The organism is Dokdonella fugitiva, from assembly GCF_014138265.1.
Classification (GTDB): domain Bacteria; phylum Pseudomonadota; class Gammaproteobacteria; order Xanthomonadales; family Rhodanobacteraceae; genus Dokdonella_A; species Dokdonella_A fugitiva_A.
This window is the reverse complement of the sequence record NZ_JACGXL010000003.1, coordinates 226,572-339,377: the sequence shown is the minus strand read 5'-3', so window position 1 is coordinate 339,377 and position 112,806 is coordinate 226,572. Positions and strand designations below refer to the sequence as shown.

At 67.9% G+C, this 112,806-nt stretch carries 108 protein-coding genes and 5 tRNA genes (1 of these 113 cut by a window edge); 90 read left to right on the top strand and 23 right to left on the bottom strand.

Annotated features, from left to right (window positions below):
* From petA to FHW12_RS11955, 5 genes are all read left to right on the top strand, one after another.
* Positions 1–378, top strand: partial view of a ubiquinol-cytochrome c reductase iron-sulfur subunit gene (gene petA / locus FHW12_RS11975; RefSeq protein WP_182531251.1) — the 3' portion only. 228 nt of this gene lie to the left of the window's left edge; the window shows 378 of its 606 coding nt (coding positions 229–606); its start codon lies off the left edge, out of view; the stop codon is at positions 376–378.
* A complete protein-coding gene (locus FHW12_RS11970; protein ID WP_259393017.1) occupies positions 378–1,706 on the top strand; it encodes a cytochrome b in 1,329 nt (442 codons plus the stop codon). Before petA ends, FHW12_RS11970 begins: the two co-directional genes overlap by 1 nt.
* A 28-nt stretch (positions 1,707–1,734) precedes the next feature.
* The gene (locus FHW12_RS11965; protein WP_182531250.1) at positions 1,735–2,469 is read left to right on the top strand and encodes a cytochrome c1; all 735 of its coding nucleotides are present in this window, start codon (positions 1,735–1,737) and stop codon (positions 2,467–2,469) included.
* Positions 2,470–2,661: 192 nt separating this feature from the next.
* Positions 2,662–3,285, top strand: coding sequence for a glutathione S-transferase N-terminal domain-containing protein (locus tag FHW12_RS11960; protein WP_182531249.1), 624 nt, complete (start codon positions 2,662–2,664; stop codon positions 3,283–3,285).
* 49 nt (positions 3,286–3,334) lie between these two features.
* Positions 3,335–3,721: a ClpXP protease specificity-enhancing factor gene (locus tag FHW12_RS11955; RefSeq protein ID WP_182531377.1), complete on the top strand. Its 387-nt coding sequence runs from the start codon at positions 3,335–3,337 to the stop codon at positions 3,719–3,721.
* 37 nt (positions 3,722–3,758) lie between these two features.
* Here FHW12_RS11955 and FHW12_RS11950 read toward each other — a convergent pair whose 3' ends face one another.
* On the bottom strand, positions 3,759–4,109 hold the full coding sequence (locus FHW12_RS11950; protein ID WP_182531248.1) for a DUF3301 domain-containing protein: 351 nt from the start codon (positions 4,107–4,109) through the stop codon (positions 3,759–3,761).
* Positions 4,110–4,291: 182 nt separating this feature from the next.
* On the opposite strand from FHW12_RS11950, the gene FHW12_RS11945 reads away from it, so the two are divergent.
* The gene (locus FHW12_RS11945; RefSeq protein ID WP_182531247.1) at positions 4,292–5,044 is read left to right on the top strand and encodes an FHA domain-containing protein; all 753 of its coding nucleotides are present in this window, start codon (positions 4,292–4,294) and stop codon (positions 5,042–5,044) included.
* A gap of 25 nt (positions 5,045–5,069) precedes the next feature.
* Here the strand turns inward: FHW12_RS11945 and nadC are convergent, their stop codons facing one another.
* The 3 genes from nadC to FHW12_RS11930 form a co-directional block, all read right to left on the bottom strand.
* On the bottom strand, positions 5,070–5,933 hold the full coding sequence (gene nadC, locus FHW12_RS11940) for a carboxylating nicotinate-nucleotide diphosphorylase (protein ID WP_182531246.1): 864 nt from the start codon (positions 5,931–5,933) through the stop codon (positions 5,070–5,072).
* 63 nt (positions 5,934–5,996) lie between these two features.
* Entirely contained in the window at positions 5,997–8,360 is a 2,364-nt protein-coding gene (locus FHW12_RS11935) for a DUF1631 domain-containing protein (protein WP_182531245.1), read from the bottom strand.
* Between the two features lie 122 nt (positions 8,361–8,482).
* The gene (locus FHW12_RS11930; protein WP_220484422.1) at positions 8,483–8,755 is read right to left on the bottom strand and encodes a Trm112 family protein; all 273 of its coding nucleotides are present in this window, start codon (positions 8,753–8,755) and stop codon (positions 8,483–8,485) included.
* A 110-nt stretch (positions 8,756–8,865) separates the two neighbouring features.
* On the opposite strand from FHW12_RS11930, the gene purE reads away from it, so the two are divergent.
* Both purE and FHW12_RS11920 read left to right on the top strand, forming a co-directional pair.
* Positions 8,866–9,336 carry a 5-(carboxyamino)imidazole ribonucleotide mutase gene (gene purE, locus FHW12_RS11925; RefSeq protein ID WP_428993628.1) on the top strand — a complete coding sequence of 157 codons (471 nt, stop codon included), beginning with the start codon at positions 8,866–8,868 and terminating at the stop codon, positions 9,334–9,336.
* A gap of 58 nt (positions 9,337–9,394) precedes the next feature.
* Positions 9,395–10,534 (top strand): 5-(carboxyamino)imidazole ribonucleotide synthase, encoded by a 1,140-nt coding sequence (locus tag FHW12_RS11920; RefSeq protein WP_182531243.1) that lies wholly within the window; start codon positions 9,395–9,397, stop codon positions 10,532–10,534.
* Between the two features lie 4 nt (positions 10,535–10,538).
* On the opposite strand, the gene FHW12_RS11915 is transcribed toward FHW12_RS11920, so the two are convergent.
* Complete coding sequence (locus tag FHW12_RS11915; RefSeq protein WP_182531242.1) at positions 10,539–11,903, bottom strand: hypothetical protein; 1,365 nt, start codon at positions 11,901–11,903, stop codon at positions 10,539–10,541.
* 115 nt (positions 11,904–12,018) lie between these two features.
* Complete coding sequence (gene sodB / locus FHW12_RS11910; protein WP_182531241.1) at positions 12,019–12,597, bottom strand: superoxide dismutase [Fe]; 579 nt, start codon at positions 12,595–12,597, stop codon at positions 12,019–12,021.
* A gap of 240 nt (positions 12,598–12,837) precedes the next feature.
* Here sodB and grxD point away from each other — a divergent pair, with 240 nt between their 5' ends.
* From grxD to ppnN, 6 genes are all read left to right on the top strand, one after another.
* On the top strand, positions 12,838–13,155 hold the full coding sequence (grxD, locus tag FHW12_RS11905) for a Grx4 family monothiol glutaredoxin (protein WP_182531240.1): 318 nt from the start codon (positions 12,838–12,840) through the stop codon (positions 13,153–13,155).
* A 1-nt stretch (position 13,156) separates the two neighbouring features.
* Complete coding sequence (locus tag FHW12_RS11900) at positions 13,157–13,939, top strand: SDR family NAD(P)-dependent oxidoreductase (RefSeq protein WP_182531239.1); 783 nt, start codon at positions 13,157–13,159, stop codon at positions 13,937–13,939.
* Positions 13,940–14,075: 136 nt separating this feature from the next.
* Positions 14,076–14,669 carry a YhgN family NAAT transporter gene (locus FHW12_RS11895; protein WP_182531238.1) on the top strand — a complete coding sequence of 198 codons (594 nt, stop codon included), beginning with the start codon at positions 14,076–14,078 and terminating at the stop codon, positions 14,667–14,669.
* Positions 14,670–14,759: 90 nt separating this feature from the next.
* Positions 14,760–16,505, top strand: a complete 1,746-nt coding sequence (locus FHW12_RS11890) for a GNAT family N-acyltransferase (RefSeq protein WP_182531237.1) — start codon at positions 14,760–14,762, stop codon at positions 16,503–16,505.
* 192 nt (positions 16,506–16,697) lie between these two features.
* Entirely contained in the window at positions 16,698–19,916 is a 3,219-nt protein-coding gene (locus FHW12_RS11885) for a TonB-dependent receptor (protein WP_182531236.1), read from the top strand.
* A gap of 131 nt (positions 19,917–20,047) precedes the next feature.
* Positions 20,048–21,433 carry a nucleotide 5'-monophosphate nucleosidase PpnN gene (gene ppnN / locus FHW12_RS11880; RefSeq protein WP_182531235.1) on the top strand — a complete coding sequence of 462 codons (1,386 nt, stop codon included), beginning with the start codon at positions 20,048–20,050 and terminating at the stop codon, positions 21,431–21,433.
* Positions 21,434–21,647: 214 nt separating this feature from the next.
* Here the strand turns inward: ppnN and FHW12_RS11875 are convergent, their stop codons facing one another.
* Both FHW12_RS11875 and FHW12_RS11870 read right to left on the bottom strand, forming a co-directional pair.
* Positions 21,648–22,751: an efflux RND transporter periplasmic adaptor subunit gene (locus tag FHW12_RS11875; protein ID WP_182531234.1), complete on the bottom strand. Its 1,104-nt coding sequence runs from the start codon at positions 22,749–22,751 to the stop codon at positions 21,648–21,650.
* Between the two features lie 35 nt (positions 22,752–22,786).
* Entirely contained in the window at positions 22,787–25,897 is a 3,111-nt protein-coding gene (locus tag FHW12_RS11870) for an efflux RND transporter permease subunit (RefSeq protein WP_182531233.1), read from the bottom strand.
* 213 nt (positions 25,898–26,110) lie between these two features.
* Here FHW12_RS11870 and FHW12_RS11865 point away from each other — a divergent pair, with 213 nt between their 5' ends.
* Positions 26,111–26,416: a DUF1330 domain-containing protein gene (locus FHW12_RS11865; RefSeq protein ID WP_182531232.1), complete on the top strand. Its 306-nt coding sequence runs from the start codon at positions 26,111–26,113 to the stop codon at positions 26,414–26,416.
* 91 nt (positions 26,417–26,507) lie between these two features.
* Here FHW12_RS11865 and FHW12_RS11860 read toward each other — a convergent pair whose 3' ends face one another.
* The 4 genes from FHW12_RS11860 to rpsB form a co-directional block, all read right to left on the bottom strand.
* The gene (locus FHW12_RS11860; RefSeq protein ID WP_182531231.1) at positions 26,508–27,311 is read right to left on the bottom strand and encodes a LytR/AlgR family response regulator transcription factor; all 804 of its coding nucleotides are present in this window, start codon (positions 27,309–27,311) and stop codon (positions 26,508–26,510) included.
* Positions 27,308–28,375: a sensor histidine kinase gene (locus FHW12_RS11855; RefSeq protein WP_182531230.1), complete on the bottom strand. Its 1,068-nt coding sequence runs from the start codon at positions 28,373–28,375 to the stop codon at positions 27,308–27,310. Before FHW12_RS11855 ends, FHW12_RS11860 begins: the two co-directional genes overlap by 4 nt.
* Before the next feature lie 196 nt (positions 28,376–28,571).
* Positions 28,572–29,447, bottom strand: a complete 876-nt coding sequence (tsf, locus tag FHW12_RS11850) for a translation elongation factor Ts (RefSeq protein WP_182531229.1) — start codon at positions 29,445–29,447, stop codon at positions 28,572–28,574.
* A 216-nt stretch (positions 29,448–29,663) separates the two neighbouring features.
* Positions 29,664–30,551, bottom strand: coding sequence for a 30S ribosomal protein S2 (gene rpsB, locus FHW12_RS11845; protein WP_182531228.1), 888 nt, complete (start codon positions 30,549–30,551; stop codon positions 29,664–29,666).
* 391 nt (positions 30,552–30,942) lie between these two features.
* On the opposite strand from rpsB, the gene map reads away from it, so the two are divergent.
* The 7 genes from map (at position 30,943) to FHW12_RS11810 (ending at position 38,300) form a co-directional block, all read left to right on the top strand.
* On the top strand, positions 30,943–31,710 hold the full coding sequence (map, locus tag FHW12_RS11840) for a type I methionyl aminopeptidase (protein WP_182531227.1): 768 nt from the start codon (positions 30,943–30,945) through the stop codon (positions 31,708–31,710).
* A 4-nt stretch (positions 31,711–31,714) separates the two neighbouring features.
* Positions 31,715–34,375 (top strand): [protein-PII] uridylyltransferase, encoded by a 2,661-nt coding sequence (glnD, locus tag FHW12_RS11835; protein ID WP_182531226.1) that lies wholly within the window; start codon positions 31,715–31,717, stop codon positions 34,373–34,375.
* A gap of 43 nt (positions 34,376–34,418) precedes the next feature.
* Positions 34,419–35,237 (top strand): 2,3,4,5-tetrahydropyridine-2,6-dicarboxylate N-succinyltransferase, encoded by an 819-nt coding sequence (gene dapD / locus FHW12_RS11830; protein WP_182531225.1) that lies wholly within the window; start codon positions 34,419–34,421, stop codon positions 35,235–35,237.
* Between the two features lie 2 nt (positions 35,238–35,239).
* Complete coding sequence (locus FHW12_RS11825) at positions 35,240–35,602, top strand: Spx/MgsR family RNA polymerase-binding regulatory protein (protein ID WP_182531224.1); 363 nt, start codon at positions 35,240–35,242, stop codon at positions 35,600–35,602.
* A gap of 2 nt (positions 35,603–35,604) precedes the next feature.
* On the top strand, positions 35,605–36,750 hold the full coding sequence (dapE, locus tag FHW12_RS11820) for a succinyl-diaminopimelate desuccinylase (protein ID WP_182531223.1): 1,146 nt from the start codon (positions 35,605–35,607) through the stop codon (positions 36,748–36,750).
* A 78-nt stretch (positions 36,751–36,828) separates the two neighbouring features.
* A complete protein-coding gene (locus tag FHW12_RS11815) occupies positions 36,829–37,566 on the top strand; it encodes an energy transducer TonB (protein ID WP_182531222.1) in 738 nt (245 codons plus the stop codon).
* 29 nt (positions 37,567–37,595) lie between these two features.
* Positions 37,596–38,300, top strand: a complete 705-nt coding sequence (locus tag FHW12_RS11810) for an energy transducer TonB (RefSeq protein WP_182531221.1) — start codon at positions 37,596–37,598, stop codon at positions 38,298–38,300.
* A 1-nt stretch (position 38,301) separates the two neighbouring features.
* Here the strand turns inward: FHW12_RS11810 and prfA are convergent, their stop codons facing one another.
* Complete coding sequence (gene prfA, locus FHW12_RS11805) at positions 38,302–39,384, bottom strand: peptide chain release factor 1 (protein WP_182531220.1); 1,083 nt, start codon at positions 39,382–39,384, stop codon at positions 38,302–38,304.
* A 107-nt stretch (positions 39,385–39,491) separates the two neighbouring features.
* Positions 39,492–40,769 (bottom strand): glutamyl-tRNA reductase, encoded by a 1,278-nt coding sequence (gene hemA / locus FHW12_RS11800; RefSeq protein ID WP_182531219.1) that lies wholly within the window; start codon positions 40,767–40,769, stop codon positions 39,492–39,494.
* 178 nt (positions 40,770–40,947) lie between these two features.
* Between hemA and FHW12_RS11795 the strand changes: the two genes are divergently transcribed.
* The 9 genes from FHW12_RS11795 (at position 40,948) to FHW12_RS11755 (ending at position 48,705) form a co-directional block, all read left to right on the top strand.
* Positions 40,948–42,675: a tetratricopeptide repeat protein gene (locus tag FHW12_RS11795; RefSeq protein ID WP_182531218.1), complete on the top strand. Its 1,728-nt coding sequence runs from the start codon at positions 40,948–40,950 to the stop codon at positions 42,673–42,675.
* The gene (lolB, locus tag FHW12_RS11790) at positions 42,672–43,283 is read left to right on the top strand and encodes a lipoprotein insertase outer membrane protein LolB (protein ID WP_182531217.1); all 612 of its coding nucleotides are present in this window, start codon (positions 42,672–42,674) and stop codon (positions 43,281–43,283) included. Before FHW12_RS11795 ends, lolB begins: the two co-directional genes overlap by 4 nt.
* Complete coding sequence (ispE, locus tag FHW12_RS11785; protein WP_182531216.1) at positions 43,280–44,164, top strand: 4-(cytidine 5'-diphospho)-2-C-methyl-D-erythritol kinase; 885 nt, start codon at positions 43,280–43,282, stop codon at positions 44,162–44,164. Before lolB ends, ispE begins: the two co-directional genes overlap by 4 nt.
* Positions 44,165–44,270: 106 nt before the next feature.
* Positions 44,271–44,345: transfer RNA gene (locus tag FHW12_RS11780), tRNA-Gln, on the top strand.
* A 100-nt stretch (positions 44,346–44,445) separates the two neighbouring features.
* A complete protein-coding gene (locus FHW12_RS11775; RefSeq protein ID WP_182531215.1) occupies positions 44,446–45,402 on the top strand; it encodes a ribose-phosphate diphosphokinase in 957 nt (318 codons plus the stop codon).
* 133 nt (positions 45,403–45,535) lie between these two features.
* The gene (locus tag FHW12_RS11770) at positions 45,536–46,222 is read left to right on the top strand and encodes a 50S ribosomal protein L25/general stress protein Ctc (RefSeq protein WP_182531214.1); all 687 of its coding nucleotides are present in this window, start codon (positions 45,536–45,538) and stop codon (positions 46,220–46,222) included.
* A 57-nt stretch (positions 46,223–46,279) separates the two neighbouring features.
* Positions 46,280–46,864, top strand: a complete 585-nt coding sequence (gene pth / locus FHW12_RS11765; protein ID WP_182531213.1) for an aminoacyl-tRNA hydrolase — start codon at positions 46,280–46,282, stop codon at positions 46,862–46,864.
* A gap of 98 nt (positions 46,865–46,962) precedes the next feature.
* Complete coding sequence (gene ychF / locus FHW12_RS11760; protein WP_182531212.1) at positions 46,963–48,054, top strand: redox-regulated ATPase YchF; 1,092 nt, start codon at positions 46,963–46,965, stop codon at positions 48,052–48,054.
* 111 nt (positions 48,055–48,165) lie between these two features.
* Complete coding sequence (locus FHW12_RS11755) at positions 48,166–48,705, top strand: DUF1579 family protein (protein WP_182531211.1); 540 nt, start codon at positions 48,166–48,168, stop codon at positions 48,703–48,705.
* A gap of 21 nt (positions 48,706–48,726) precedes the next feature.
* Here the strand turns inward: FHW12_RS11755 and FHW12_RS11750 are convergent, their stop codons facing one another.
* Positions 48,727–49,833, bottom strand: a complete 1,107-nt coding sequence (locus FHW12_RS11750) for a DUF11 domain-containing protein (protein WP_182531210.1) — start codon at positions 49,831–49,833, stop codon at positions 48,727–48,729.
* Positions 49,834–49,968: 135 nt separating this feature from the next.
* On the opposite strand from FHW12_RS11750, the gene FHW12_RS11745 reads away from it, so the two are divergent.
* The 49 genes from FHW12_RS11745 (at position 49,969) to FHW12_RS11505 (ending at position 90,194) form a co-directional block, all read left to right on the top strand.
* Positions 49,969–50,460: an acyl-CoA thioesterase gene (locus FHW12_RS11745; protein ID WP_182531209.1), complete on the top strand. Its 492-nt coding sequence runs from the start codon at positions 49,969–49,971 to the stop codon at positions 50,458–50,460.
* A gap of 108 nt (positions 50,461–50,568) precedes the next feature.
* Positions 50,569–50,654 (top strand) — tRNA-Tyr (locus FHW12_RS11740).
* A gap of 94 nt (positions 50,655–50,748) precedes the next feature.
* A tRNA-Gly gene (locus FHW12_RS11735) sits at positions 50,749–50,822 on the top strand.
* Between the two features lie 118 nt (positions 50,823–50,940).
* Positions 50,941–51,016 (top strand) — tRNA-Thr (locus FHW12_RS11730).
* Positions 51,017–51,080: 64 nt separating this feature from the next.
* Positions 51,081–52,271 (top strand): elongation factor Tu, encoded by a 1,191-nt coding sequence (gene tuf / locus FHW12_RS11725; protein WP_182531199.1) that lies wholly within the window; start codon positions 51,081–51,083, stop codon positions 52,269–52,271.
* Between the two features lie 103 nt (positions 52,272–52,374).
* Positions 52,375–52,450: transfer RNA gene (locus FHW12_RS11720), tRNA-Trp, on the top strand.
* A gap of 83 nt (positions 52,451–52,533) precedes the next feature.
* On the top strand, positions 52,534–52,920 hold the full coding sequence (gene secE, locus FHW12_RS11715) for a preprotein translocase subunit SecE (protein ID WP_182531208.1): 387 nt from the start codon (positions 52,534–52,536) through the stop codon (positions 52,918–52,920).
* Positions 52,921–52,930: 10 nt separating this feature from the next.
* Positions 52,931–53,491, top strand: coding sequence for a transcription termination/antitermination protein NusG (gene nusG / locus FHW12_RS11710; protein WP_131995014.1), 561 nt, complete (start codon positions 52,931–52,933; stop codon positions 53,489–53,491).
* Between the two features lie 187 nt (positions 53,492–53,678).
* Positions 53,679–54,107 (top strand): 50S ribosomal protein L11, encoded by a 429-nt coding sequence (gene rplK, locus FHW12_RS11705; protein WP_182518765.1) that lies wholly within the window; start codon positions 53,679–53,681, stop codon positions 54,105–54,107.
* 2 nt (positions 54,108–54,109) lie between these two features.
* Positions 54,110–54,814: a 50S ribosomal protein L1 gene (rplA, locus tag FHW12_RS11700; RefSeq protein ID WP_182531207.1), complete on the top strand. Its 705-nt coding sequence runs from the start codon at positions 54,110–54,112 to the stop codon at positions 54,812–54,814.
* 405 nt (positions 54,815–55,219) lie between these two features.
* Positions 55,220–55,738, top strand: a complete 519-nt coding sequence (gene rplJ, locus FHW12_RS11695; RefSeq protein WP_182531206.1) for a 50S ribosomal protein L10 — start codon at positions 55,220–55,222, stop codon at positions 55,736–55,738.
* A gap of 60 nt (positions 55,739–55,798) precedes the next feature.
* Positions 55,799–56,170, top strand: a complete 372-nt coding sequence (rplL, locus tag FHW12_RS11690) for a 50S ribosomal protein L7/L12 (protein ID WP_182531205.1) — start codon at positions 55,799–55,801, stop codon at positions 56,168–56,170.
* A 224-nt stretch (positions 56,171–56,394) separates the two neighbouring features.
* Entirely contained in the window at positions 56,395–60,564 is a 4,170-nt protein-coding gene (gene rpoB, locus FHW12_RS11685; RefSeq protein ID WP_182531204.1) for a DNA-directed RNA polymerase subunit beta, read from the top strand.
* 80 nt (positions 60,565–60,644) lie between these two features.
* A complete protein-coding gene (gene rpoC, locus FHW12_RS11680; protein WP_182531203.1) occupies positions 60,645–64,850 on the top strand; it encodes a DNA-directed RNA polymerase subunit beta' in 4,206 nt (1,401 codons plus the stop codon).
* Positions 64,851–65,151: 301 nt separating this feature from the next.
* Positions 65,152–65,526, top strand: coding sequence for a 30S ribosomal protein S12 (rpsL, locus tag FHW12_RS11675; RefSeq protein WP_182531202.1), 375 nt, complete (start codon positions 65,152–65,154; stop codon positions 65,524–65,526).
* 76 nt (positions 65,527–65,602) lie between these two features.
* Positions 65,603–66,070 carry a 30S ribosomal protein S7 gene (rpsG, locus tag FHW12_RS11670; protein ID WP_182531201.1) on the top strand — a complete coding sequence of 156 codons (468 nt, stop codon included), beginning with the start codon at positions 65,603–65,605 and terminating at the stop codon, positions 66,068–66,070.
* 128 nt (positions 66,071–66,198) lie between these two features.
* Positions 66,199–68,289 (top strand): elongation factor G, encoded by a 2,091-nt coding sequence (gene fusA / locus FHW12_RS11665; protein WP_182531200.1) that lies wholly within the window; start codon positions 66,199–66,201, stop codon positions 68,287–68,289.
* An 89-nt stretch (positions 68,290–68,378) separates the two neighbouring features.
* Positions 68,379–69,569, top strand: a complete 1,191-nt coding sequence (gene tuf / locus FHW12_RS11660) for an elongation factor Tu (protein WP_182531199.1) — start codon at positions 68,379–68,381, stop codon at positions 69,567–69,569.
* Positions 69,570–69,961: 392 nt separating this feature from the next.
* Complete coding sequence (gene rpsJ, locus FHW12_RS11655; RefSeq protein WP_131994980.1) at positions 69,962–70,273, top strand: 30S ribosomal protein S10; 312 nt, start codon at positions 69,962–69,964, stop codon at positions 70,271–70,273.
* 29 nt (positions 70,274–70,302) lie between these two features.
* Positions 70,303–70,947 (top strand): 50S ribosomal protein L3, encoded by a 645-nt coding sequence (gene rplC / locus FHW12_RS11650; RefSeq protein WP_182531198.1) that lies wholly within the window; start codon positions 70,303–70,305, stop codon positions 70,945–70,947.
* A 10-nt stretch (positions 70,948–70,957) separates the two neighbouring features.
* Positions 70,958–71,560, top strand: coding sequence for a 50S ribosomal protein L4 (gene rplD / locus FHW12_RS11645; RefSeq protein ID WP_182531197.1), 603 nt, complete (start codon positions 70,958–70,960; stop codon positions 71,558–71,560).
* On the top strand, positions 71,557–71,847 hold the full coding sequence (gene rplW, locus FHW12_RS11640) for a 50S ribosomal protein L23 (RefSeq protein ID WP_182531196.1): 291 nt from the start codon (positions 71,557–71,559) through the stop codon (positions 71,845–71,847). The genes rplD and rplW overlap by 4 nt, the downstream gene beginning before the upstream one ends.
* A 48-nt stretch (positions 71,848–71,895) precedes the next feature.
* Positions 71,896–72,723 carry a 50S ribosomal protein L2 gene (gene rplB / locus FHW12_RS11635; RefSeq protein WP_131994968.1) on the top strand — a complete coding sequence of 276 codons (828 nt, stop codon included), beginning with the start codon at positions 71,896–71,898 and terminating at the stop codon, positions 72,721–72,723.
* Positions 72,724–72,726: 3 nt separating this feature from the next.
* Complete coding sequence (gene rpsS / locus FHW12_RS11630) at positions 72,727–73,005, top strand: 30S ribosomal protein S19 (RefSeq protein ID WP_182531195.1); 279 nt, start codon at positions 72,727–72,729, stop codon at positions 73,003–73,005.
* Positions 73,006–73,016: 11 nt separating this feature from the next.
* Positions 73,017–73,346, top strand: coding sequence for a 50S ribosomal protein L22 (rplV, locus tag FHW12_RS11625; RefSeq protein ID WP_182531194.1), 330 nt, complete (start codon positions 73,017–73,019; stop codon positions 73,344–73,346).
* Between the two features lie 17 nt (positions 73,347–73,363).
* Positions 73,364–74,071, top strand: coding sequence for a 30S ribosomal protein S3 (gene rpsC, locus FHW12_RS11620; RefSeq protein WP_131994962.1), 708 nt, complete (start codon positions 73,364–73,366; stop codon positions 74,069–74,071).
* A 3-nt stretch (positions 74,072–74,074) separates the two neighbouring features.
* Positions 74,075–74,488 (top strand): 50S ribosomal protein L16, encoded by a 414-nt coding sequence (gene rplP / locus FHW12_RS11615; RefSeq protein ID WP_182531193.1) that lies wholly within the window; start codon positions 74,075–74,077, stop codon positions 74,486–74,488.
* Positions 74,488–74,682 (top strand): 50S ribosomal protein L29, encoded by a 195-nt coding sequence (gene rpmC, locus FHW12_RS11610; protein WP_131994956.1) that lies wholly within the window; start codon positions 74,488–74,490, stop codon positions 74,680–74,682. Before rplP ends, rpmC begins: the two co-directional genes overlap by 1 nt.
* A gap of 1 nt (position 74,683) precedes the next feature.
* Entirely contained in the window at positions 74,684–74,947 is a 264-nt protein-coding gene (rpsQ, locus tag FHW12_RS11605; protein WP_182531192.1) for a 30S ribosomal protein S17, read from the top strand.
* Positions 74,948–74,975: 28 nt separating this feature from the next.
* Positions 74,976–75,344 (top strand): 50S ribosomal protein L14, encoded by a 369-nt coding sequence (gene rplN, locus FHW12_RS11600; protein ID WP_131994950.1) that lies wholly within the window; start codon positions 74,976–74,978, stop codon positions 75,342–75,344.
* A gap of 13 nt (positions 75,345–75,357) precedes the next feature.
* Positions 75,358–75,672, top strand: coding sequence for a 50S ribosomal protein L24 (rplX, locus tag FHW12_RS11595; protein ID WP_182531191.1), 315 nt, complete (start codon positions 75,358–75,360; stop codon positions 75,670–75,672).
* Between the two features lie 10 nt (positions 75,673–75,682).
* Positions 75,683–76,222 (top strand): 50S ribosomal protein L5, encoded by a 540-nt coding sequence (gene rplE / locus FHW12_RS11590; RefSeq protein WP_182531190.1) that lies wholly within the window; start codon positions 75,683–75,685, stop codon positions 76,220–76,222.
* Positions 76,223–76,247: 25 nt separating this feature from the next.
* Complete coding sequence (gene rpsN, locus FHW12_RS11585) at positions 76,248–76,553, top strand: 30S ribosomal protein S14 (protein ID WP_182531189.1); 306 nt, start codon at positions 76,248–76,250, stop codon at positions 76,551–76,553.
* A 103-nt stretch (positions 76,554–76,656) separates the two neighbouring features.
* A complete protein-coding gene (gene rpsH / locus FHW12_RS11580; protein WP_182531188.1) occupies positions 76,657–77,052 on the top strand; it encodes a 30S ribosomal protein S8 in 396 nt (131 codons plus the stop codon).
* A gap of 20 nt (positions 77,053–77,072) precedes the next feature.
* Positions 77,073–77,600, top strand: coding sequence for a 50S ribosomal protein L6 (rplF, locus tag FHW12_RS11575; RefSeq protein WP_182531187.1), 528 nt, complete (start codon positions 77,073–77,075; stop codon positions 77,598–77,600).
* Between the two features lie 95 nt (positions 77,601–77,695).
* A complete protein-coding gene (gene rplR, locus FHW12_RS11570) occupies positions 77,696–78,049 on the top strand; it encodes a 50S ribosomal protein L18 (RefSeq protein WP_182531186.1) in 354 nt (117 codons plus the stop codon).
* 182 nt (positions 78,050–78,231) lie between these two features.
* Positions 78,232–78,744 (top strand): 30S ribosomal protein S5, encoded by a 513-nt coding sequence (rpsE, locus tag FHW12_RS11565; protein WP_182531185.1) that lies wholly within the window; start codon positions 78,232–78,234, stop codon positions 78,742–78,744.
* Positions 78,737–78,943, top strand: a complete 207-nt coding sequence (rpmD, locus tag FHW12_RS11560) for a 50S ribosomal protein L30 (RefSeq protein WP_182531184.1) — start codon at positions 78,737–78,739, stop codon at positions 78,941–78,943. The genes rpsE and rpmD overlap by 8 nt, the downstream gene beginning before the upstream one ends.
* A 59-nt stretch (positions 78,944–79,002) precedes the next feature.
* Positions 79,003–79,443 carry a 50S ribosomal protein L15 gene (gene rplO / locus FHW12_RS11555; RefSeq protein WP_182531375.1) on the top strand — a complete coding sequence of 147 codons (441 nt, stop codon included), beginning with the start codon at positions 79,003–79,005 and terminating at the stop codon, positions 79,441–79,443.
* Between the two features lie 4 nt (positions 79,444–79,447).
* Positions 79,448–80,761 carry a preprotein translocase subunit SecY gene (secY, locus tag FHW12_RS11550; protein WP_182531183.1) on the top strand — a complete coding sequence of 438 codons (1,314 nt, stop codon included), beginning with the start codon at positions 79,448–79,450 and terminating at the stop codon, positions 80,759–80,761.
* A gap of 115 nt (positions 80,762–80,876) precedes the next feature.
* Positions 80,877–81,233 carry a 30S ribosomal protein S13 gene (gene rpsM / locus FHW12_RS11545; protein WP_182531182.1) on the top strand — a complete coding sequence of 119 codons (357 nt, stop codon included), beginning with the start codon at positions 80,877–80,879 and terminating at the stop codon, positions 81,231–81,233.
* A gap of 14 nt (positions 81,234–81,247) precedes the next feature.
* On the top strand, positions 81,248–81,640 hold the full coding sequence (rpsK, locus tag FHW12_RS11540; RefSeq protein ID WP_182531181.1) for a 30S ribosomal protein S11: 393 nt from the start codon (positions 81,248–81,250) through the stop codon (positions 81,638–81,640).
* A 15-nt stretch (positions 81,641–81,655) separates the two neighbouring features.
* A complete protein-coding gene (gene rpsD / locus FHW12_RS11535) occupies positions 81,656–82,288 on the top strand; it encodes a 30S ribosomal protein S4 (RefSeq protein WP_182531180.1) in 633 nt (210 codons plus the stop codon).
* Positions 82,289–82,365: 77 nt separating this feature from the next.
* Positions 82,366–83,364, top strand: a complete 999-nt coding sequence (locus FHW12_RS11530; protein ID WP_131994909.1) for a DNA-directed RNA polymerase subunit alpha — start codon at positions 82,366–82,368, stop codon at positions 83,362–83,364.
* A gap of 254 nt (positions 83,365–83,618) precedes the next feature.
* On the top strand, positions 83,619–84,008 hold the full coding sequence (gene rplQ, locus FHW12_RS11525; RefSeq protein WP_182531179.1) for a 50S ribosomal protein L17: 390 nt from the start codon (positions 83,619–83,621) through the stop codon (positions 84,006–84,008).
* Positions 84,005–85,294 (top strand): hypothetical protein, encoded by a 1,290-nt coding sequence (locus FHW12_RS11520; RefSeq protein WP_182531178.1) that lies wholly within the window; start codon positions 84,005–84,007, stop codon positions 85,292–85,294. The genes rplQ and FHW12_RS11520 overlap by 4 nt, the downstream gene beginning before the upstream one ends.
* A 45-nt stretch (positions 85,295–85,339) precedes the next feature.
* A complete protein-coding gene (locus FHW12_RS11515; protein WP_182531177.1) occupies positions 85,340–85,858 on the top strand; it encodes a disulfide bond formation protein B in 519 nt (172 codons plus the stop codon).
* Positions 85,859–85,941: 83 nt separating this feature from the next.
* Entirely contained in the window at positions 85,942–87,330 is a 1,389-nt protein-coding gene (locus tag FHW12_RS11510; protein ID WP_182531176.1) for a class II 3-deoxy-7-phosphoheptulonate synthase, read from the top strand.
* A gap of 212 nt (positions 87,331–87,542) precedes the next feature.
* Complete coding sequence (locus FHW12_RS11505; protein WP_182531175.1) at positions 87,543–90,194, top strand: TonB-dependent receptor domain-containing protein; 2,652 nt, start codon at positions 87,543–87,545, stop codon at positions 90,192–90,194.
* Between the two features lie 42 nt (positions 90,195–90,236).
* Here FHW12_RS11505 and typA read toward each other — a convergent pair whose 3' ends face one another.
* Positions 90,237–92,069, bottom strand: a complete 1,833-nt coding sequence (gene typA, locus FHW12_RS11500) for a translational GTPase TypA (RefSeq protein ID WP_182531174.1) — start codon at positions 92,067–92,069, stop codon at positions 90,237–90,239.
* 169 nt (positions 92,070–92,238) lie between these two features.
* On the opposite strand from typA, the gene FHW12_RS11495 reads away from it, so the two are divergent.
* Positions 92,239–92,766: a peptidylprolyl isomerase gene (locus FHW12_RS11495; RefSeq protein WP_182531173.1), complete on the top strand. Its 528-nt coding sequence runs from the start codon at positions 92,239–92,241 to the stop codon at positions 92,764–92,766.
* Positions 92,767–92,834: 68 nt separating this feature from the next.
* On the opposite strand, the gene FHW12_RS11490 is transcribed toward FHW12_RS11495, so the two are convergent.
* Positions 92,835–93,101, bottom strand: a complete 267-nt coding sequence (locus FHW12_RS11490; protein ID WP_182531172.1) for a GlsB/YeaQ/YmgE family stress response membrane protein — start codon at positions 93,099–93,101, stop codon at positions 92,835–92,837.
* 180 nt (positions 93,102–93,281) lie between these two features.
* Here FHW12_RS11490 and FHW12_RS11485 point away from each other — a divergent pair, with 180 nt between their 5' ends.
* The 8 genes from FHW12_RS11485 to FHW12_RS11450 all read left to right on the top strand — a co-directional run bounded on the left by FHW12_RS11485 (position 93,282) and on the right by FHW12_RS11450 (position 104,099).
* Positions 93,282–94,478, top strand: a complete 1,197-nt coding sequence (locus tag FHW12_RS11485; RefSeq protein ID WP_182531171.1) for a pyridoxal phosphate-dependent aminotransferase — start codon at positions 93,282–93,284, stop codon at positions 94,476–94,478.
* A 62-nt stretch (positions 94,479–94,540) separates the two neighbouring features.
* Positions 94,541–95,527 carry a malate dehydrogenase gene (locus tag FHW12_RS11480; RefSeq protein ID WP_182531170.1) on the top strand — a complete coding sequence of 329 codons (987 nt, stop codon included), beginning with the start codon at positions 94,541–94,543 and terminating at the stop codon, positions 95,525–95,527.
* A gap of 125 nt (positions 95,528–95,652) precedes the next feature.
* Positions 95,653–97,722 carry a S46 family peptidase gene (locus FHW12_RS11475; protein WP_182531169.1) on the top strand — a complete coding sequence of 690 codons (2,070 nt, stop codon included), beginning with the start codon at positions 95,653–95,655 and terminating at the stop codon, positions 97,720–97,722.
* A gap of 177 nt (positions 97,723–97,899) precedes the next feature.
* On the top strand, positions 97,900–100,845 hold the full coding sequence (locus tag FHW12_RS11470; protein WP_182531168.1) for a bifunctional diguanylate cyclase/phosphodiesterase: 2,946 nt from the start codon (positions 97,900–97,902) through the stop codon (positions 100,843–100,845).
* A 72-nt stretch (positions 100,846–100,917) separates the two neighbouring features.
* Positions 100,918–101,808 carry a methylisocitrate lyase gene (gene prpB, locus FHW12_RS11465; protein WP_182531167.1) on the top strand — a complete coding sequence of 297 codons (891 nt, stop codon included), beginning with the start codon at positions 100,918–100,920 and terminating at the stop codon, positions 101,806–101,808.
* A 2-nt stretch (positions 101,809–101,810) separates the two neighbouring features.
* Positions 101,811–102,374, top strand: coding sequence for a hypothetical protein (locus FHW12_RS11460; protein ID WP_182531166.1), 564 nt, complete (start codon positions 101,811–101,813; stop codon positions 102,372–102,374).
* Between the two features lie 40 nt (positions 102,375–102,414).
* Positions 102,415–103,566, top strand: coding sequence for a bifunctional 2-methylcitrate synthase/citrate synthase (prpC, locus tag FHW12_RS11455; protein WP_182531165.1), 1,152 nt, complete (start codon positions 102,415–102,417; stop codon positions 103,564–103,566).
* A 53-nt stretch (positions 103,567–103,619) separates the two neighbouring features.
* Positions 103,620–104,099 carry a hypothetical protein gene (locus tag FHW12_RS11450; protein WP_182531164.1) on the top strand — a complete coding sequence of 160 codons (480 nt, stop codon included), beginning with the start codon at positions 103,620–103,622 and terminating at the stop codon, positions 104,097–104,099.
* Between the two features lie 172 nt (positions 104,100–104,271).
* Here the strand turns inward: FHW12_RS11450 and FHW12_RS11445 are convergent, their stop codons facing one another.
* Complete coding sequence (locus FHW12_RS11445; protein ID WP_182531163.1) at positions 104,272–104,883, bottom strand: glutathione S-transferase family protein; 612 nt, start codon at positions 104,881–104,883, stop codon at positions 104,272–104,274.
* Positions 104,884–104,987: 104 nt separating this feature from the next.
* On the bottom strand, positions 104,988–105,752 hold the full coding sequence (locus tag FHW12_RS11440; RefSeq protein WP_310735216.1) for a M15 family metallopeptidase: 765 nt from the start codon (positions 105,750–105,752) through the stop codon (positions 104,988–104,990).
* Positions 105,753–105,919: 167 nt separating this feature from the next.
* Here FHW12_RS11440 and FHW12_RS11435 point away from each other — a divergent pair, with 167 nt between their 5' ends.
* A complete protein-coding gene (locus FHW12_RS11435; protein ID WP_182531161.1) occupies positions 105,920–107,530 on the top strand; it encodes a hypothetical protein in 1,611 nt (536 codons plus the stop codon).
* A gap of 21 nt (positions 107,531–107,551) precedes the next feature.
* Here the strand turns inward: FHW12_RS11435 and FHW12_RS11430 are convergent, their stop codons facing one another.
* The 4 genes from FHW12_RS11430 to gstA form a co-directional block, all read right to left on the bottom strand.
* Positions 107,552–109,564 (bottom strand): NADPH-dependent 2,4-dienoyl-CoA reductase, encoded by a 2,013-nt coding sequence (locus tag FHW12_RS11430; protein ID WP_182531160.1) that lies wholly within the window; start codon positions 109,562–109,564, stop codon positions 107,552–107,554.
* Positions 109,565–109,668: 104 nt separating this feature from the next.
* Entirely contained in the window at positions 109,669–110,955 is a 1,287-nt protein-coding gene (locus FHW12_RS11425) for a PP2C family protein-serine/threonine phosphatase (protein ID WP_182531159.1), read from the bottom strand.
* Positions 110,956–111,009: 54 nt separating this feature from the next.
* Entirely contained in the window at positions 111,010–112,026 is a 1,017-nt protein-coding gene (locus FHW12_RS11420; protein WP_182531158.1) for a zinc-binding alcohol dehydrogenase family protein, read from the bottom strand.
* A 135-nt stretch (positions 112,027–112,161) separates the two neighbouring features.
* Entirely contained in the window at positions 112,162–112,770 is a 609-nt protein-coding gene (gstA, locus tag FHW12_RS11415; protein WP_182531157.1) for a glutathione transferase GstA, read from the bottom strand.
* Positions 112,771–112,806: the final 36 nt, after the last annotated feature.

Below are 112,806 nucleotides of genomic sequence, written 5' to 3'. Positions count from 1 at the left end.
AACCGCACCAAGGCGCAGCTCGACACGCTGGTCACGGTCGACGCGCGCCTGCGCGACCCGAAGTCGGACAACACGGCGCAGCAGCCCGAGTACGCGAAGAACGAGCACCGCTCGATCAAGCCCGAATGGCTGGTCGTGACCGGCATCTGCACGCACCTCGGCTGCGTGCCGGACTTCTTCCCCGAGCTCAAGCCCGAACCGTTCGATCCGCAGTGGAAGGGCGGCTTCTACTGCCCGTGCCACAAGTCGCGCTACGACATGGCCGGTCGCGTCTTCGACGGCGTGCCCGCACCGGCGAACCTCATGGTGCCGAAGTACCACTTCGTCGACGACACGCACATCCTGATCGGCGTCGATCCGGGCAAGGAGGCTGCGTAATGGGCACCACGATGACGCGCCTCCAGCCGAAGAACCGCGTGCTCGCCTGGGTCGAGGACCGCCTGCCGGTACTCTCGTTCCTCAACGCGCACACGAGCGGCTACTACGCGCCGAAGAACTTCAACCTCTGGTACTACTTCGGCTCGCTCGCGCTGCTGGTGCTGGTCAACCAGATCCTCACCGGCATCTTCCTGACGATGCACTACAAGCCGAGCGCGGAACTCGTCGCGCCGGGCATCTCGGCCGCGTTCGCCTCGGTCGAGTACATCATGCGCGACGTCAGCTGGGGCTGGCTGATCCGCTACATGCATTCGACCGGCGCCTCGCTGTTCTTCGTCGTCGTCTACCTGCACATGTTCCGTGGCCTGATGTACGGCTCGTACAAGAAGCCGCGCGAGCTCGTGTGGATCCTCGGCATGCTGATCTTCCTCGCGCTGATGGCCGAGGCGTTCATGGGCTACGTGCTGCCGTGGGGCAACATGTCGTTCTGGGGCGCGAAGGTGATCATCTCGCTGTTCGGCACGATCCCGCTCATCGGCGACTCGCTGGTCGAGTGGATCATGGGCGACTACCTGCCGGCCGACGCCACCCTCAACCGCTTCTTCGCGCTGCACGTGATCGCGCTGCCGCTCGTGCTGCTGCTGCTGGTCGTGCTGCACCTCGGTGCGCTGCACGAGGTGGGCTCGAACAACCCGGACGGCGTCGAGATCAAGGAAAAGAAGAAGCCGGACGGCACGCCGCTCGACGGCATCGCGTTCCACCCGTACTACACGGTGAAGGACATCTTCGGCACCGGCTTCTTCCTGCTGATCGCCGCGTTCATCATCTTCTACGCGCCGACCTTCGGCGGCTGGTTCCTCGAGCACGACAACTTCCTGCCGGCGAACAACCTCGCCACGCCGACGCACATCAAGCCGGTGTGGTACTTCACGCCGTTCTACGCGATCCTGCGCATGATCCCGTCGTTCTTCGGCACGGCGGTGTGGGGCGTGATCGCGATGTTCGGCGCGATCGTGCTGCTGTTCCTGCTGCCGTGGCTCGACAAGGGCATGGTCAAGTCGGTGCGCTACCGCGGCACCGGCTACAAGGTCGCGCTCGGCCTGTTCGCGCTGTCGTTCATCATGCTCGCCGCGGTCGGTGCGGGCGTGACGGCGGAGAAGATCCCGGAATGGTTCGGCGAGAAGGCGGATGCCACCTTCATCGAGAACCTGTTCGGCCGGTTCTGGACCCTCGTCTATTTCGGCTATTTCGCCTTCATCTGGGTCTACACGAAGTTCGGCTTCGAGAAGACCAAGCCGGTGCCGGAACGGGTGACGACGCATGACTAAGGCCACGACCAATACCCCGAGGAGCGCGATGTTCCGCAAGATTGCAGCCCTGCTGGTGGCCGGCCTGATCGGCGTCGGCGTCGCGCACGCCTCCGAAGAAGGCGGCCTCGAGCCGGCCAACATCCGCCTCGACGACGTCGCCTCGATGCAGCGCGGCGCGCGCCTGTTCTTCAACTACTGCTCGGGTTGCCATTCGCTGCGCTTCCTGCGCTACTCGCGCATCGCCGAGGACTTGAAGCTCGATCCGAAGGACGTCGAACAGAACTTCATGTTCGCCGGCGGCAAGATCGGCGACCCGGTGATCAGCCACATGCCTCCGGAAGACGGCGCGAAGTGGTTCGGCAAGGCACCGCCCGACCTCTCGCTCGAAGCGCGCTCGAAGCCGGAGGGCTGGATCTACAACTACCTCAAGTCGTTCTACGTCGACCCGAGCCGCCCGCTCGGCTGGAACAACACGCTGTTCCCGAACGTGTCGATGCCGAACGCCTTGTGGGAACTGCAGGGCATCCAGACCGCGGTGACCAAGCCGGCCGCGGAAGGCCACGACGCGTCGATCGAGAAGCTCGAACTGCACACGCCGGGCCGCCAGAACGCCGAGGAGTTCGACCGCACGGCACGCGACATCGCCACCTTCCTGCAGTACGCCGGCGAGCCGGCCGCGCTGCAGCGCGAGTCGATGGGCGTGTGGGTGCTGCTCTACCTCGCGCTGTTCACGCTGCTCGCCTACCTGCTCAAGCACGAGTTCTGGAAGGACGTGCATTGACGCCCCCGGGGCGGCGGCCATCGCCGCCCCGCATCCCGGCGGGTTCCCCGCCGCCGTCGAATCCCCTGCGGCACTCGTTTCTCGCGCCGATTCCGCGTCCGGACGGTGTTTCCCCCCATCCTAGGCGGGCGCTGCCGCCGCGTAGTACATTGCCGGCGAAGGGCTCGCTTCGAAGGGAGTAGGGGATCCAGCATGGCCTTGAACCAGCGTTCGCGTACCGTCTTGACCCTGTATTCGGCCCACAACTGCGTGCACTGCCATCGGGTACGCATGACCCTAGCGGCCAAGGGCGTGACCTACGACCACGTTCTGGTGGACCTGAACGACCCGCCCGAGGACCTGATCGACCTCAACCCTTACAACTCGGTCCCGACCCTCGTCGACCGCGATCTCGTCCTGTACGACACCTCGGTCATCTGCGAATACCTCGACGAGCGCTACCCGCATCCGCCGCTGATGCCGGTCGATCCGCTGTCCCGCGCGCGCCTGCGACTGGCGATCGTGCGCATCGAGAACGATTGGCTCACCCTCGTCGACGAGATCGAGGCAGGCGGCCGTGCCGCCGACGGCGCGCGCCGCGCGCTGCGCGACGACCTCGTCAAGAACGCGGGGGCGTTCAAGGCCTCGCGCTTCTTCCTCAGCCCCGAGATCAGCCTCGCCGACTGCGCGCTCGCGCCGCTGGTGTGGCGCCTCGATTCGCTCGGCGTGCAGCTGCCGCGCGAGGCGCAGGCGATCATCGACTACGGCGAGCGCATCTTCCGCAGCCAGGGCTTCACGCGCAGCCTTACCGTGGAAGAGAAGGGCTTGCGTCCGTGACGCAGTGGATCGCGTGTTGCTGCGGAGAGCTTGCGTGAACGCCCCGGCGATGACGTCCAACCGCCCGTACCTGTTGCGCGCGTTCCACGAGTGGATCAGCGACAACGGCCTCACCCCGTACCTGCTCGTCGACGCCGGCGCGGAAGGCGTGCGCGTGCCGCCCGGCGCGGCCAAGGACGGGCGCATCGTCCTCAATGTCGCGGCGCGCGCGGTCGGCCAGTTCGAGATCGCCAACGATCGCGTGCAGTTCCTCGCGCGTTTCGGCGGCATCAGCCAATCGGTGTACGTGCCGATGAGCGCGGTGCTGGCGATCTACGCGCAGGAGAACGGCCAGGGCATGATGTTCCAGGCCGACGGTACGCCGGCCGATCCACCACCGACCGCGCCGACGCCGGACGAAGCACCCAAGCGTCCGCACCTGCGCGTGATCAAGTAGGCGCCCGTCGGGTTCGCGGCGCCGCCGCGACGTTGCCTCACTGCACGAGGCGCAGGTGCGTCGGGCGCTCGATGCGCGACCGCGCGTCATCGCCGAGCGGCAGGCTCCACGCCTCGAGGCGCTGGCCCGCGAGATCGAGATGGCAGCGGTGACGGTCGCTACCGTCGATGCTCACTTCGAAGCCGTAGCGGCGCACGACCGTCGGCAGGCCATCGCGCCGCGCGATGGCGAGGCGCTTCAGCGACACCGTCTGGTCGAGCAGTTGCACGCCCGCCTCGCGACAGAGCGTGCGGCTGTGCGCGATCGCGAGTTCGCGCGCGCGCAGGATGTCCATCCAGGCCCAGACCGCGACCGCGATGGCGAGCAGGAACAGCCAGGTGCCGATCATCGGCACAGTGTGGGGATGCCGCGGCGGCCGGACAAGCCCCGCGACGCCCGTCGGTCGCAGGATGGCCGGAGTGCGACGCGCCCCCGCGACAACGGGCCGGGCGCAGGTACAATCCGCCGACGCTCGGCTTCCAGTGGGGGGAGATGATGAAACTCGTGTTTCCTGGCGGTGAACACGCTCCGGTGGAGCTGACGGAAGGCGCCCGCTCGCTCGGCAGCGGCAGCGACTGCAGCATCGTGCTCAAGGGCGAGGGCGTCGTCGCACGTCATTGCGAAGTCGTCGTCGCCGCCGGCAACGCGAGCATCCGGCCGCTCGATGCGCAGGCGCCGACCGTGCTCAACGGTCGCCAGGTCACCGCCGCGACCCCGATCAAGGATGGCGACCTGCTCGTGCTCGGGCGCGTCGGCGTCTCCGTCGTCGGCGAGCGCAAACCCGCAGCCGCGCCGGCCGCGAAGAACGAGCCGGTCGACGACCGCACTCGCGTGCGCACCGCGCTGCCGCGCTACCTGTTGCGCGGCGTCTCGGGCGCGACGCTCGGCAAGACGTTCGCCGTCACCGACAACGCGGTGATCGGTCGCCAGCCCGACTGCGACATTCCGATCCCGGCCGAGGAAGTCTCGCGCCACCACGCGCGCCTCAAGGTCACGCCGGACGGCGTGCTCGTCGAGGACATGGGTTCGGCCAACGGTACCTACATCAACGACAAGCGCACGCAGAGCGGCCTGCTCAAGCCAGGCGAGGAATTGCGCCTGGACACGGTGCGCTTCCTGCTGATCACGCCGGGCATGGACGCGCGCCAGCAGTCCGCCGGGCCGCGTTCGGAGCCGGAGGCGAAGGCGGCCAAGGGCGGCTCGAATGGCGCGATGATCGCGATCGGCGTCGTCGTCGCCGCGGTCGTGCTCGGCGCAATCCTGCATTTCGCCGGCGTGTTCTGAGCCGCGCGGCTGCGCGGCGGCACCGTCAAGGGGCGGTGCCGACGAGTTCCACGCGCATCGATAGGTCGAGCGCGCGCACGTGCTTGGTCAGCGCGCCGACCGAAATGAAGTCCACGCCCGTTTCGGCGATCGCGCGCACGCGCTCGAGCGAAACCGACCCTGATACCTCCAGTGGCACGCGCCCGGCGACTTCGGCGACCGCTTGCGACAGCTCGTGCAGCTCGAATTCGTCGAGCATGATGCGGTCGACGCCCGCGGCGAGCGCTTCGCGCAGTTCCGCGAAATTCTCCACTTCGGTTTCGACCAGCACGCCCGGGTGGAGCGTGCGTGCGCGCGTGACCGCCGCGTGGATCGAGCCGGCAGCCGCGATGTGGTTTTCCTTGATGAGCACGGCGTCGTACAGGCCGATGCGGTGGTTGCGCCCGCCGCCGACGCGCACGGCGTACTTCTGCGCGAGGCGCAGGCCGGGCAGGGTCTTGCGCGTGTCGAGGATCGCGGTGCGCGTGCCGCGTGCGGCGTCGACGTAGGTCGCCGTCGTCGTCGCGGTGGCGGACAGCGTCTGCAGGAAATTCAGGGCCGAGCGTTCGGCCGTCACCAGCGCACGCGCGCGTCCCTCGATCCGGCAGAGCAGGGCGCCGGCGGTGACGCGCTCGCCGTCGGCGGCGAACCATTCGAAGCGCACGCCGGGATCGAGCTGGCGGAAGCATTCCTCGAACCAGTCGCGCCCGCACAGGATCGCCGCTTCACGCGTGATCACGCGTGCGCGGCCGAGCGCTTGTTCGGGCAGCAGGTCGGCGGTCACGTCGCCGCTGCCGATGTCTTCCTCGAGGGCGCGTCGTACGTCGTGCACGACCGCATCGCGCGGCGGAACCAGGACCGGAGTCGTCACGTGCTCTTGCCTTGTGCGGTTGGCGGGCGCGCAGGATAGCAAGCGCGACGCGCGCCGGTGCGCTCAGCCCGCCTGCGGCGCGGCTGGTGCCGCCGGCACGTCGTCGCCGGTGTGCCGCAGGCGCGCGACGATCGCGTCGAGCGCACGGTCGAACAGCGGCACTTCCTCGAGCACCACCGCGCTGCCGCGGCGCAACTCGGCCGCGAGCCCGAACACGGTCTTGTCGCAGACCTTGAGGCCGCGCCGGTTGACGAACAGGTACTTGGAGCTGATCGGGCTGATCCACGACAGCTTCGCGCGTTCGCGCTGCTCGTTCTCGTCGATGAACTCGATCCAGGTGCCGACCTTGATCGCGCGCACCGTCTTGACGAACTCATCCTCTTCGGCCGGTTCGGCGACTTCGGTTTCCATCACGCCGTCGCCGCCGATCGACGAGCCGAGCACGATCTCCTCGACCGGGCTCTGCGTCGCCGCAGCAGGCGCGGGTGCGGGCGCCTCGGCGTCTTCGCTGGCCGCCACAGGTGTCGCGTGCTCGGCGATGACTTCCTTGACGGTCTTCGTCTCGATCTTCTGGCCGTCGAGCAGCCGCTTGTAGAACAGCGACAGCTCGCCCATCAGCTGCTTCACGTCGCTGTCGTGGTAGGCGACCGTCGCGAGGCCGTGGCGCAGCGCCTTCTCGAGCTGCGGCAGCAGCGCGCGCAGGCGCGTGACCTCGCTCTCGGTGGTCTTCGGCTGGGCGCTCCAGACGAACTCGTCGGCGAAGCGCAGCGCGTTCTTCCATTCGTCCGATTCCTCGCCCTGGCGCAGCACCGTGAGCACGAGGTAGTTCGCCCACGGGCGCGACAGCACGCTGTGCACGACCGGCGGCAGGTTGCGGTCCTCGATGCGCTTGAGGATCTCGCGCGCGGCGGTGCGACGCGCAGCCTGCAGCTTCTCGCGACCGCGCGTCGCGTCGGCGGCGCGCTGCTCGGCGAGCTCGGCGCGCTTCTTGTGCTGGTCGATGAAGTCGCCGAACGAAGCGAGCTCGCGCTCGAACACGCCGACGTCGTCGTCGAAGTCGCGCAGCACCGTCTCGACGCAGGCCTTGATGCGCTCGTACAGGCGATGGTCGCGGTCGGATTCCTCCGACCAGCTCTTGCCCGCGTCGGCGAGCAGGTCGAGCAGGCGCCGCGCGGCATGCGACTTCTGCGCGAACAGGTGTTTGTCGAGGATCGCGACCTTGAGGTACGGGATCTGCAGGCGGCCGAACAGCGCCTGCATCTGCGCGGGCAGGTTGCGGTCCTGCAGGATGTATTCGAACAGCATGCCGACGAGGTCGATGGTGTCCTCGTCCGCGCTCGACACGCGCTTGTCTTTGGCGTCGCCGGACAGCTTGTTGACCTGGTCGAGCAGCTCGCGCTTGATCTGCTGCACCGCCTGCGCCGCGTCGGCGACGCTCTCCGCGCGCGCCTGCGCCACGGCCGACTGGCTCTGCAGGATCGTCAGCGCGCTGAGCAGGTCGGTCGGGCTGAGGCCGATGCCACCGACCGCGCTTTCGCCGACGTAGCTGTCGGAGCTGTGGCGGTTCGCGAGCAGCGAACGCAGCGTGTGGTAGATCTCGGCCTGCAGCTGGTCGGCAGCCGGGTCGTAGTAGGTCGGCGCGGCGCTCGCCGCGACGGGCGCGGCGCCGGGCGGCAGGCGCACGCCGGCGCCCGCGGGCGCGGGCTGCTTGTTCGACGGTGCGACGTGCCGCACCTGCGGCAGCACGCCTGCGCGGATCAGCTCGACGTTGACCTCGTCGTAGATCGGCTCGAGGCCGGTCATGACGTATCGGTCGAACAGCTTGTAGATGATGAGCTTGACCTGGACGTTGACCTCGAACTCGCGGATCGCGCTGCGGAACGCGTTGCCGAGCACGGCCGGGCCGATCGGATTGTTGTTGTCCTCGACCTTGCCGCCGCCGATGATGACCGACAGGCGCTGATTCACCTGGTAGAGCGCGCGCTGCAGGCGGTTCTCCGCCTTCGCGACCATGCTGGTCACGGCGAGCGATTCCTCGAGCTCGGTGTCGTCGACGAGCGACAGGCCGCCCGCGGCGGGCTGCGGCGCGACTTCCGTGCGTGCCGCCTTCAGCTTGCCGTCCGCGAAATCGGTGAACGCCTTCGTCGCCTGGTCCTGGAACACGCGTTCGACCAGCTGGCGCTTCTTGCGCACCTCGCGCATGCCGTCGAAATATTCGGTCTGCACCGCGTTGCTGCCGGCGCGCTCGGCGAGATCGAACAGCGCGTCGTCGACGTTCTCGAACAGCGTGCCGACGAGGCCGTTGATGCGCTTCAGCGACACGCCGCGAACGAGCTTGAGCAGGTCGCCGAGGCGATCGGCCGCGGCCGCGGCCGGTTGGCGCTGCTGCAGGTCGACGACGTTCGGGTTGTCTTTGGGAGCGGTCATTGAAAGCCTTCCGTAGGGTGCCGGTACCCCGCTTCGCGCGTATGCGCCGGCCTGCGGGCTAGCTTAAAGGGGTACCGTTCATGGAACGTGATTTGCATCACACTCGACTGGGGCAAATGGTATCAGCGGTCCGGAAAGTCCCCCAGCTGGACGGTCGCGATCGCCTCGTCCGCGAGCATCACCGGGATGTCGTCCTCGATCGGGTATATGGTCTGGCGGTCGCGCGTGATCAAGCCGGCCGTGAACGCGCCCGCGACCGTTGCGCCGGCGCCGTTGCGGACCGGAGCGGACGCGATCGCGCGGTTGAGCGCGGCGAGTTCGCCTTCGGTGAGCAGGCGCACCGGCACGTGCGTGGTCGGGCAACACAGGATGTCGAGCAGGTGCTTGTCGATCATGGGGAAAAGCGGGAGCGGCCAGGTGCGGCCGGATGCGCGTACAATAGCGATTTAAGCTGACGACGGCCATGACAGAAAGCGCGAGCGGTCGGCCCCGCATCGGCGTCGTGATGGGTTCCCGGTCGGACTGGGACACGATGCGCCACGCGGTCGAAACCCTGGAGCGGCTCGGCATCGAGCACGAAGTGCGCGTCGTGTCCGCGCATCGCACGCCGGATCTGCTGTTCGACTACGCCGCGACTTCCGTCGAGCGCGGCCTCGCCGCGATCATCGCCGGCGCCGGCGGCGCCGCGCACCTGCCGGGCATGCTCGCCGCGAAGACGCGCCTGCCCGTGCTCGGCGTGCCGGTGCAGTCGCACGCACTGAACGGCATGGATTCGCTGCTGTCGATCGTGCAGATGCCGGCCGGCATTCCGGTCGCGACGTTCGCCATCGGCCGTGCCGGCGCGGTCAACGCGGCGCTGTGCGCGGCGGCGATGCTGTCGACCGGCGATGCGCTGCTCGCGCGCCGCCTCGACGCGTTCCGCCACGAACAGACCGCGACCGTGCTCGCGCACCCCGATCCGCGCACGCCCGCATGAACATGGGTCGGCATCGAATGCCAGCGCGCCTTCGCGCACCTGCCCGCGTGGCCCTCCGATGAACCATTCCGGACGAACGATCGGCGTGCTCGGCGGCGGCCAGCTCGCGCGCATGCTCGCGCTCGCGGGCGCACCGCTCGGCCTGCGTTTCCTCGTCGTCGACAGCGCCGAGGACGCATGCGCCGCGCAGGTCGCGCCGATGCTGCGCGCGGACTGGCGCGACTTCGACGCGCTCGCCGATTTCGCGCGACGCATCGATGTCGCGACCTTCGATTTCGAGAACGTGCCTGCCGACACCGCGCAGTGGCTGACCGAGCACACGAAGGTGTTCCCGAACCCGCGCGCGCTCGCGACGTCGCAGGACCGTCTCGCCGAGAAGAGCCTGTTCCGCGAGATCGGCCTCGACACGCCCGCATTCGCCGCGGTCGATTCACGCGAAGGCCTCGCGCGTGCGATCGAGGGGATCGGCACGCCGTCGATCCTCAAGACGCGACGCCTCGGCTACGACGGCAAGGGCCAGTTCCGCCTCAAGTCACCGGGCGACGTCGACGCCGCGTGGCAGGCGCTCGGCGGCGCGCCGTCGATCCTCGAGGCGTTCGTGCCGTTCGAGCGCGAGCTGTCGGTGATCGCGGTGCGTGCGCGCGACGGCGAGTTCCGCACCTGGCCGCTGACGCAGAACTGGCATGCCGACGGCATCCTCTCGGCGAGCCTCGCGCCGGCGCCGCACGCGGATGCGCTCGCGCCGATCGCGTTCGCGCACGCGCGGCGCATCGCCGAACGGCTCGACTACGTCGGCACGTTCGCGCTCGAGCTGTTCGTACGCGACGGCCGCCTGCTCGGCAACGAGATGGCGCCGCGCGTGCACAACTCCGGCCACTGGACGATCGAAGGCGCGCCGGCGAGCCAGTTCGAGAACCACGTGCGTGCCGTGCTCGGCATGCCGCTCGGCGACACCAGCGCGCTCGGCGTCAATGCGATGCTGAACTGGGTCGGCGAACTGCCGCCCGCGGATCCGGTGCTGGCCGAGCCGCGCGCGCACTGGCACGACTATGGCAAGAGCCCGCGTCCGGGGCGCAAGGTCGGCCACGCGACGTTCTGTGCGAACGACGCCGCCGAGATGCGCGAGCGCCTGCAGCGCATCGGCGCCGCGCTCGGCCGCGAAGCGCAGGTCGCGCCGGTGATCGCCGCGCTCGGCTGAGGGTTCAGCGCTTGCGCACGAGCAGTTCGATATCCGCGTCCGCGGTAGGCGCCAGCACGCGCGCGTCGTGCTCGCCGTCGATGTCGTAGCCGGGCAGCGAATAGCGCAACGCCTGGCCCGGCACGAGGCGCAGCGACACGCCGTCCGCGCCGTCGCCCAGCTGGCCGACGTCGAAGAGCGCGTCCTCGGCATAAGCACCCGCTTCGCGGCCGACAAGCCGATGCAGCGCGACCGTGCGCAGCGCCGGGTAGAACGCTTCGCCTGCGAAGCGCAGGCGCACGCGGATCGGTTGCAGGGTCGCCGGCAGGCGGAATTGCGCGATGTTGTCGCCTTCGCTCACGTCCAGCACGGGCGCATCGGCGGCCGCCCCGCCGCCATCGAAACGGTGCGTGACGCGCGTCGTCTTCGCGAGCATGCCGTCGACGGAGAATTCCGGCAGCACTAGCGCGAGGCGATAGCGGCCCGGCACGACGTAGCCGCGTTCGGCGTCGCGTGCGTCGCCGCCGATCTCGTAGGATGCGGAGGAGGTGCCGAGCGGTCCGCTGCGCGTGCCGTCTTCGTGGAAGAGGTCGAATTGCGCCGGCAGCGCGAGCGCCATACCGGCGACGTCGACGAGGCGCACGCGCAACGTCGCGCCGGGCAGCTTGCGCAGCGTGTATTCGTCGAGGCCGCGATCGTGCACGGCGAGCATGGCGCACTCCGGAACGCAGCCGTAGCGATAGCCCGCGGGCGCGGCCGTGACGAGTCGATAGGAACCGTCCGGTACGGCGTCGAGCTGGCCGTGTCCTTGCGCGTCGGTGTGCAGCGGGAACGCATGGGTCGGACTCTCGAAGCGCAGTTCGGCGGCGACCGGGGCCTGCCGTTCGTCGCGCAGGTACACATGGAACTCGCCGCCGCTGCCGGCGGCCGGCAGGGCGCGCAACCCGCCGAGCAGATCGCGCGCCGCGTCGCGCAGCGGGTCGTCACCGTCGAGCGGCAGCACGAACCGCGTGCAGTAGCCGTCGGCGCGCAGTTCGCCGGCTTCCTCGCGCGCGAACACGAGGTAGCGGCGTCCCTTCCGCAACGATGCGGCGATGCGGATCGGGCGCGGATCGACCGCACCCTTGAACGACTCCTCGACGCGGAAATAGCCGCCGACCGACGGCGCATCGCCACCGACGCTGATCGCTTCGAGCGCATCGCCGTTCGGCGCGCGAGCGGCGGGCGTGTCGCGCGTGTCGACGAGTTCGCCGACGAACACGCGCTCGGATGTACCGAACCAGCGCCGTCCGTCGTCGCGGTCGTAGGCCGGACGTCGGCAACTGGTCGCCGCGGCAGGCGCCGCGACGAGGACGGCGAGCAGGAGCGGGCAGGCAGGGCGAAATCGCATGGGGCGCGTTCCCGGGAGCGACGCCGATGTCGAACGCAAGAGGGGCCGCGGCGGGGTCCATACATGAAAAAGCCGCTCGGGCGAGCGGCTTCTTCGCACGAACGGTTCGCCGGCCTCAGGCCATCTGGCTTGCGACGAAGTCCCAGTTGACCAGGCTCCAGAACGCCTCGACGTACTTCGGCCGCGCGTTGCGGTAGTCGATGTAGTAGGCGTGCTCCCACACGTCGCAGGTGAGCAGCGGGCGATCCGCGCCGGTGATCGGCGTGCCGGCGTTCGACGTGCTCGCGAGCGCGAGGCTGCCGTCCGGGCGCTGCACGAGCCAGCCCCAGCCGGAACCGAACGTGCCGACGCTGGTCTTGGTGAACTCGTCCTTGAACTGCGCGAAACCGCCGAACGCCTTGTTGATCGCGTCGGCGAGGCGGCCGGTCGGTTCGCCCCCGCCGTTCGGTTTCAGGCAGTTCCAGTAGAACGTGTGGTTCCAGATCTGCGCGGCGTTGTTGAACATGCCGCCGGACGACTTGCGGATGATCTCCTCGAGCGAAAGGTTCTCGAACTCGGTGCCCTTGATCTGGTTGTTGAGGTTGGTGACGTAGGTCTGGTGGTGCTTGCCATAGTGATAGTCGATGGTCTCCGCCGAGATGTGCGGGGCCAGCGCGTCACGCGCCCACGGAAGCGGGGGCAGTTCGATCGCCATGGGTACACTCCTTGCCGATAGGTAGGGTCCGTCAGTCTAGCAGGATGTCCTGAATGCCCACCTCGCGATCCGCGCCCGAATCGCCGGTATCGGGGCGACATGGCGTCGGCGCGACGGCAACAGCGGCGACCGCGTCGAGCGCGGCGGGACGGCGCGAGCGTGCCGGTCAAACCCCAGGAAGCGCAGTGGTAACATAGGCGATTGCGCGCAATGGCGCGCCGATCCATCCGAAGGTCAGCAATGGACGTCATCGAACGCATCAAAGGTACTCTCGCCGGTCATCCGATCGTGCTCTTCATGAAAGGCACGCCGCAGTTCCCGATGTGCGGCTTCTCGAGCCGCACCGCGCAGGCGCTGAAGGCGGTCGGGGCCGACTTCCACTCGGTCAACGTGCTCGAGGATCCGGAAGTGCGCGCGAACCTGCCGCGCTACTCGAACTGGCCGACGTTCCCGCAGCTGTTCATCCACGGCGAGCTCATCGGCGGCTGCGACATCACGCTGGAATTGTACGAGTCGGGCGAGCTCGAGCGTCTCGTGCAGGACGCGCGGAAGGCCTGAGATGCTCGCGCCGGTGCAACTCGCGGCCGGGACGTTCGCGCCGGCCGTCGATTCGCTGCGCGAACGCGTCGTGCTCGTCACGGGCGCGACCGGCGGGCTCGGCCGCGCGAGCGCGCTCGGGGCGGCGGCGGCGGGTGCGACCGTCGTGCTGCTCGGGCGCAAGGTGCGACCGCTCGAAGCGCTCTACGACGAGATCGAGCGCCTCGGCGGCGCGGCGCCCGCGCTCTATCCGATGGACCTCGCAGGTGCGACCCCGAAGGACCATGCGGACCTCGCCGCCGCGATCGAGCGCGAATGCGGCCGCCTCGACGGCATCGTGCACGCGGCCGCGCACTTCGACACGCTGCAGCCGTTCGAGCAGCAGACGCCGGACGAATGGAACCGCAACCTGCAGGTCAACGTGACTGCGCCATTCCTGCTGACGCAGGCGTGCATGCCGGTGCTGCGACGCTCGTCCGACGCCGCCGTCGTGTTCGTGTTCGACGACGCCGCGCGCGTCGGCAATGCGTACTGGGGCGGCTACGGCACGTCCAAGTACGCGCTGCAGGGGCTCGCCTCGATCGTCCACGAGGAAACCGAGAGTTCGTCCGTCCGCACGCACGCGCTGCTGCCGGGTCCGATGCGCACGACCCTGCGCCGCGCGGCGTACTATGGCGAGGACACGATGGCGCAGCCCGATCCGGCCGTCGCCGCGCAGGCGATCGTCTGGCTGCTCGGCCGCGCTGCGATCGGCGTGCGCGGCAAGCTGCTCGACCTGCGCCGGGACGACACAAGAACAGCCTGAAGCACGGAGCGTACGGAGCACTCGGAGAAGAAGCACAAGCCTTCCTGAGATTTTCCTCCGTATGCTCCGTGTGCTCCGTGTTTCAGTCTTCGCTTCTGCTTTGCTCCAGTTTCCGGGGAACACGATGGAAAGTTCGATGAGCACGGTCTCGGCAGGCCTGCTGCTGTTCCTCATCATGGATCCGCTCGGCAACATCCCGCTGTTCCTCGCGTTGCTGCGCAACGTGCGGCCCGAGCGGCGCCGGCTCGTGCTCGTGCGCGAGATGATCATCGCGCTGGTCGTGCTGTTCGTGTTCCTGTTCGGCGGCCAGTACCTGCTGCACGTGCTCCAGCTCAAGCAGGAATCGGTCGGCATCGCCGGTGGCATCGTGCTGTTCCTCATCGGCGTGCGGATGATCTTCCCGCCGAAGGAAGGCGGCGTGTTCGGCGACAGCGAGGGTGAGCCGTTCATCGTGCCGATGGCGATCCCCGGCGTCGCCGGGCCGTCGGCGATGGCCGCGGTGATGCTGCTCGCCAACAGCAACCCGGGGCGCACCGTCGACTGGAGCGTCGCGCTGTTCGTCGCCTGGCTGGCGACCGCGGTGATCCTGCTGTCGTCGACCTACCTGTACCGCTGGCTCGGCACCAGCGTGCTGACTGCGCTCGAGCGCCTGATGGGCATGCTGCTCGTGGCGCTGTCGGTGCAGATGTTCCTCGACGGCGTCGTCGCCTACCTGCACCCCGTGCGCTGACACCCGGTCCATCCGTCCTCGCCGCCGCGGCATCCACGCGGCTGTAACACGCGCGCGCTAGCGTGCGTGCGACGTGGGGGGGATGCGGCCTTGATCAGCGTCGAACGCAGTTTCTTCGAGAAGTTTCCGCGCCTCGCGGAAGGGCGCGCGCGCGCGTTCGCGCAGCCGGTGGTGAGCCTGCTGCGGCGCATCGCGTGCGAGGAACGCATCAACTCGATCCTCGTGCAGACGGCGTCGCTGCGAGGGTTCGCCTTCGTCGAGCACGTGCTCGAACACCTCAAGATCAGCTACAGCGTGGCCAACACCGATCGCGAGAACATCCCGGTCGAGGGGCGCGTCGTCGTCGTCGCCAACCATCCGCTCGGTGCGCTCGATGCACTCGCGCTGATCCACCTGGTCGGTTCGGTGCGGCGCGACGTCAAGGTGCTCGCCAACGACGTGCTCATGCAGCTCGACGCGTTGTCGTCGCTGCTGTTGCCGCTGCCGGTGTTCGGCGCGGGCAGCGCGCTCGGCGGCGCACGCGAGGCCTATCGCGCGCTCGAGCGCGACGAGGCGCTCATCGTGTTCCCCTCGGGCGAGGTCTCGCGCATGGGCGCGCAGGGCGTACGCGACTCCGGCTGGTCGACCGGATTCGCGCGCCTCGCGCTGAAAACCGGTTCGCCGGTGCTGCCCGTGCACATCGCCGCGCTGAACTCGCCGATGTTCTACGGCGTGTCGATGCTCGCCAAGCCGCTCGCCGCGCTGATGCTCGCGCGCGAGATGTTCGGTGCCGAACGCGCGCGGATCGGTTTCCAGGTCGGCGAGATCGTGCCGCCTTCGGCGCTGCAGGAATCGTCGCGCCAGCCCGAGCAGATCGCGCTGCAGATGCGGCGCCACGTCTACCGACTCGCACGCCGGCGGCCGACGGTGTTCCCGACCTCGACCGCGATCGCGCATCCGGAATCGCCACTCGCGGTGCGGCGCGCGCTGCGCGAGGCGGAACCGCTCGGCCACACGCTCGACGGCAAGCAGATCCTGCTGCTCGATGCGCAGGCGGACTGTCCCGCGTTGCGCGAAATCGGTCGCCTGCGCGAACTCGCGTTCCGCCGCGTCGGCGAAGGCACCGGCGCTCGCCGTGATCTCGATCGCTACGACGCGCACTACCGCCACCTCGTGCTATGGGACGAGCACGCGTTGGCGATCGTCGGCGCCTACCGGCTCGGCGAAGCCGGGCCGATCCTGCGCGAGCGCGGCCTCGACGGACTCTACTCGGCGAGCCTGTTCGACTATGCACCGGACGCGCACGCGTTCCTCGGCGATGCGGTCGAACTCGGCCGCAGTTTCGTGCAGCCGGCGTACTGGGGATCGCGCAGCCTCGACTACCTGTGGCAGGGGATCGGCGCCTACCTGCGCAGCCGCCCGCAGCTGCGCTACCTGTTCGGTCCGGTCAGCCTCAGCGCCGCGCTGCCGTTCGAGGCGCGCGAATGGATCGTGCACTACCACCGGCACTACTACGGCAGCGGCGAATCGGTCGCGCGGGCGCGTAACCCGTTTGTCATCTCGGCCGAGGTCGAAGCAGCCGCGACGGCCGCGTGGAGCGGCCGGCCGATCGAGGAGGGCATCGCCGTGCTGCGCGCCCGCCTCGTCGCACTCGACGCGTCGTTGCCGGTGCTGTACCGCCAGTACGCCGACCTCTGCGAGCCCGCTGGCGTGCGCTTCCTCGACTTCGGCGTCGACCCCGCGTTCGGCGGCTGCGTAGACGGCCTGGTCCGGCTCGACCTGGCCCGGCTGCGCCCGGCCAAGCGGGCGCGCTACCTCGACTCCGCCACGCGCCGGACCGACCGGTCGGACCCTTGACCCGATGTTACAAATCCGTCACCGAACCCTGTTAAACTAGGGTTAAGGATGCGCGACCGTATGGCCAGCGGGTCCTGGCCGTCCAGGGGCGGTCCATACAAGAAACGCTCAGCCGCGACCGCAAACGTCCCCACGGACGTGGCTGCGGCTTTTGTGTCCGAACATTTCGCACGTTACGAGGGAAAGGCAGCAATGAACAAGCAACTTCGCATGCGGCTCCTGCCGTGGGTGATCGGTTCGCTCTTCGCGGCGTCGAGCGCCTTCGCGCAGAACACGTCGTCGTCCATCAGCGGTCGCATCGTCGACGCCGGTGGCAAGCCGGTCGCTGGCGCGACGGTCGAGATCATCCATGTGCCGTCGGGCACTTCGCGCACGGTTCTCGCCGACGAGAACGGTCGCTACAGCGCGCAGGGTCTGCGCGTCGGCGGTCCGTTCGAAGTGAAGGCGTCGGGCAGCCACGGCGAGAGCGCCGACCAGCCGGACGTCTACCTCAAGCTTGCCGAAGAAACCACCCTCAACCTGACGGTCGGCGGCGCCGCGGCGTCGCAGACGCTCGAAGGCGTGACCGTCACCGCGATCGCGCCGGGCGCGACGTTCCAGGCCGACAACAAGGGCCTCAGCAGCAACGTCTCGCAGCGCGAGCTCAAGGTCATTCCGAACCCGAGCCGTTCGATCCAGGACATCGCGCGCACCGATCCGCACATCACGATCACCAACGTCGCGCGCGGCGAAATCTCGGCGCTCGGCCAGAACAGCCGCTACAACAACATCACGATCGACGGCGTGCCGACCAACGACTCGTTCGGCCTCGAGCCGAACGGCCTGCCGTCGCTGAACCAGCCGCTGTCGTTCGACGCAATCGAGGAATACAACATCTCGACCGCCAACTACGACGTGACGAACAAGCGCGCGGTCGGCGCGAACGTCAACATCGTGACGAAGGCGGGTACGAACGAATTCCACGGCGACGCCTACTACGCGTACACCAACGCGAAGGACCTCACCAGCGACGAGCCGAACGACTTCAAGGGCTACACCGCGAAGAAGACCTACGGCGCGACGCTCGGCGGCCCGATCATCAAGGACACGCTGTTCTTCTTCCTCAGCTACGAAGAGTCGAAGACGCTCGCTCCGGGCCCGACCTTCGGCCCGATCGGCGCCGGCGCGACCAACACGGTCAACATCACGCAGGACCAGATCGACCGCATCACGCAGATCGCCAGCAACTACGGCATGATCCCGGGCGGCCTCGGCGCGTCGGACGCGAACCAGGACAACAAGCTCTACCTCGGCAAGCTCGACTGGAACATCGCCGACGGCCATCGCGCGAGCTTCCGTTACAACAAGACGAAGAGCGACCAGCCGATCATCCAGACGTTCAACGCGAACACGCTCAGCCTGTCCAGCTACTCGTACGTGCAGAACCGCAACCTCGAGAGCTACGTGCTGAACCTGTACGACGACTGGACCGACACGTTCTCGACCGAAGCGTCGGTGTCGTACGGCAAGTACGACGCGGTCTCGCAGACGCTCGCCGACCAGCCGCAGGTGCAGGTCTGCATCGACGGTTGCGCCTCGAACAAGCCGTCGGTGTTCCTCGGTACCGACCAGTTCCGCCACTACAACGTGCTCGGCGTGAAGACGTACAACGCGTTCTTCGCCGGCAACTGGTTCCTCGGCGACCACACGGTCAAGGCCGGCGTCGACTTCCAGCGCGACAAGTTCTTCAACCTGTTCGGCCGCACCGAATTCGGCGCGTACCAGTTCAGCTCGATCGACGACTTCGAAGCCGGCAACTGGGCCTCGTACAGCCTGTACCGCCCGACCAATGGCGACATCAACAGCGTCGCGGCGGACTGGAAGCTCGACCAGTGGGGCCTGTTCGCGCAGGACGTCTGGCAGGTCACCCCGCAGCTGTCGCTGCAGTACGGCCTGCGCTGGGACATCCCGCGCACGGGCGACAAGCCGCCGTACAACGCGTCGTTCCAGCAGGCGTTCGGCTACTCGAACCAGGGCACGATCGACGGCAACAGCGTGATCGAGCCGCGCGCGTCGTTCAACTACACGTTCGACACCGAATACAAGACGCAGCTGCGCGGCGGCATGGGCATCAGCGAAGGCATGACGCCCGGCGTGTGGCTGAGCAACCCGTACTCGAACAACGGCCTCAGCACGCAGACGTTCTTCGGCACGAATGGCTCGGGCTTCATCGCCGACCCGTACCACCAGGTGCCGCCGAACACCGCGCCGAGCGCGCAGCAGACGGTCGACACCGTCGACAACAACTTCCAGTTGCCGACCGTGCTCAAGGCGAGCCTCGCGTTCGATCGCGAGCTGCCGTGGTGGGGCCTCGTCGCGACCGCGGAATTCGCCCACGTCGGCGTGCGCCACGGTCTGTGGTACCAGGAAATCAACCTCGGCCCGGGCAACGGCACGCTGCCGGATGGCCGCATCAGCTACTGGCGCGATACGGATCCGACGGCCTGGGCGGGCAGCACGACCCCTGCCGGCTACTCCGGCCTGCAGCGCTTCGGCAACAACTCGCGCTTCGGTGCGGCGTCGACCTACCTGACCAACACCGGCAAGGGTGAGTCGAACTCGCTGACCCTGTCGCTGCAGACGCCGTTCAAGGAAGAAGGCTTCTCGGGCGGCACGAGCCTCACGCTCGGTCGCGCGACCGAGGTCAACCCGGGCACGTCGAGCCAGGCGTCGAGCAACTTCAGCGGTCGCGCCGCGTACAACCCGAACGACGCCGTCGCTTATCGCTCGAACTACGACGTCAAGGCGCGCATCCTCGGCACGCTGACCTGGCAGCACAAGTTCTTCGGCGACTACGTCACCAGCGTGTCCGCGTTCTACGACGGCCACAGCGGCCAGCCGTACAGCTTCGTCTACGGCAACGACGCCAACGGTGACGGCATCTCCGCCAACGACCTGTTCTACGTGCCGACCGGCGTCAATGACGTCGCCTGGGTCGACGGTACGTCGGATGCGGCCAAGCAGGAGTTCATGGCCTTCATCCACGGCAACGAGTACCTGCGCGACCACATGGGTCAGGTCGTGCGCCAGAACGGTTCGACCTCGCCGTGGATCAACCAGATCAACCTGAGCTTCCGCCAGGAAGTCCCGGGCCTGTTCAAGGACAACAAGGGCGAGCTGCGCTTCGACATCTTCAACTTCGGCAACATGCTGAACAAGAAGTGGGGTCAGATCTACGACGTGCCGTTCGCGAGTGCCGGCGGTTTCACCCGCAGCATCGCGAACTTCCGCGGCGTCAACGCCGACGGCCAGTACGTCTACTCGCTGCCTACCACGAGCGACGGCCATTTCAATGCGCCGGCCTTCATCAAGGAAGACGCGGTCGCGCAGTCGCGCTGGTCGGTGCTCGTCACCCTGCGCTACACGTTCTGATCGACGCGGTACCGCTGCATCGAACGGCCGGCCTTGCGCCGGCCGTTCGCTTTTCAGGGGCGTCGCTTGACCGCGGCACCGCGTGGTGGCATTGCTAGGGATCCAGGAAACGAACCGAGGAAGCAAGAAGCATGGAGCCTGTCCCGACCAAATCCGCCACCTTCAGCGCGCGCATCTCGCCGGTCGCCGGGCTCGACGTCCTGTCGCGCCAGGAGGTCGCGCGGCTGCGCGACGCCGGCGCGGGCGGCCTGCACGAGCTGCTGCGCCGCTGCGCCCTCGCGGTGCTGACCCAGGGCAGCGGCAGCGACGACGCGCGCGCGTTGCTCGACCGCTATCCCGGCTTCGACATCCAGATCCTGCAGCAGGACCGCGGCGTCAAGCTCGAGCTGACGAATGCGCCGGCCGAGGCGTTCGTCGACGGCCACCTCATCCACGGCGTGAACGAGCTGCTGTTCGCGGTCGTGCGCGACATCGTCTACGTCGCCAACCAGATCGAAGCGGGGGCGTTCGACCTCGAGAGTTCACCGGGCATCACGCACGCGGTGTTCGAGATCCTGCGCAACGCGCGCGTGCTGCGGCCGAACACCGACCCGAACCTCGTCGTCTGCTGGGGCGGCCATTCGATCGGCCGCAACGAGTACCTGTACACGAAGAAGGTCGGCTACGAGCTCGGCCTGCGCGCCTACGACATCTGCACGGGCTGCGGCCCCGGCGCGATGAAGGGGCCGATGAAGGGCGCGACGATCGCGCACGCGAAGCAGCGCCGGCACAGCAACCGCTACATCGGCATCACCGAGCCGGGCATCATCGCGGCCGAGTCGCCGAACCCGATCGTCAACAACCTCGTGATCATGCCGGACATCGAGAAGCGCCTCGAGGCGTTCGTGCGCATCGGCCACGCGATCATCGTGTTCCCGGGCGGCGTCGGCACCGCCGAGGAAATCCTCTACCTGCTCGGCATCCTGCTGCACCCGGACAACGCGCAGCTGCCGTTCCCGCTCGTGTTCACCGGGCCGGCCGAATCGGCCGCCTATTTCGAGCAGATCGACCGCTTCCTGCGCCTGTCGCTAGGCGACGACGTCGCGCAGCACTACTCGATCGTCGTCGACGACCCCGGCGAAGTCGCGCGCCAGATCCGCAAGGGCATCGAACGCGTGCGCCTGTTCCGCCTCAACAACCAGGACGCGTTCTTCTTCAACTGGGCGCTGCACATCGAACGCGAGTTCCAGGTGCCGTTCCAGCCGACGCATGCGGCGATGGCGGGCCTCAACCTGCATCGCGACCAGCCGCCGCACCGCCTCGCCGCCGACCTGCGTCGCGCGTTTTCCGGCATCGTCGCCGGCAACGTCAAGGAAGAGGGCATGCGCGCGATCGAGCAGCACGGGCCGTTCGAGATCCACGGCGACCGCGAGATCATGCAGGCGCTCGACGCGCTGCTCGCGAGCTTCGTCGCGCAGCAGCGCATGAAGCTGCCGGGCTCGCGCTACGTGCCGTGCTACCGCGTCCTCACCGACTGACGTCGCGCGTGCTCGGAAGCAGGTACCAAAGCCTGAAACACGAAAGACACGAAGAAGAGCGAAAAGCAATTGGAGTTTTGAACACGCAGCGAAGGCGCATGCGGAATTCGCCTTCATGCGTTCCGTGTTCGGAGCGTCGACCCATTCTCTGCTTTCCTTCGTGTTCTTCGTGTCCTTCGTGTTTCAATCTTTCAGCTTTGAAGGGCGAAGGCCCTCAGCCCGGCGGCTTCGCGGCGGTCGAGGTGACGCCCGCGACGACTTGGCTGCGCGAGGCGATCTGCACCTTCTGGCCGTCGCCGAGCCGTTCGGCGCCACGCACGACGACGAGGTCGCCGGCGTTGAGCGGTCCCTCGATCTCGGTCAATTCGCCGTCGCTCGCGCCCGTCCGCACGGTGACCTTCTCGCTCGTGCCGTTGCCGCCGATGCGCATGACGTAGCTGCCGTCGGTGCGTACGACGAGTGCGTCGCGCGGTACCGCCATCGCGCGCACGGGCGTGCGTTCGGGCAGGGCGACCTCGATCGCGCTCCCGACGAGCGGCTGCGCGTCGAGCAGCGCGAGGCGCAGCTCGAACTGGCGCGAACGTTCCTCGCCGACCGGCACCACCGCGCGCACGCGCGCCTTCGACGTCTTCTCGCCGAGGCGCACCGGTAACTCCATCTCCGCCTTGAGCATCTCGGCGAGCGCGAGCGGCGCCTGCACGCGCGCCTCCAGGCGCGCGGTGTCGACGAGGTGGGCGATCGAGGCGCCCGTCGCGACGAACTCGCCGCGCTGCGCGAGGCGTTCGGTGACGACGCCCGGGAACGGCGCACGCACCTCGGTCTGCTCGAGCTCGTATTGCGCGGTGCGCACGCGCGCTTCGGCCTGGCGCAACTGCGCGCTGTACTGCTCTACCTGCGCGCGCGCCTCGTCGACCTGGTTCGCGGCGATGCTGCGGTTCTCGGCGAGGCGGTCGTAACGGTCGCTCTGCCGCTGCGCGAGCGCGCGCTGCGCCTTGATGCGCTCGACCTCGCTGCGCGCGTCCTCAAGGTGCAGGCGGATCGCCTCGTCCTCGAGCTTGGCGACGCGCTCGCCGGCCTTGAGACGCGTGCCGACTTCGGCGACGTACTCGAGCCGGCCCGCGGCGCTCGTCGCGAGCTTGGCGTCGTCACGGCTGACCACGCTGCCGGGCACCCAACGACGCGGCGCGATCTGCGCGACGTCGGCCTTGGCGACTTCGACGATCGTCGCCGGCGCGGCCGGCGCCTGCGCGTAGGCCGAGGTGGGCAGCGCGAACGCGAGCCCGAGCAGCAGAGAGCGGGTTCGGTGATGGCGATGCATGGTGGCCTCCGGTCGTATGCGATTCTGTACGTGGTTCATGCGGCGCGCGCGATCGCCGCGCGCTGCTCGTCCGACGGCGTCGGTGCGGACCGCGCGTCCTGCTTGCGCTCGCGCGTGGTCAGGCGCATGAGGCTCGGCAGCAGCAGCAGCGAGAACACCATCGCGACCACGACCCCGCCGACGTTGACCGCGGCGAGACCGCGGTAGATCACGCTGCCGGGGCCGGGATTGACCGCCATCGGCAGCGCGCCGAGCGCGCCCGTGAGCGTGCTCGCGAGGATCGCGCGCAGGCGCTGGTTGAGCGCGAGGCGGATAGATTCCTCGAGCGTATGACCGTGGTCCTGCGCGTCGCGCGTGCGATCGACCAGCAGGATCGCGTGGTTGACGATCACGCCGACCATCATGATGAAGCCGATCATCGTCAGCAGGTCTAGCGGCTGGAACGCCACCGCGCCGAGCACGCGCAGGCCGAGCACGCCGCCGACGAGCGCGACCGGCACGGTCAGCACGACCACCAGCGCATCGCGCAGCGAGCGGAACATCGCCGCCATGAGCAGGAACAGCACGAGCAATGCGAGCACGAAGTTCTTCGCCATCGTCGACACGGTCGCCTCGAGGCGATCGGCGCTGCCGGCGAGGCGGATGTTCGCGTCCGCCGGGAGTTTCGCGCGCAGCGCGGGCACGACCTCGTTCTGGATCGTCTTCAGCGCGTCCTCGAGCGAGAGCGTTTGCGGCGGATCCATCGTCAGGGTGACCGTGCGGCGGTGATCGAGGCGGCGGATCTGGTTCGGGCCGAGCGTGGTCTCGAGCCTGATCACGTCGCCGAGCGGGATGACCTGGCCGTTCGGCGTGACCAGCGGCGCCTCGGCGAGCGACTCCGGCGTCTCGCGGCGGTCCGCGCGCAGGATGATCGGCAGGCGCGTCTGGCCGTCGAAGTATTCGCCGAGCCAGGCGCCGTCGCCGAGCGCGCGCACGATCGTGCCGAGCGAGGCGCGGTCCCAGCCGGCTTCGGCGATGCGGCGATCGTCCGGTATCGCGTGCAATTCGAGCGTAGTCTGGTCGGTCGCCGGGTTCGCCTGCACGTTCGCGCCGGGGAACTTCTGTTCGAGCAGCTTGCGGCCGTCCTCGGCGACGCGGTTGAGCGTCTCCGCATCGTCGCTCTGCAGGTGGATCGCGACCGAGCGCGCCGAGCCGCCGACGCCGCCGAACAGCTCACCTTCGGTCGCGAACGCGCGCGTGTCGGGGAAGCCGACCGTGATCTCCTCGCGCATGATGCGCTCGAGGTCGCCGATGCGCTTCTCGTCGACGACGCGCGCGCCGATCGTGCCTCCGCCCGGCCACAGCCAGATGTAGTAGTTCTTCAGCGCGGGCTGCTTCTCGCCCTTCATGTACGGCTGCAGGCGCTGGATCAGCGTGTTGCCGATCTCCGAATTGACCTTCTCCGGGCTCATGCCGGGCGGGAAGCTGAAGAACGCGTCGATCGCGGCGCGCTTCACCGGCGGCAGGTAGTCGAGCTTGGGCAGGAAGTACCAGCTCGCGAACAGCGGCAGCACGAGCAGGCCGAGGACCCAGCCGATCTGCTTGGGGCGCGTGTCGGTCCAGCGCAGGATGCGCTCGGTCAGCGCGGGCCAGCCGTCGCCGTAGCCGGATTTGAGCTTCTTCGCCTTGAGTGCGCCGGCGGCGGCCGGCAGCACGGTGATCGCGACGACGATCGACAGCGCGACCGCGATCGAGATCGTGAGCGCGAGGTCTGCGAATATTTGCCCCTCGACGTCGCGCAGGAACAAAACCGGCAGGAACACCGCGATCGTCGTGATCGTCGACGCGACGAGCGCGGGCACGACCTGCGCGGTGCCTTCGCGCGCGGCCTCGAGCGGCGTCATGCCCGCTTCCTTGAGGCGGATGATGTTGCCGGAGACGACGATCGCGCCCTCGACGACCATGCCGACCGCGAACGCGAGGCCGGCCAATGAGATCACGTTGAGGCTGCGGCCGCCGAGGTCGAGCGCGCCGAAGGTCGCGAGCAGGCAGATCGGGATCGCGCTCGCGATGAGCACGGTCGCGCGCCAGTCGCGCATGAACCACCACACGCACAGCAGCGCGAGCAGCGCACCGACGATGAGGTTCTCGGTGAGCAGGTTGACCGCGCGATGGATGAACAACGCCGAGTCGAAGCTCTGCTCGATGCCGAGTCCACGCGACTTGAGCGGACCGTCGCGCAGGTCGGCGACGACCTTCTTGACCTGCTCGAGCGTGCCGAGCACGTTCGCGCCCGGCGCGCGCAGCACCTGCAGGCCGATCGCGGGATTGCCGTTCTGGTAGACGAAGAACTGCTGCTCGGGCGGCTTGCGTTCGATCGCCGCGACGTCGCCGAGCTTGATCGGTCGGCCGTCGCGCCAGGCGAGCACGAGCTCGCCGAAGTCCTCCGGCTTGTAGCGGCCGGTGAAACGCAACTGGTACTGGCGGCGTCCGACCTCGACCTGGCCACCGGAGACGTCGTTCGCACTCGCTGCCTTCTGCGCGATGTCGGGGATCGCGATGCCCATCGCTGCGGCCTTGGCCAGGTCGACCGTGATGCGCACGTCGTCCGGCGGCCCGGCGTTGACGTTGACCGAGGCGACGCCGGGCACCGCTTCGATGCGCGGCCGGATCACGTCCTCGATGTAGCGGCGGTAGTTCTCGATCGGCCCCTGCGTGCCGGGCAGCAGCTGCACGAAGAACCACGACAGCGAATCGTTCGAGTCGTTGCCGCCGCCGCCGATCTGGATGACCGGGCGGTCGGCGTCCTGCGGCAGCGGGCGCATGCGGTTCATGCGGCCGATCACGTCGACGAGCGCCGCGCGCATGTCGGTGCCGATCGCGAACTCGAGGTTGATGAAGCTGCCGCCGGTGTTGGCGTTGCCTTCGATCTGCTCGACGCCGGGCAGGCCTTGCAGGACCTGTTCCTCGGGTTCGAGCAGCTGCGCCTCGACTTCCTCGGGCGAGGCCGCGCGCCAGTTCGTGAAGATCGTGATGTTCGGCCGGTCGATGTCCGGGAACAGCTGCAGCGGCAGCTTGACGAGGCTCATGCCGCCGAACAGGCAGACGAGCAGGACGGCGACGCAGACCGCGATGGGGTTGCGGATCGACGCTTGGATCAGGCGCATGGCAGGGCTCCCGGCTCGACGTCAGCGTGCGCCGTCGTCGACGGGAATGGATGCGCCAGGAGTAACAAAGGTTGCGTCGCTTGCGCCGAACCGTGGCCGGACGGCGGCGAGGCGTGCGACGGCGGCGCAGCGCGGGCATCGCCGTGCGCCCGGCCGTCACCACGGCGCGCGCGGCGATGGACTGGCCGTCCCACGGCAGCGACGGGTGCGCGCATGGTCGGAGCCACGATCGTCGTCGTCGGGACGTTCCGTGCCGGGTACGAAGCCGTGTTCGCCGAGTACTCCGCGCGCGTGAGGCGTTTCCTCGACCGCAAGGGCGCGCGCGCGATCCGGCGCCAGCGGATCGAACGCGTGCTCTACGGCACGCGCGCGCCGAGCCTGTTGATGCTGATCGATTTCCCGTCGCGCGAGGTCGCCGCCACCGCGTTCTTCGAACAGGACTACCTCGACATCATCCCGCTGCGCGAGCAGGTGTTTTCCGCGTTCGAGATGTTCCTCGCCCCGCTCGGCGACGTCTGACGCGGATCGGCGCTCCGTATGACGGACCCGGCCCGCCATTCCAGCACCCGCAGCATATCGAGGCTCCCGCGACACGGCGGGTGCGGTCGCCTCAGTGCAGCAGGCGCACCTTGTCCTTGTAGCTGCGCGACAGCTTGAGCTGCTGGCCGGAGTCGAGGATGAGGAAGTATTCGCCGTTGAGGTGCGCGCGCAGTTCCTTGACGCGGCCGACGTTGACGATGGTCGAGCGGTGGATGCGCTGGAACCGGCGCGGATCGAGGCGACCTTCCAGCTCGCGCATCGTCGCGCGCAGCACGTGCGTGTCCTTGCCCGTGTGCACGCACATGTAGTCGCCAGCGGCGTCGATCCAGAGGATTTCCTCGAGGGGCACGCGCAGGATGCGGCCCGCGTCGCGGATCGCGAGGCGCTCCTCGACCGGTTGCGCCATACGGTCGGCATCGACGAGCGCTTCGTCGAGCGTGAGATCGGGCCGGCCGGAGACGTTGCCGAGCAGGCGCAGCAGGCGCGCGCAGTGGTCGTCGGCGTCGCGTGCGGTGAGCGCACGGCGCACGCGCTCGACCGCGGCGTCGAGGCGCGCGTCCTCGATCGGCTTGAGCAGGTAGTCGATCGCGTTCGCCTCGAACGCCTGCAGCGCGTACTGGTCGTAGGCGGTCACGAACACGGTCAGCGGCAATTGCGCGAGCGGCACCGCGCGCAGCAGTTCGAAGCCATCGACGCCGGGCATCTGCACGTCGAGGAACATGAGGGTCGGCAAGTGTTCGGAAATCGCGAAGAACGCCTCGCGTCCGTTGGCGGCTTCGCCGACGATCTCGACGTCGGGGTGGCGCGCGAGGCGCAGCGCGATGCCGCGGCGGGCGAGGGGTTCGTCGTCGACGATCAGAGCGCGGATGCTCATCGGGTGCGGTTCTCGCTGGCGGTTTCGAACGGGAACTGCAGGCGCACTTCGGTGCCCTGCGGCTGCAGGCGCGCGATCTCGAAATGCTGGCGATCGCCGTACAGCACGCGCAGGCGCTCGCGCGTATTGGTGATGCCGACGCCGCCCTGTCCGTCGGCGCGCTCGGGCCGGTAGCTGAGGCTGCCGGGGCCGTTGTCGCGCAGCACGATGTCGAGCACGCCACCGTCGACGACGCGCGCGATGATCTCGATGCGCCCGCCTTCCTCGCGCCGGGAAATGCCGTACTTGACCGCGTTCTCGATCAGCGGCTGCAGGATCAGGCTCGGCACGAGGCCGTCGCCCGCGGGCGGCGTGACGAGGATGCCGACCCTGAGGCGCTCGCCGAAGCGCACCTGCTCGATCGCGAGGTAGCGCTGGATCGAGCCGATCTCCTGGTCGAGCGACACCTTCTGCTCGGGATCGCTGTCGAGCGAATAGCGCAGGAAGCCGGACAGCGCGCCGACCATGCCGTTCGCCTGTTCGCTGCGGCCGTCGAGCACGAGCGTGGAGATCGCGTTGAGCGTGTTGAACAGGAAATGCGGATTGAGCTGGTAGCGCAGCATGCGCAGCTGCGCCTGGTGCGCCATCGCGGTCGCCTGCAGCGCGGTTTCCTTCTCGTGCTGCAGCTGGCGCGCGAGCTTGATGCCGACATAGGCGCCGGTCCAGGCGACGAGCAGCTGCAGCCAGCCGAAGAAGTAGGAGAGGTAGCCGAGCCAGCTCTTCGGCGGCTTGCAGTCGCCGCACATGCTCGACACCGCGAGCCACCAGGCATAGCCGCCGATGATCGAGGCGACGACGAGCGCGGCGATACCCCAGCGCACGCGCTGCGCCGGTGGCTGCGACCAGGTCGCCTTGAGCACGGTGCGGATGCCGAGCGTGAGCAGGAAGCCGCAGATGGCGTCGTAGGCGTTGAGCCGCCACATGTCGAGCGGCCGGCCGTAGCCGATCTCGGACAGGAAGCTTTCGAGCCCATAGGCGGTCCACGCCCCGGTTTGCAGCAACCAGAACTGGCGCTGGCGGTTCATCATCGATGCGGCGTGCGGCGGCGGCTCAGACCCATCCGGGAATCATAGGATGATTCGGCGTCGCGCAGGCGCGACTCGGCGCGGCGCGGCCACCGTTCGCCTCGGCGCGCCGCGGCCGCACGGCCCACGCGGGATGCGCCAAAGAAAAAGGCCGCGGAAACCGCGGCCTTTTCCGGGACTCCGATGGCGACCGGGATCAGACCTGCATCGCCTTCGCGACTTCGGCGGCGTAGTCCTCGACCACCTTCTCGATGCCTTCGCCGACCGCGATGCGCTGGAAGCCGACGACGTCCGCGCCGGCTGCCTTCGCGGCGGCCTCGACCGTCTGGTCGGTGTTCAGCACGTACGGCTGGCCGTACAGCGTGACCTCGTTGACGATCTTCGCGACCTTGCCGCCGATGATCTTCTCGAGGATCTCGGCCGGCTTGGCCTTGTCCTTCTCGCTCATCTTTGCGAGTTCGATTTCCTTCTCCTTCGCGAGGAAATCGGCCGGCACGTCGGCCGCCTTGTTGTACGGCGGGTTCATCGCCGCGACGTGCATCGCGACGCCGCGCGCGAAGTCGGCGTCGCCGCCCTTGACCTCGACCAGCACGCCGATGCGGCCACCATGGACGTAGGCCGCGACGTTGTTCGCGCTGTTCGCGGCGACGAGGCGACGCACCTGCACGTTCTCGCCGACCTTGGCGATGACCGCGGCGCGCGCTTCCTCGACCGTCTCGCCGCTCGGCAGCTTGACCGCCTTGAGCGCTTCGGCGTCCTTCGCGCCGGACGCGAGCGCGGCCTTGGCGACGGCGTCGGTGAACTTGAGGAAGTTCTCGTCCTTGGCGACGAAATCGGTCTCGGAATTGATCTCGACGAGCACGGCCTTGCCGCCGTCCTGCGCCATCGCGATGCGGCCTTCGGCGGCGACGCGGCTGGCCTTCTTGTCGGCCTTGGCGAGGCCCTGCTTGCGCAGCCACTCGGCCGCGGCGTCGATGTCGCCCTTGTTCTCGGTGAGTGCCTTCTTGCACTCCATCATGCCGGCGCCGGTGCGCTCGCGCAGGTCCTTGACCAGGGTAGCGGTGATTTCCATGGTGTCCTCGATGGCTGCTGCGGCGGCGCGCGGATGGCGCCGCCCGTTGAAACTGGGCGATCGCCGCGCGCGGGCGCACGCGGCCGATCAGTGGATGCCCGCTCGCGCGGGCCCGATCTCGACGGGACCCGGACGCCGCCGCGCGCCCGAGCGGGGCGTGTCGCGACGGCGATCCGATGCCGGGCCGCGATCATGCGGCCCGGACATGACGCTTACTTACTCGGCGGTCGGGGCGTCGCCCTTGCCACCGCGCGGCGGGGCGCCGCGACGGCCGGCCGGCGGACGCTTGTCGCCGCCCGGCTTGCGCGGGCCCGACGGACGACGACGGTCGTCACGCTCGCGCGCTTCCTTCTTGCCGACCGGGTTGCCCTCGGCGTCGAGTTCGACGAAGTCGTCCTTCTCGCTGGCGACGATCGCCGGAGCGGCGGCCTTGCCTTCGAGCACGGCGTCGGCCGCGGCGCTGGCGTACAGCTGCACGGCGCGGATCGCGTCGTCGTTGCCCGGGATCGCGTAGTCCACGAGCGCCGGATCGTAGTTGGTGTCGACCACCGCGATGACCGGGATGCCGAGCTTCTTGGCTTCCTTGATCGCGATATCTTCGTGGCCGATGTCGATCACGAACAGCGCGTCCGGCAGGCGGTTCATGTCCTTGATGCCGCCGAGCGACTTCTCGAGCTTCTCGCGCTCGCGCACCAGACCGAGCACTTCATGCTTGACCAGGCGCTCGTAGCTGCCGTCGGTCGCCATCGTCTCGAGTTCCTTCAGGCGCGAGACCGACTGCTTGACCGTGCGGAAGTTGGTCAGCATGCCGCCGAGCCAGCGCTGCGAGATGTACGGCATGCCGCAGCGCGCCGCTTCTTCCTTCACCGCTTCGCGCGCCGAGCGCTTGGTGCCGACGAACAGGATCGTGCCGCGCTTCTGCGCGATCGCCGAGATGAAGTTCATCGCGTCGCCGAACAGCGGCAGCGTCTTCTCGAGGTTGATGATGTGGATCTTGCCGCGCGCGCCGAAGATGTACGGCGCCATGCGCGGGTTCCAGTAACGGGTCTGGTGGCCGAAATGCACGCCAGCTTCGAGCATCTGGCGCATCGTGACTTGAGGCATGGTGAAACTCCAAAAAGGGGCGAGGCCGCGATCTTTGCGCGGCACGGGCCCGGGGTTGTGACCTCCACGCCTCCAACGTTGGCGACCCGCGGGGACGGCGTAGCGTCCGGCGCAGGCACCCCGACAACGGTATCGAGACGTGTGTGGATTGTTCCCACGGAAGGGAACCGCGGAATTCTAGCGGGGACAGCGGGTTGCGTGCAAGCGCCGCGATGCCGGGCGCGAAGCGTGCGTCGCGCCGGCCCGCGCTGCCGTTGCCGTCGTCGAGCGCGCACTCGACGATCGATCGCGCCTGTGCAGCGGGCGTCGGCGTGCTGCGGGGCTTGCGGCCGAGCGACCCGGCCCTCACCTCCGCTACACTGATCCTGATCCCCGATTCATGGCAATGCCGATGGCTGTTACCGTCAAGACCCCCGAGCAGATCGAGAAGATGCGCGTCGCCGGCCGCCTGGCCGCCGAGGTGCTGGAGATGCTCGTGCCCCACGTGAAACCCGGCGTCACGACCGACGAGCTCGACCGGCTCGCCTACGACTACATCGTGGACGTGCAGCAGGCGGTGCCGGCCAACGTTGGCTACAAGGGCTTCCCGAAGACGCTCTGCACGTCGGTCAACCACGTGATCTGCCACGGCATCCCGCATCCGGGCAAGGCGCTCAAGGACGGCGACATCGTCAACATCGACGTGACCGTGATCAAGGACGGCTGGCACGGCGACACCAGCCGCATGTATTTCGCGGGCACGCCGTCGGTCCTCGCCAAGCGCCTGGTCGACACGACGCTCGAGGCGATGCTGCGCGGCATCGCGCAGGTGCGCCCCGGCGCGACCCTCGGCGACATCGGCCACGCGATCCAGAAGCACGCCGAGGCGCAGGGCTTTTCGGTCGTGCGCGAGTATTGCGGGCACGGGATCGGGCAGATCTACCACGAGGATCCGCAGGTGCTGCACTACGGCCAGCCGGGTGCGGGCCTCAAGCTGCAGAAGGGCATGACCTTCACGGTCGAGCCGATGATCAACGCGGGCAAGCCGCACACGCGCCTGCTGCCCGACGGCTGGACCGTCGTCACCAAGGATCATTCGCTGTCGGCGCAGTGGGAACACACCGTCGCGGTCACCGACGACGGCTACGAGATCCTCACCGCCTGGCCGAGCGCCGCCTAGCGCGATGAACGCGCGCGAGGCCATCGACGCGCGCCTGCCCGACCTGCCGCGACTTCCCGCCGCGCTGCCGCGCAGCGGCGTGTCGCCCGAGGCGCGCCTCGCGCTGCGCCAGATCCTCGGCGACAACGAGCGCGCGCTCGCCCACGCGTACCATGCGGGTGCCGATGTCGCCACGCTCGTGCACCTGCGCGCGCGCGCGGTCGGCGCCGTCGTCGTGCACGCGTGGCGTTCGTGCGTCGGCGAAGCGGGCGAATGCGTGTTGGTCGCGGTCGGTGGCTTCGGGCGCGGCCTCCTGTTTCCCCAGTCCGACGTCGACCTGCTGGCGCTCGGCGAGCCGGACGCGCTCGCGCGCCAGGCGCGTGCGCTCGAGGCGTTCTTCGCCTGCCTGTGGGACATCGGCCTCAAGCCCGGCCATGCGGTGCGCACGCTCACCGATTGCCGCTCCCTCGCGGCCGATGACGTCAGCGTCTATACCGCCCTCATGGATGCGCGCCTGCTCGCCGGTGAACGCTATCTCGCCGACGCGCTCGCCGCCCTCGTCGCCGATCCCGCGCTGTGGCCGGCGCCGGCGTTCATCGCCGCCAAGCGCGCCGAGCAAAGCGCGCGCCACGCGCGCTACAACGACACCACCTACAACCTCGAGCCGAACCTCAAGGACGGCCCGGGCGGCCTGCGCACGCTCGACCTCATGCGCTGGCTCGGGCGACGCGTCGCCGACGCGGGCGACTTCCACGCGATGGTCGAGCGCGGCCTGCTCGATCGCACCGAATGCACCGCGCTCGAACGCGCCGAGGCGACGCTGTGGCGCTACCGCTATGCGCTGCATCTCGCTGCGGGAAGGCCGGAGGAGCGCCTGCTGTTCGACTACCAGCGCCGCCTCGCCGGCGAGTTCGGTTACGAGGACGAGCACGCGACGAACCTCGCGGTCGAGCAGTTCATGCAGGCGTACTACCGAGCCGCGACGATCGCCGAGCGGCTCGGCGTGCAGTTCCTCGAGCGTTGCACGGAACTGCTCGAGCCGGCCACGGGATCGCCGCGCGAGCTCGATCGGGACTTCGTCGCGCTCGGCGCCCGCGTCGAGTTGCGCGAGCCGGACCTGTTCCTGCGCCGACCGCGCGCGATGGTCGACGTGTTCGTCGTGCCGCTCGACCACCCGGAGCTGCGCGGGTTGTCGGCGGAGACGATGCGCCGCCTGCAGCAGGCGCTCGCCCACTACGGCGACGGCTTCGCCGCCGACGCGCACGTGCTCGGCGCGTTCCTCGCGCTGCTCCGGCGCGGCGCGCCCGCGGTAGAGGCGCTCGCGCGCATGAACCGGCACGGCGTGCTCGCGGCGATCCTGCCCGCGTTCCGCCGCGTGGTCGGCCGCATGCAGTACGACCTGTTCCACGTCTACACGGTCGACGAGCACACGCTGCGCGTGCTGCGCAACGTCGCGCGCTACGCCGACGCCGACGCGGCCGCGTCGATGCCGCTCGCCGCGGAAGTGTTCGCCGCGCTCGACAAACCGGAGCTGCTGCTGCTCGCGGCCCTGTTCCACGACATCGCGAAGGGTCGCGGGGGCGACCACTCCGAACTCGGCGAAGAGGAAGCGCGCGCGTTCTGCGCGCGGATGGACCTGCCCGAACCCGACATCGACCTCGTCGCCTGGCTCGTGCGCTGGCACCTGCTCATGAGCGTGACCGCGCAGCGGCAGGACATCACCGACCCCGACGTCGTGCACCGGTTCGCGGTTCAGGTCGGCGATCGCGAACGCCTCGACCACCTCTACCTGCTCACGATCGCCGACATCGCGGGGACGAACCCGAAACTGTGGAACGAATGGAAGGCACGCCTGCTCGCCGACCTGCACATGGCCGCGCGCTACGTGCTGCGCGCCGACCTCGGGCGTCCGCTGCACGCCGACGAGCGCGCCGTCGACTGCCGCGCGCGCACGCGCGAACTGCTCGTCGAGGGCGGCGTCGATGCCATGCAGGCGGAGCGCTGGCTCGACGCGTTCCCGCAGTCGAGCTTCCTGCGCCACCGGCCCGCGCAGCTCGCGCGCCAGGCGCGCGCGATCGCGACGGCCGGGCCGGGCGGCATCGTGGTCGCTGTCAATCCGCAGTCGTCGCGCGGCGGCAGCGAGCTGTTCGTCTGCGCCCCGGATCGCGACGGGTTGTTCGCCGCGATCGCCGCGACGCTCGACCGCCAGGGCCTCGGCGTCGTCGACGCGCGCCTGCTCGTCGGTGCCGAAGGCCGCGTGTTCGACACCTTCGAGCTGCTCGACGCACACGGCGGCAGCGCGCTCTCGTTGCAGCGCGCCGGCGACCTCGAGGCCGCGCTGCGGCGCGTGCTCGAGGCGCGCGAACTCGTCGCGCGCGTGGCGCGCCGCAGCCTGCCGCGCCGCCTGCGCCACTTCCAGCGCCCGCCGCAGATCGAGTTCGGCGACGTCGAAGGCGCGACCCAGCTCGCGCTCGTCTGCAGCGACCGGCCCGGCCTGCTCGCCGAGGTCGCCCAGGCCCTGCGCGAGTCGCGCGTGCGCGTGCACGACGCGCGCATTGCGACATTCGGCGAGCGTGTGGAAGACTTCTTCGTCCTGACCGACGAGAACGACGCGGTGCTGACCGAGGCGACGCGCCACCGCTTGCGCGCAAGCCTGCTGGAACGGCTCGGCGCCGAGTCGCCGTGAGCGGCCGGTCAGCACCGTCACGCGAAGCCATCCGAGAGGGAACATGTCCACGCTGCAAGCCCAGATCGACGACGCCTGGGAGCGTCGTACCGCACTGACCGACGCCGATGCCGCGGCGCTGCGGCCCGCGCTCGAGCGTGTCCTCGACGAGCTCGAGGCGGGCCGTGCGCGCGTCGCCGAACCCGACGGCGACGGCGGCTGGCGCGTGCAGCAGTGGCTCAAGAAGGCCGTGCTGCTGTATTTCCGCACGAGCGCCAATCGCGTCATGGACGGCGGCCCGATGGCCGCGTTCGACAAGGTGCCGCTGCGCTTCGCCGCCGCGCGCGAGGACGCGTTCCACGCCGCGGGCGCGCGCGTCGTGCCCGGCGCGCTCGTGCGTCGCGGCGCGCATGTCGCCAGGGACGCCGTGCTCATGCCGAGCTACGTCAACATCGGCGCGTACGTCGGCGCAGGCACGATGGTCGACACCTGGGCGACGGTCGGCTCGTGCGCGCAGATCGGTGCGCACGTGCACCTGTCCGGCGGCGTCGGCATCGGCGGCGTGCTCGAGCCGTTGCAGGCGAACCCGACGATCATCGAGGACGACTGCTTCATCGGCGCGCGCTCCGAAGTCGTCGAAGGCGTCGTCGTCGAGCGCGGCAGCGTGATCGGCATGGGCGTGTTCCTCGGCCAGTCGACCAAGATCTACGATCGCGCGACCGGTGCGATCACCTACGGCCGCGTGCCCGCCGGCAGTGTCGTCGTCGCCGGTTCGCTGCCCGCGGCCGACGGCAGCCACAGCCTGTACGCGGCGGTCATCGTCAAGAAGGTCGACGCGCAGACGCGCGCGAAGACCGCGATCAACGAGCTGCTGAGGGCCTGAGCATGACCACGCGCATCTATGGCCTCGACAAGTGCGACACCTGCAGGAAGGCCCGCAACTGGCTCGACCGCTTCAAGGTCCCGTACGAATTCGTCGATTACCGCGCGCATCCGATCTCGGCGGTCGCGCTGAAGGAATGGGCACCCGCGCTCGGCGGCTGGGAGAAGTTCGTCAATCGCGCGTCGACGACCTGGCGCAGCTTGCCCGATGCGCGCAAGGCACCCGGTAGCGCGGCCGAATGGACCTTGTTGATCAAGGAGTACCCGGCGCTGATCCGCCGCCCGCTCGTGGTCAAGGACGACGGTAGCTTGCACCAGGGTTTCAGCGACGCGCTGTTCAAGCGCCTGTTCCTCGCGGAGGCGTGACGATGCGGTCGCCGGTGTTCGAACTCACCTGCGAGCTGATCCGACGCGCGTCGGTGACGCCCGAGGACGCGGGCTGCCAGGCCGTGATCGGCGAGCGGCTCGCGCGTGCGGGCTTCGCGGTCGAGCACCTGCGCTACGGCGACGTCGACAATCTGTGGGCGACGCACGGCGACGGCGCCCCGGTGCTCGTCTTCCTCGGCCATACCGACGTCGTGCCGAGCGGGCCGGCCGCGAACTGGACGTCGCCGCCGTTCGAACCGGTCGTGCGGGACGGTCGCCTGTACGGCCGCGGCGCGGCCGACATGAAGTCCGGCGTCGCCGCGATGGTGGTCGCGCTCGAGGATTTCGCGCGTGCGCATCCCGGCCATGCCGGCACGATCGCGCTGCTCGTGACGTCCGACGAGGAGGGCGCGTCGATCGACGGCGTGCGCCGCGTCGCCGACGAATTCCGCCATCGCGGCCAGCGCATCGACGCCTGCGTGGTCGGAGAGCCGTCGTCGAAGCAGCGGCTCGGCGACCTCGTGCGCATCGGCCGCCGCGGCTCGCTGACCGGGCGACTCGCCGTGCGCGGCGTGCAAGGACACGTCGCCTATCCCGAGAAGGCGGACAACCCGATCCACGCGTTCGCGCCCGCGCTCGCCGCGCTCGCGCGCGAACGCTGGGACGAAGGCAACGAAGCGTTTCCGCCGACGTCGTTCCAGCTGTCGAACCTCAACGCGGGCACGGGGGCCGACAACGTGATCCCGGGCGAACTGCGCGCGGTGTTCAACTTCCGCTTCGGCACCGCGAGCAGCGCGAGCGGACTGCGCGAACGCACCGAAGCGATCCTGCGCGGGCACGGCATCGAACTCGGCGACGGCGCGAGCACGCTCGACTGGTGGCTGTCGGGCGAGCCATTCGCGACGCCGACCGGGCCGCTGCGTCGCGCCGCGCTCGCGGCGATCGACGAGCTGTGCGGCATGGAACCCGAGCTCAGCACCGGCGGCGGCACTTCGGACGGCCGCTTCATCGCGCCGCTCGGCGCCGAGGTGGTGGAACTCGGCGTCTGCAACGCGAGCATCCACAAGATCGACGAGCATGTCGCGCTCGACGAGCTCGAGCGCCTGCCGGTGCTGTACCGGGCGATCGCCGAGCGGATGCTCGCCTAGGGCCGGTTGCGCCGGCTCTTTGACGCGCCGGCAATGCGTGCGTTACGTTGGACGCATTGTGCACAAGGAGAGGCCCGGATGCGTCGATCGATTCCCGTCGTACTGTTCGCGTGTGCTTTCGAAGTCGCCGCGGCCGCGAAGCCCGAAGCTCCGTTGCATCTGACGCGCTCGTGGCGCCTGTCGCTCGACGCGGCCGGACGCGTGGCCGACCTGCGCGGCGACGAGCAACTCGATCCGGCGATCCGCACGCCACTGGAGCACGCGATCCGCGGCTGGACGTTCGAGCCGGGCCGCATCGGCGGCGAAGCCGCGCCGACCGAGACCACGCTCACGCTCGACGTCACTTTCACGGTCGCCGACGACGGCAACTACGCCGCGCACATCGACGACGCGCGCGTCGGCGGCACGATCGACGTCAAGCCCGGCAAGACGGTGCCGCCGCGCATTCCGCGCGACGCGCTCCGCGTCGGGCTGGTCGCGCGCGTCGTGGTGAAGGCCGACTACGACGCCGACGGCCGCATCGTCGCGATCGAACCGCAGGCGGACCAAGGGCTCAATTCGTTGCCGTCGCTCGAACGTGCGACCGTGAACGCGGTGAAGCACTGGGGCGTCGTACCCGAACGCGTCGGCGGCCACGGCGTCGCCTCGAGCATCATGATCCCGATCTGCTTCACGGTGACGCAGGGCCTGCGTGCGCCGGACTTCGACTGCACCTGGACACCGCCGGGCAGTCGCGCGCGCATCGACAACGGTGGTGCCTTCGCGCTCGCACCGGCGGCCAAGCTGCGCAGCGACGTGATCGGGCACGCGTTGTGAGCCGGCCGGGAGGCATGCCGATGGGAACCATGATGAAGCTCGGACTCGCGCTGCTGGCGTCCGCGGTCGTTCCGTTGCAGGCGGCCGAGCGCACCTCGGCCGTCGTCGACGTCGTCTGGGACGTCGGGCTCGACGTCGACGGTCACGTCACCGCACTCTCGACGAAGGACACCACCGTCCCGAAGCTGCACGCGCATCTGGAGAAGGCGATACGTGGCTGGCGGTTCACGCCGGGGACCCTCAACGGCAAGCCGGCGCCGACGAAGACGCACCTGCGCTCGCAGATCGAAGTCCGCCTCGTCAATGATTCGTTCGAAATCCGGCTGCTGGGTGCCTCGACGGGTCCCGATTACGCGAACAGGCCGACCGTTGCGTATCCGGACTGGATGGCGCGCAACCACAAGCAGGGCCTCGTCCTCGTGATCGCGCACTACGACGAGAGCGGAGCCGTCACCGAGGCGAAGCCGTACGACCTGCACAACCGCGTCGACGCCGGGCTCGTGCAGGCCGCGCTGTCGTCGGCGAAGCACTGGGCGTTCGCACCGGAGCTCGTCGGCGGCCACCCCGTCGCCGGCGACGTCGCGATTCCGGTCTGCTTCCGGCTCGTGGGCGCCGACCCGGTCGATTGCGAGTGGAAGAATCCGCGAACCGGTGCGAAGGGCGCCGGGAGCGACGCGGTCGCGCTGAACCCGGCCGCGCGGCTCGACAGCGACGTGGTAGGTCGCGTGCTCTGACTCAACCCGCGGCGGTCAGCATCTGCAACTGGTCGGCCTGGTCCTCGCGCGTGAGCGTGTCGACGAGCTCGTCGAGGTCGCCCGCGACGATCTCCGGCAGGCGGTACAGCGTGAGGTTCACGCGGTGGTCGGTCACGCGCCCCTGCGGATAGTTGTAGGTGCGGATGCGCTGGCTGCGGTCGCCCGAGCCGACCTGCAGGCGGCGTGATTCGGCCTGCGCCGCGGCCTGCTTCGACTGGGCATCGTCGAGCAGGCGCGCCTTCAGCAGCGACAGCGCGCGTGCGCGGTTCTTGTGCTGGCTGCGCTCGTCCTGGCACTCGACCACGATGCCGCTCGGCAGGTGGGTGATGCGGATCGCCGAGTCGGTCTTGTTGACGTGCTGGCCGCCCGCGCCCGAGGCGCGGAACGTGTCGACCTTGAGGTCGGCATCCTTGAGCTCGATCTCGTCGACTTCGTCGAGTTCGGGCAGGATCGCGACGGTCGCCGCCGAGGTGTGGATGCGCCCTTGCGATTCGGTTTCCGGCACGCGCTGCACGCGGTGCGTGCCCGATTCGTACTTCAGGCGCGAATACGCGCCGTGGCCTTCGACGCGCGCGATGACTTCCTTGTAGCCGCCGTGCTCGCCGTCGCTCGCCGACAGCACCTCGACGTTCCAGCGGCGGCGTTCGGCGTAGCGCAGGTACATGCGCAGCAGGTCGCCGGCGAAGATCGCCGCTTCGTCGCCGCCGGTGCCGGCGCGGATCTCGAGGAACAGGTTGCCTTCGTCGCGCGGGTCCTTCGGGATCAGCAGCCGGTTGAGTTCGCCCTCGAGGCGCTCGCGTTCGGCTTGCAGCAGCTCGATCTCCTCGTCGGCGAGATCCTTCAGATCCGGGTCGCGCAACATCGCCCGCGCCGATTCGAGCGCGCTCGCATTCTCGTCGTACGCGCGCAGTGCCTCGGTGAGCGGCGTGAGCTGGGCGTGTTCGCGTGAAACATCGCGCAGCCGCCGGGCGTCGCCGAGGACTTCCGCGCTCGCGAGCAGGTGCTCGAGTTCTTCGTGGCGCTCGGCGAGTTGTTCAAGTTTGCGGCGGATGCTGGCTTGCATGCGAGGCGTCGGTCGGATTCGGGGGAGGCGGCGCGCCGCGCGGCGGGGGCGGCGGTGCGTGCGGGTTTGGATGGTGGCGCGTCGGCGCCGGAGCTGCGTGCGCGACGCTAACGCTCGCGTTCGCCCTGCGTTTCCGCGGCGGAGTCGAACAGGCGTTCGGCGGCGCGCAGCAATTCGTCGTCGCCGCGCAGCGCGGCCGCGCGCAGGTTCGCGCTCGGCGCGTGCAACAGCTTGTTGGTGAGCGTGTTGGCGAGGAACGCGAGCGCTTCCTCGGGCGACTTGCCGCGCGCGAGCAGCGCCTGTGCCTTCGCCAGCGTTTCGTCGCGGTTCGCTTCGGCGACGCGGCGCAGGTCGATGACCGGGTTGCGCACGTCGAGCGCGCGCCACCAGCCCATGAAGTGCTCGACCGACAATTCGATCATCGCTTCCGCTTCGCGCGCGGCCTCGCGCCGCGAGCGCAGGTTGTCGTCGATGATCTCGCGCAGGTCGTCGATCGTGTAGAGGTACACGTCCTCGATCTCGGCCGTGCTCGGCTCGATGTCGCGCGGCACGGCGATGTCGACGAGGAACATCGGCTTGCGCCGGCGCGCGGCGATCGCGGCGGCGACCTGTTCGCGCAGCAGCACCGGCTCGCGGCTCGCGGTCGAGGCGATCACGACGTCCGCCTCGGCGAGATGCTTGCCGATGTCCGACAGCGCGATCGCGTAGCCGCCGAAGCGCGTCGCGAGCGACTGCGCGTTGTCGAGCGTGCGGTTGGCGACGATCAGTCGGCGCACCCTCGCCTCGGTCAGGTGGCGTGCGGCGAGCTCGATCGTCTCGCCCGCGCCGATCAGCAGCACGCACGCCTCGGCGAGGTCGGCGAACACGCGCTCGGCGAGGCGCACCGCGGTGAACGCGACCGAGACGGGGTTCGCGCCGATGCGCGTGTCGGAACGCACGCGCTTGGCGACCGCGAAGGTGTTCTGGAACAGGCGCTCGAGCGGCGCCTTGAGCGTGTGCGCGTCGCGCGCGAACGCGTAAGCGTCCTTGACCTGGCCGAGGATCTGCGGTTCGCCGAGCACCATCGACTCCAGCCCCGTCGCGACCCGGAACAGGTGGCGCACGGCGTCGGCGTCATGGTGGCGGTAGAGGAACTCGTCGACGCGACCGCTGGTCAATTCCCGGTGGCGGTGCAGCCAGCCGGCTGGAATGTGCTCGGCGCCAGCCTCGACCGTGCAATAGAGTTCGGTGCGGTTGCAGGTGGACAGGATCGCCGCTTCGCGCACGCCGGGTTCCGCGACGAGTTCGGCCAGGGCGGGCCCGGTCGCTTCCGGCGGGAAGGCGACGCGTTCGCGCAGGGCGACCGGCGCGGTCAGGTGGTTGAGTCCGAGGGCAATCAGCGCCATGGTGGAAGGGTCGAAGGGTTCGCGGTTTTCGCCTCGTAAAGGGTCGTCTGCGTCCCGAACGAGGCGCCAGGATCGGCTAAGCTAACCCGGTGCGGCCTGCGCCGCGTTGGCGCGCCGCGAATTGTGCGGGCGCGTTACCGCGATATCAAGCAAGACAAGGCTTTGCATGCGATTCACGATGTCCATCGATCGACTCCCCGCGCCGCGTGCGGCGCTGTTCCTCATCCTGCCCGCGGTGCTCGCCGCGTGCGCGAGTCCCGCGCCGCGGCATGCTGTCGCACCCTCGCCGACGTCGGCGGCGGTGACACCGGTCGCGCCCGAGCAGGACCTGATGCTGAAGTTGCTCGCGGCGCAGTTCGCGCTGCAGGACAACGACCTCGCTGCGGCCGCGAGCGGCTTCGCCGCCGCCGCCGCGCTGTCGGACGATCCCGCGCTTTCCGAGGAAGCGACGCGCCTGGCGCTGTCGCAGAAGGACTGGCCGCTGGCGACGCGCTCGCTCGCGCGCTGGCAGCGGCTCGCCCCGAACGACGCCGGCGTCGCGCAGGCGCGCGCATGGGTCGCGCTCGGCGAGAAGCGCCAGGACGCGGCGCGCGACGAACTCGTCGCGCTCGCTCGGCGTGGCGGCGACGCGTCGTGGCGCCTCGTCGCGCAGCTCCTGCTGAATGCCGACGACAAGCCCGCGGCGGTCGCGCTGCTCGACGATCTCGTCAAGTCGGTGGCGTCGAGCGCGAGCGAATCGAACCAGGTCGCGTTGAGCCAGCTCGCGTTCAAGCTCGGCGACAAGGCGCTCGCGCGGCGCATCGTCGATGCCGCGGTGGTGCGATTCCACGGCATCGACGCCTACACCTGGAGCGCGCGCCTCGCGATCGACGGCGGCGACAAGGTGTCGGCGCGCGCGATCTACGCCGAAGGACTCAAGCGCGAGCCCGAGAGCCTGCGCCTGCGCAGCGGCTACGCGGCGCTGCTCGCCGACAGTGGCGACAACGCGGCCGCCGCGCACGCGCTCGTCGCCGGACCGCAGGACGACACGACCTACGCCGCGCGCGCCGCCTACGCCGCGCGCGCAGTCGACAAGGCCGCGCTGACCGAGCTCTACCGCGAGGTCGAATCGGACAAATCCGAGCGCAGTGCCAAGCGCCTGTACCTGCTCGGCCAGATCGCCGAGTTGACCGGCAGGCTCGATGCCGCTCTCGGCTGGTACCGCGAAGTGCCGATCGAGGACGAGCACGGCTTCGACGCGCAGCTGCGCGTCGCGCTCGTGCTCGACCAGCTCGACCGCATGCCGCAGGCGCTCGACCAGCTGCACCGGCTCGCCGAGATGGCGGCCGGCGACAGCGAGCAGCAGCGTACTGTCTGGCTCGCCGAGGCGGACCTGCTCTCGCACCGGCAGCGGCAGGCGGACGCGCTGGCCGTGTACGACCGTGCGCTCGCGACCCTGCCCGACGATTCGCGCCTGCTCTATGCGCGCGCGTTGCTCGCGGTCGACCAGGGCGATCTCGCCACCGGCGAGCGCGACCTGCGCCGCGTGATCGAGCTGCGACCCGACGACGCGGAAGCGCTCAATGCGCTCGGCTACACGCTCGCCGACCGCAGCGCGGCGAGCGATCCGCGCCAGCGCGAGGCGCTCGAACTGATCGAACGCGCGCTCAAGCTCAAGCCGGACGAGCCGGCGATCATCGACAGCATGGGCTGGGTGCGTTATCGCCTCGGCGAGCTCGATGCGTCCGTGCAGGAACTGCGTCGTGCGTACGCCAAGCAGCCCGATGCCGACATCGCCGCCCACCTCGGCGAAGTGCTGTGGGCGCAAGGGCAGCGCGACGAAGCCAAGCGCATCTGGGACGAAGGACGCAAGAAGGACGCGAAGAACAAGGCGTTGCTCGAAACGATCCGGCGCATGACCCGATGAGCGGGCCGATCTTGCGGCGCCTCGCGCTGCTGTGCGGATTGCTCGTGCTCGCCGCGTGCGCCGGGCCGCGCGCGCGACCGCCGCCGGCGGACGATGCCGCGCTCGCGCGTCAGGCCGCGCGCGAGTCCGCGCTCGCGACCCGCACGAACTGGACCCTGCACGGCCGCCTCGGCGTCGCCGATGCGCGCGACAGCGGCAGCGGCTCGCTCGAATGGAGCCAGCAGGGCACGGCGTTCCGCTTCAGCGTGCACGCGCCGGTCACCGGCAAGACCTGGGTGCTCCGCGGCGACCGCGGCCACGTCGTGCTCGAGGGCCTGCGTGCGCAGGCGGTCGAAGGCGGCGACGCGGCGACGCTGCTCGAACGCGAACTCGGCTGGAAGGTCCCGTTGGGCGAACTGTTGTACTGGGCGCGTGGCCTGCGCGCGCCCGGCGACGCGCGCATCGAATTCCGCGACGACGGCTTGCCGGCGCAGATCGAGCAGGGCGGTTGGAAGGTGCGCTACCTCGACTACGACACCACGCGCGATCCGCCGCTGCCGAGCAAGGTGTTCGCGAGCCGCGGCGACTACCAGGTCCGCCTCGCGATCCGCGACTGGTCGCTGCAATGACGCGGGCGGTCGACGCCGACGCCGGCTGGAGCGAATGGCCGGCGCCGGCGAAGCTGAACTTGTTCCTGCACGTCGTCGGCCGCCGCGCCGACGGCTACCACCTGCTGCAGACCGTGTTCCAACTGCTCGATCGCGGTGACGCCGTGCGCTTGCGCCTTCGTCGCGACGGCGCGATCCGGCGCGTCGATCCGTTGCCCGGCGTCGCGGCGGAGCAGGACCTCGCGGTGCGTGCGGCGCGTGCGCTGCAGGCCGCGAGCGGCACGCGCCTGGGTGCGGACATCGCGATCGACAAGCGCATCCCGCTCGGCGGCGGCCTCGGCGGTGGCAGCTCCGACGCCGCGAGCACGCTGGTCGGCCTGGACGCGCTGTGGGGCTGCGGCTTCGGCGCGGAGCGCCTGGCTGCGCTCGGCCTCGGCCTCGGCGCGGACGTGCCGGTCTTCGTCCACGGCCGCAGCGCCTGGGCCGAGGGCGTCGGCGAGCGCTTGACCCCGCTCGACCTGCCGCCGGCCTGGTATGTCGTGGTCGCCCCCGGCGTGACCGTGCCGACGGCGGCGTTGTTCCAGGCCCCTGAATTGACACGGGATGCCGCACGTCTGACAATTCCGCTCTTTCTTTCGGGCGCAGCCACCGCCAACGTGTTCGAGCCGATCGTGCGCGAACGCCATGCCGCGGTCGCGTCCGCGCTGGACTGGCTGGCCGGGCACGGATCAGCACGACTGAGCGGGACCGGTGGTTGCGTGTTCGTCGCGATGGAATCGCGCGAGGCGGCGGAAGCCGTCGTGCGCGAGTGTCCGCAAGGGATGCGGGCTTGGGTCGCGCAGGGCGTGGCGGAATCACCGCTGCTTCAGGCGCGCCGCGGCTGGGACGCGCAGGTCGCCTGAGATCGGCTGCCGCGGCGTTCGACGCGACGCGGCGAGGAAGGCGTGGCGCGGCTTTCGCTGCGTCCGTTTTCATGTAGGCCGGGCAGGACGCCCGGATTGCTCGTGGTGGGGCGTCGCCAAGTGGTAAGGCACCGGGTTTTGATCCCGGCATTCGCAGGTTCGAATCCTGCCGCCCCAGCCAATCCGCGTGGCGCGTCGCGTTCGCGGGTTTCGAAAAGCAGGGCCCGGCAGGCATGGTGTCCGCCGGAACGGCGCAACGGAGCAGACTCGTGGATCCCAACATGGATACATCCGGCCTGCTGGTCTTCGCCGGCAACGCCAATCGCGCCCTCGCGACGTCGATCTGCACCGAGCTGAACGTGCCGCTCGGCAAGGCCCTCGTCGGCCGTTTCAGCGACGGCGAGGTGCAGGTCGAGATCGAGGAGAACGTGCGGCGCCAGGAAGTATTCGTCGTGCAGCCGACCTGTGCGCCGAGCGCGGACAATTTCATGGAACTGCTCGCCCTCGTCGACGCGCTCAAGCGCGCCTCGGCGGCGAGCGTGACCGCGGTGATCCCGTACCTCGGCTACGCGCGGCAGGATCGTCGCCCGCGTTCGGCGCGCGTGCCGATCACGGCGAAGGTCGCGGCGCAGATGATCGGCGTGGTCGGCACGGATCGCGTGCTCACGGTCGACCTGCACGCGGACCAGATCCAGGGCTTCTTCGACATCCCGCTCGACAACGTGTACGCCTCGCCGGTGCTGCTCGCCGACATCTGGCGCTACTACGCGGCGGACAACCTGATCGTGGTGTCGCCCGACGTCGGCGGCGTGGTGCGCGCGCGAGCGCTGGCCAAGCGCCTCGACGACGCCGACCTCGCGATCATCGACAAGCGTCGCCCGCGTGCGAACGAGGCGACCGTCATGAACATCATCGGCGAGGTCAAGGACAAGGTCTGCGTCCTCGTCGACGACATCGTCGACACCGCGGGTACCCTGTGCGCGGCGGCGGCGGCGCTGAAGAAGAACGGCGCGCGCAAGGTCGTCGCGTACTGCACGCATCCGGTGCTGTCGGGACCGGCGATCCGCAACATCGAAGGCTCCGCGCTCGACGAGCTCGTCGTCACCGACACGATCCCGTTGTCGGACGCGGCGCGCGGCTGCAACCGCATCCGCCAGCTGTCGGTCGCGGAACTGCTCGCGGAGACGATCCGCCGCATCGCCTACGGCGAATCGGTGAGCTCGCTCTACGTGGATTGAAGGATTCGGCGCGCGACGGAGACGGCGCGCGTCGCGAAGGACCCCGGCAGCGCCGGGACTACACGCTCCCCTGGTCGCGGGGGAGCGCACATGCCGCCGCGAGGCGGTTCAACTGCAATAAGGCAATGCGAACATGGCAACCACACACACCATCAATGTCGAAAAGCGCAACGACGAGGGCAAGGGTGCGAGCCGCCGCCTGCGTCGCGCTGGTTTCGTCCCGGCGATCGTCTACGGCGGCGGCGACCTCAAGCCGGTCAGCATCCAGATCCAGCACAAGGACGTCTGGCACGCGAGCCAGAACGAGTGGTTCTACTCGTCGATCCTCGACCTCAGCCTCGGTGGCGACGTGCAGAAGGTGCTGCTGCGTGACATGCAGCGTCATCCGTTCAAGCAGATCGTGCTGCACCTGGATTTCCAGCGCATCAACGAGAACGAGGCGATCCGCCTGCGCGTTCCGCTGCACTTCCTCAACCAGGAATCGTCGCCGGCCGGCAAGGCGTCGGGCGTGGTCATCACGCACGAGCTCAACGAAGTCGAAATCTCGTGCCTGCCGAAGGACCTGCCAGAGTACATCGAGGTCGATCTCGGCGCGCTGAAGACCGGCGACATCGTGCACCTGTCGGATCTCAAGCTGCCGAAGGGCGTCGAGATCCCCGAGCTGCGCCTCGGCAAGGAGCACGACAACGCGATCGTCATCGCCAAGGAAGTCAAGGAAGAGATCGAAGCGGCTCCGGCCGAGGGCGACGCCGCTGCGGCGGCCGCGGCCCCGGCGGCGGCTCCGGCCAAGGCTCCGGCGAAGAAGGACGAGAAGAAGTAACGAGGCTGCGTTTCGCCGCCCGCGTCCGCGCGGGCGGCGTGCGCGCGTATCCGCCGCATGGCCGGCCTGCGCCTCATCGTCGGCCTCGGCAATCCCGGCGCCGAACACCTCGGGACCCGGCACAACGCCGGGTTCTGGTTCGTCGACGCGCTGGCGCAACGCGAGTCGGCGCGGTTCGGCATGGAGTCGAAGCTGCGCGGCGAGACCGCCAAGGTCGTCCTCGACGGTACGCCGCTGTGGATGCTCAAGCCGGTCACGTACATGAATGCGAGCGGTGCATCGGTCGGCGCGGCGATGCGCTACTGGAAGATCGAGCCGGAAGAGATGCTGGTCGTGCACGACGACCTCGACCTGCCGCCGGGCACGGCACGCCTCAAGTTCGACGGTGGCCACGGCGGGCAGAACGGCCTGCGCGACCTGTTCGCGCACATCGGCCACGGCAAATTCCATCGGTTGCGGATCGGCATCGGCCATCCCGGCCACAAGGACCGCGTCAGCGGCTGGGTACTGAGCCGACCGTCGAAGGTCGACGAGGACCTCATGCTCGACGCGATCGCGCGTTCGCTCGACGTGCTGCCGCTCGCGGTCGCCGGCGAGTTCGAGGCGGCGATGAAGAAACTGCACACGACGAGCGGCGACTAGGGATTCGGCATCGGAAGAGCGGGTTCTCCTGCTCCTCGATCCCGCGTCACGATTCCGCTCGAATCTCCAAACCCCGAATCTCCAATCCCGGACTCGACATGGGCATCAAATGCGGCATCGTCGGCCTGCCGAACGTCGGCAAGTCGACCCTCTTCAACGCGCTGACCAAGGCCGGCATCGCGGCGGCGAACTTCCCGTTCTGCACGATCGAGCCGAACGTCGGCGTCGTGCCCGTGCCCGATCCGCGCCTTGCGGCGCTGGCCGGCATCGCCAAGCCGCTGAAGGTGATCCCGACCTCGATCGAATTCGTCGACATCGCCGGTCTCGTCGCCGGTGCGTCGAAGGGTGAAGGACTCGGCAACAAATTCCTCGCGCACATCCGCGAAGTCGATGCGATCGCGCACGTCGTGCGCTGCTTCGAGCACCCGGACATCGTGCACGTCGCGAACAAGGTCGATCCGATCGCCGACATCGAGACGATCGACACCGAGCTAGCGCTGGCCGACCTCGAATCGGTCGACAAGGCGCTCAACCGCGTCGAGCGCGCGGCGAAGGCGAACGACAAGGAAGCGCTCGCGAAACGTCCGGTGCTGCAGAAGCTCGCCACCGGCCTCAACGAAGGCCGCGTCGCGCGCAGCCTCGGCCTCGACGCGGAGGAGCGCGCGCTCGTGCGCGACCTGTTCCTGCTCACGCTAAAGCCGCTCATGTACATCGCGAACGTGCGCGAGGACGGTTTCGAGAACAATCCGCACCTCGACCGCGTGCGCGAGCGCGCGGCCGCCGAAGGCGCCGAGGTCGTGCCCGTGTGCGCCGCGATCGAGGAGGAGATGGCGCAGCTCGAGGATGCCGACCGCGACGAGTTCCTCAAGGACCTCGGCCTCGACGAGCCCGGCCTCAACCGCGTGATCCGCGCGGGCTACAAGCTGCTCGGCCTGCAGACCTACTTCACCGCGGGCGAGAAGGAAGTGCGCGCGTGGCAGGTGAAGAAGGGTGCGACCGCGCCGCAGGCGGCGGGCGTCATCCACACCGATTTCGAGCGCGGCTTCATCCGTGCCGAGACGATCGCCTACGACGACTACATCAAGTTCAAGGGCGAAGCCGGTTCGCGCGACGCGGGTCGCCTGCGCCTCGAGGGCAAGGAGTACATCGTGCAGGAAGGCGACGTGCTGCATTTCCGCTTCAACGTCTGACCGCCCCACGACCCGGCGCGCGAATCGCGCCGGGCCGCTGATAGGTTTCGCGGCGCCACCGCGTTTTCCTGCGACGAGCCGCCGTCCCGGCGGCGCCTGTCGGAGGAACCCATGCGCCTCACCCTCGCTGCCATCCTGCTATCCGTGGTCGCTTCCGCGCACGCCGCCGGAACCGCCCCCATCGCCGCCCCCGAACTCGATGTCCTGAAGCTGGAAGAGGGCGTCTGGGACGCGGCGATCGAATTCCCGCCCGCGGCGCCGGACCAGGCGCCGACGCGCGCGACCGGCGTGCAGACGAACACGTTCGTGACCGGCAGGCGCTGGATCCGCAACGACTTCGAGGTCGACGCGAAGTACGGTGGACACGGCACCTGGGGATACGACCCGAAGAAGCAGCGCTACGTCGGCACCTGGGTCGACAGCAACACGGACTACATCCGCATCGACGAAGGCGCGTGGGATGCCGTTTCGAAGACGATGACATGGACGTCGGAACTGCGCCAGCCCGATCCGTACCCGCCGGCGAAGTACCGCATGACCGAGGAGTTCCGCGGTGACACGCGCGTGCTGACGATGACCGCGATCGGTGCGAAGAGCGGCAAGGAAGTGCCGCTCGGCAAGATCACGTTCACGCGCCGCGCGGCTCGCTAGCGGGCGTGCGATCCGGGCTCGTCATTCCCGCTTGCGCCGGAATGACGAGTCCTGGCGGGGTGTCCGGCCCGTCGCGCGTGCTGCCACCGGGCGCAGCGCCGCCGGGGCACCGTCGAAGCCGTTCGCGAAGATCACGTCGCTGGTCGCCGCCTCGAGGTCGAGAGTCGCGGTGTTGTTCGTTCCGCTCGGATCGGTCGCGGGCGAGTTGACGACCGCCGTCATCGAGTTCGTGAGCGTGCCGGTCGTGCCCGGTGCGACGGTGCCATCCACGGTGAACGTGACCTGGCCGCCCGACGGCAGCGAGGTCGAGCCGATGATGTTGCCGCTGCCGCCGGCGGGGCAGGTCGCGCCGCCGCTGCTCGAGCACGTCCAGGTCGGGCTTTGCAGCGCGCCCGGGAAGGTGTCGACGAGCGTCGTGTTCGGCGAGGACGCGGGCCCGGCATTGGCGACGACGATCGTGTACTGGAGCGCGCTGCCCGCCGTGTACGCGGTCGGCGTGGCGCTCATCGCGACCGAAACGTCCGCGTTGGTGGAGACGGTCGTGCAGTTGACGACCGCGCGGATGACCCAGTCACCGTTCACGCCGAGGGTCGCGCTGTCGAACCATGCGAAGGACGTGCCCAGGTCGGCGTAGATCGTGTTGCGCCCGGACGTGTTGCCGTCGGTGTCCCTCACGACGCTCGGATCGACGCCGGCCTGCGGCGGATCGGCGAACTCGAACGCGACCACCAGCGTCTCGTTCATCGTGACCGGCACGCTCAGGGGCAGGGTGTTGTTGTCGTCGAGGTAGCGCCATTCGTTGAGCGCGTTGTCCTGCAGCACCGGGCCGCCGATCGTCTGCGCCTCGGCGCCCGGGTTCGGGAAGCTGCCGCTGCGATAGATGTGGATCGCGTTGCCGATCACGTCGGCGCTCGTTCCGCTCGGCGAGCGCCAGAATATCTGCACGGCGACGAGGTTACCGTCGCACGGGCTGGTCAACCAGGATCCGGCCATTTCGCCGCTGACGAAGCCCCAGACGATCGCGGCGCTGCCGAAATCCGTCAGGGAATCGTTCTTGATCGTGACTTCGCTCGCGCCGGCATGGCCGGCGAATGCCAGGGCGAGCCCCAGCCAGACCGTGGTGCGCATCCTCGTCCCCTAGTCCCCTGCCGTCGCGGCGGTTCCAGCTTAGGCGCTGGCGCGGCCTGCGGGCGCGACGGCCATCACACATGCGCCGGGCGGGGCGCTACGCTTGGCGGGATACGAATCAAGGAGTCGACGCCGATGCCGGGCAAGCAGCGCGAAGTGGAGTTCAGATTCCTGACCGAGCCGGGCGACGTCAATTTCGGCGGCAAGGTGCACGGCGGCATGGTCATGAAGTGGATCGATCAGGCCGGCTATGCCGCCGCGGTCGGCTGGAGCGGCCAGTACTGCGTGACCGTAGCGGTCGGCGGCATCCAGTTCGTGCAGCCGATCCTCATCGGCGATCTCGTCACGGTGCGCTGCAAGCTCATCCACACCGGCACGTCGAGCATGCACTTCGCGGTCGACGTCGTCGCACGCGACCTCAAGACCGCGGCCGAACGCGTCGCGACGAGCTGCGTGATCATCTTCGTCGCGCTCGACGCACCGGACGGCAAGCCGACGGCGGTGCCGCCCTGGCGGCCGACGGACGAAGAGGACCGGCGGCTCGCCGACTATGCGCAACGGCTGATCGCGCTGTCGAAATCGATGGAAGCGGAGGTTTCGCGCTTCCGCCCGCCGCCCACGCCTTGAGCCCGGCGTGCCGGCGGCTGGGCCGGATCGCGCGATTTCGGGTTTTTCCACGCGCCGGCGCCTTGACACTGGCGGCCCCATGCAAGGAAAATGCGCGGCTCCGTGAACGGAGGGATACCCAAGCGGCCAACGGGGGCAGACTGTAAATCTGCTGGCTTACGCCTTCGGTGGTTCGAATCCACCTCCCTCCACCACTGATCGGGTGCCAAGCGGTCCAGGTGGCCTCGATCGGAAGCGATACCCGGCAGCTGATGCAGCCGGTGCAACACCCAAGCAGGTTCGTCCGGCGCGGGAGTAGTTCAATGGTAGAACTGTAGCCTTCCAAGCTACTAGCGCGGGTTCGATTCCCGTCTCCCGCTCCATTGATTGCACTCCAGGTTTCGAAGCAGGCGGCTTCGAGTCGTTGCAGGTGGACCTGATGTCGTTTGAAGGTCCGACAGGATGTCGGTTTCGCAGTCATGGAAGGCTGCCGAAGTACATGCTCACGTAGCTCAGTCGGTAGAGCACCTCCTTGGTAAGGAGGAGGTCGATGGTTCGATTCCATTCGTGAGCACCATCCAAGCGGTCCGTTTTCGCCACGCCATCCAACCAGTCGCTTACACCAGATCGGGGTTTTCGCCATGTCCAAGGAAAAATTCGAGCGCAAGAAGCCGCACGTGAACGTGGGCACGATCGGCCACGTTGACCACGGCAAGACGACGCTGACGGCGGCGCTGACGAAGATCGGTGCGGAGCGCTTCGGCGGCGAGTTCAAGGCGTACGACCAGATCGACGCGGCGCCGGAAGAGAAGGCGCGCGGCATCACGATTTCGACGGCGCACGTGGAATACGAAAGCCCGACGCGGCACTACGCGCACGTTGATTGCCCGGGCCACGCGGACTACGTGAAGAACATGATCACGGGAGCGGCGCAGATGGACGGCGCGATCCTGGTGTGTTCGGCGGCGGACGGTCCGATGCCGCAGACGCGCGAGCACATCCTGCTGGCGCGCCAGGTGGGCGTGCCGTACATCGTGGTGTTCATGAACAAGGCGGACATGGTCGACGACGCGGAGCTGCTGGAGCTCGTCGAGATGGAAGTGCGCGAGCTGTTGTCGAAGTATAACTTCCCGGGCGACGACACGCCGATCGTGAAGGGATCGGCGCTGAAGGCGCTGGAAGGGGACCAGTCGGAAATCGGCGTGCCGGCGATCATCAAGCTGGTGGAAGCGCTGGACAGCTGGATTCCGGAGCCGCAGCGTGACATCGACAAGCCGTTCCTGATGCCGGTCGAGGACGTGTTCTCGATCTCGGGTCGCGGCACGGTGGTGACGGGCCGAATCGAGCGCGGCATCGTCAAGGTGGGCGACGAAATCGAGATCGTGGGCATCCGTCCGACGCAGAAGACGACGGTGACGGGCGTGGAGATGTTCCGCAAGCTGCTGGACCAGGGCCAGGCGGGCGACAACGCGGGCCTGTTGCTGCGCGGCACGAAGCGTGACGACGTGGAGCGCGGCCAGGTGCTGGCGAAGCCGGGTTCGATCACGCCGCACACGAAGTTCGAGGCGGAAGTGTACGTGCTGTCGAAGGACGAGGGCGGTCGCCACACGCCGTTCTTCAAGGGCTATCGCCCGCAGTTCTACTTCCGCACGACGGACGTGACGGGTGCGTGCGAGCTGCCGGAAGGCGTGGAGATGGTCATGCCGGGCGACAACATCAAGATGGTGGTGACGCTGATCGCGCCGATCGCGATGGACGAGGGCCTGCGCTTCGCGATCCGCGAAGGCGGCCGTACGGTCGGCGCGGGCGTGGTGGCGAAGATCATCCAGTAAGGTCCGCACGCAGAGTTGGGGATTCGGTGACGCGCGAGCGGAGCACGAACCCCCGGGCAGGCGGATCCGAAGTGATCCGCCTTTGCCGTTTGGGAAAATCGATACGCCAGTAGCTCAATTGGCAGAGCAGCGGTCTCCAAAACCGCAGGTTGGGGGTTCGAGTCCCTCCTGGCGTGCCATACGACGAGGAAGCAGGCGACGGACGACGGTGGATCGGTGCGTGCAAAGCGCAACCGCGACATCGGCCACGTGGCCACGAGATATGAACGCCAAGGTCGAAAAAGCGGGTGCGTCGAACGCACTCGACGTCGTGAAGCTCGTGCTCGCCGGCGCGCTGCTGGTGGCGGGGCTGGTCGCCTACTACTACTTCGCCGACTGGAACGGCTGGGCGCGCCTCGGCATGCTCGTGGTCGGCGTGATCGCCGCCGCCGCCGTCGGCGCCTTCACCGGCGTCGGTCGCACGGTGCGCGAGTACATCACCGAGTCGCAGTTCGAGCTGCGCAAGGTCGTGTGGCCGACCATGGACGAGACGCTGCGCACGACGCTCGTCATCGTCGTCGTCGTGATCATCCTGAGTCTCCTGCTCGGTCTGATCGACCTGATGCTGAAGTGGGCGGTCCTCGACCACCTGCTGAAGCTCGGGCGCTGAGGGAGCCGGCATGAGCAAGCGTTGGTACGTGGTGCACGCCTACTCGGGCTTCGAGCATACGGTCGCCCGCTCCCTGAAGGAGCGCGTGGCGCGCGCCGGCATGCAGGAGAAGTTCGGCGAAGTGCTGGTGCCGACCGAGGAAGTCATCGAGATGCGCGGCGGCCAGAAGCGCCGCAGCGAGCGAAAGTTCTTCCCGGGCTACGTGCTCGTGCAGATCGAGACGCACGACGAAGGCAAGGCGCTGAAGATCGACGACGAGTCGTGGCACCTCGTCAAGGAAACGCCGAAGGTGATGGGGTTCATCGGCGGCACCGCCGACCGCCCGCTGCCGATCAAGGATTCGGAGGCGGAAGGCATCCTGCAGCGCGTGCAGGAAGGCGCCGAGAAGCCGCGTCCGAAGGTGCTGTTCGAGCCGGGCGAGATGGTGCGCGTCATCGAGGGTCCGTTCAACGACTTCAACGGCGTGGTCGAGGAAGTCAACTACGAGAAGAGCCGCCTGCGCGTGGCAGTGCTGATTTTCGGCCGATCCACCCCGGTCGAGCTGGAGTTCGGCCAGGTCGAGAAGGCCTGATCGACGCCCCGACGGGGCGCCGAAAACCTGCTATACTTTCCGGCTCCCTGCGTGAAGCCGGGACCCGACCGGCCGCCTCGTGCGGCCGTCGGCGCACGCGAGATTCGATGCGTGAAGCCGGGACACGCGAAATTCCCGGCGCGATGGGGAGCCTGAACAACAGGCGCTTGCACCCGGAGAAACAGCAATGGCAAAGAAAGTAGTCGGTTACATCAAGCTGCAGGTGAAGGCCGGTCAGGCCAACCCGTCGCCGCCGGTAGGCCCCGCCCTCGGCCAGCGCGGCCTGAACATCATGGAGTTCTGCAAGGCGTTCAATGCCGCCACGCAGAAGCTCGAGCCGGGCCTGCCGATCCCGGTCGTGATCACCGCGTACTCGGACCGCACGTTCACATTCATCACGAAGACGCCGCCGGCGACGATCCTGTTGAAGAAGGCCGCGGGCATCACCTCCGGCTCGAAGCGCCCGAACACCGAGAAGGTGGGCAAGGTCACGCGCAAGCAGCTCGAGGACATCGCCAAGGCGAAGGAGCCCGATCTGACCGCGGCTGACCTCGACGCCGCCGTCCGCACGATCGCGGGCAGCGCGCGCAGCATGGGCCTGGTGTCGGAGATCTGAACATGAGCACGAAGATCAGCAAGCGTTACAAGGCGCTCAGCGCGAAGGTCGCCCCGGGCAAGGTCTACTCGATCGACGAAGCCCTCAACATCGTCAAGGACGGCGCCAAGGCGAAGTTCCCCGAATCGGTCGACGTGGCGATCCGCCTCGGCATCGACGCGAAGAAGTCCGACCAGGGCGTGCGCGGCTCGGTGATGCTGCCGCACGGCACGGGCAAGACGGTCAAGGTGGCGGTGTTCTGCCCGCCGGGCGAGAAGGCGGAAGCGGCGAAGGCCGCCGGCGCCGACGCGGTCGGCATGGAAGACCTCGCCGAGCGCATGCAGGGCGGCGATCTCGACTTCGGTCGCGTGATCGCGACGCCGGACGCGATGCGCGTGGTCGGCAAGCTCGGCCAGCTGCTCGGTCCGCGCGGCCTCATGCCGAACCCGAAGGACGGCTCGGTCGCCGCCGACGTCGTCACCGCGGTGAAGAACGCGAAGGCGGGTCAGGTCAAGTTCCGCAACGACAAGGCCGGCATCGTGCACTGCTCGATCGGCAAGGCTTCGTTCGAGGCGAACGCGCTGAAGGACAACCTCAACGCACTGCTCGCCGACCTGCAGAAGGCCAAGCCGGCGACGGCCAAGGGCCAGTACCTGCAGAAGGTGTCGATCTCCAGCACGATGGGTGTCGGCGTCGCCGTCGATCCGTCGTCGGTGTCCGCCGCCTGATCGAAGGAAACAGCGGCCGGCACGGGAGTTTCCGTCGCCGGCCTACCTGCCGGGTTCCGGCAGGGGCATGACGGCGATCCATGGATCGCCGGTAGTACCGGAAAATTTTGAGGGCGACCGCGCGAGCGGGAGCCGTCAAAGACCGCAGGCGGCCGGGACGGCGCGATCGGGACGCAGGGATGCGTGAATTGCAGGGATTGTCCCGATCCTGTCGGCCAGGCCTCAAAAGCCCAGCCTGCGTAGATGGTGTCGCCTCCTGGAAAAAATCTGGTTCAACGCCTCTGGGCAGACCAGTCAGACAGGCCACCACCGGGACGCTTCCTGCGTCCCCGGCGTCCAGGAAGGATGCCGTTCAGGACCGCAAGCGGCGTGAGCCGCGCGCGGAGTTCAATTGGAGGAGTGCTAATGGCTCTCAATCTGTCCCAGAAGAAAGAAGTTGTCGCCGAACTGGCAGAAGTCGCCGCCAAGGCCCACTCCCTCGTCGCCGTCGAATACGCGGGCACCACGGTCGAACAGATGACCGCGATGCGCAAGAAGGCTCGCGAGACGGGCGTGTTCCTCAAGGTTGCGAAGAACACGCTTGCCTCTCGCGCCGTCGCCGGCACGGAGTACGAGTGCGTCAAGGATTCGCTGGTCGGTCCGCTGATGTACGCCTTCTCGAAAGAGGAGCCGGGTGCAGCCGGTCGCCTGATCAAGGAATTCGCCAAGAGCAACGACAAGTTGAAGGCGAAGGTCGTCGCCGTCGGTGGCCAGCAGTATCCGGCCAGCCACGTCGACGTGCTCGCTTCGCTGCCGACGCTCGAGCAGGCGCTCGGCATGCTGGCTCGTGCGCTCGCCGAACCGGCGGCCATGTTCGCCCGTGCGGTCAAGGCGGTTGCCGACAAGCAGGGTGGCGGCGAAGCCGCTCCGGCCGAAACGGCCTGAGCCCGCTCGCGGGCACCTTGCGCTGAACCCATTCCAGAATATTCACCGAGGTAACTATCAATGTCCCTTTCCAACGAACAAATCGTCGAAGCCGTCGCCTCGAAGACCCTCATGGAAGTCATGGAGCTGGTCAAGGCGATCGAAGAGAAGTTCGGCGTCTCCGCCGCCGCTCCGGTCGCCGTCGCGGGCCCGGCTGCCGCCGCTGCCGCTCCGGCTGAAGAGCAGACCGAATTCACCGTCGTGCTGAAGAGCGCGGGCGAGAAGAAGGTCGACGTCATCAAGGCCGTCCGTGCGATCACGGGCCTCGGCCTGAAGGAAGCCAAGGACCTCACCGAGGCCGGCGGCGTCCTGAAGGAAGGCGTGTCGAAGGACGACGCCGCGAAGTTCAAGAAGGATCTCGAGGCTGCCGGCGCCACCGTCGAAGTCAAGTAAGCGACGCACGAATCGCGTTGCCTGCTGCTGCAGCCAAGTAAAGCCAAGCCTGGGGGCGAAAGCTCCCGGGCTTTGCCCGTTGCGGCGCTGCCGAAGCGGGCATGGGAAATTGCGATGGAGTCCTCATATGGAGAGGTTCCCCGCGCCATTTCCGATGTCCGTTTTTCCGCCGGTTTTCTTCCAGCGACGTGCCGCCGTCGCGCGCTGTACGAGGTGTGCCCCTCATGACTCAGACGACCTACTCCTTCACCGAAAAGAAGCGTATCCGCAAGGATTTCGGCAAGCGACCGCCGGTGCTCGGTGTCCCATTCCTGCTGGCCATCCAGGTCGACTCGTACCGCGAGTTCCTGCAGGCCGAGGTCGACCCGAACGCGCGCGAGGACAAGGGCCTGCACGCAGCGCTGCGTTCGGTGTTCCCGATCACCAGCTACTCCGGTAGCGCGGCGCTCGAGTACGTCAACTACCGCCTCGGCGAGCCGCCGTTCGACGAGCGCGAGTGCCGCTCGCGCGGCATGAGCTACGGCGCGCCGCTGCGCGTGACCGTGCGCCTGGTCATCTACGACAAGGAATCGTCGAACAAGGCGATCAAGTACGTGAAGGAGCAGGAGGTCTACATGGGCGAACTGCCGCTCATGACCGACACCGGCACCTTCATCGTCAACGGCACCGAGCGCGTCATCGTCTCGCAGCTGCATCGCTCGCCGGGCGTGTTCTTCGACCACGACCGCGGCAAGACGCACAGCTCGGGCAAGCTGCTCTACAGCGCGCGCGTGATCCCCTACCGCGGCTCGTGGCTCGACTTCGAGTTCGACCCGAAGGACGCGCTGTTCACCCGCATCGACCGTCGCCGCAAGCTGCCGGTGACGGTGCTGCTGCGCGCGCTCGGCTACACCAACGAAGAGATGCTCGCCATCTTCTTCGAGCACAACGTGTTCCATCTCGGCAAGAAGGACAGCGCCCGACTCGACCTGGTCGCCGAGCGCCTGCGCGGCGAGACGCTGAACTTCGACCTGCGCGTCGACGACAGCGTCATCGTCGAGGCCGGCAAGCGCATCACCGCGCGCCACGTGAAGCAGCTGGAGAAGGCGTCGATCAAGTCGCTCGAAGTGCCCGACGAGTACCTCGTCGGCCGCATCCTCGCGCACGACGTCGTCGACACCAAGACCGGCGAGCTGCTCGCGTCGGCCAATGACGAGATCAACGACGCGCACCTCGAGGCATTCCGCAAGGCCGGCGTCGACAAGATCGCCACGCTGTGGGTCAACGACCTCGATCGCGGCGACTACATCTCCAAGACGCTGCGCATCGATCCGTCGAAGACGCCGCTGGAGGCGCTCGTCGAGATATACCGGATGATGCGCCCGGGCGAGCCGCCGACCAAGGATGCTGCGCAGAACCTGTTCCAGAACCTGTTCTTCTCGGCCGAGCGCTACGACCTCGATCGCGTCGGCCGCATGAAGTTCAACCGCCGCGTCGGCCGCAAGGACGACAGGGGTCCGGGCATCCTGTACGACGGCAAGTACTTCGGCGAGCGCGGCGACGAGCTGTCGAAGTCCCTCGTGAAGGAATTCGGCGCGGGCTCCGACATCCTCGACGTGATCAAGGTGCTGATCGAGATCCGCAACGGTCGCGGCATCGTCGACGACATCGACCACCTCGGTAACCGCCGCGTGCGTTCGGTCGGCGAAATGGCCGAGAACGTGTTCCGCATCGGCCTCGTGCGCGTCGAGCGCGCGGTGAAGGAGCGCCTGTCGCTGGCGGAGGCCGACGGCCTCACGCCGCAGGACCTCATCAACGCGAAGCCGGTCGCGGCCGCGGTGAAGGAGTTCTTCGGCTCCTCGCAGCTGTCGCAGTTCATGGACCAGAACAACCCGCTGTCGGAAGTCACGCACAAGCGTCGAGTCTCGGCGCTCGGTCCGGGCGGCCTCACGCGCGAGCGCGCCGGCTTCGAGGTGCGCGACGTGCACCCGACGCATTACGGCCGCGTCTGCACGATCGAGACGCCGGAAGGCCCGAACATCGGCCTGATCAACTCGCTCGCCGTGTACGCGCGCACCAACGATTACGGCTTCCTCGAGACGCCGTACCGCAAGGTCAACAACGGCAAGATCACCAACCAGGTCGAGTACCTGTCGGCGATCGACGAAGGCGAATACGTGATCGCGCAGGCGAACTCGCCGTTGAACAAGGACGGCACGTTCGTCGAAGACTTCGTTTCGTGCCGCTTCCGCGGTGAATCGGAACTGCGTCCGGCCAGCGAGATCAACTACATGGACGTGTCGCCGATGCAGACCGTGTCGGTCGCGGCGGCACTCGTGCCGTTCCTCGAGCACGACGACGCGAACCGCGCGTTGATGGGTGCGAACATGCAGCGCCAGGCCGTGCCGACGCTGCGTTCGCAGACGCCGCTGGTCGGCACCGGCATCGAGCGCGCGGTAGCGCGTGATTCCGGCGTCACCGTCGCCGCCCGACGCGCGGGCCTGATCGACCAGGTCGACGCGGGCCGTATCGTCGTGCGCGTGAACGAGGACGAGATCGGCGAGAACGACGCCGGCGTCGACATCTACACGTTGACCAAGTACACGCGCTCGAACCAGAACACGAACCTCAACCAGCGTCCGCTCGTCAACGTGGGCGACCGCGTCGCGCGCGGCGACGTGCTCGCCGACGGTTCGTCGACCGACCTGGGCGAGCTCGCGCTCGGCCAGAACATGCTGGTCGCGTTCATGCCGTGGAACGGCTACAACTTCGAGGACTCGATCCTGCTTTCCGAGCGCGTGGTCGAGGAGGATCGCTACACGACGATCCACATCGAAGAGCTCACCTGCGTCGCGCGCGACACCAAGCTCGGCCCGGAGGAAATCTCGGCCGACATCCCGAACGTCGGCGAGCAGGCACTCGCGCGCCTCGACGAGTCGGGCGTCGTCTACATCGGCGCCGAGGTCAAGGCGGGCGACATCCTCGTCGGCAAGGTCACGCCGAAGGGCGAGTCGCAGCTGACGCCGGAAGAGAAGCTGCTGCGCGCGATCTTCGGCGAGAAGGCGTCCGACGTGAAGGATAGCTCGCTGCGCGTGCCGCCGGGCATGGACGGCACCGTGATCGACGTCACCGTGTTCACGCGTGACGGCATCGAGAAGGACAAGCGTGCGCGCCAGATCGAAGAGATGGAGATCAAGCGCATCAAGAAGGACTTCGACGACCAGTTCCGCATCCTCGAGGGCGCGATCTACAACCGCCTTCGCGCGGCGATCGTCGGCAAGGTCGCCAACGGCGGTCCGGGCAGCCTGAAGAAGGGTGCCGAGATCACCGACGAGTACCTCGACGGCCTGAAGAAGGACGAGTGGTTCGCGATCCGCATGAAGGACGAGGACGCGGCCGAGTTCCTCGAGCGCGCACAGGAACAGGTCAAGCGCCACAAGGAAGAGTTCGACCAGCGCTTCAAGGCGAAGCAGGCGAAGATCACCGCCGGCGACGACCTCGCGCCGGGCGTGCTGAAGATGGTCAAGGTCTACCTGGCCGTGAAGCGCCGCATCCAGCCGGGCGACAAGATGGCCGGTCGCCACGGCAACAAGGGTGTCGTGTCGATGATCGTGCCGGTCGAGGACATGCCGTACGCGAAGGACGGCCGCCCGGTCGACATCGTGCTGAACCCGCTCGGCGTGCCGTCGCGTATGAACATCGGCCAGATCCTCGAGGTTCACCTCGGCTGGGCCGCCAAGGGCCTCGGCGAGAAGATCGACCGCATGATCAAGGCGCAGGCCAAGGTCGCGGAGCTGCGCAAGTTCCTCGACGAGGTCTACAACTCGAACGCGAGCAGGGAAGCCGCGGCCGGGCACCACGTCAACCTGAAGTCGCTCACGGACGAGGAGCTGCTCGCCCTCGCGCAGAACCTCACCGACGGCGTGCCGATGGCGACGCCGGTGTTCGACGGTGCCTTCGAGGAAGAGATCAAGGCGATGCTGAAGCTCGCGGACCTGCCGGAATCCGGCCAGACCACGCTGTACGACGGCCGCACCGGCGAGGCGTTCGATCGCCCGGTCACGGTCGGCTACATGCACATGCTGAAGCTGAACCACCTCGTCGACGACAAGATGCACGCGCGTTCGACCGGTCCGTACTCGCTCGTCACGCAGCAGCCGCTCGGCGGCAAGGCGCAGTTCGGCGGCCAGCGCTTCGGCGAAATGGAAGTGTGGGCGCTGGAAGCGTATGGCGCGGCGTACACGCTGCAGGAAATGCTGACGGTCAAGTCCGACGACGTGTCGGGCCGCAACCAGATGTACAAGAACATCGTCGACGGCGACCACGAGATGGTGGCCGGCATGCCGGAGTCCTTCAACGTGCTCGTGAAGGAAATCCGCTCGCTGGCGATCAACATGGAGCTCGAGGAAAGGTGAGGGCAGGTCGGGGCTTCGCCGGAAGGCGGCGCCCCGTTGCCGACGCATCGAACCCGAACCTCGAATCCCGGAGTTAAGACATGAAAGACTTGCTCAACCTCTTCAACCAGCAGCGCCAGTCGCTCGATTTCGACTCGATCAAGATCGCGCTGGCTTCGCCCGACCTGATCCGCTCCTGGTCGTTCGGCGAGGTGAAGAAGCCCGAGACGATCAACTACCGCACGTTCAAGCCCGAGCGCGACGGCCTGTTCTGCGCCGCGATCTTCGGTCCGATCAAGGACTACGAGTGCCTGTGCGGCAAGTACAAGCGCATGAAGCACCGTGGCGTCGTGTGCGAGAAGTGCGGCACCGAAGTCACCCTGGCCAAGGTGCGCCGCGAGCGCATGGGCCACATCGAGCTCGCCTCGCCGACCGCGCACATCTGGTTCCTGAAGTCGCTGCCGTCGCGCATCGGCCTCATGCTCGACATGACCCTGCGCGACATCGAGCGCATCCTCTATTTCGAGGCCTACGTCGTCGTCGACCCGGGCCTGACCGCGCTCGAGCGTGGCCAGCTGCTCAACGAGGAGCAGTACCTGCAGTCGGTCGAGGAGCATGGCGACGAGTTCGACGCGCGCATGGGCGCCGAGGCCGTCTACGAGCTGCTCAAGACGATCGACCTCAACCAGGAACTGATCAAGCTGCGCGAGGAAATCGCCGCGACGAACTCGGAGACCAAGCTCAAGCGCCTCAGCAAGCGCATCAAGCTGGTCGAAGCGTTCCTCGAGTCGGGCAACCGTCCGGAGTACATGGTGCTGACCGTGCTGCCGGTGCTGCCGCCCGACCTGCGTCCGCTCGTGCCGCTGGACGGCGGTCGCTTCGCCACGTCGGACCTCAACGACCTGTACCGCCGCGTCATCAACCGCAACAATCGCCTCAAGCGCCTGCTCGAGCTCAACGCGCCCGACATCATCGTACGCAACGAGAAGCGCATGCTGCAGGAAGCGGTCGACGCGCTGATGGACAACGGCCGTCGCGGCCGCGCGATCACCGGCACCAACAAGCGCCCGCTGAAGTCGCTGGCCGACATGATCAAGGGCAAGCAGGGGCGCTTCCGCCAGAACCTGCTCGGCAAGCGAGTCGACTACTCCGGCCGCTCGGTCATCGTGGTTGGTCCGACGCTGAAGCTGCACCAGTGCGGCCTGCCGAAGAAGATGGCGCTCGAGCTGTTCAAGCCGTTCATCTTCTCCAAGCTGCAGCGCCGCGGCCTCGCCACCACGATCAAGGCGGCGAAGAAGCTCGTCGAGCGCGAGAGCGCCGAGGTGTGGGACATCCTCGAAGAGGTGATCCGCGAGCACCCGGTGCTGCTCAACCGCGCGCCGACGCTGCATCGCCTGGGCATCCAGGCGTTCGAGCCCGTGCTCATCGAAGGCAAGGCGATCCAGCTGCACCCGCTCGTCTGTACCGCGTTCAACGCGGACTTCGACGGTGACCAGATGGCCGTGCACGTGCCGCTGTCGCTCGAGGCGCAGCTCGAAGCGCGCGCGCTGATGATGTCGACCAACAACATCCTGTCGCCCGCGAACGGCGAGCCGATCATCGTGCCGACCCAGGACGTCGTCCTCGGCCTGTACTACATGACGCGCGCGCTCGAGAACGCGAAGGGTGAGGGCATGGCGTTCGCCAACGTCGCCGAAGTCCATCGCGCCTACGACAACCGCGCGGTCACGCTGCACGCGAAGGTGAAGGTGCGCCTGCACCAGGTCGAGTTCGACGAAAACGGCAAGCGCAGCGAGAACACGACCCTGGTCGACACCACGGTCGGCCGCGCGCTGCTGGCGGAAATCCTGCCGGAAGGCCTGCCGTTCGCGCTGGTCAACATCGAGCTGACCAAGAAGAACATCTCGCGCCTGATCAACCAGTGCTACCGCCGCCTCGGCCTCAAGGACACGGTCGTGTTCGCGGACCAGCTCATGTACACGGGCTTCCATTACGCGACGCGCGCGGGCATGTCGATCGGCATCGACGACATGAAGATCCCGGCCGCCAAGAAGGGCATCCTCGAGGAAGCCGAGAAAGAAGTCACCGAGATCCAGCAGCAGTACCAGTCGGGCCTGGTGACCGCGGGCGAGCGCTACAACAAGGTCGTCGACATCTGGTCGCGCACCAACGAGAAAGTCGCCGCGGCGATGATGAAGGGCATCGGCTCGGACGAGGTCAAGAACGCCAAGGGCGACCTGGTCGAGCAGAAGTCGATGAACTCGCTGTTCATCATGGCCGACTCGGGCGCGCGCGGTAGCGCGGCGCAGATCCGCCAGCTCGCCGGCATGCGCGGCCTGATGGCCCGCCCGGACGGCTCGATCATCGAGACGCCGATCAAGGCGAACTTCCGCGAAGGCCTGAACGTGCTGCAGTACTTCAACTCGACCCACGGTGCCCGAAAGGGTCTCGCGGACACCGCGTTGAAGACCGCGAACTCGGGTTACCTGACGCGTCGTCTCGTCGACGTCGCGCAGGACGTGGTCGTCACCGAGACCGATTGCGGCACCAAGTCCGGGCTCACGATGGCGCCGATCGTCGAAGGCGGCGACGTCGTCGAGGCGCTGAAGGACCGCGTGCTCGGCCGCGTGGTCGCCGAGGACGTGTTCGCGCCGGGCAACGACGAGGATCCGATCGTCCCGCGCAACACGCTGCTCGACGAAGCGATGGTGGAGAAGCTCGAAGTCGCCGGCGTGCAGTCGGTGCTCGTGCGCTCGCCGATCACCTGCGACGCGCGCTTCGGCGTCTGTGCGATGTGCTACGGCCGCGACCTCGCGCGTGGCCACCTCGTCAACATCGGCGAAGCGGTCGGCGTCATCGCCGCGCAGTCGATCGGCGAGCCGGGCACGCAGCTGACGATGCGTACGTTCCACATCGGCGGCGCCGCGTCGCGAGCCGCCGCAGTCGACAACGTGCAGGTGAAGACGACCGGCACGCTGAAGTTCACCAACCTCAAGACCGTCGCGCACAGCGCCGGTCACCTCGTCGCCGTGTCGCGCTCGGGCGAACTGTCGGTCATGGATACGCACGGCCGCGAGCGCGAGCGCTACAAGGTGCCGTACGGCGCGGTCATCGACGCGAAGGACGGCGCGGCGGTCAAGGCCGGCCAGACGGTCGCGAAGTGGGACCCGCACACCCATCCGATCGTCTCGGAAGTGGCCGGCGTGGTCCGCTTCATCGACTTCCAGGATGGCATCACCGTGCAGGAGCAGGTCGATGAACTGACCGGCCTCGCCAGCGCGGTGGTCACCGACCCGAAGCGCCGCGGCGGCACCGCCAAGGACCTGCGTCCGATGGTGCGCCTGGTCGACAAGAAGGGCGGCGAACTGCGTCTGCCCGGCACGGACATCCCGGCGCAGTACTTCCTGCCCGCGGGTGCGATCGTGTCGCTGCAGAACGGCTCCGAGGTCGGCGTCGGCGACGTCGTCGCGCGTATCCCGCAGGAAACGTCCAAGACCCGCGACATCACGGGCGGTCTGCCGCGCGTGGCCGACCTGTTCGAAGCGCGCAAGCCGAAGGAACCGGCGATCCTCGCCGAGCGTTCGGGCGTGGTCAGCTTCGGCAAGGACACCAAGGGCAAGCAGCGCCTGATCATCCGCGACACGGACGGCAACGAGCACGAGGAACTGATCCCGAAGTGGCGTCACGTGATCGTGTTCGAAGGCGAGCACGTCGAGAAGGGTGAAACGATCGTCGACGGCGAGCCGAATCCGCACGACATCCTGCGCCTGCTGGGCGTCGAGCCGCTGGCGGCGTACCTGGTCAAGGAAATCCAGGACGTCTATCGCCTGCAGGGCGTGAAGATCAACGACAAGCACATCGAAGCGATCATTCGCCAGATGCTGCGCAAGATCGAGATCGCCGAACCGGGTGACACGCGTTTCCTGCGCGGCGAGCAGGTCGACCGCTCGCGCCTCGTCGAGGAGAACTCGCGTGCGGACGCGCGCAACGAGCGCGTGGCCGAGATGCTGCCGGTGCTGCTCGGCATCACCAAGGCGTCGCTCGCGACCGAGTCGTTCATCTCGGCGGCGTCGTTCCAGGAAACGACGCGCGTGCTGACCGAGGCGGCCGTACGCGGCACCCGCGATACCTTGCGGGGCCTCAAGGAAAATGTTATCGTCGGACGCTTGATTCCCGCCGGTACCGGCCTTGCTTATCACGCCCAGCGGCGCAGCAAGCAGGGTACGTTGACCGAGCAGGAACGCGAAACGCTGGGTGCCACGAGTTCGGTGGCCGAGGCGGTCGCCGAAGACGGCGATTCGCATTGATCCAGGCCCCGTGTGGGCTGATCCGACCAGGCCTGCGAGAGCAGGCGTCCGGGTGAACCGGGCCTTCCCCGCAGCGGGGTGGTGATCAGCCGGGGCGAGGCGACGACATCGAAAAGAGGCGAAGGATTCGCCTCGTGTTCGAGGGCAGGGAGCGAGGCGCTGGGCGCGCGGCGGGTTGACCGTCGCGTTAGGCGCACGTTATACTCTTTTGTCTCGGCAGGCCGAATTCATTCGGCCTGCCTTTTGTTTCCCGGACGATTCCGGGCTTTCTTCCAAGATCTCGCAGGCACGGTTCAAACGCATGTCAACAGTCAATCAGCTGGTACGCAAGCCGCGCAGCCCGAAGACGTACAAGAGCGCGTCCCCGGCTCTCGCGAATTGCCCGCAGCGTCGCGGCGTCTGCACGCGCGTCTACACGACCACGCCGAAGAAGCCGAACTCGGCTCTGCGCAAGGTCGCCAAGGTGCGACTGACGAACGGCTTCGAAGTCATCAGCTACATCGGCGGCGAAGGCCATAACCTGCAGGAGCACTCGGTGGTGCTCATTCGCGGCGGCCGCGTGAAGGATCTGCCGGGCGTGCGTTACCACACGGTGCGCGGCAGCCTCGATGCGGCCGGTGTGACCAAGCGTCGCCAGAGCCGTTCGAAGTACGGCGCGAAGCGCCCGAAGAGCTGATCCGCTCGCATTCCCACAGGCGCTTCGGCGCTTGAGTATCAAGTGGCCCGTGTGGCCGCATCATTGAGAAGAATCTATGTCACGTAAAGGTCAAACCCCGACTCGCGTCCTCCTGCCCGACCCCAAGCACGGCAGCCAGGTCATCGCCCGCTTCATCAATATGGTGATGCAGAGCGGCAAGAAGTCGGTCGCGGAAAAGATCGTCTACGGCGCGCTCGACCACATCGGTGAGAAGCATGCCGAGCCGGTCGCGCTGGTCGAGAAGGCGCTCAACAACGTCGCACCGGCGGTCGAGGTCAAGTCCCGCCGCGTCGGTGGCGCGACGTACCAGGTTCCGGTCGAAGTGCGCTCGACGCGCCGCACCGCGCTGGCGATGCGCTGGCTCATCGACGCGGCGCGCAAGCGCGGCGAGAACACCATGCCGCGCAAGCTCGCGGCCGAACTGCTCGAGGCTTCCGAGAACCGCGGTGGCGCGGTGAAGAAGCGCGAGGAGACGCACCGCATGGCGGAAGCGAACAAGGCGTTCTCGCACTACCGCTGGTAAGCGGTTTCGCGCGTCCGGCGATTCGCCCGAATCGCGGCATGCGGGGCTTCAGCCCCGCGTCTGAACATGCACCGCAGCCGGGACGGCTGCTCCATCGCGGGTAAGGAATCCCGGGAAAGGTAATCACAATGGCTCGCACCACACCTATCGAGCGCTATCGCAATTTCGGCATCATGGCCCACATCGATGCCGGAAAGACCACCACGACCGAGCGCATCCTCTATTACACCGGCGTCAATCACAAGATTGGCGAGGTGCATGAGGGCGCCGCGACGATGGACTGGATGGAACAGGAACAGGAACGCGGCATCACGATCACGTCGGCCGCGACGACCTGCTTCTGGACCGGCATGGACCGTTCGTTCCCGCAGCATCGCTTCAACATCATCGATACCCCGGGGCACGTCGACTTCACGATCGAAGTCGAGCGCTCGCTGCGCGTGCTCGACGGTGCGGTGTTCGTGCTGTGCGCGGTCGGTGGCGTGCAACCGCAGTCCGAGACGGTGTGGCGCCAGGCCAACAAGTACGGCGTGCCGCGCCTCGCGTTCGTCAACAAGATGGACCGTACCGGCGCCGACTTCGACAAGGTCGTCGGCCAGCTGAAGTCGCGCCTGGGCGCGCATCCGGTGCCGATGCAGGTGCCGATCGGTGCCGAGGACGCCTTCGAGGGCGTGGTCGACCTCGTCAAGATGAAGGCGATCTACTGGGACGCCGAGTCGCAGGGTATGTCGTTCGAGTATCGCGACATCCCGGCGCACCTCAAGGATGTCTGCGAGAAGGCGCATTCGTTCCTCGTCGAGTCGGCCGCGGAGACGTCGGAAGACCTCATGAACAAGTACCTCGAGGAAGGTTCGCTTTCCGAGGACGAGATCTATGCGGGCATCCGCGACGCAGTGATCGGCAACAAGCTGATCCCGGTGTTCTGCGGCACGGCGTTCAAGAACAAGGGCGTGCAGGCGATGCTCGACGCGGTCGTGCGTTACCTGCCGGCGCCGTCCGATCGTCCGCCGGTCAAGGGCATCGACGAGGACGAGAAGGAAGATTCGCGCACGGCCGACGACGCCGCGCCGTTCTCCGCGCTCGCGTTCAAGATCATGACCGATCCGTTCGTCGGCTCGCTGACGTTCTTCCGCGTGTATTCGGGCGTACTGAATTCGGGCGACACCGTCTACAACCCGGTCAAGAGCAAGAAGGAACGCGTCGGCCGCATCCTGCAGATGCACGCGGCCGAGCGCAGCGAGATCAAGGAAGTCCGCGCGGGCGACATCGCCGCGGCGGTCGGCCTGAAGGACGTCACGACCGGCGACACGCTGTGCGCGACCGACAACGTGATCACGCTCGAGCGCATGACGTTCCCGGATCCGGTCATCGCGATGGCGGTCGAACCGAAGACCAAGTCGGACCAGGAAAAGATGGGCATCGCCCTGTCGCGCCTCGCGCAGGAAGACCCGTCGTTCCGCGTCCGCTCGGACGAGGAGTCGGGCCAGACGATCATCGCCGGCATGGGCGAGCTGCACCTCGAGATCATCGTCGACCGCATGAAGCGCGAGTTCAACGTCGAGGCTAACGTCGGCAAGCCGCAGGTGGCCTACCGCGAGACGATCCGCAAGGCCGTCAAGCAGGAAGGCAAGTTCGTGCGCCAGTCGGGCGGCAAGGGCCAGTACGGCCACGTCGTGCTCGAGATCGAGCCGCAGGAGCGCGGCAAGGGTTACCTGTTCGAGAACGTGACCGTCGGCGGTTCGGTGCCGAAGGAATACGTGCCGGCGGTCGACAAGGGCATTCGCGAAGCGATGACCAGTGGTCCGATGGCGGGCTTCCCGGTCGTCGACATCAAGATCAAGCTCGTCGACGGTTCTTACCACGAGGTCGACTCGAACGAAATGGCGTTCAAGATCGCCGGTTCGATGGGCTTCAAGGAAGGCTTCAACAAGGCCAACCCGGTCCTGCTCGAGCCGATCATGAAGGTCGAGGTGGTCACGCCCGAGGACTACATGGGCGACGTGATGGGCGACCTGAGCCGCCGTCGCGGCGTGCTGCAGGGCTCGGACGATTCGCCGTCGGGCAAGGTCATCAACGCGATGGTGCCGCTCGGCGAAATGTTCGGTTACGCGACGAGCCTGCGCTCGATGTCGCAGGGCCGCGCGACCTTCACGATGGAGTTCGACCACTACGCCGAAGCGCCGAACAACATCGCCGAAGCGGTCATCAAGAAGAGTTGACCAGCGCGACCCTCGCGGGTCGCCGGAATATAGAGAAGCGGCCCTTCGGGGCCGCATTGTCCAAATAGTCTGCTTTGAGGTTGCAAGTCATGTCGAAGGAAAAATTCGAGCGCAAGAAGCCGCACGTGAACGTGGGCACGATCGGCCACGTTGACCACGGCAAGACGACGCTGACGGCGGCGCTGACGAAGATCGGTGCGGAGCGCTTCGGCGGCGAGTTCAAGGCGTACGACCAGATCGACGCGGCGCCGGAAGAGAAGGCGCGCGGCATCACGATTTCGACGGCGCACGTGGAATACGAAAGCCCGACGCGGCACTACGCGCACGTTGATTGCCCGGGCCACGCGGACTACGTGAAGAACATGATCACGGGAGCGGCGCAGATGGACGGCGCGATCCTGGTGTGTTCGGCGGCGGACGGTCCGATGCCGCAGACGCGCGAGCACATCCTGCTGGCGCGCCAGGTGGGCGTGCCGTACATCGTGGTGTTCATGAACAAGGCGGACATGGTCGACGACGCGGAGCTGCTGGAGCTCGTCGAGATGGAAGTGCGCGAGCTGTTGTCGAAGTATAACTTCCCGGGCGACGACACGCCGATCGTGAAGGGATCGGCGCTGAAGGCGCTGGAAGGGGACCAGTCGGAAATCGGCGTGCCGGCGATCATCAAGCTGGTGGAAGCGCTGGACAGCTGGATTCCGGAGCCGCAGCGTGACATCGACAAGCCGTTCCTGATGCCGGTCGAGGACGTGTTCTCGATCTCGGGTCGCGGCACGGTGGTGACGGGCCGAATCGAGCGCGGCATCGTCAAGGTGGGCGACGAAATCGAGATCGTGGGCATCCGTCCGACGCAGAAGACGACGGTGACGGGCGTGGAGATGTTCCGCAAGCTGCTGGACCAGGGCCAGGCGGGCGACAACGCGGGCCTGTTGCTGCGCGGCACGAAGCGTGACGACGTGGAGCGCGGCCAGGTGCTGGCGAAGCCGGGTTCGATCACGCCGCACACGAAGTTCGAGGCGGAAGTGTACGTGCTGTCGAAGGACGAGGGCGGTCGCCACACGCCGTTCTTCAAGGGCTATCGCCCGCAGTTCTACTTCCGCACGACGGACGTGACGGGTGCGTGCGAGCTGCCGGAAGGCGTGGAGATGGTCATGCCGGGCGACAACATCAAGATGGTGGTGACGCTGATCGCGCCGATCGCGATGGACGAGGGCCTGCGCTTCGCGATCCGCGAAGGCGGCCGTACGGTCGGCGCGGGCGTGGTGGCGAAGATCATCCAGTAAGGTCAGAAAAGGACCTGGCAGGTTCCCGGAATGGATTTTTCGGGATTCTGCTACGCAAAAGCTTCACATTCCGTGGGTGTCTTGTTATAGTAGACAGCTCACTACCGCTCCGGTATTGCCTGGGGCGGCAACAGACAGCGAAATGAGGCGCAGGAAGCGCTTCGAGTTCGCCGACAGGATGTCGACCGTAGCGACCCCGGCACGGGGCGATCGTCTCGAGGACGGGTCGGCTGCGAGGGTGGTTCAAGCTTGAGCGGACCGGGAACGGTCCGCTCATTCTTTCGCGCAGTTGCAACAGGCATTCAAAGGCCGCCCCTGTCGGGTGCGGCGGGCGGGGTTCAGTGAGCCCTGTCGTCGATGAACAGCGTTCTTTCAGATTCAAGGACACGGCAATGGCGGACCAGAAGATTCGTATCCGGCTCAAGGCATTCGATCACCGCTTGATCGATCGCTCCGCGAGCGAAATCGTCGAGACGGCGAAGCGCACCGGCGCACAGGTCCGCGGACCGATTCCGCTGCCGACCAAGATCGAGCGCTACACCATTCTGGTGTCGCCGCACGCCGACAAGGATGCGCGCGACCAGTACGAGACGCGTGTGCACAAGCGCGTGATGGACATCGTCGACCCGAACGACAAGACCGTGGACGCGCTCATGAAGCTCGACCTCGCGGCCGGCGTCGACGTCCAGATCAAGCTGCACTGAAGCACCAGTACAAGTAACGGGATACGACGATGAGTATCGGGTTGGTAGGTCGTAAATGCGGCATGAGCCGCGTCTTCACCGAAGATGGTCGTTCGGTGCCGGTGACGCTGATCGAAGCGACGCCGAACCGCGTGACGCAGGTGAAGACCATCGAGGCCGACGGCTACAGCGCCGTCCAGGTCACCGCCGGCGCGAAGCGCGCTGCGCTGATCAACAAGCCGCTCGCCGGGCACTTCGCCAAGGCGAACGTGACGGCAGGTCGCGGCCTGTGGGAATTCCGCGTCGAAGCGGCCGAGCTCGGCAAGTTCGCCGTCGGCGGCGAGCTTAAGGCCGACGAGGTCTTCACGGTCGGCCAGAAGGTCGACGTGCAGGGCGTCAGCAAGGGCAAGGGCTTCCAGGGCACGATCAAGCGCCATCACTTCACGATGGGCGATGCCACGCACGGCAACTCGCTGTCGCATCGTGCGCCGGGCTCGATCGGCCAGCGCCAGACGCCGGGCCGCGTGTTCCCGGGCAAGAAGATGGCCGGTCACATGGGTAACGTGACCCGCTCGTCGATGAACCTCGAGATCGTCAAGATCGATACCGAGCGTCATCTGATCGCGATCAAGGGCGCGGTGCCGGGCGCACCGGGCGGCGACGTGATCGTGCGTCCCGCCGTGAAGTCGAAGTAAGGAGGACGCCATGGAACTCAACGTCATCGGCGCCAAGCCGGTTTCCGTCTCCGAGGCGGTGTTCGGCAAGGAATTCCGCGAAGACCTCGTGCACCAGGTCGTCGTTGCATATCGCAACGCCGGTCGCGCCGGCACGAAGGCGCAGAAGTCGCGTTCGGATCTGTCCGGCACGACCAAGAAGTTCAAGAAGCAGAAGGGTGGCGGCGCGCGTCACGGCGACTTCCGTGCCCCGATCTTTGTCGGCGGCGGCGTCACGTTCGCCGCGCGTCCGCGCAGTTTCGCGCAGAAGGTCAACCGCAAGATGTTCCGCGGCGCGATGGTTTCGATCCTGTCGGAGCTGAACCGCCAGGGTCGCATCTCGGTGGTCGAGTCGTTCGGCATCGAGCAGCCGAAGACCAAGCAGATGGTCGCCAAGCTCGCCGAGCTGAAGGCCGCGGGCCGCGTCGTGCTGGTCGCCGAGAACGCGCCCGAGGCGCTGTATCTCGCCGCGCGCAACGTGCCCTACCTGCACGTCGTCGACGTCGCCGCGCTGGATCCGGTCAGTCTGGTCGGTGCGGACAAGATCGTCATGACGGTCGAATCGCTCAAGCGTATCGAGGAGTGGCTGGCGTGAAAGAGCATCTGTACAACGTCCTGCGCGCGCCGCACATCTCCGAGAAGAGCGCGCGTCTGCAGGAAAACAACCAGTACGTGTTCGAGGTTGCGCAGGCTGCGACCAAGGCCGACGTGAAGGCGGCCGTGGAAGGACTGTTCAGCGTCGAGGTGCAGTCGGTCAACCTGGTCAACGTCAAGGGCAAGGCCAGGGCATTCCGCAACCGCGCCGGCACGCGCAGCAACAAGCGCAAGGCGTACGTTCGACTCGCCGATGGCCAGACCATCGACGTGACAGCCAAGGCCTAAGGTGGATATGGGCGTGATGAGCGTCCATGGAAATCAGGAAAAAACATCATGGCACTGATTACAGTCAAACCCACCTCCGCCGGACGCCGCGCCGTCGTGCGCGTGGCCACTCCTGGCCTGCACAAGGGCGCGCCGTACGCACCGCTGACCGAGTCGCAGTCCAAGACCGGTGGCCGCAACCATTACGGTCGCATCACCACCCGTCACAAGGGTGGCGGCTCGAAGCAGCATTACCGCGTGATCGACTTCAAGCGCGACAAGGAAGGCATCGCCTGCCGCATCGAGCGCATCGAATACGATCCGAATCGCACGGCGCACATCGCGCTGCTGTGTTTCGTCGACGGCGAGCGCCGCTACATCATCGCGCCGAAGGGCGCGAAGGTCGGCGACCAGCTCATGTCCGGCCACGACGCGCCGATCAAGGTCGGCAACTCGCTGCCGCTGCGCAACATCCCGATCGGTTCCACCGTGCACTGCATCGAGATGAAGCCGGGCAAGGGCGCGCAGATCGCGCGTTCGGCCGGTGCCTCGGCGCAGCTGGTCGCGCGCGAGCAGGGCTACGCCACGCTGCGCCTCCGCTCCGGCGAGATGCGCAAGGTGCCGGCGGAATGCCGCGCCACGATCGGCGAAGTCGGCAACAGCGAGCACAACCTCGAAAAGCTGGGCAAGGCGGGTGCGTCGCGCTGGCGCGGCGTGCGTCCGACCGTTCGCGGTGCCGCGATGAACCCGGTCGACCATCCGCACGGCGGTGGCGAGGCGAAGGCCGGCCAGGGTAACCCGCATCCGGTGTCGCCGTGGGGCATGCCGACGAAGGGTTACAAGACGCGCAAGAACAAGCGCACGACGCAGTTCATCGTCCGCGACCGCAGGGGTTAAGCAATGGCTCGTTCTCTGAAGAAAGGCCCGTTCGTCGACCATCACCTGATGAAGAAGGTGGAGGTTGCGGGCAACACGAAGAAGCCGATCAAGACCTGGTCGCGTCGATCGATGATCGTGCCGGAAATGGTGGGCTTCACGCTCGCGATCCACAACGGTCGCCAGCACGTGCCCGTGCTGGTCAATGAAAACATGGTCGGCCACAAGCTCGGCGAATTTGCGGTGACCCGCACGTTCAAGGGCCACGGTGGCGACAAGAAGGCCGCCGAGGCCAAGAAGTGACGGTGAGCACGATGGAAGCCAAAGCGATCCTGCGCAGCGCGCGCATTTCCCCGCAGAAGGCCCGCCTGGTCGCCGACCAGGTGCGTGGCATGCCGGTCGGTCGCGCGACCAACCTGCTGCAGTTCAGCGACAAGAAGGCGGCGCACCTGATCAAGAAGGTGCTGCTGTCGGCCGTCGCGAACGCCGAAAACAACCTCGGTGCGGACGTCGACGAGCTGAAGGTCTCGAAGATCTTCGTCGACGAAGGCGCGATCCTCAAGCGCATGCATGCACGCGCGAAGGGCCGCGGCTCGCGCATCTCCAAGCGCACCAGCCACATCACCGTGGTTGTCGGCGAATAAGGCACAGGACGACTACGATGGGTCACAAAGTCAATCCGATCGGCATCCGCCTCGGCATCGCCAAGGACTGGAATTCGAAGTGGTTCGCGAACAAGCGCGAATACGCCGAATACCTCGGTGCCGACCTCAAGGTGCGCGAGCTGCTGAAGAAGAAGCTCGCCCAGGCCGGCATTTCCCGGATCCAGATCGAGCGTCCGGCCAAGACCGCACGCGTGACGATCCACACGGCTCGTCCGGGTGTCGTCATCGGCAAGAAGGGCGAGGACATCGAGAAGCTGCGCAAGGAAGTCTCGAACGTGATGGGCGTCCCGGCGCACATCAACGTGACCGAGGTGCGTAAGCCCGAGCTCGACGCCCAGCTCGTCGCGGAATCGATCGCGCAGCAGCTCGAGCGCCGCATCATGTTCCGCCGCGCGATGAAGCGCTCGGTGCAGAACGCGATGCGCCTCGGTGCGCTCGGCATCAAGGTCAATGTCGCCGGCCGCCTGAATGGCGCCGAGATCGCGCGTTCGGAGTGGTACCGCGAAGGTCGCGTGCCGCTGCACACGCTGCGCGCGGACATCGACTACGGCTTCGCCGAGGCGAAGACCACGTACGGAATCATCGGCGTGAAGGTGTGGGTCTTCAAGGGTGAGATCTTCGACCTCCACGCATCTCAGCAGGAAGCCAAGGCCGAGGCCGCTGAAGAGCGTCCGCAGCGTCGCGCGCCGAAGGCGGGAGCGTAAGTCATGCTGCAACCCAAGCGCACCAAGTACCGCAAGGTCCAGAAGGCCCGCAACCGTGGCCTCTCCTACGTCTCGAACAAGGTCAGCTTCGGCGAATTCGGCCTGAAGGCGACTACGCACGGCCACCTGACCGCGCGCCAGATCGAGGCCGCCCGTCGCTGCATCACGCGCTACGTCAAGCGCGGCGGCAAGTTGTGGATCCGCGTGTTCCCCGACAAGCCGATCTCGAAGAAGCCGATCGAAGTCCGAATGGGCAATGGTAAGGGCAACGTCGAGTATTGGGTGGCTCCGGTGCAGCCGGGCCGCATGCTGTATGAAATCGAGGGCATCGCCGAAATCGAGGCTCGCGAGGCGTTCCGTCTCGCCGCCGCCAAGCTGTCGGTGCAGACCCAATTCGTGGCCCGGACGGTGCTGTGATGGAACTGAAAGAACTCCGCCAGAAGAATGCAGAGCAGCTCGCCGAGCACCTCGGTGAACTGCGCCGCGAACAATTCAACCTGCGCATGCAGAAGGGCTCCGGCCAGCTCACGCAGACCCATCAGTTTGGCCGCGTCCGTCGCGAGATCGCGCAGGTCAAGCACCTGCTCGGCGCGAAGAAGCAGGGGCAGTGACATGAGCGAGAATGAGAAGAAGCAGCGCACCCTCGAGGGGCGCGTGGTCAGCAACAAGATGACCAAGACCGTGACCGTCCTGCTCGAGCGCCAGGTGCAGCACCCGCTGTACGGCAAGATCGTGCGTCGCTCCACCAAGGTGCACGCTCACGACGAGGCGAGCGAGTGCAAGGAAGGCGACGTCGTCCGCATCGCGGAATGCCGTCCGCTGTCGAAGACCAAGAACTGGCGCGTCGTGAAAATCGTCACGCGCGCTGAAGCCTGAGCGTGGCGGGACTGGAGGAGAAAGCGACATGATCCAGATGCAGACCACGCTGGCCGCGGCGGACAACAGCGGTGCGCGCGAACTGATGTGCATCAAGGTACTCGGCGGCTCTAAGCGCCGGTACGCGCAGATCGGCGACGTGATCAAGGTTTCCGTGCGTGAAGCGATTCCGCGCGGCAAGGTGAAGAAGGGCGAGGTCTACGACGCCGTCGTGGTGCGCACCCGCAAGGGCGTGCGTCGCGCGGACGGTTCGCTGATCCGCTTCGACGGCAATGCGGCCGTCCTGTTGAACAACAAACTCGAGCCGATCGGCACCCGTATCTTCGGGCCGGTCACGCGCGAGCTGCGCGGCGAGCGTTTCATGAAGATCGTTTCGCTCGCGCCGGAAGTCCTGTAACGAGGTTGATGCCATGAACCGTATCCGCAAGGGCGACCAGGTCCTGGTTATCGCCGGCAAGAACAAGGGCCAGAAGGGCGAGGTGACGCGCGTCGCGGGTGATTCCGTGTTCGTGCAGAACATCAACCTGGTCAAGCGCCACACGAAGCCGAATCCGCAGGCGAACCAGCCGGGCGGCATTGTCGAGCGCGAGGCTCCGATCCATATTTCCAACGTAATGCTGTTCAACACCGCCACCGGCAAGGGTGAGCGCGTGGGCTTCAAGACGCTCGAGAACGGGCGCAAGGTCCGCGTGTATCGCACGTCCGGCGAAGTGGTCGACGCTTGAGGCTGACGACATGACCCGCCTTCAGACTATCTACAAAGAACAGGTCGTGCCGAAGCTGACTCAGCGTTTCGGCTACACCAACCCGATGCAGGTGCCGCGCCTGACCAAGATCACGCTCAACATGGGCGTGGGCGAGGCGGTGGGCAACAAGAAGATCCTCGAGAACGCCGTGGCCGACATGGCGAAGATCGCCGGTCAGAAGCCGATCGTGACGCTGTCCCGCAAGGCGCACGCGACGTTCAAGATCCGCGAGAACTGGCCGATCGGCTGCAAGGTCACCCTGCGCCGTCACCGCATGTACGAGTTCTTCGATCGCCTGATCAACATCTCGCTGCCGCGCGTGCGTGACTTCCGCGGCATCTCGGGGCGTTCGTTCGACGGCCGCGGCAACTTCAACATGGGCCTGAAGGAACAGATCATCTTCCCCGAGATCGATTTCGACCAGATCGACGCGCTGCGCGGCATGGACATCGCGATCACGACGACCGCCCGTACCGACGAGGAAGCGAAGGCGCTGCTCGAAGCGTTCAACTTCCCGTTCCGCAACTGACAGCGCGACAGCAGGACCCAGGATTATGGCCAAGACCTCGATGATCAACCGCGATCTCAAGCGCACCAAGCTCGTGAAGCGGCATGCCGCCAAGCGAGAGGAGCTCAAGAAGATCGTGTCCAGCACGACGGCGTCGTACGACGAGAAGATCGCCGCCGCGGTGAAGCTGCAGAAGCTGCCGCGCGACTCGAGCCCTTCGCGTCAGCGCAACCGCTGCGAGCTGACCGGCCGCTCGCGCGGCGTCTACAGCAAGTTCGGCCTCGCGCGCCACAAGCTGCGCGAAGCGACCATGCGTGGCGACGTCCCGGGTCTGCGCAAGGCCAGCTGGTAAACACGCGGAATCCTCCGCGCGAGCCCGGCCGTCCGCGGCCGGACTTCCACAAAATAGATCATTCGCATTTCGCGGATATCGGTGCACTCAGAGGTGGTTTTTCATGAGCATGACTGATCCCATCGCCGACATGTTTACGCGCATTCGCAATGCGCAGGCCACGGGCAAGCGTTCCGTGGCGATGCCGGCCTCCCGCGTCAAGCACGCGATCGCCAACCTGCTGAAGAACGAGGGCTACGTCGCCGAAGTGCAGACGAGCACGGTCGAAGGCAAGGCGAAGCTCGAGATCGCCCTCAAGTACTACGAAGGCAAGCCGGTCATCGAGCGCATCGAGCGCGTCAGCCGGTCCGGCCTGCGCGTTTACCGCGGCAAGGACGAGCTGCCGAAGATCCTCAATGGTCTCGGTATTTCGATCGTTTCCACGTCGTCCGGAATCATGACCGACGCGCAGGCCCGCAAGAAGGGCCTCGGCGGCGAAGTCATCGGCCTGGTCGCCTAAGTTTCTTGGAGAAATAAGACATGTCCCGCGTTGCCAAGAAACCCATTTCCCTGCCGAAGGGCGTCGAGTGCCAGGTCAAGGCCGACGCGATCACCGTGAAGGGCCCGAAGGGCACGCTCGCGATCGCCTCGCCGGCCGGCGTCTCCGTCGCCGTCGACGGTGGCACGATCCAGCTCAGCGCGAAGAGCGCGAACGACACGAAGATGGCGGGCACCGCCCGCGCATTGATCAACAACATGGTCACCGGCGTCAGCGAAGGCTACCAGCGCAAGCTGGAGCTGGTCGGCGTCGGTTACCGCGCGGCGCTGCAGGGCAAGGACCTCAGCCTCACGCTCGGCTTCTCGCATCCGGTCGTCTTCAAGGCGCCGGAAGGCATCACGATCACGGTTCCGGCGCAGACCGAGATCCTGATCGCGGGTGCGGACAAGCAGCGCGTCGGCGAAGTCGCCGCGAAGATCCGCTCGTTCCGTCCGCCGGAACCCTACAAGGGCAAGGGCGTGCGTTACTCGGGCGAAAAGATCACCCTCAAAGAGGCCAAGAAGGCGTAAGGACGTTGTCCGCGCGCGTGAAGGGCGGCCGTTGATCGCCGGACTTTACGCCAAGAACAGCCCATCGCAGCCGATCCGCTTCTGGAAGAACGACCATGGAAAAGAACATCGCAAGACTCCGCCGCGCCAAGTCCACGCGCGCACACATCCGCACGCTGGGCGTGCCGCGCCTGAGCGTGCATCGCAGCGGGCAGCACATCTACGCGCAGGTGCAGACCGCCGAGGGCGACAAGGTCATCGCGGCCGCGTCGACCACGCAGAAGGCGATCGCTGAAAGCCTGAAGGGCACCAAGAACAAGGCCGCGGCCGCCGCCGTCGGCAAGGCCGTCGCCGAGGCCGCGCTGAAGGCGGGCGTCGAGAAGGTCGCGTTCGACCGCTCGGGCTTCCGTTACCACGGCCGCATCCAGGCGCTCGCGGAAGCTGCGCGCGAAGCGGGCCTGAAGTTCTGATCGCGCGCGGCCGTCCGCGGCCGCGCCGACATGCACCAAACCGGCGCACCACGCCGGGCGCCAGGGCAGGCGCAGCAACAACCGGATTGAGCCGTTCCGGAACCGTTCCATCACAACTCCAAGCGGCAATGCCGCAAGCAGAAGTCCGCAACCGCTCCGGCGGGCGGCATGACAGGTGAAACATGGCGAATACGAACGAACGTGAGAACAGCGACGGCTTCCTCGAGAAGCTGATCGCGGTGAACCGCGTGGCGAAGACCGTCAAGGGCGGCCGCCAGATGAGCTTCACGGCACTGACCGTCGTCGGTGACGGCGATGGCCGCGTCGGCTTCGGTTACGGCAAGGCGCGCGAAGTGCCGGTCGCGATCTCGAAGGCGATGGAGCGCGCGCGCAAGGGCATGGTCAAGGTCGACCTCAACAACGGCACGCTGTTCCATGCGGTGAAGGCCAACCACGGCGCGGCGAAGGTGTTCATGCAGCCGGCGTCCGAAGGCACCGGCGTGATCGCCGGCGGCGCGATGCGCGCCGTGCTCGAAGTGGTCGGCGTCAAGAACGTTCTGGCCAAGGCGGTCGGTTCGCGCAACCCGATCAACCTGGTGCGCGCGACGATCAACGGCCTGCAGGCGATGGTGTCGCCGGAGCGCATCGCGTCCAAGCGCGGCAAGTCGGTCGACGAGGTGATGGGCAATGGCTAAGACGAACGCGAAGGCAGGCAAGACGATCCGCGTCCGCCTGTTCAAGAGCATCAACGGTTGCCAGGAACGCCATCGCGTCAGCGTGCGCGCGCTCGGCCTGCGCAAGCTCAACGACGTGCGTGAACTGGTCGATTCGCCGTCGGTGCGCGGCCTGGTGAACCAGGTCAGCTATTTGGTCCGCATCGAGGAAGGCGTCTGAGACGCCCGGGGCATTGAACTCGCGTTCAATGCCTCGAACTAGCAATTTCTCTGGAGTCGATTGACATGCGTCTCAACACACTCAAGCCCGCCGCTGGTGCCCGCAAGGATCGCGTCCGCGTCGGTCGCGGCATCGGTTCGGGCCTCGGCAAGACCGCTGGCCGTGGTCACAAGGGTCAGTACGCGCGCGCCGGCAAGGGCAAGGTCAAGGCCGGCTTCGAAGGCGGCCAGATGCCGCTGCAGCGCCGCCTGCCGAAGGTCGGTTTCCGTTCCAAGAAGGCCCACGAGGTCAGCGAAGTGCTGCTCTACCAGCTCGATTCGCTCAAGGCCGACGTGGTCGATTTCGACGTGCTCAAGGCCGCCGGCCTGATCGAGACCCGCGCCGAACGCGCGAAGATCGTGAAGAAGGGCGACATCAAGCGCGCGGTGAAGCTCAAGGGCGTGGCGGTCACCGCCGGCGCCAAGGCCGCGATCGAGGCTGCCGGCGGCAGCGTGGAGTAAGCGCGTGGCGTCTTCGCAGTCCAATCCGCTCGCTTCGCTCGGCAAGTTGACCGAGCTGAAGCAGCGCCTGCTGTTCGTGATCGGCGCGCTGGTCGTGTACCGGCTCGGCTCGTTCATCCCGGTGCCGGGCGTCAATCCGGAAGAGATGGCGCGTCGCATCCAGCAGGGCGGCGGCCTGCTCGACATGTTCAACATGTTCTCGGGTGGTGCGCTGAGCCGACTGTCGATCTTCGCCCTCGGTGTGATTCCTTACATCTCGGCGTCGATCATCGTGCAGATGTTCGCGTCGGTGATCCCGACCTGGCAGCAACTGCGCAAGGAAGGCGAGGCGGGACGGCGCAAGCTGACCACCTACACGCGCTTCGGTACGGTCGCGCTGGCGCTGTTCCAGTCGTTCGGTGTCGCATCGATGCTGCAGGCGCAGACCGGCATCGTCTATGCGCCCGGCCCGAGCTTCATCTTCACGACCGTCGTCGGCCTCACCGCCGGCACGATGTTCCTGATGTGGCTCGGCGAGCAGATCACCGAGCGCGGCATCGGCAACGGCATCTCGCTGCTGATCTTCTCCGGCATCGTGGCGGGGCTGCCCGCGGCCGTCGTGCATACGCTCGGCATGGCGCAGACCGGCGAATTGCCGATCCTGCGCGTCCTGATCGTGTTCGTGATCGTGCTCGCCGTGACCGCGTTCGTCGTGTTCATGGAGCGCGGCCAGCGTCGCATCACGGTGAACTATGCGCGTCGCCAGGGTGGGGCGGGCAAGGCCTACATGAACCAGAGTTCGCATCTGCCGCTGAAGATCAACATGTCGGGCGTGATCCCGCCGATCTTCGCGTCGTCCTTGCTGATGTTCCCGGCGACCGCGGCGACTTGGTTCAACAATTCCAACGAGATCCACTGGTTGCAGGTGCTGACCGCGTCCCTCGGTCCGGGCGAGCCGCTGCACATGTTGCTGTACGCGCTGCTGATCATCGTGTTCGCGTACTTCTACACGGCGCTGACGTTCAATTCGCAGGAAACCGCGGACAACCTCAAGCGCTCGGGTGCGCTGATCCCGGGCCTGCGCCCGGGCAAGGCGACGGCCGACTACATCGATGGTGTCCTGACCCGCCTGACGGGTGCCGGCGCGCTCTACCTCGTGGCGGTCTGCCTGGTGCCGGACATCCTGCGCAACGCGTGGCACGTGCCGTTCTACTTCGGCGGCACGTCCCTGCTGATCGTGGTGGTCGTGGTCATGGACTTCACCGCCCAGATCCAGGCGCACCTGGTTTCGCATCAGTACGAAAGTCTGCTCAAAAAGGCGAATTTGCGCGGCCGTTGAGCGGCAAAAGATCCAGATCCGGGCCCTCGGGGCCGGGGGTTCCCCGGCAGGGGTAAACCGGATATAATGTCAAGTTCTCTGCGCACTTAAGTAGTTTTTCTGGAGATCAACAAGCATGGCACGCATTGCGGGTGTCAATCTTCCGGTTCAAAAGCATGTCGTGATCGGCCTGCAGAGCATTTTCGGCATCGGCCGTTCGCGCGCGAAGAAGGTCTGCGCTGACGCGGGTGTCAATCCGGCAGCCAAGATCAAGGACTTGACCGAGGCCGAGGTCGACAAGCTGCGCCATGAGATCGGCAAGGTCACGGTCGAAGGCGACCTGCGCCGTGAAGTCGGCATGTCGATCAAGCGCCTGATCGACCTCGGTACCTACCGCGGCCTGCGCCATCGTCGCGGCCTGCCGCTGCGCGGCCAGCGTACCCGTACCAACGCGCGCACCCGCAAGGGCCCGCGCCGCGCCATCAAGAAGTAAGGATATCCGGGCAAATGAACAAACCCGTAGCAGTCAAGCCTAAGAAGAAGACCAAGCGTGTGGTGACGGACGCCGTCGCCCATGTGCAGGCTTCGTTCAACAACACGATCGTCACGATTACCGACCGCCAGGGCAACGCGCTTTCGTGGGCGACTGCCGGCGGCGCCGGTTTCCGTGGCTCGCGCAAGTCGACGCCGTTCGCCGCGCAGGTCGCCGCGGACAAGGCGGCGCGCGTCGCCGCCGACTACGGCGTGAAGACGGTCGAAGTGCGCATCAAGGGTCCGGGTCCGGGTCGTGAATCGGCCGTGCGCTCGCTGAACAATGCGGGCTTCAAGGTCACCAACATCATCGACGTGACGCCGATTCCGCACAACGGATGCCGTCCGCCGAAGAAGCGTCGCGTGTAAGGGGAAACAGGAACCATGGCTCGTTATCTCGGACCCACCTGCAAGCTCGCGCGCCGCGAAGGCGCCGACCTCAGCCTCAAGAGCCCCGCGCGCGCGCTCGATTCGAAGTGCAAGCTGGAGCAAAAGCCCGGCCAGCATGGCGCCGCCGGCGCCAAGCGCGGCCGCCTGTCGGACTACGGCGTGCAGCTGCGCGAAAAGCAGAAGGTAAAGCGCATCTACGGCCTGCTCGAGCGCCAGTTCCACTCGTACTACCAGAAGGCTTCGGGCCAGAAGGGCAACACGGGCGAGAACCTCCTGCGCATGCTCGAATCGCGCCTGGACAACGTCGTCTTCCGCATGGGCTTCGCCGTGACGCGCGCTGCCGCGCGCCAGCTGGTGTCGCATGCCGCCGTTCGCGTGAATGGCAAGAAGGTCAACCTGCCGTCGTACCAGGTGCGTCCGGGCGACGAGGTCGCGCTGAGTGAACGCGCCAAGAGCCAGCTGCGCGTGCAGGAATCGCTGACGGTCTCGCAGGAAATGGACCTCACCCCGTCGTGGGTCGAAGTCGACGCGAAGAAGGCGAGCGGCCTGTTCAAGACGCTGCCGGAACGCTCCGACCTGCCGTCGGACATCAACGAAAGCCTGATCATCGAGCTGTACTCGAAGTAAGAAGGCCGGGCCCCGCCCGGACCTTCGCAGGAACACATCACTGAGGAATCCGCGAGGATTCTTGGAGTCAACTGCATATGGCGGGATCGTCCACCAACGTGCTGCGTCCGCGCGGCATCCAAGTCGAACGCCTCGGTACCGACCGCGCCAAGGTCGTCGTCGAGCCGCTGGAGCGCGGCTTCGGTCACACGCTCGGCAACGCGCTGCGTCGCGTGCTGCTGTCGTCGATTCCGGGTAGCGCGATCATCGAAGTCGAGATCGACGGCGTGCTGCACGAGTACACCACGCTCGAAGGCCTGCAGGAAGACGTCATCGAGGTGCTGCTCAACCTCAAGGATGTCGCGATCCGCATGCACGGCCAAGACGAGACCACGCTCACGCTCAGCAAGAAGGGCAAGGGCGTCGTCGTCGCGGGCGACATCAAGGTCGATCACTCGGTCGAGATCGTCAATCCCGACCACGTGATCTGCCACCTGACCAAGGACATCGCGCTCAACATGCGCCTCAAGGTCGTGCGCGGCGTCGGCTACCAGCCGGCGACGGCACGCCGACTGCCGGACGAGGAAGCGCGTCCGATCGGCCGCCTTCAGCTCGATGCGTCGTTCTGCCCGGTTCGTCGCGTCGCCTACAACGTCGACAGCGCGCGCCTCGAGCAGCGCACCGACCTCGACAAGCTCGTGCTCGACGTCGAGACGAACGGCGCGATCGATGCCGAGGAAGCGGTGCGCAAGGCCGCCGAGATCCTGCAGGACCAGATCAGCGTGTTCGGTGATTTCGCGCGCCGCGAAAGCACCGACGCGAAGACCGACAAGAGCGGTGTCGACCCGGTGCTGCTGCGCCCGATCGACGACCTCGAGTTGACCGTGCGTTCGGCCAACTGCCTCAAGGCGGAAAGCATCTACTACATCGGCGATCTCGTGCAGAAGACCGAAGTCGAGTTGCTGAAGACGCCGAACCTCGGCAAGAAGTCGCTCACCGAGATCAAGGACGTGCTGTATCAGCGCGGCCTGCAGCTCGGCATGAAGCTCGACAGCTGGCCGCCGCCGGGTCTCGTCCACGGTATGCAGTTGGGCTGATTTTCCGCGGCCGCGCGCGATCCTTCGCCCGCGGTCGCTGCTGTCCACTCGTGCGATCGTCCTTGATCGCCACCCCGGCCGGATTGGCCGCAAGAGGATGCGGAAGCATCCTCGTCGATGTTCGAAAGCGGCCGGCACGGCCGTACTGTTGGAAGACAGCTCGTTGCAAACAGGGCTGCTTATCAGCGGGTAACCGCGGGTCGCCGGACACAGGTGCCGGCCTCTCATAACAATCGAGGCAAGAGGAATCCACCATGCGCCACCAGAAGGCCGGTCGCAAGTTCAGCCGCACGAGCAGCCATCGCGAAGCGATGTTCAAGAACATGGCTGCATCGCTGTTCAAGCACGAGCTCATCCGCACCACGTTGCCGAAGGCGAAGGAATTGCGCCGCGTCGCCGAGCCGCTCATCACGCTCGCGAAGACCGACGGCGTGGCCAATCGCCGCCTCGCGTTCGCGCGCCTGCGCGACAAGGAAGCGGTCGGCAAGCTGTTCGTCGAACTCGGCCCGCGTTACCGCGAGCGCAAGGGCGGCTACCTGCGCCTGCTCAAGTGCGGTTTCCGCGCCGGCGACAACGCGCCGATGGCGTACGTCGAACTGGTCGATCGTCCGCGTTCCGATGCGGGCGACCAGGCGGCCGATTGACGCCACGGCAGCCAAGCAGCGAAGAGCCCCGGCCTGTCCGGGGTTTTTCGTTTCTGGAACGCGCATCGTCGTCGGGAGCGCAGTGGGCGTTCGGACTGCTGCTCGGCGCACTCTACGTCGCCGCGATCGTCGCGATACGCCTCAGCGCGCCATTCACCGACGAGATCGATCATTTCACGCAGATCACGCAGTTCCTGCGCGGCACGGATCGCATCCTCGCCGAGCTGACGACGATTCCGGGCTACCACGCGCTCGTCGCCGCGCTGATGCGCGCATGCGGCGCGGCCTCGCTCGATGCGGCGCGCCTCGCGAATGCCGCGTTCGGCCTGTTCGCGGTCGCAGGATTCCATGCGTTGCGCCGACGCGCGTGGCCCGGTACCGAGACGCTCGCGACCGCGCAGCTGCTCGTGCTGCCGATCCTCGTGCCACTGTTCTTCGTCGTCTACACCGACGTGCTCGCGCTCGCCCTGCTGCTGTGGGCGGCGTGGGCGAGCGTCGCGCGCCGGCATGTGCTCGCGGCGTTGTTCGCGACGGCGCTCGTCGGCGTGCGCCAGCACGAAGTCGTCTGGACGGGCCTGCTCGTCATGCTCGCGATCGGCGACGATTCCCTCGAGCGCGCGCGGCGCGAGCCCGTGCGCGTGCTGGCGCCGTTGTGGCCCTACGTGGTTCCGCTCGCGGTGTTCGTCGCGTTCTGGGCGTGGAACGGCTCGATCTCGCTGTCGCGCACGCAAGCCGCGCTGCATCCGGACGCGAAGCTGCACGCCGGCAACCCGTTATTCGCACTGCTCGTCGCCGGGCTGCTGCTCCCGCTGCAGGTTCTTCAGGGACTCCCCGCGTTCCTCGCGGCGCTGCGTCGCGATCGCCCGGGTTGGCTGCTCGCGGCCGTCCCCGTACTGGTCGCGTGCGGCTTCTGGTTCGGATTTCATGCCGATAACCCGTACAACACCGCTTATCCGTGGTACTACCTGCACAACCATCTGCCCATGTTGATCGAGCAACGATGGTACGCACGAGCGCTTGCCGCGCTGGTCGCGGCGGGCGCCGCCTGTTCGCTCGCGACCTTCCGCCTGCGCCCATCGTCGGCGTACTGGCTGTTTCCGGTCGCGCTCGTTTTCCTCGCCGCGTCGTGGCTGGTCGAGCTGCGCTACGTGCTGGTGCCGCTCGTGCTGTGGCTCGCGTTCCGCGAACATCGTTCGCGGCCGGTCGAATACGCGACGTGGGCACTTTGGCTCGTGCTCGCGGTCTGCATGTACGTCGGCACGCTGACACACTGGTTTTTCCTGTAGTGCGGCCGTGACGCTAGACTTCCACGCATCGAGCCCGGAGTACGCATGAATCCCAACCCGTTCGCCTGGTCCTACCGCGCGCAGTTCGCGCTCGGCGCACTGATCTGCTTCGGTCTGGTCGCCTACGCCTACTTTATCCTCGAGCGCCAGCAGGGGATCGTCCCGTGCCCGAAATGCATGTTCCAGCGCGGCGCCTTCGTCGGCATGGGCGTGTTCTTCCTCGTCGGTGCGCTGCATCGTCCCGGAACGATCGGTCGACGCGTCTACGCGCTGCTCGTGGCCTTGTTCGCGGTGGTCGGCGGCGTGATCGCCGTGCAACACCTGTGGATGCAGATGAACCCGCCGGATCCGCTCATGGGCGGTTGCGGGATGGACTTCTACACGCTGTTCGACAACCGCTTCCCGCTCGCCCAGGCGATCCGCAAGGCGTTCATGGCGAGCGGCGACTGCAGCGAAAGCAGCTGGCGCCTGCTCGGCATCACGATGCCGGGATGGACCCTGATCTGCTACGTGCTGCTCGGCACGGGCGCACTATGGGCCGGATTCCGGCGGCGCACTGTCTAGCGGGCGATACGCCGCCGTCTGTATGACGGCGGCCAGAGGCTGTGGCATGATCGTTTTCCGCATTGCAGCAAACGACGATCGCCATGGCCTCTCCGGAACCCATCGCACCGCTCAGCACCGCTCCCGTCGAATGGTCGCCGTCGTCGTGGCAGGCTTGCCCGCACACCCAGCAGCCCGTCTATGCGGACGCCGCGGAACTCGAGCGTTCGCTCTCCCAGTTGTCGCAATTGCCGCCGCTGGTCACCTCGTGGGAGATCCTCTCGCTCAAGCGCCTGCTCGCGGAAGCGGCGGCGGGACAGCGGTTCCTCCTGCAAGGCGGTGATTGCGCGGAGAGTTTCGACGATTGCACGTCGCCGTTGATCTCCAATCGCCTCAAGGTCATGCTGCAGATGAGCCTCGTGCTCGTGCACGGGCTCAAGCTGCCGGTCGTACGCGTCGGTCGCTTCGCCGGTCAGTACGCCAAGCCGCGTTCGGCCGACAGCGAGACGCGGGACGGCGTGACGCTGCCGAGCTACCGCGGCGACCTCGTCAACGCCGCCGCGTTCACCGCTGAGGCGCGCCGCGCGGATCCCCAGCGCCTCATCCGCGGCCATGCGCGCTCGGCGATGACGATGAACTTCGTTCGCGCGCTCGTCGACGGCGGTTTCGCCGACCTGCATCACCCCGAATACTGGGACCTGGGCTGGGTCCAGCACTCGCCGCTGCAGGTCGAATACCGCGCGATGGTCGAGTCGATCGGCAATTCGCTGCGCTTCATGGAGACCCTCGCCGGCGAGCCGCTCGGCAGCTTCCAGCGGGTCGACTTCTACACCTCGCACGAGGCGCTCGTGCTGCACTACGAGCAGGCGCTCACGCGCCAGGTGCCGCGCCAGGCCGGCTGGTTCAACCTGTCGACGCACTTCCCGTGGATCGGCATGCGCACCGCGGCGCTCGACGGCGCGCACGTCGAGTACTTCCGCGGCATCCGCAATCCGATCGCGGTGAAGGTCGGCCCGTCGGTGACGCCGGACCAGCTGCGCCGCCTCGCCGACGCGCTCGATCCCGAGCGCGAGCCGGGCCGCCTCACGTTGATCCACCGCATGGGCGCGACCAAGATCGAAGGCGCGCTGCCGCCGCTGCTCGCCGCGATGAAGGGCGGCGGGCGCACGCCGTTGTGGGTGTGCGATCCGATGCACGGCAACACCGAGACCGTCGGCAACGGCGTCAAGACGCGCCGCTTCGAGAACATCCGCGGCGAGCTCGATTGCGCGTTCGACGTGCACGCGGCCGCCGGCACCCGCCTCGGCGGCGTGCACCTGGAGCTCACTGGCGAGAACGTCACCGAATGCATGGGCGGTGCGCGCGACCTCACCGAGACCGATCTCGCGCGCGCCTACAAATCGCAGGTCGACCCGCGCCTCAACTACGAGCAGTCGCTCGAACTCGCGATGCTGATCGTACGCAAGCGCGGCGCGCTGCCGCCGACCCGCTGACCTCGACCCTCGACGTAGCCACCGGCCGGCGATTGCGTCGCCGCTCCGGTCTGGCATAAAGTACGTTTATCGTCGTACGTTACAAGGTGGAATCGTGCACTGCCGCATGCTTCGCATGCGGCGGCAGGCTGTCGTGCGCCTCGTTGCGGCCACGGCGCGCCGATTGCCTCCGGCGTCACGGCGCATCGCCAATCGACGGGGAGGAGATCGACGTGAAACGTGTCCATGTGAACCGTGTCCATGCACACCGCATCCGATCGCTGTTGCTCGGCCTGGCCATGCTGGCCGGGTTCGGCATCGGACGGACATCGATCGCCCAGGACGAGCCGGCGGGCGACGAAGTCGAGCTCGCGCCGGTCATGGTCACCGGCACGCGCATGAAGCGCGTCGACCAGGAGGACCTGCAGCCGCTCATCGTCATCTCGCGCGACGACTTGCAGGTATCGGGTCGCACTTCGGTCGGCGCCGTGCTCGCGAACCTCACGCAGAACAGTTTCGGCGCGCCGCTCGACCACAACCCGACCACGAGCGCGCCCGGTACGACCACGGCCGGCCTGCGCGGGCTCGGCGCGCAGTACACGCTCGTGCTGCTCAACGGCATTCCGCTGATCGGGCAGGGGTCGCTCGGTGGCGACGCGCAGAACCTCAACGTGCTGCCGTGGGCCGCCGTCGATCGCATCGAAATCCTCGGTGACGGCGCGTCGGCGGTGTACGGCTCGAGCGCGGTCGGCGGCGTGATCAACGTGATCACGCGCCGCGATTTCAGCGGCGCCGCGGTCACCGCGCAGGTCGATCGGCCCACCGCGAGCGGCGCCGACGCGAACAGCGCGAGCGCGCTCGCCGGTTTCCACGACGAGCGCAGCCAGGCGATCTTCAGCGTCGACTACTCGAAGGAGGATCCGCTGTTCGCGCGCCAGCGCAGCTACCTTCCGCCGGGCCTGTCGTCGTACGGCGCGCCGCCGACCTGGCGTCGCGACGATCCCTCGCCCGAGGTCGACCAGACCTGGCACGCGGCGGCCGACTGCCCGCAGACGCTCGGCAGCGACCCACGCTATCCGAATTCCGCGCTCGGGCCTTACTACGAGGACTATGGCCAGTTCTGCCAGTACAACTTCCAGGCGGACGCCGAGCTGCGCGCCGCGCTCGAGCGCAAGACGCTGCTCGCGCAAGGCTCGACCGCGGTCGGCGACTCGATGAACGCGCATGCGCTGCTGCTCGTATCGCGCAACCGCTCGCGCGCCGAACTCGCACCCGCGCCGACCGGCGCGCTCGCCGATGCGATTCCGGCGGACAGCCCGTTCAACCCGACGCTCGGCGAAGTCGCGCCCGGCCTCGGCTATTCGCTCGACCTCGCCTATCGACCCGTACCCGCCGGGCCGCGCATCAACCGCGGCGACGACCGCGTCGAGCAGCTCACGACCGGCCTCGGCGGCACGCACGTCGGCGGCTGGGAAGCGGACTGGAACCTCGACCTGACGGGCACGCGCTACGCGGAAGACCTCGAAGGAACGAACTACGCGAGCGTCTCGCGTTTCCTCGACGCGATCTCCGCCGGCACCTTCGATCCGTTCGCCGATCCCGCGACGCAGGACTTCTCGCAGTTCCGCACGTCGATCTCGAGCACGGCCGTGCACCGTACGCAGGGGGCGTCGTTCCAGCTGCAGCCGCGCTCGTACTCGCTGTTCGACGTTCCACTGGATGTGCTGGTCGGCCTCGACTACGCGCACGAGAGTCTCGCGACCGGCTACGACGACCAGCAGCTCGCCGGCGACGTGTTCGGCGGCGTGCCGGCGACGCCGGTCGACCTCACGCGCAACCACCATGCCGCCTTCACCGAGGTCGCGCTGAACAACAACGGCCGCTGGCAGCTCAAGGCCGCGCTGCGACGCGACGACTACAGCGACGCGGGCGGCGCGACGAGCCCGAAGCTGTCGGCGATGTGGCGCCCGACCGATTCGCTGCTGCTGCGCGCGAGCATCGGCAAGGGCTTCCACGTGCCCGACCTCGTCACGCTCGGCGCGCCGACCTACACGAGCGAATCGCAGATCACCGACCTGCTCGGTTGCCAGCTGCGCCCGGACGATCCGATCGCCTGCGGCAGCCCGGTGCGCGAGCTCGTATTCTTCTCCAATCCGAAACTCGGTGCCGAGACCGCGCGCCAGTCGAACATCGGTGCGGTGTTCTCGCCGACGCGCGACTTCAGTGTCGGTGTGCAGGGCTTCCGCACGCATTTCGACAACGCGATCACGCAGCTCGACATGTACACGGTGCTGTTCAACGACATCGCCTGCCACGACGCCGGGCGCACCTGCGACGTCTATCGCGAGGGTCTGGTCGAGCGCGACGCTGACGGCGAGATCGCACGCATCCTCGTGCCGCAGCAGGTCAACGCGGTGAGTTCGCTCACGCGCGGTTTCGACGTCGACCTGCGCACGGGTCACGACTTCGCGTTCGGTCGCATCGAGGCGAACCTGTCGTGGTCGCGCATCACGCGATCCGAACAGGAATTCGAGGGCAGTACCAATGCTCCCCTCGGTTACCTCGGCTATCCGCGCGATCGCGCGAACCTCGGCGTCAGTTGGCAGGGCGGTGCATGGAGCGCGTCGGCGCAGGCGCACGTGATCGGTTCGCAGCGCAACTGCGATTCCTACGATGCCGAATCGGAAAGCTGTGCGCTGAGGGTGCCGACCTACACCACGCTCGACCTGCAGCTCGGCTGGCACGCGAGCGCGAAGACACAGCTCGCGATCGGCGCGATCAACGCCGGCGACCGTCGGCCGTTCATCGACTACAACGGCGTCTTCGGCAGCGCGTACAGCGCGGTCGGCCGCGTCGTCTACCTGCGCGTGGAGCAGGGATTCTGAGATCGAGGTCCGCGCACGCGCCGGGGCGCGTGCGCGCGACCGTCAGGCCGCCTGGCGCGAGGCGCGCTTGCGGTCGTTCTCGGTGAGGTGCTTCTTGCGCAGGCGGATCGCCTTCGGCGTGACCTCGACGAGTTCGTCCTCTTCGATGAACTCGAGCGCCTGCTCGAGCGACATGCGGATCGGCGGCGTCAGCTGCACGTTGTCGTCCTTGCCGGCGGCACGGATATTGGTGAGCTGCTTCGCGCGCAGCGCGTTGACCGTGAGGTCGTTGTCCTTGGCGTGGATGCCGACGAGCTGGCCCTCGTAGATCTCGTCGCCTTCGCTCACGAGCAGGCGGCCGCGTTCCTGCAGGCCCACCAGCGCGTAGGCCGGCGCCGGGCCCTGGCCGTTCGAGATCATCACGCCGTTCGGACGCTTGGCGATCGCGCCCTCGGCCTTCGGGCCGTAGTGGTCGAACACGTGGAACAGCAGGCCGGTGCCTGCGGTGATCGTGCGGAACTCGGTCTGGAAGCCGATCAGGCCGCGCGCCGGGATCATGTAGTCGAGGCGCACGCGACCCTTGCCGTCCGGCTCCATGTTGACGAGCTGGCCGCGGCGCATGCCGAGGCGCTCCATCACGCCGCCCTGGTACTGCTCCTCGAGGTCGCACACGAGTTGCTCGATCGGCTCGCTCGCAACGCCGTCGATGTCCTTGATGATGACTTCGGGGCGAGACACCGCGAGCTCGTAGCCTTCGCGACGCATCGTCTCGATCAGCACCGACAGGTGCAGCTCGCCGCGACCGGACACCTTGAACTTGTCCGGGTCCTCGGTCTCCTCGACCTTGAGCGCGACGTTGTGCAGCGTTTCGCGCAGCAGGCGGTCGCGCAGCTGGCGCGACGTCAGGAACTTGCCGCCGCTATGGTCGCGGTTGCCCGCGAACGGGGAGTTGTTGACCTGGAACGTCATGCTGATCGTCGGCTCGTCGACGGTCAGCACCGGCAGCTGTTCCGGCGCGTCCGTCGCGCAGATCGTGTCCGAGATGCCAAGTGCCTCGATGCCGTTGAGCGCGATGATGTCGCCGGCTTCCGCCTCGGGGACTTCACGCCGCTCCAGTCCCATGAAGCCGAGCACCTGCAACACCTTCGCGCTGCGGCGCTTGCCTTCGCGATCGATCACCGTGACCGGCATGTTGGTGCGCACCTTGCCGCGCTGCACGCGGCCGATGCCGATCAGGCCGACGTAGTTGTTGTAGTCGAGCTGGCTGATGCGCATCTGGAACGGGCCGTCGAGGTCGACCTGCGGCGGCGACACGTGCTGCATGATCGCTTCGTAGAGCGGCGTCATGTCGCCCGAGCGCGCTTCCGCGTCGAGGCTCGCGTAGCCGTGCAGCGCCGAGGCGTAGACGACCGGGAAGTCGAGCTGCTCGTTGGTCGCGCCGAGGCGATCGAACAGGTCGAAGGTCTGGTTCAGCACCCAGTCGGGGCGCGCACCGGGGCGGTCGATCTTGTTGATGACGACGATCGGCCGGAAGCCCATCTGGAACGCCTTCTGGGTGACGAAGCGCGTCTGCGGCATCGGCCCGTCCATCGCGTCGACGAGGATGAGCACGGTGTCGACCATCGACAGCACGCGCTCGACCTCGCCGCCGAAGTCGGCGTGGCCCGGCGTGTCGACGATGTTGATGCGGTTGCCCTGCCAGGTGATCGCGGTGTTCTTCGACAGGATCGTGATGCCGCGTTCCTTTTCCTGGTCGTTCGAGTCCATCACGCGCTCGGCGAGCACGGTGCGTTCGCTGAACGTGCCGGACTGCTTGAGCAGGCAGTCGACGAGGGTGGTCTTGCCGTGGTCGACGTGGGCGACGATCGCGATATTGCGGAGGTTTTCGATGGACATCGGAGCAGGGCCTGCGGCCATGGATGCGGCCGCTCTGGGGGTCGGGGGCGGCACGTGCCGCAAGTTAGCCGCATATTATAGCGGGAATCCGTGACCGCTGCCGGCGCCACGGGGAATCCCGCGCGCGGATCGGTTAGGCTGCGCGTCCCACGAATCCGGAGCCATCCCGATGTCCCTTCCCGAGCTGACCGCCGAAATCGCGACCGCCCACGGCACGATCCACCTGCGCCTGTTCGCCGACCAGGTGCCGATGACCGTCGCGAGCTTCGCCAACCTCGCCCGCCGCGGCTTCTACGACGGCAAGACGTTCCATCGCGTGATCCCCGATTTCATGATCCAGGGCGGCTGCCCGCATGGCAGCGGCACCGGCGGCCCCGGCTACCAGTTCGACGACGAGATCGTCCCGGCCCTAAAGCACGACCGCCCGGGCATCCTGTCGATGGCGAACGCGGGCTCGCGCATGGGCCACGGCACCAACGGCAGCCAGTTCTTCATCACGCACGTGCCGACGCCGTGGCTCGACGGCAAGCACACCGTGTTCGGCAGCGTCGTAGGCCCGGCCGACCAGGCGATCGTCGACAAGATCAAGGGCGGCGACAGCATCCAGTCGATCACGATAAAGGGCGACACCGCACCCTTGTTCGCCCAGGAAAAGACGCATCTGGACGCGTGGAACGCGGTGCTCGACCGCGGCTGAAGCACAGCGCTCTTCCACGAAAAAGGCCGCCCTGGGGCGGCCTTTTTCGTTTGCGCGTCGCGCCGGCGTCAGGCTGATGTATTGCGGCGGAACAGGCGATAGATGATCAGCAGGATGATCGAACCGATCACGCCACCGATGAAGCCGGACGGCTCGATCGTCCCGCTGATCGCGGACTTGAAGCCGAGCGTCTGCGCGAGGAAGCCGCCGACGAACATGCCGGCCACGCCGAGCAGGCCGGTGACGAAGAAGCCGCCCGGATCCTTCCCGGGCATGAGGAACTTCGCGACGATGCCGACGAGCAGGCCGACGATGAACATCCACAGGTAGTGCATGGACAACTCCTCCTGGCGGGCGAAAGGCCGATCGCACTCTAGCGCATGCGCCTGACGCATGGCTTGCTGCGACGCGTCGGCTGCGTGACGGAGCGCCGGCCGGGCGGAGCGGGACGCTGTGGTAGAATTTTCGGCTGTCCGGCTCCATTTCGAGCCCGTCTCTCCCTGCCGAGGATTCGCATGCCGACTCTCGCTGCGCGCATGAGCCGCGCCAAGCCCAGCGCCATCATGGCGGTCGCCGAAAAGGCCAAGCAGCTCAAGGCCGCGGGCCGCGACATCATCAGCTTCTCGATCGGCGTGCCGAACTTCCTGCCCGGCGAGCACGTGTACGCCGCCGTCCGCGACGCGCTCGCCAAGGACAGCGGCCAGTACGGCTCCAACCGCGGCGCCGACGCGCTGCTCGACGCGTTCCTGCTCCACCTCGAAGGAACCGGCCTCGGTGGGTACACGCGAAAGAACGTCGCGACCGGCATCGGTGCCAAGCACGTGCTCTACAACCTCGCCGAGGCGCTGCTCGATCCGGGCGACACGATCGCGTTCGCGGTGCCGTACTGGACCACCTACGTCGACATCGCCGAGATCGTCGACGCGAAGATGCGCCTGATGCCGTGCCCGGCCAGCCAGAACTACAAGCTGACGCCGGCGCAGCTCGACGCCGCGCTGCCAGGCGTGAAGGTGTTCCTGTTCAACAACCCGAACAACCCGACCGGCATGGTCTACACGAAGGACGAGATCGCCGCGCTCGCCGACGTGCTGGTCAAGCACCCGGACGTGTGGATCGTCTGCGACGACATCTACAACCGCATGGTGTTCGACGGCATCGGCTACCACAACTTCGTCAACGCGCGGCCGGAGCTGCGCGAGCGCACGATCCACGTCGATTCGATCTCCAAGACCTACGGCATGCCGGGCTGGCGCGTCGGTTTCATCGCCGCGCCGGAACAGGTCGCGCAGGCGTTCGTCACGCTGAACTCCAACCACATCACCAACATCCCCGAGATCGTCACCGCGGCCGCGGTCGCCGCGCTGGGCGGGCCGCAGGACGTGCCGACGCAGAAACGCGCGGAGTTCCAGTCCAAGCGCGACCAGGTGCTCGCGGTCATGAACTCGATCCCGGGCGTGATCTGCCCGCGCCCGCAGGGCGCGTTCTACGTGTTCCCGGACATTTCCTGCGCGTTCGGCAAGCGCCACGGCGACCGCAGGATCGCCAACGACGTCGACCTCTGCAACGCACTGCTCGAGGACAAGGGCGTCGCCTGCGTGCCGGGCAGCGCCTTCGGCGAGCCGAATGCGCTGCGCATCTCCTACACCTGCCCGACGGAGCAGCTGCCGGAAGGCCTGAAGCGATTCCGCGAGTTCTTCGCCGAACTCAAGTGAGTGCGCACGGCGCCCGCGGGCGCCGCGCGCCGATCCCGTTCAACGTTCACTGGAGTTACCCCATGAAGACCCCCGTCCGTGTTGCCGTCACCGGCGCCGCCGGCCAGATCGGCTATGCCCTGCTGTTCCGCATCGCCGCCGGCGACATGCTCGGCCCCGACCAGCCGGTGATCCTGCACCTGCTCGAGATCACCCCGGCGCTGCCCGCGCTGCAGGGCGTCGTGATGGAGCTCAACGATTGCGCGTTCCCGACGCTCGCCGGCGTGGTCGCGACCGACGACGTCAACGTCGCGTTCAAGGACGTCGACTACGCGTTGCTCGTCGGCGCGCGTCCGCGCGGCCCGGGCATGGAGCGCAAGGATCTGCTCGAGGCGAACGGCGCGATCTTCGCCCCGCAGGGCAAGGCCCTCAACGACCACGCCAAGCGCGACGTGAAGGTGCTCGTGGTCGGCAACCCGGCCAACACCAACGCGCTGATCGCGCAGCAGAACGCCCCCGACCTGGATCCGAACTGCTTCACCGCGATGGTCCGCCTCGACCACAACCGCGCGCTGTCGCAGCTCGCCGAAAAGACCGGTGCACACACGACCGACATCAAGCGCATGACGATCTGGGGCAACCACAGCTCGACGCAGTACCCGGACATCCACCACGCGACGGTCAAGGGCAAGCCCGCGATCGATGCGGTCGACGGCGCCTGGTACAAGGACACGTTCATCCCGACCGTGCAGCAGCGCGGCGCCGCGATCATCAAGGCGCGCGGCGCGTCGTCGGCCGCATCCGCGGCGTCGGCGGCGATCGACCACATGCGCGATTGGGCGCGCGGCACCACCGACGGTGACTGGGTCTCGATGGGCATTCCGTCCGACGGCTCGTACGGCATCCAGCCGGGCGTGATCTACGGCTATCCGGTCACGATCAAGGGCGGCAAGTTCTCGATCGTGCAGGGCCTCGAGATCGGCACGTTCTCGCGCGAGCGCATGGACGCGACCGACAAGGAACTGCGCGAAGAGCGCGCCGGGGTCGAGCACCTGTTCGCCAAGCGCTGACCCACGACGGCGCCCGCCGCAGCGGCGGGCGCCGCTTCCTGCCGGACCGCCGTGCGCGGCCCGCACGGCTTTCCGTCCGGCGCGCAGCGTGTCCGGACGCGACGATCCCCACGAGGAGTCCTCCCATGTACAAGCTCGCAGTCGGCATTTTCCTCGCGTTCGCGACCGGCTCCGCCGCGCTCGCCGGGGAAGGCATGTGGACGCCGGACAACCTGCCGGTGGCGCAACTGCAGGCGAAGTACGGCTTCACGCCGACCGCCGAATGGACCACGCACGCGCAGCATGCGGCGCTGCGCCTCGCGGGCGGCTGCTCGGGTTCGTTCGTGTCGCCGAACGGGCTCGTGCTGACCAACCACCACTGCGTCAACTCGTGCGTGCAGCAGCTGTCGACCGCCGACAAGGACTTCATCAAGTCCGGCTTCCTCGCCAAGGAAGAGAAGGACGAGATCAAGTGCCCCGAGATCGAGCTCAACCGGCTAGACACGATCGCCGACGTGACCGCGCGCGTGAAGCAGGCGACCGCGGGCAAGAGCGGCGAGGCGTACAGCAAGGCGGACAAGGCGATCAAGTCCGAGATCGAGAAGGAATGCGTCGCCCAGGACAGCGCGAGCACGCGCTGCGACGTCGTCGACCTGTACCACGGCGGCGTGTACGCGCTCTACAAGTACCACCGCTACCAGGACGTGCGCCTGGTGTTCGCGCCCGAGTTCGAGATGGCGTTCTTCGGCGGTGATCCCGACAATTTCAACTTCCCGCGCTATGACCTCGACATGGGCATGCTGCGCGCGTGGGAAGGCGGCAAGCCGGCGACGGTCGCCGACTATTTCCCGTTCTCGAAGGACGGCGCGGCCGACGGCGAGATGGTCGTCACGATCGGCAACCCGGGCGGCACCGACCGCCAGCTCACGATCGCCGAACTCGAATCCGCGCGCGACCTCGACCTGATCGCGCGCCTGCTGCTGCTCGCCGAGCAGCGCGGCATGATCGAACAGTTCCGCAGCGAGTCGCCCGAGCACTGGCGCATCGGCCAGCACGACCTGTTCAGCGTCGAGAACTCGTTCAAGGCCCTGCGCGGCCGCCTGCTCGCGCTGCAGGATCCGGCGGTGTTCGCGCTCAAGCGCAAGCAGGAGGCCGAGCTGCGCGCGTTCGTCGACGCCGATCCCGCGCGCAAGGCGAAGGCCGGCGGCGCCTGGGACGCGATCGCCAGGGCGATGGACACGTACCGGACGATCGAGACGCGCTACAAGTACGTCGAGGCGCACCGCGGCTTCTTCTCGGAATACTATGCACATGCACGCACGCTCGTGCGCGGCACGATCGAGCGCGGCAAGCCGAACGCCGAGCGTCTGCGCGAGTACACCGACTCGAAGCTGCCGAGCGTGACCCAGCAGTTGCTCTCGAGCGCGCCGATCTATCCCGACTACGAACAGGTCACGCTCGGCTGGTCGCTGACCAAGCTGCGCGAGGCGCTCGGCACCGACGATAGGTTCGTGCGGCAGGTGCTCGGCAATGACGCGCCGGACGCGGTCGCGCGCCGACTCGTCGCCACCACCAAGCTCGGCGACCCGGCCGTGCGCAAGGCGCTCTGGGACGGCGGTGCGGAGGCGGTGGCGAAGTCGGACGATCCATTCATCGAGCTCGCGCGAGCGGTCGATCCCGAGGCGCGCGCGATCCGCAAGCGCTACGAGAACGAGGTCGAGGCGATCGTCGACAAGAATTCCGAACTCATCGCCGCCGCGCGCTTCGAGAAGTACGGCACCAGCGCGTATCCGGACGCGACGTTCACGCAGCGCTTCTCGTTCGGCGAAGTGCGCGGCTGGGACGAGAAGGGCAAGGCGGTGCCGCCGTTCACCGACATCGCGGGCACGTTCGCGCACGCGACCGGTGCCTATCCGTTCGCGCTGCCGGCGTCGTGGCTCGCCGCGAAGGATCGCCTCGACCTGCGCAAGCGCATGAACCTGGCGACGACCAACGACATCATAGGCGGCAATTCGGGCAGCCCGCTCGTCAATGCCCGCGGCGAGATCGTCGGCCTCGTGTTCGACGGCAACATCCATTCGCTCGGCGGCAACTACTGGTACGACGAGCGCCTGAATCGGACCGTGTCCGTGCACAGCGGTGCGATCCTCGAAGCGCTCGGCAAGGTCTACGGCGCGGACCGCCTCGTGCGCGAGCTCGAGTCCGCCCGCCACTGATCGCCGCCGCCGGCTCCGGCCGGCGGTCCCGCGAGAGATCCGGACGCCGGATCCGAGCGCTCCGGCGCGGTCCGACGTGCCCGCTATTGACACCTGCGGCGCCGCGCGCTGCACTGGTGGCGTCCTGCGGCGAAGGGGTGTCGCGGCCACAGTCCGCCCATGCGCGGCCGGAGTCCCATGGTCCACTGTTCCACAAACCTGCAGGCGGCCGACTCGATGCAGCTGGAGTGCCTGCTCCGGCTGGTCGAGCTGACCGCGCCACGGGAAACCGCGCAGGCGATCGTGGAGATGGTGCAGCGCCATTTCGGTTGCAGCGCGCTGGTCGTGATGTGGCTCGACGACGTCGCCGAGGCGATCGGTACCGAAGGCATGGGCCGGCCGGAGCGCGCCGACCTGCAGCGTGTCGCCGCATTGATGGCGGCCGAGCAGCCGATGCGCGTCGACGGCCGGCGCGTCGACGTGCGCCTCGACGACGATCGCGCCGCATTGCTGCTGCGCTTCCCCGACGAAGTGTCGGCGCCGGTGCTCGATGCGCTCGCGCCGTGCATGCGGCTGGCGGGCGTGCACCTGCGCCGTGCCCTGCAGTTGCAGGACCTGCACCTGTCGCACAAGCAGCTCGAACATTCCGAGACCTTGCAGCGCGCGCTGTTCGCGATCTCCGACCTCGCCGGTTCGGACCGCGACATGCCGGACCTGCTGCGCGGTATCCACCGCATCGTCAGCACGCTGATGTATGCGGAGAACTTCTTCATCGTCCGTTACGACGCGGAGCGCGACAGCCTGCGCTTCCTGTACTTCGCCGACGTCGAGGACAAGGAGGTGCCCGACACGTCCGAAGACATCCCGATGGCAGGGCTGCGCGACACGCTGACCTGGCACCTCATCGTCGAGGGCAGGGCGCTGATGGGGACGATGGAAGAATTGCGCACGCAGGTCGCCACGCCGTTGCGCCCGGTCGGCCCCGACAGCTACGACTGGCTCGGCGTGCCGATGCTGCGCAACGGCAAGGCGCGCGGCGCGCTCGTCGTGCAGAGCTACCAGGAAGGCATCGGCTTCACGCCCGAGGATCGCGCGCTGCTCGAATTCGTCGGCAGCCACATCCTCACGGCGCTCGAGCGCAAGCGCAACCAGGAGGACCTCGAGCAGGAAGTGCGCCTGCGCACGCTCGAATTGGCCGAGGCGAACCGCGGCCTCCAGCTCGAGGTGATCGAGCGCCAGCGCGCCGAGCGCCTGCAGGCCGCGCTGTTCCACATCGCGCAGCTCGCCACCGCCGACATCGACGAGAACGAGTTCTACGAACGCCTGCACGCGGTCGTCGGCGAGCTGCTCAACGCCGAGAACTTCTTCATCGCGTTGCTCTCCGACGACCGGCGCATCCTGTCGTTCCCGTACTACGTCGACGCCGGCGCGCGCCGCACCGTGTCGCGCGAGGTCGGTCGCGGGCTCACCGAATACGTGCTGCGCACGGGCGCGCCGCTGCTCGGCGACACTGCGCGCATCGCCGGACTCGGTCGCAGCGGCGAGGTCGATCCCGCGCGCATCGGCCGCCCCGCGTTCTGCTGGCTCGGCGTGCCGCTGCGCGTCGACGAGATGCCGATCGGCGTGGTCGTCGTGCAGAGCTACACCGAATCGGTGTCGTACGGTGCGGCCGACCAGGAACTGCTCAGCTTCGCCGCGCTGCAGATCGCCAACAGCATCCATCGCCGCCGCTCGGCGGTGACCCTGCAGCGCGCGAACGCCGAACTCGAACAGCGCGTCGCCGAACGCACGCGCGAGTTGCGCGAACAGATCCTGCAACGCGAGCGCGCGCAGGACCAGCTCAAGCACCAGGTCATGCACGACGCGTTGACCGGCTTGCCGAACCGCGGCTTCCTGCGCGAGCGGCTCGACCGCATCCTCGGCCGCCTGCGCGAGGAGCCCGGCCGGCGCTGCGCCTTGCTCTACCTCGACGTCGACCGCTTCAAGGTCGTCAACGACAGCCTCGGCCACCTCGCCGGCGACGAGATGCTGAAGGCGGTCGCCGGGCGGCTGCTCAAGTGCGTGCGCGCGCCGGACATGGTCGCGCGCCTGTCGGGCGACGAGTTCGCGGTGCTCATCGAGGACGTCGGCGACCGCATCGCCGCGGAGGACGTCGCGCAGCGCGTGCTCGACACGCTCGGCGTGCCGCTGCAACTGGCCGGGCGCGAACTCGATCCGTCGGTGAGCATCGGCATCGCGATCGGCGACGGCAATTACGTCGTCGCCGACGAACTGCTGCGCGACGCGGACATCGCGCTGTACCGGGCCAAGGAGCTCGGTCGCAAGCGCTACATGCTGTTCGACGACACGCTCGCGAAGACCGCGATCGACGTGCTCGCGATGGAAGGCGAGCTGCGTCAGGCGCTGCGCCGCGGCGAGTTCGAGCCGTACTTCCAGCCGTTCTGCCGCCTCGCCGACGGCGAGGTCGTCGGCTACGAGGCGCTCATGCGCTGGAACCACCCGCGCGACGGCGTGCTCGGCCCGGCCGCGTTCCTGCGCGTGGCGCAGGACGGCGGCCACATCGAGGCGATCGACTGGCGCGTGTTCGAAGCGGCCTGCGGCTTGATCCAGCAGTTGCACGAGAGCCGGCCGTTCCTGACCATCAACGTCTCGGCGCTGCACCTGCAGCACGCCGATTTCGATCGTCGCCTCGTGCGCCTGCTCGAGCGCACCGGCCTCGACCCCGCGCGCCTCATCGTCGAGGTCACCGAAGGTTCGCTGCTCGACGACCCCGAGCGCGTGCGAGCGACGCTAGAACGGTTGCGCGGCCTCGGCATCGGCGCCGCGCTCGACGATTTCGGCACCGGCTATTCGTCCCTGAGTTACCTCCACTCGCTGCCGCTGCGCATGCTGAAGATCGACCGCTCGTTCGTGCACGCGCTCGACGAGGGCATGCCGGCGACGACGACCGTGGTCGCGGCGATCCTCGCGCTCGCGCGCGCGCTCGGCATCCAGGTCATCGCCGAAGGCATCGAGACCGCGGCGCAGCGCAACGCGCTGCTGCGCATGGGCTGCGAGTTCGGCCAGGGCTTCCTGCTCGGCCGGCCGGCGCCGATCGAGCGCTGGGCCGACGCGGTGCCCGCGGTCGTCGCGGGCGGCGCCTGACAACCGGCGACGTACGACCCGACTGGGCTAAAATGGTGGGCTGACGCATCGTCAGCATCCGGAGCACGATCCATGACCAGCCCTTCCGCCGGCGCGAAGTTCCGTGCGGCCGTCGCCGAGGAGCGGCCGCTGCAGGTCGTCGGGGCGATCACCGCGTACGCCGGCCTGATGGCCCGGCGCATCGGCTACAAGGCGCTCTATCTCTCCGGCGGCGGCGTGGCGGCGAATTCGCTAGGCATGCCCGACCTCGGCATCAGCACGATGGAAGACGTGCTCACCGACGCGCGCCGCATCGTCGACGCGACGCAGATGCCCCTGCTGGTCGACATCGACACGGGGTGGGGCGGCGCATTCAACATCGCGCGCACGATCCGCTCGTTCGTCAACGTCGGCGTCGCCGCGGTGCACATGGAGGATCAGGTCGGGCAGAAGCGCTGCGGCCATCGCCCGGGCAAGGAAGTCGTGTCGAAAGGCGAGATGGTCGACCGCGTGAAGGCGGCCGTCGATGCACGCACCGATCCCGCATTCGTGATCATGGCACGCACCGACGCGGCCGCGGTCGAGGGCGTCGATGCCGCGATCGAGCGCGCGGTCGCCTACGTCGAGGCTGGCGCCGACATGATCTTCCCCGAAGCGATGCAGACGCTCGACGACTATCGCCGCTTCAGGCACGCGGTGAAGGTGCCGATCCTCGCCAACCTCACCGAGTTCGGCTCGACGCCGTTCTTCACCACCGACGAGCTGCGCGGCGCGGACGTCGACATCGCGCTGTACTGCTGCGGTGCCTACCGCGCGATGAACAAGGCTGCACTCGCCTTCTACGAAACCGTGCGTCGCGACGGCACGCAGAAGGCGGCCGTGTCGTCCATGCAGACGCGCGCCGAACTGTACGATTTCCTCGGCTACCATGCGTACGAGCAGAAGCTCGACGCCCTGTTCGCCGGCAGCCGGCCGGACGAGTAGCGATGAGCGGCACGCCCTGGGGCAACCAGACCCGCGCGCGCAACTGGGACGCGCTCGCCGCGATCATCGCGGCACTGATCGGCGCGTTCGCGCTGGTCGTGTCGGGTTACACCGCCTACCTGCAGCGCACGCAGGTGCGCGCGCAGGTGTGGCCCTACCTCATGCTCGCGAGCTACGACACCGAGAACTCGGTCAAGCTGCTCAACAAGGGCGTCGGCCCGGCGATCGTGAAGAGCGTGCGCGTGACCGTCGACGGCAAGCCGCAGCGCACCTGGCGCGAAGTGGTCACCGCGCTCGGCCTCGAGCGCGTGCCGCTGCGCACGTCGACGATCACCGACAATGTCGTCAGTGGCGGCGAGGTCGTGCCGATGCTCGTCATCGGTGACGAGGACGCCTACCACCGTTTCCGCAAGGAGAGTGCGCGCCGCTCCGCGGTCGAGATCTGCTACTGCTCGACCCTCGAGGAGTGCTGGCTGTACGCCGCCGACGACGCGAGCACCCGGGCGACGCAGAAGCCCGTCGATTCATGCCCCGTACTGCCGCCGGGCGAAGCCTTCGGCGATTGATCGAAGGCAGCGAAGAACGAACCATGACCGAGAGAACACCATGACCGACACCGCCACGCCGTTCAAACCCAAGAAGTCCGTCGCCCTGTCCGGCGTCGCCGCCGGCAACACGGCGCTGTGCACGGTCGGTCGCAGCGGCAACGACCTGCACTATCGCGGCTACGACATCCTCGACGTCGCGACGACCTGCGAGTTCGAGGAGATCGCGCACCTGCTCGTGCACGGCAAGCTGCCGAACCGCGCCGAGCTCGCCGGCTACAAGGCGAAGCTGAAGGCGCTGCGCGGCATCCCGGCGTCGGTGAAGGCCGTGCTCGAACAGCTGCCGGCGTCGGCGCACCCGATGGACGTGATGCGCACCGGCGTGTCGGCGCTCGGCTGCGCACTGCCGGAGAAGGACGACCACAATCATCCGGGCGCGCGCGACATCGCCGATCGCCTGATGGCGTCGCTCGGTTCGGTGCTGCTGTACTGGTACCACTTCGCGGTGAACGGCAAGCGCATCGACGTCGAGACCGACGACGATTCGATCGGCGGCCATTTCCTCCACCTGTTGCACGGCGAGAAGCCGAGCGAACCGTGGGTGCGTGCGATGCATACCTCGCTGATCCTGTACGCCGAGCACGAGTTCAATGCCTCGACGTTCACCGCGCGCGTGATCGCCGGCACCGGTAGCGACATGTATTCGGCGATCGCCGGCGCGATCGGTGCGCTGCGCGGCCCCAAGCACGGCGGCGCCAACGAAGTCGCGTTCGAGATCCAGAAGCGCTACGACACGCCCGACGAGGCCGAGGCGGACATCCGCGCGCGCGTCGAGCGCAAGGAAGTCGTGATCGGTTTCGGCCATCCGGTCTACACGGTCAGCGACCCGCGCAACAAGGTGATCAAGGACGTCGCGCGCGAGCTGTCCGCGGCGCAGAAGAACATGAAGATGTTCGACATCGCCGAGCGGCTCGAGTCGACCATGTGGGACATCAAGAAGATGTTCCCGAACCTCGACTGGTTCAGCGCGGTGAGCTACCACATGATGGGCGTGCCGACCGCGATGTTCACGCCGCTGTTCGTGATCTCGCGCACGTCGGGCTGGAGCGCGCACGTGGTCGAGCAGCGCATCGACGGCAAGATCATCCGTCCGAGCGCGAACTACACCGGACCCGAGGACCTCGCGTTCGTGCCGATCGAAAAACGCCCTTGACGGATCGCGGCGCGCGGCGATACTGAAGGCGATCGCCGCTACCTGGGGAGAGCATGCAGGTCGCCGACACCGTCTACGCCAAAACCGATGCCGGGCGCGCCGAGATCGGCACGCGCCAGCACCGCCTTGCGCCACCGATGCGCTCGTTGCTGCTGCTCGTCGACGGGCGGCGCGAGACGGCGCAGCTGCGCCGCTTCGGCGAGACCCTGCGCGCTCCCGCCGACGCGATCGACCAGCTCGCCACGCTCGGCCTGATCGCGCCACTCGGCTCCGCCGCCGCGACGCCCGAGCCGGCCGCTGCGGGCCCGTCGCAGGCCGCGCAACGCTACATCGCGCTGAGCGGCCTGATGTCGGAGGCGGTACGTGAAAACCTCGGCCTGCGGGGTTTCATGATGCAGTTGCGCATCGAGCGTTGCAGCGACGCCGACGAACTGATCGCGCTGCTGCCCGACGTCACGGCGGCGATCGCCAAGGCGCGCAACCCGGAGTTCGCGCGCGAGTGGGAACGCATCGCGCGCTCGGCCGTCGCGTAGGGCGGACGCAGCGGCGCGACACCGCGCATGAACGCGACATGGGCCGCCGCGAGTCCTGCCGGCGCCTGACGCATCGGCGTGGCGCCGTAGGGGCGGGACGCTGCGGCGCGATCACGTCGTCGGTCGCGACATGCTTCACCGCGCCAACGGACGCCTCGAAGTGCCCCGGGACTCAGGCGGCCTCGTCCGCCAACACCTTCTGCACCGCCGCGTCCGCCTCCATCCGTGCGAAGAACGTCGCAAGGTTGTCGAGGCCGGCGAGGTCGACGTTCTGGCCCTTCGCCCAGCGCAAGGTCACGAACAGGTACGGGTCGGCGATCGAGCGCTGTCCCGCGATCCAGTCGCGTCCGGCGAGCTGCGCGTCGGCGCGCTCGAACAGCGCGCGCAGGCTCTTGCGCGCCGTGTCCTTGGTCTTCTCGATCGCGACTGCGTCGTCGAGGTAGGCGGTCGACCCGAACAGCGGCTTGAACGCGGGATGGACGTCGGAATTGACGAACGCGAGCCAGCGGTTCACCTCGGCGCGCCCCTTCGGCGTGCCGTCGCCGCCGAGCTTGGCTTGCGGGAAGCTATCGGCGAGGAAGTTGAGGATCGCCGCGTTCTGCGTCAGCAACCAGCCATCCTGCTCGAGCACGGGCACCGCACCGGCCGGATTGATCTTCTGCTTGTACTCGGCGCTCGCGCGTTCCTCGCGGCTCACGCGCTGCGTCGTGTACGGTTTGCCGATCCATTCGAGGACGATGTGGTCGGCGAGCGAGCAGGCGCCGGTCGAGTAGTAGAGTTTCATGCGAGCCTCCATCGTGTGATCAATGCATGCTGGCGAGCCGGCGCCGTCGAATCAAGCCGCGATTGCGTCGCCGCGGCGAACGCTGAGTTTCGTCGCGGGCAACATCACGGTTTCGTCGCGATGTCCTCGAAGCGCACGTTCTGGATCGCGTAGGCGGGCCAGCCGCGATAGTCGAAGTGCCACCACTCGGTCGCATAGACGCTGAAACCCTCCGCTTCCATGCGCCGCCGCAGCAGGTCGCGACGCGCGCGCTGTTCGGCCGTGCCGCCGGCGTAACCGGGATAGGCGCGTTCGGACATCTCGTCGTAGAGGCTCGGCATGTCGACCGCGTCGCCGTCGGCGAGGGCGTACAGCGTGAGGTCGACCGCGCAGCCGCGGTTGTGGCGCGAGCCGGTGGCCGGATCGGCGACGAACGCGTGCTTGTCGACCGGTGTCGCGTCCCAGAACAGGCGCGTCACGTACCACGGCCGGTAGGCGTCGTGCACGAGCAGGCCGTAGCCGTCGCGCGCGAGCGCGCGCTGCACGCGCACGAGCGCGTCGGCTGCGGGGCGCTGCAGGAACGCGCGTGCCTCGCTGTACAGCGGCGTGCCGAGGAAGTTGCGCGACGTCGCGTAGCGGATGTCGAGCCGGATGCCCGGATCGAGCGTGGTCAGCTCGACGAGGTCGCTCGCGCGGAAGTCGCCGTGCTCGACCGGCGGTGTCGCCGCCAGCGCGATCGGCAACAGCTCGGCGACCGGGCGCACGGGGTCGATATGGAAGTAAGGCGCGGCTGTGGCGGGCTCGCGCGCGTGCACGAGAGCGGCGACACACGCCCCGAGGGCGAATGCGAGGCCACGGCGCGCGACCGGCGGGATTGGGCGTGCGTCCACGGACATCCTCCACGGCGGCATCGGCGGGATTCTGTCACACCGTGATGGACGAAGGTCGCGTTCGGCGCATGCGACGGTGCGCGGTCCGGCTCCGTCCCGATGGTCGGGGACATGACCCGCGCATGCTCGCGCATGCTCCACCAATCCGAATTGAAAGGAGATCGATCATGCGATTCAGAACCGGAGCGACTTCGGTCGTGTTCGCCGGCGCGTTGCTCGGCGCCCTGTCCGCTCATGCCGTGACGCTGAATCCGCGCGGGATGGGACAAGTCCTTTTGTACCCGTACTACACCGTCAATGGCGGCAACGACACGCTGGTGTCGCTCGCCAACACGACCGGTTCCGCCAAGGCCGTGCGGGTGCGCGTCGCCGAAGGCGAGAACGGCCGCGACGCCGCATCGATCAACGTCTACCTCGCGCCGTTCGACACGTGGACGGCCGCGATCACCCGGCTGGCGGATGGTACGCCGGGCATCGTCTCCAGCGACGACACCTGCACGTTGCCGGAGATCAGCACGTACTCCGGCTCCGCATTGTCGATCGGGACCGGCTCGCTCGCCTTCAGCGACGCGGCGTGGACCGGCGCCCATGCCGACGCCAGCGATGATCCGCTCGCGGTGCGCGCGGGCGAAGGCTCGATCGAGGCGATCGAGATGGGCGTGCTCGTCGCGACGTCGGGCGTGGACGCCGCGACACGACGGGCGGCGACGGGCTCCGCAGGCGCCTGCAACGCGCTCTACAACGCGTGGGTTCCGCCGGGCTTCGCCAACCTCGTCACGGACGGCAGCGACGTGACGCCGGCCCTCTGGAACCAGCATCCCGCCGCCGATCTCACCAATCCGACGGGCGGTCTGTACGGCACCGCGTACGTCGTCAACGTCGCGCGCGGCACGGTATTCAGCTACGCGGCGACGGCGCTCGAGGATTTCCGCGCCGATCCGGCCGATCGTCCGCGCGGCACGACCGCGAGCGTCGTCATGCACACGCCGTCGGGGACCGCGCAGCCGGATCTTTCCAGTGCGCTCGACGATCCTTCGGACGGCAGCGCCGACGCCGATGTCGTCGCCGATGGCGCGATGGTCCGAGCCACGTATCCGGCAGCGCACGCGATCGATGCCGTGACTGCGGTCCTGACCGTCGGCCAGGCGGACGGCGAATACACGGCGGATCCGGCCTTGGGCGCGACCACCTCGTTCGTCTTCAGCTACCCGACGCGCCGCTTCTACACCGACCCCGCGCTCGCCGGTAGCGCGGCGATCGCACCGTTCTCGAACCTGTTCGCGGGCAACCGCCGCGGCGTGGTGAGCGAGCGGTTGCCGTACACGAGCTACGCGCCCGACGGGGCCTCGCCGCTCATCAACTGCGGTGTCGACCTCTGCGCCAATCGCCTGCTGTCACCTGGCACGAGCGTCGAGGTGCTCGACCTCGGCGCGGGCGCAGGCGCCATGCTCGACAGTGCACGGACGATGCAGTTCGACGGAGCGGGTGCGTCGCCGGCGGCGTTCAGCGCGTCGGGGCGGATGTTCCTTGCGCCCGACCTGGCGCTGCTGTTTCCGACCGGGACCGACGATCCCCTGCCGGCGCTGCGGTTCATGCGGCCGTCCAGCGGAGGCCAGGCGTTCGCCGGACTTCCGTTGATCGCCTTCGCAGCGACGAACTTCGTCAATGCGGACGTGCAGGGCGGGGTGCTCGCCAATTACAGCGCGGCGTCGTCGCTGCGCACGGCGACCTCGTGCTGGATCTACACGCCGAACGGGCATCCGCCGCATTGCGGCTGACGCGCGCGTGCGAGCGCGCGGTCACAGGCGTGCGGCGAGCCGCGTGCCCTGGTCGATCGCGCGCTTCGCATCGAGCTCGGCCGCGACATCGGCGCCGCCGATGAGGTGCACGCGCGCGGCATCGCCGGCCAATTCGGCGTGCAGCGCGCGGTTCGGCTCCTGGCCCGCGCAGACGACGACGGTGTCGACCGCGAGCACCTGTGCCTCGTCACCGATGCGGATGTGCAGGCCGTCGTCGTCGACGCGTTCGTAGGCGACGCCGCCGAGCATCGTCACGCGCTTGGCGGCGAGCGTCGCGCGGTGCACCCAGCCCGTGGTCTTGTTGAGGCGCCTGCCCGGCTTGCCGGGCGAGCGCTGCAGCAGCCAGACCTGGCGCGCAGGTACTTCCGGTGCCGGCTTGGCGAGCCCCCCGCGCGCGGCGAGCGTCATGTCGACGCCCCATTCGTGCGTCCAGCGCGCGACGTCGGTGGTCGGCGACGGCGCCGGTTCGACGAGGAACTCGGCGACGTCGAAACCGATGCCGCCCGCGCCGATGATCGCGACGCGCGCGCCGACCGGCGCACCGTGCAACAGCACGTCGAGGTAGCTCACGACGTTCGGCCGGTCGCTGCCGGGGATCGCGATCGCGCGTGGCGTCACGCCGGTCGCGAACACGATGTCGTCGAACCCGCGCAGCAGCTCCGGCGTCGCGCGCGTGCGGAGGCGCAGGTCGACGCCGCTGCGTTCGAGGCGGCGCGCGAAGTAGCGCAGCGTCTCGTGGAATTCCTCCTTGCCCGGCACGCGCTTGGCCATGTTGAACTGGCCGCCGATCTCGGCGGACTGTTCGAACAGCGCGACCGCATGGCCGCGCTCGGCGAGCGTGCTCGCGCAGGCGAGGCCGGCCGGGCCCGCGCCGACCACGGCGATGCGCTTCTTCGCTGCCGCGGGCGCGATCACGAGTTCGGTCTCGTGGCAGGCGCGCGGGTTGACGAGGCAACTCGCGAGCTTCCTCTCGAACACGTGGTCGAGGCAGGCCTGGTTGCAGGCGATGCAGGTGTTGATGTCGGCGCCGCGATCCTCGCGCGCCTTGCGTACCCAGTCGGGATCGGCGAGCAGCGGTCGCGCCATCGACACCATGTCGGCGTCGCCCTCGCCCAGGATGCGCTCGGCGACGTCGGGCATGTTGATGCGGTTGGTGGTGATCAGCGGGATCTTCACCTCCGCCTTCATGCGCCGCGTGACCCAGGCGAAGCCCGCGCGCGGCACGCTCGTCACGATCGTCGGCACGCGCGCCTCGTGCCAGCCGATACCGGTATTGATGAGCGTCGCGCCCGCGCCCTCGATCTTCTTCGCGAGCGCGACGATCTCGTCCCACGACTGGCCGCGCTCGACCAGGTCGAGCATCGACAGGCGATAGATGATGATGAATTCGCGCCCGACCGCCGCGCGCATGCGTCGCACGATCTCGACCGGGAAGCGCTGGCGCTTGTCGACGCTGCCGCCCCACTCGTCCTCGCGCCGGTTCGTGCGCTCGGTCAGGAACTGGTTGATGAGGTAACCCTCGGAGCCCATCACCTCGACGCCGTCGTAGCCCGCGTCCTGCGCCTTGCGCGCGCAGTTGACGAAGTCGGCGATCGTGCGCTCGACCCCGCGCGCGGACAGCGCGCGCGGGGTGAACGGGGTGATCGGCGACTTGATCCGCGACGGCGCGACCGACAGCGGATGATAGGCGTAGCGGCCCGCGTGCAGGATCTGCAGGCAGATGCGGCCGCCTTCGGCGTGCACGGCGCGGGTGATCCGTCGATGCGGCGCAACCTGCCACGGCATCGACAGGCGGCTCGCGAACGGCGTGAGCCAGCCGGCGATGCTCGGCGCGAATCCGCCGGTGACCATGAGCCCGACGCCGCCGCGTGCGCGCTCGGCGAAATATGCGGCGAGCTTGCCGAAGTCGCGCGCGCGATCCTCGAGGCCGGTGTGCATCGAACCCATGAGCACGCGGTTCGGCAGGGTCGTGAAACCGAGATCGAGCGGAGCGAACAGCGATGGGTAGCGCACGGGCGGCCTGGCGGATTCAAACGATCGTATGAAGATGCCCGGAATGCGCGCCGCCGACAAGCGTCCGGCCGGGATGGCGCAGGTCGGTCGCGGGCAACCAGCGGTCAGTGCGCGATGCGCAGCACGACGAGGGTCTGGTCGTCGCTGCCGGCGTTGCTGCCCTGGTGCGCGACGAGCTGTTCGCGCAGCAGCGCGAGCAGTGCCGCCGGTTGCGCGGGGCCCGTACGCACGAGTTCGGCGAGGCGCTGCTCGCCGAACGGCTCGCGGGCCGCATCGCGCGCCTCGACCACGCCGTCGGTGTAGAGCACGAGCACGTCGCCGGGTTCGACGTCGAAGCTTTCGTTCCGCCAGGCGTGGTCGCGCAGCACGCCGAGCGGGATCTGCGTGCCGGCGCCGTGGCGCAGCACGCGATCGCCGCGCCGCTGCAGCAGCGGCGGATGGCCGGCGTCGACGAACGTCGCGCGGCGCAGGTCGGGGCGGTAGAGCAGGGCGAACGCGGTGAGGAAGTGGCCGCGGCTGCGGCGCGAGAAGAAATGGCGGTTCGCGTAGGTGAGCGCGCCCGCGGGGCCGGCGTCCTCGTCGCCCTGGTAGGTGCGCAGGATCGCGTCGAACTGCACCGCTTCCATCGCCGCCGCCGCGCCGTGGCCGGACACGTCGGCGAGCATGAGCGCCCAGATGTCGGCGCCGGGGTCGACGAAGTCCGGCGGCGCATACTGGGTGAGCGGCATGAGGTCGTAGTAGTCGCCCGCGGCGGTCTCGGCCGGTTGCCAATGCGCGGCGTATTCGAGGCCGCGGATCGTCGGATCGTCGGGAAGCAGCAGGCGCTGCACGTCGGCGATGCCTTCGATCGCCTTGCGCTGGCGCACGGTCTCGTCACGCAACGCGCGCGTCGCGAGCGGGCGCACGACGAGGTTCGCGGCGAGATTCACCTCGGCGAGCCAGGCCGCGAGGTCGAGCGCATCGAAACGTTCCGCCTCGCGGCTGCCGAACGCGAGCCAGTGGCGCACGATGCCCGCGTTCGCGACCGGAACGCCGAGCAGCGCCGCGGGCGTCCCCAGCGCGCGCGCGAGCGGGGCGGCGGCGAGCGTCGCGTCGAGGTGCACGAGGCGAGGCGCACGCTGGGCGAGCAGGGTGCCGGCGAGCGCGTCGGCGAACGGCGGCGTGCGATCGTGCTGGCCGAGCGGATCGGTGTTGGCGACGCGTTCGATGCCGCTGCCGTCGACGAACCCGGCGAGGCGGCACTCGCCGGCTGCGTAGCCTTCCACCTGCAGCAGCGCGAGCGAGCAACCGGGCAATGTGGCCGCGAAATGGTCGTGCAGCGTGCGCAGTGCGGCGACGGAATCACCGTCGAACGCACCGAGCGCGAGCATCTGGTCGAGCGAGGCGGGCATCGCGCGATTGTCGGCGACCGCGCGCCTTCGCGCGAGCCCGCATCGCGACGCGCGTCACCAGCCGGTCAGCACGAGCTTGCCGATCGTCGCGCCGGACTCGAGCCGGCGGTGTGCCTCGCGCAGGTTCGCCGCGTCGATCGGCGCGAGCGTCGCGCCGAGCGTGCCGGCGAGTTCGCCCGCATCGACGAGCGTGGCGACGCGTTCGAGGATGCGGCCCTGCTCGGCCATGTCCGCGGTACGGAAGCGCGGCCGCGCGAACATCATCTCCCAGTGAATGCCGATGCATTTCGCCTTGTACGGATCGCCGATCCGCAGCGCCCCTTTCGGCTCGACGATGAGGCCGACGTGGCCCTGCGGCGCGAGCAGCGTGCCGAGCTCGTCCCAGTAGCGGTCGGTGTCGGCGAGGTTGAGCGCGGCATCGACGGCCTCGAAGCCGAGCGCGGCGAGCTGCGGCGCGAGCGGCTGGCGATGGTCGACCACATGGTGCGCGCCGAGGCGCAGGCACCACGCGATCGTTTCCGGCCGCGATGCGGTCGCGATGACGATGAAGCCGGCGCGTCGCGCGAGCTGGATCGCGATCGAGCCGACGCCGCCGGCGCCGCCGATCACGAGCAGCGACTTGCCGGCGCCGCCGTCGTCGGCATCGAACGGCATGCGCTGGAACAGCAGTTCCCACGCGGTGATCGCGGTGAGCGGCAACGCCGCTGCGGCGGCGAAGTCGAGCGTCGCCGGCTTGCGCGCGACGAGGCGCTCGTCGACGAGCTGGTACTGCGCATTGCTGCCCGGGCGCGTGACGTCGCCCGCGTAGTACACGGCGTCGCCGACGCGCCAATGCGTGACCGCGTCGCCCACGGCTTCGACGACGCCGGCGGCGTCGTAGCCGAGTACCTTCGGCTGCGGCTCGACCTGCGCTTTCGGCGCGCGCAGCTTGGTGTCGACCGGGTTCACCGACACCGCTTCGACGCGCACGAGGATGTCGCGCCCGCGCGGTTCGGGGCGAGGCAGTTCGACGTCGACGAGCGACTGCGGGTCGTCGATCGGCAGGTAGCGGGTGAGGGCGACGGCTTTCATGCGGACTCTCGCTGCAGTTTCGATGCCGCCACGATAGGCGCCTGCGCACGCGCGAAAAAGGGCGTGCGCGCGGAATCATTCTCAACGATCCGCGGAGAATGCGCGCCGCGCGGGATCCCCGCGCGGCGCCGTGCGTCAACGCGCGAGCCCCTCGGCGGCGAGCGCCGCCTTGACCATCGGCCGCGCGGCGACGCGCGCGCGGAACGCGAGGAGGTTCGGGAACGGCGCGAGATCGAGCCCGACGAAGCCGGACCAGCCGGTGACGACGAACAGGTACGCATCGGCGATCGTGAACGCCTTGCCGGTCAGGAACGGCGCATCGCCGAGCGCCCGTTCGACGATCGCGAGGCGCTTGCCGAGCAGCGCGAGTGCCTGCTGCTTGTAGTCCGCCGGCGTCTCCGGTTTGAACAGCGGCGAATAGACCTTGTGCAGCTCGCTCGTGACGAAGTTGAGCCACGACTGCAGGCGATAGCGCTCGACGCTGCCGTTCGCGGGCGCGAGCGCGCTCGCCGGCGCGCGGTCGGCGACGTATTGCAGGATCGCCGGGCCTTCGGTGAGGACGACGCCGGGCTCGATCTCGAGCGCGGGCACGTAGCCGGCCGGGCTGATCGCGAGGAAGTCGCGATCGTCCTCGGTGCGCTTGGCCACGAGATCGACCTTCACGAGCTCGAACGCGAGGCCGGCTTCACGCAGGGCGATGTGCGAGGCCTGCGAACACAGGCCGGGACCGTAGTACAGACGCATGGGGATGACTCCTGGTCGGGAATGGAAACACGGGAA

Excerpts from the sequence above, each read along its gene's own strand:
- FHW12_RS11970 (WP_259393017.1), top strand. The coding sequence starts at position 378 with ATGGGCACCACGATGACGCGCCTCCAGCCGAAGAACCGCGTGCTCGCC.
- FHW12_RS11965 (WP_182531250.1), top strand. The coding sequence starts at position 1,735 with ATGTTCCGCAAGATTGCAGCCCTGCTGGTGGCCGGCCTGATCGGCGTC.
- FHW12_RS11960 (WP_182531249.1), top strand. The coding sequence starts at position 2,662 with ATGGCCTTGAACCAGCGTTCGCGTACCGTCTTGACCCTGTATTCGGCC.
- FHW12_RS11955 (WP_182531377.1), top strand. The coding sequence starts at position 3,335 with ATGACGTCCAACCGCCCGTACCTGTTGCGCGCGTTCCACGAGTGGATC.
- FHW12_RS11950 (WP_182531248.1), bottom strand. The coding sequence starts at position 4,109 with ATGATCGGCACCTGGCTGTTCCTGCTCGCCATCGCGGTCGCGGTCTGG.
- FHW12_RS11935 (WP_182531245.1), bottom strand. The coding sequence starts at position 8,360 with ATGACCGCTCCCAAAGACAACCCGAACGTCGTCGACCTGCAGCAGCGC.
- FHW12_RS11930 (WP_220484422.1), bottom strand. The coding sequence starts at position 8,755 with ATGATCGACAAGCACCTGCTCGACATCCTGTGTTGCCCGACCACGCAC.
- purE (WP_428993628.1), top strand. The coding sequence starts at position 8,866 with ATGGGTTCCCGGTCGGACTGGGACACGATGCGCCACGCGGTCGAAACC.
- FHW12_RS11920 (WP_182531243.1), top strand. The coding sequence starts at position 9,395 with ATGAACCATTCCGGACGAACGATCGGCGTGCTCGGCGGCGGCCAGCTC.
- FHW12_RS11915 (WP_182531242.1), bottom strand. The coding sequence starts at position 11,903 with ATGCGATTTCGCCCTGCCTGCCCGCTCCTGCTCGCCGTCCTCGTCGCG.
- sodB (WP_182531241.1), bottom strand. The coding sequence starts at position 12,597 with ATGGCGATCGAACTGCCCCCGCTTCCGTGGGCGCGTGACGCGCTGGCC.
- grxD (WP_182531240.1), top strand. The coding sequence starts at position 12,838 with ATGGACGTCATCGAACGCATCAAAGGTACTCTCGCCGGTCATCCGATC.
- FHW12_RS11900 (WP_182531239.1), top strand. The coding sequence starts at position 13,157 with ATGCTCGCGCCGGTGCAACTCGCGGCCGGGACGTTCGCGCCGGCCGTC.
- FHW12_RS11895 (WP_182531238.1), top strand. The coding sequence starts at position 14,076 with ATGAGCACGGTCTCGGCAGGCCTGCTGCTGTTCCTCATCATGGATCCG.
- FHW12_RS11885 (WP_182531236.1), top strand. The coding sequence starts at position 16,698 with ATGAACAAGCAACTTCGCATGCGGCTCCTGCCGTGGGTGATCGGTTCG.
- ppnN (WP_182531235.1), top strand. The coding sequence starts at position 20,048 with ATGGAGCCTGTCCCGACCAAATCCGCCACCTTCAGCGCGCGCATCTCG.
- FHW12_RS11875 (WP_182531234.1), bottom strand. The coding sequence starts at position 22,751 with ATGCATCGCCATCACCGAACCCGCTCTCTGCTGCTCGGGCTCGCGTTC.
- FHW12_RS11870 (WP_182531233.1), bottom strand. The coding sequence starts at position 25,897 with ATGCGCCTGATCCAAGCGTCGATCCGCAACCCCATCGCGGTCTGCGTC.
- FHW12_RS11865 (WP_182531232.1), top strand. The coding sequence starts at position 26,111 with ATGGTCGGAGCCACGATCGTCGTCGTCGGGACGTTCCGTGCCGGGTAC.
- FHW12_RS11860 (WP_182531231.1), bottom strand. The coding sequence starts at position 27,311 with ATGAGCATCCGCGCTCTGATCGTCGACGACGAACCCCTCGCCCGCCGC.
- FHW12_RS11855 (WP_182531230.1), bottom strand. The coding sequence starts at position 28,375 with ATGAACCGCCAGCGCCAGTTCTGGTTGCTGCAAACCGGGGCGTGGACC.
- tsf (WP_182531229.1), bottom strand. The coding sequence starts at position 29,447 with ATGGAAATCACCGCTACCCTGGTCAAGGACCTGCGCGAGCGCACCGGC.
- rpsB (WP_182531228.1), bottom strand. The coding sequence starts at position 30,551 with ATGCCTCAAGTCACGATGCGCCAGATGCTCGAAGCTGGCGTGCATTTC.
- map (WP_182531227.1), top strand. The coding sequence starts at position 30,943 with ATGGCTGTTACCGTCAAGACCCCCGAGCAGATCGAGAAGATGCGCGTC.
- glnD (WP_182531226.1), top strand. The coding sequence starts at position 31,715 with ATGAACGCGCGCGAGGCCATCGACGCGCGCCTGCCCGACCTGCCGCGA.
- dapD (WP_182531225.1), top strand. The coding sequence starts at position 34,419 with ATGTCCACGCTGCAAGCCCAGATCGACGACGCCTGGGAGCGTCGTACC.
- FHW12_RS11825 (WP_182531224.1), top strand. The coding sequence starts at position 35,240 with ATGACCACGCGCATCTATGGCCTCGACAAGTGCGACACCTGCAGGAAG.
- dapE (WP_182531223.1), top strand. The coding sequence starts at position 35,605 with ATGCGGTCGCCGGTGTTCGAACTCACCTGCGAGCTGATCCGACGCGCG.
- FHW12_RS11815 (WP_182531222.1), top strand. The coding sequence starts at position 36,829 with ATGCGTCGATCGATTCCCGTCGTACTGTTCGCGTGTGCTTTCGAAGTC.
- FHW12_RS11810 (WP_182531221.1), top strand. The coding sequence starts at position 37,596 with ATGATGAAGCTCGGACTCGCGCTGCTGGCGTCCGCGGTCGTTCCGTTG.
- prfA (WP_182531220.1), bottom strand. The coding sequence starts at position 39,384 with ATGCAAGCCAGCATCCGCCGCAAACTTGAACAACTCGCCGAGCGCCAC.
- hemA (WP_182531219.1), bottom strand. The coding sequence starts at position 40,769 with ATGGCGCTGATTGCCCTCGGACTCAACCACCTGACCGCGCCGGTCGCC.
- FHW12_RS11795 (WP_182531218.1), top strand. The coding sequence starts at position 40,948 with ATGTCCATCGATCGACTCCCCGCGCCGCGTGCGGCGCTGTTCCTCATC.
- lolB (WP_182531217.1), top strand. The coding sequence starts at position 42,672 with ATGAGCGGGCCGATCTTGCGGCGCCTCGCGCTGCTGTGCGGATTGCTC.
- ispE (WP_182531216.1), top strand. The coding sequence starts at position 43,280 with ATGACGCGGGCGGTCGACGCCGACGCCGGCTGGAGCGAATGGCCGGCG.
- FHW12_RS11775 (WP_182531215.1), top strand. The coding sequence starts at position 44,446 with ATGGATACATCCGGCCTGCTGGTCTTCGCCGGCAACGCCAATCGCGCC.
- FHW12_RS11770 (WP_182531214.1), top strand. The coding sequence starts at position 45,536 with ATGGCAACCACACACACCATCAATGTCGAAAAGCGCAACGACGAGGGC.
- pth (WP_182531213.1), top strand. The coding sequence starts at position 46,280 with ATGGCCGGCCTGCGCCTCATCGTCGGCCTCGGCAATCCCGGCGCCGAA.
- ychF (WP_182531212.1), top strand. The coding sequence starts at position 46,963 with ATGGGCATCAAATGCGGCATCGTCGGCCTGCCGAACGTCGGCAAGTCG.
- FHW12_RS11755 (WP_182531211.1), top strand. The coding sequence starts at position 48,166 with ATGCGCCTCACCCTCGCTGCCATCCTGCTATCCGTGGTCGCTTCCGCG.
- FHW12_RS11750 (WP_182531210.1), bottom strand. The coding sequence starts at position 49,833 with ATGCGCACCACGGTCTGGCTGGGGCTCGCCCTGGCATTCGCCGGCCAT.
- FHW12_RS11745 (WP_182531209.1), top strand. The coding sequence starts at position 49,969 with ATGCCGGGCAAGCAGCGCGAAGTGGAGTTCAGATTCCTGACCGAGCCG.
- tuf (WP_182531199.1), top strand. The coding sequence starts at position 51,081 with ATGTCCAAGGAAAAATTCGAGCGCAAGAAGCCGCACGTGAACGTGGGC.
- secE (WP_182531208.1), top strand. The coding sequence starts at position 52,534 with ATGAACGCCAAGGTCGAAAAAGCGGGTGCGTCGAACGCACTCGACGTC.
- nusG (WP_131995014.1), top strand. The coding sequence starts at position 52,931 with ATGAGCAAGCGTTGGTACGTGGTGCACGCCTACTCGGGCTTCGAGCAT.
- rplK (WP_182518765.1), top strand. The coding sequence starts at position 53,679 with ATGGCAAAGAAAGTAGTCGGTTACATCAAGCTGCAGGTGAAGGCCGGT.
- rplA (WP_182531207.1), top strand. The coding sequence starts at position 54,110 with ATGAGCACGAAGATCAGCAAGCGTTACAAGGCGCTCAGCGCGAAGGTC.
- rplJ (WP_182531206.1), top strand. The coding sequence starts at position 55,220 with ATGGCTCTCAATCTGTCCCAGAAGAAAGAAGTTGTCGCCGAACTGGCA.
- rplL (WP_182531205.1), top strand. The coding sequence starts at position 55,799 with ATGTCCCTTTCCAACGAACAAATCGTCGAAGCCGTCGCCTCGAAGACC.
- rpoB (WP_182531204.1), top strand. The coding sequence starts at position 56,395 with ATGACTCAGACGACCTACTCCTTCACCGAAAAGAAGCGTATCCGCAAG.
- rpoC (WP_182531203.1), top strand. The coding sequence starts at position 60,645 with ATGAAAGACTTGCTCAACCTCTTCAACCAGCAGCGCCAGTCGCTCGAT.
- rpsL (WP_182531202.1), top strand. The coding sequence starts at position 65,152 with ATGTCAACAGTCAATCAGCTGGTACGCAAGCCGCGCAGCCCGAAGACG.
- rpsG (WP_182531201.1), top strand. The coding sequence starts at position 65,603 with ATGTCACGTAAAGGTCAAACCCCGACTCGCGTCCTCCTGCCCGACCCC.
- fusA (WP_182531200.1), top strand. The coding sequence starts at position 66,199 with ATGGCTCGCACCACACCTATCGAGCGCTATCGCAATTTCGGCATCATG.
- tuf (WP_182531199.1), top strand. The coding sequence starts at position 68,379 with ATGTCGAAGGAAAAATTCGAGCGCAAGAAGCCGCACGTGAACGTGGGC.
- rpsJ (WP_131994980.1), top strand. The coding sequence starts at position 69,962 with ATGGCGGACCAGAAGATTCGTATCCGGCTCAAGGCATTCGATCACCGC.
- rplC (WP_182531198.1), top strand. The coding sequence starts at position 70,303 with ATGAGTATCGGGTTGGTAGGTCGTAAATGCGGCATGAGCCGCGTCTTC.
- rplD (WP_182531197.1), top strand. The coding sequence starts at position 70,958 with ATGGAACTCAACGTCATCGGCGCCAAGCCGGTTTCCGTCTCCGAGGCG.
- rplB (WP_131994968.1), top strand. The coding sequence starts at position 71,896 with ATGGCACTGATTACAGTCAAACCCACCTCCGCCGGACGCCGCGCCGTC.
- rpsS (WP_182531195.1), top strand. The coding sequence starts at position 72,727 with ATGGCTCGTTCTCTGAAGAAAGGCCCGTTCGTCGACCATCACCTGATG.
- rplV (WP_182531194.1), top strand. The coding sequence starts at position 73,017 with ATGGAAGCCAAAGCGATCCTGCGCAGCGCGCGCATTTCCCCGCAGAAG.
- rpsC (WP_131994962.1), top strand. The coding sequence starts at position 73,364 with ATGGGTCACAAAGTCAATCCGATCGGCATCCGCCTCGGCATCGCCAAG.
- rplP (WP_182531193.1), top strand. The coding sequence starts at position 74,075 with ATGCTGCAACCCAAGCGCACCAAGTACCGCAAGGTCCAGAAGGCCCGC.
- rpmC (WP_131994956.1), top strand. The coding sequence starts at position 74,488 with ATGGAACTGAAAGAACTCCGCCAGAAGAATGCAGAGCAGCTCGCCGAG.
- rpsQ (WP_182531192.1), top strand. The coding sequence starts at position 74,684 with ATGAGCGAGAATGAGAAGAAGCAGCGCACCCTCGAGGGGCGCGTGGTC.
- rplN (WP_131994950.1), top strand. The coding sequence starts at position 74,976 with ATGATCCAGATGCAGACCACGCTGGCCGCGGCGGACAACAGCGGTGCG.
- rplX (WP_182531191.1), top strand. The coding sequence starts at position 75,358 with ATGAACCGTATCCGCAAGGGCGACCAGGTCCTGGTTATCGCCGGCAAG.
- rplE (WP_182531190.1), top strand. The coding sequence starts at position 75,683 with ATGACCCGCCTTCAGACTATCTACAAAGAACAGGTCGTGCCGAAGCTG.
- rpsN (WP_182531189.1), top strand. The coding sequence starts at position 76,248 with ATGGCCAAGACCTCGATGATCAACCGCGATCTCAAGCGCACCAAGCTC.
- rpsH (WP_182531188.1), top strand. The coding sequence starts at position 76,657 with ATGAGCATGACTGATCCCATCGCCGACATGTTTACGCGCATTCGCAAT.
- rplF (WP_182531187.1), top strand. The coding sequence starts at position 77,073 with ATGTCCCGCGTTGCCAAGAAACCCATTTCCCTGCCGAAGGGCGTCGAG.
- rplR (WP_182531186.1), top strand. The coding sequence starts at position 77,696 with ATGGAAAAGAACATCGCAAGACTCCGCCGCGCCAAGTCCACGCGCGCA.
- rpsE (WP_182531185.1), top strand. The coding sequence starts at position 78,232 with ATGGCGAATACGAACGAACGTGAGAACAGCGACGGCTTCCTCGAGAAG.
- rpmD (WP_182531184.1), top strand. The coding sequence starts at position 78,737 with ATGGCTAAGACGAACGCGAAGGCAGGCAAGACGATCCGCGTCCGCCTG.
- rpsM (WP_182531182.1), top strand. The coding sequence starts at position 80,877 with ATGGCACGCATTGCGGGTGTCAATCTTCCGGTTCAAAAGCATGTCGTG.
- rpsK (WP_182531181.1), top strand. The coding sequence starts at position 81,248 with ATGAACAAACCCGTAGCAGTCAAGCCTAAGAAGAAGACCAAGCGTGTG.
- rpsD (WP_182531180.1), top strand. The coding sequence starts at position 81,656 with ATGGCTCGTTATCTCGGACCCACCTGCAAGCTCGCGCGCCGCGAAGGC.
- FHW12_RS11530 (WP_131994909.1), top strand. The coding sequence starts at position 82,366 with ATGGCGGGATCGTCCACCAACGTGCTGCGTCCGCGCGGCATCCAAGTC.
- rplQ (WP_182531179.1), top strand. The coding sequence starts at position 83,619 with ATGCGCCACCAGAAGGCCGGTCGCAAGTTCAGCCGCACGAGCAGCCAT.
- FHW12_RS11515 (WP_182531177.1), top strand. The coding sequence starts at position 85,340 with ATGAATCCCAACCCGTTCGCCTGGTCCTACCGCGCGCAGTTCGCGCTC.
- FHW12_RS11510 (WP_182531176.1), top strand. The coding sequence starts at position 85,942 with ATGGCCTCTCCGGAACCCATCGCACCGCTCAGCACCGCTCCCGTCGAA.
- typA (WP_182531174.1), bottom strand. The coding sequence starts at position 92,069 with ATGTCCATCGAAAACCTCCGCAATATCGCGATCGTCGCCCACGTCGAC.
- FHW12_RS11495 (WP_182531173.1), top strand. The coding sequence starts at position 92,239 with ATGTCCCTTCCCGAGCTGACCGCCGAAATCGCGACCGCCCACGGCACG.
- FHW12_RS11490 (WP_182531172.1), bottom strand. The coding sequence starts at position 93,101 with ATGCACTACCTGTGGATGTTCATCGTCGGCCTGCTCGTCGGCATCGTC.
- FHW12_RS11485 (WP_182531171.1), top strand. The coding sequence starts at position 93,282 with ATGCCGACTCTCGCTGCGCGCATGAGCCGCGCCAAGCCCAGCGCCATC.
- FHW12_RS11480 (WP_182531170.1), top strand. The coding sequence starts at position 94,541 with ATGAAGACCCCCGTCCGTGTTGCCGTCACCGGCGCCGCCGGCCAGATC.
- FHW12_RS11475 (WP_182531169.1), top strand. The coding sequence starts at position 95,653 with ATGTACAAGCTCGCAGTCGGCATTTTCCTCGCGTTCGCGACCGGCTCC.
- FHW12_RS11470 (WP_182531168.1), top strand. The coding sequence starts at position 97,900 with ATGGTCCACTGTTCCACAAACCTGCAGGCGGCCGACTCGATGCAGCTG.
- prpB (WP_182531167.1), top strand. The coding sequence starts at position 100,918 with ATGACCAGCCCTTCCGCCGGCGCGAAGTTCCGTGCGGCCGTCGCCGAG.
- FHW12_RS11460 (WP_182531166.1), top strand. The coding sequence starts at position 101,811 with ATGAGCGGCACGCCCTGGGGCAACCAGACCCGCGCGCGCAACTGGGAC.
- prpC (WP_182531165.1), top strand. The coding sequence starts at position 102,415 with ATGACCGACACCGCCACGCCGTTCAAACCCAAGAAGTCCGTCGCCCTG.
- FHW12_RS11450 (WP_182531164.1), top strand. The coding sequence starts at position 103,620 with ATGCAGGTCGCCGACACCGTCTACGCCAAAACCGATGCCGGGCGCGCC.
- FHW12_RS11445 (WP_182531163.1), bottom strand. The coding sequence starts at position 104,883 with ATGAAACTCTACTACTCGACCGGCGCCTGCTCGCTCGCCGACCACATC.
- FHW12_RS11435 (WP_182531161.1), top strand. The coding sequence starts at position 105,920 with ATGCGATTCAGAACCGGAGCGACTTCGGTCGTGTTCGCCGGCGCGTTG.
- FHW12_RS11425 (WP_182531159.1), bottom strand. The coding sequence starts at position 110,955 with ATGCCCGCCTCGCTCGACCAGATGCTCGCGCTCGGTGCGTTCGACGGT.
- FHW12_RS11420 (WP_182531158.1), bottom strand. The coding sequence starts at position 112,026 with ATGAAAGCCGTCGCCCTCACCCGCTACCTGCCGATCGACGACCCGCAG.
- gstA (WP_182531157.1), bottom strand. The coding sequence starts at position 112,770 with ATGCGTCTGTACTACGGTCCCGGCCTGTGTTCGCAGGCCTCGCACATC.